The organism is Acinetobacter entericus, assembly GCF_026168575.1.
Classification (GTDB): domain Bacteria; phylum Pseudomonadota; class Gammaproteobacteria; order Pseudomonadales; family Moraxellaceae; genus Acinetobacter; species Acinetobacter bouvetii.
On record NZ_JAPEQW010000008.1, the window covers coordinates 57,672 to 161,754 of the forward strand.

The following is a 104,083-nucleotide window of genomic DNA, read 5'->3' on the forward strand; positions in this document are numbered from 1 at the left end:
GCTGAAGAAAAAGGCATTTACGTGATTGAGGATTGCGCGCAGGCACATGGCGCAAAATACAAAGGCAAGTCTGCGGGTTCTATTGGACATATTGGCGCATGGTCTTTTTGCCAGGATAAAATCATGACCACGGGCGGTGAAGGCGGTATGGTCACAACCCATGATGAAGCTTTATGGAAAAAAATATGGTCTTATAAAGACCATGGCAAAAATTTTGACAGCATTTACAATAAACAGCATCCGCCGGGATTCCGCTGGCTGCATGATTCTTTTGGCACCAACTGGCGCATGATGGAAATGCAGGCTGTCATTGGCCGCATGCAGCTGAAAAAGATGGCTGAATGGAGCAAAGTCCGCAATGAAAACATGCAGCGAATTTATAAAGCATTTGAAAATACGCCTTATGTCACTGTGTATCAGCCTTCTGAAGAATACACGCATGCTGCATATAAGTGCTATGTGCAGGTGAATACGGAGCAGCTGCCGGAAGGCTGGTCGCGTGACCGGATTATGAATGAAATTTCTGCTTTAGGCGTTCCATGCTTTAGCGGATCGTGTTCAGAAGTTTACTTAGAGCATGCCTTTGAGAATACGCCCTGGCGTCCTGCAGAGCGCCTGAAAAATGCGCAGCATATGGGCGAAACCAGTTTAATGTTTTTGGTTCATCCGACTTTAAGCAATGACAGCTTGACTCAAACTCTTAATGCTATTCAAACCGTAATGACGCGTATATCAAACGCTGATGGCGTATAATTGCGCCTTGATGTAACTCAGATTCCCTTCGAGCCCTTTGTGAAAGACTTAATTCGATTAATCGCATCTTTGCCGCGCCGTCAAAAACAAATGGTTTTGGTGGTGATGGATCTTTGTGTCTTGCCGCTGATGATGTGGCTGGTGTATGCCATTCGTCTAGCCAAGCCCAATGTTCCGGTTATGCAAGGGCTGGATTTTTGGTATGTCTATGTCGGTTTTTTCGGCGTTGCAGTATTTGCGTTATTAAGTGTTTACAGCGCTATTGTGCGCTCGTTTAACGAAGATTATCTGCTGCGCATTTCCGTTGCGGTATTCATCCAAATTGTTGGCTTATATGCCATTAAAAAACTGGATCTGGCATTTATCCCCATGAGTATCCCGCTCATGTACGGTTTTGTGCTGTTTTCATGGATGTGGTGGAGCCGTGCGGTGATACGTTATGCCACGCTCAGAACTTTCGCGAAAAGGCAGAACCGCAAGCGGGTTGCTATCTATGGCGCAGGCTTGGCCGGGCAGCAGATTGCAGAAGCCTTAAAGCGCTCAGACGATTATTTGCCTGTGTGCTTCATCGATGACAAAGCTTCGCTGCATGGCCAATCTTTAAGCGGATTAAAAATTTACCCGCCTAAACGCGCTGTGAATAAACTTGGCAGCTTTGGTATAGAAGAAATTTTATTGGCGATGCCTTCCGTTGGCCGTGCCCGGAAAAAAGACATTATTGAGTCTTTTGAGTCTGCTGATGTCAAAATCATGGAACTGCCAGGCGTGACGCAGCTGGTGGATGGTCAAGTCAGTGTATCTGATATTAAGGAAGTGGATATTATTGATTTGCTGGGCCGTGACCCAGTTCCGCCTAAGCCGGAATTGCTTGAAAAGAATATTAAAAATAAAGTGGTGATGGTTACTGGGGCTGGGGGGTCAATTGGCTCTGAGCTTTGCCGCCAGATTGTCAAGCATCAGCCAAAAATGCTGGTGCTGTTTGAGATGTCAGAGTTTGCACTGTATTCGATTGACCGCGAATTGCAAGACAAAGGCATACAGGTGGTTCCGGTATTGGGTTCTGTCACAAATCAGCAAAAATTGGAACGTATATTACAGCAGTATGCAGTACAGACTGTTTACCATGCCGCTGCGTACAAGCATGTTCCTTTGGTCGAGGCGAATCCATTTGAAGGGATTCATAACACATCTATTGGCACAGCATGCAGTGTGCAGGCGGCAGTCAATCAAAATGTTGAAACGTTTGTTCTGATTTCAACGGATAAAGCGGTGCGCCCGACCAATGTTATGGGCGCATCCAAACGCATGGCGGAGCTGTACTGTCAAGGGTTGGCTTCTGCACAGCCCAAAACTCAAATCAGTATCGTGCGTTTTGGCAATGTGCTGGGGTCTTCGGGGTCCGTCGTGCCTTTATTTAAAAAGCAGATTGCCAAAGGCGGCCCTGTAACGGTGACTCATCCTGATGTGACGCGTTACTTTATGACCATCCCTGAAGCGGCGCAGCTGGTGATTCAGGCGGGCGCAATGGGTACAGGCGGCGATGTGTTTTTACTGGATATGGGTGAGCCGGTTAAAATTGTTGATTTAGCGAAGCAGATGATCCGTTTAAGCGGGTTCTATCCTGTTGATGATCAGGGAATAGGAGATATTGCCATTCAGTTTACAGGGCTAAGGCCGGGTGAAAAACTGTATGAAGAGTTATTAATTGATGCAGATAATGTAGAAAAAACGGATCATGAACGGATTTTAAAGTCGTTTGAAGTTTTTTATTCTTTTGCTGAAGTTATGAATACATTTAATGAACTAGAGAGATTGTGTTTGGATGAAAAGAATAAAGAGGCATTAATTTCTATATTATTAAAATATGTTTCTGGATTTAATAATTCATAAGCTGTTGATTTAAATAATTAATATTTTATTTTTTTGAAATATCTACTAGAGGTTTAAAATATTCATTTCAATAAATGAAATGTAATAAAATGTGTAGATTAAGCAGAATTAATAATGAGGCTTAATATTGGGTTTAATAAAATTAATAATATTGGTAGAATCTCGATCGCTTAATTCATTTACTATAATTTTAGATAAGGATTTGACGTGCAAAAAGTTCTCCTGGTTTTTGGAACACGGCCGGAAGCAATTAAAATGGCTCCTTTAGCATTACAATTACAGCAGCAATCAGATTTTGACACAAAAGTGTGCGTAACTGGTCAGCACCGTCAAATGTTAGATCAGGTATTAGAGCTTTTTAATTTAAAGCCGGACTTTGATTTAAATTTGATGAAGCCCGGTCAAACACTTTCTGATGTGACTTCTGGTGTTTTAAAAGGGTTAGAAACCGTATTTGCAGAGTGGCTGCCAGATGTTGTTTTAGTGCATGGGGATACTGCAACGACTTTTGCCGCTTCTTTGGCGGCGTATTATCATAAAGTAAAAATTGGTCATGTTGAGGCGGGTTTGCGTACGGGGGATATTTATTCACCATGGCCTGAGGAAGCAAACCGTAAATTAACAGGCGCTTTGGCAAACTATCATTTTGCACCGACGCAGTCATCTTATAATAATTTAATTAAAGAAAATATTAATCCTGCAAGTATTACAATTACAGGAAATACGGTGATTGATGCATTATTAAAAGTTAAAGAAAAAGTTGAAACAGATCATAAAATTATTGCAGATTTTAATACGCAATTCAGTTTTTTAGATGCAAACAAAAAGCTGATTTTAGTCACTGGACACCGCCGAGAAAACTTTGGTCAAGGTTTTTTAAATATTTGTCATGCACTGGCGAATATCGCTCAAAAATATTCAGATGTGCAAATTGTATATCCAGTACATTTAAACCCGAATGTACAAAAGCCTGTAAATGAATTACTGTCCGGCATTTCCAATATTCATTTAATTGCGCCTCAGGATTATTTGCCATTTGTATATTTAATGAATCGCAGTTATTTAATTTTGACCGATTCTGGCGGTATTCAGGAAGAAGCGCCGTCACTAGGCAAGCCGGTATTGGTCATGCGTGATACCACGGAACGCCCAGAAGCGGTAGAAGCTGGAACAGTAAAATTAGTAGGCACAGATGCTGCAGTCATTGAACAATCGGTGACAGATCTTATTGAAAATGCAGCGCTGTATCAGCAAATGGCAGAAGCGCATAACCCGTATGGTGATGGCACAGCCTGCAAGCAAATTATTAATTTTTTAAAAAGTAACTGAGTAAGTGTTAGAAAGAATATGAACAGTCAATTTAAGCATATTTGTGTCATTGGTTTAGGCTATATTGGATTGCCGACAGCAGCTACTTTTGCTGCACATGGGGTAAAAGTTACGGGTGTTGATGTCAATCAGCATGCTGTAGATATGATTAATCAGGGGAAGGTTCATATTGTAGAACCTGATCTGGATGCATTGGTTAAAGTGGTTGTCACAAAGGGCATGCTGGCTGCTCAGACTGTGCCAGCAGAAGCCGATGTGTATATTGTGGCAGTGCCGACTCCTTTTAAAGATGATCATCAACCGGATTTAAAATATATTGAGTCTGCAGCGAAGGCTTTGGCGCCTTATCTTAAATCAGGCAATTTGGTGATCTTGGAGTCAACCTCTCCAGTAGGCGCAACAGAGCAGATGTCGGCTTGGCTAAGTGAAGCGCGTCCTGACTTAACTTTCCCGCAGCAGGCGGGTGAAGCATCGGATATTCGTATCGCTCACTGCCCTGAGCGTGTCTTGCCGGGCAAGGTATTGCAAGAACTCATTAGCAATGACCGCATTATTGGCGGGATGACACAGCCTTGTTCAATTGCTGCCAGCAATTTGTACAAAATATTTGTACAGGGTGGCTGTATTGAAACCAATGCGCGTACCGCTGAAATGTGTAAACTGACTGAAAACTCGTTCCGCGATGTCAATATTGCTTTTGCTAATGAACTCTCCGTTATTTGTGACAAGCTTGATATTAATGTATGGGAACTCATTGCATTGGCAAACCGCCACCCGCGTGTCAATATTTTGCAGCCTGGGCCGGGTGTAGGCGGACACTGTATTGCAGTTGATCCTTGGTTTATTGTGGCAAAAACACCTGAGCAAGCGCGTTTAATACGCACTGCACGTGAAGTGAATGATGCTAAACCTGAATGGGTGATTGATCAGGTTAAAATTAAAATTGCTGAGTTTTTACAGGCGAATCCTGAAAAAATGATTAAAGATGTAACTGTCGCTTGTTATGGTTTGGCATTTAAGCCGGATATTGATGACTTGCGTGAAAGTCCCGCAATGGCAATTGTTACAAAGCTATCTGAACAAGTAGATTCACTTTATGTAGTTGAACCAAATATTAGTAAGCTTCCGCTTGCATTAGAGAATAGTAATATTATCTTAGCCAACTTGGAAGATACAAAACAGTATGATGTAAAAATTGTACTTGTTGCTCATAAAGAATTTACAATTGAAAGTCTAGGCATTGAAGATAAAAAAACTATTTTTTGCCAGTTGAAGAAGTAAGGATTTAGTGGGTAGTTTTAAAATATTACCCACTAAGTATTTAGAGTTATTCTTAATGAAATCTAATAGATTTGATATTTATATATCTTTAATTTTTTTTATATTAATATTCGGTGTATATGGTGGTGCATTACAGCCAATCCGTTTGCTAGCTGTTTTATTGTTTTTTTACTATTTTCCTCTTATTTATAAGGAATTAAGTAATTATAAATTGCAGAGCTATTTTTTAATTTTTTCTTTTATTTATGGGTTTTGTTCAATATTTTTTATTATTGAAAATATTAAAGAAAGTATGATTAGTTTCTTGTATTTAGCAATAAACTTAATGCTTTACGCTGTTTTATTTGTTTTTTATAAAAAAGCTAATAATTCATTAATGAGTTGTTTTAAAGGGGTTTTAGGTTTTTTAAGTATTGCGCTTGTTTATGCTGTATATGAAATATCAACTGGAAATCATTTAAGTGTGAATTTAACACATGATGTTGAGTCATTAATGGCTAGGGATTATAGTAGCTTTACTTTTGGAAATTATAATACATTTTTAATGGTGTTAATAATGATGATGCCATTTTTGATTTATGCAATTTCGAATTATAAGTTTGTATACAAAATTATTTCAGCTATTTTTTTGCTATTAATTAGTTATGTTGTTATAACGAATGCATCTAGATCGGCAACAGTTGCTTTATGTCTCAGTTATGGATTTTTACTGTTGTATAGAGGGAGTTTAATATTTAAATGTGCAATTGTTATTTGTGTAAGCTACTTATTGATTAACAATCTTTCTGTATTTGAGGTTCTTATTAATCGATATGATAATGTTGGTTATAAATCAGATGGACGGTGGGAGGTTTTGACTTTACCTTTTGATGGGTTGAAAGAAAATTTGCTGCTTGGTTTTGGAATAGGGAATTTTGGTTATTTCGCTTCAAATAATTTAAGTCAGATGGAAGTATATGCAGCGCATAATTTTTTTGGTGAAACTCTTTACGAGCTAGGTATATTTTTTCTATTATTTATTATATTGATTTTAATAAATAATTTTAAAACTTTCATTATGAAAGATTACAAAATAAAAGTTTTATTTCTTCATTTAGTAATTATATTTATACCATTTTCTCTAATCAATAGTGGGTATTTGGTCGGTGTCTATGTGTGGATATTTCTTTCATTATTAGCATCAATATCATATTTTGAAGGATTTAAAAATGTTAAATAAACTCTATTTTTTGTATAGCCAGTGTATAGAAGAAAACACATATATTAATAAAATAAAGAGACTTTTTATTAAAAAAATCTATAACTTATTAGCATCTGGGTATTACAAAGATCAGAGAAAAAAACTTAGTGGTAAAGATAGTGTGATTGTATCGTTAACGACATTTCCAGATCGAATTGAAAAAACTTGGCTAGTAATTGAGAGTTTGATTGATCAGACTATTCCACCAGATAAAATAGTTTTAACACTTTCTTCAAAGCAATTTATTAATGGTTTAGCTGATTTACCAAAAGAATTATTAAGCCAATTAAATCGTGGTTTAGAAATAATTTGGAGTGAAGATGATTTAAGATCGCATAAAAAATATTACTATGTGATGAATAAATATCCTAAGTCAAAAGTAATTACTGTTGATGATGACTTTTTTTACTCACAAGGTATGGTAGAGCATTTATTAAATGCAAACCAACAATATCCAGATGCAGTAATTTGCAATCTAGCCGCTAAGAAAAATGGATCTAGTTATAAAGACTGGAAAAATATGCTATTTGAAGAAGTTTTACCAACTACTGAGATAATGCAGTATGGTGGAAGCGGTGTGCTATATCCTCCAAATTCATTACATCAGGATGCATTTGATAAGAAAAAAATTTTAAATTTATGTCCTTTGGCTGACGATATATGGTTAAACTGTATGACTATTATTAATAATAAAAAAATTGTAAAAACGTCATACCCATATTATTTAATGCCCGTATATTTTAAGACGACTAGAGCATTAAAAGATATAAATGTAGGAGAAGATATGAATTCTATACAAATAAAAAAACTAAAAGAGTATTACAAAGATTATGAATAAAGCCAGAATTAACTTCTGACTTTATTCATTGAGTTTTTAATATCAGGTATTTTTTTATACGTATATATAGAAAATAGAGCTAGTAGTACTCCGAAAAAGATATGTAAACTCCAATTCATTAAATCCTTATTGAAAACGATAAGACTGGAAGTTAATACCATAAATAAACCAGTAGTATAAATTTTTAATCTTGGGGTTTTTTTCCACAGAAAATTTGAAAATTCAGTTCTTAGGATTAAAAATATTAGAAATGAAAAACTTGTGCTTATGCCAGCGCCGATTGCACCATAATTAGGAATTAATAAATAGCAAAAAATTAAATTGAATATAAACGAAATTAATGATGCTATCATAGAGTAAGATGTTTTTTTAACAATATTAATTCCAATCACAGTAGTTTCAGAAATTGTATACAGTAGTGGGTAGCATAAGCAACTTAGTAATATATACTTAACATCCAAGTAGTTTTTTGGAAGTATAAAGTCAATTAACCATGAAAATGTTCCAGAAATCAAAAAAATAAATATTACACCGAGTAATAAGTATTCACGAACTTTATTTATTTTTATAAAACCATCTTCACTGTTAGCCCATTTAAATACTGTTGGTGCCCAAATTGTTGAAAAAATAGTTTGTAAAATCAATGCTGCTCCAGCGAAATTTACTGAAACAGAATATAGACCTAATTGCTCATAATTTGAAAAATATCGTAAAAATATTTTATCAATAGCTGTTAATCCCCAGTATGCTATACCGCCAAAAGTTAATGGAATTCCATAATGAAGCATAGCCTTTAATTTTTTTCTATCAATTTTTTGATTGAAGGAACTCTTCCAAACACTTTTTGTATTCCATAGAAAGACAAAAAATACTAATATTACTGATAAAGTATGAGCAAAAATAAGATCTGTAAGGTTGTATTTTGTGTAGTAAAAATAATAATAAAGTATAACTAATAGGAATAAAATCTTTGGAAAAATTTGACTCGCTGAGTAAGCTAAGCCCTTTTCTTCCATTCGTAATATTAAGGATAAAAATCTAGATAGAAAAGCAAAAATTATATATGTTATAACAAGTACACTTAATATTTGTGAAGAGATATTAAATAAAATTACTGAAATAAGTTTAGGGAAAAAAACGAAGAAAGAAAAAAATAATAATAGTAAAAACAAACCAGGTAAAATTGATGTCTTTATTAGTTGTGCCTTATTTTCTGACTCATAATGTTCTCGTATATAAGCTTGATCTAATCCTAGGCTGAAAATTAAAATAAATAATGTACTAGTTAATTGTAACATAGTGAATTTACCAATATCTTCGGGTTGAAATACCCATGTTAGTATTGGTATAGTTATAAAACCAAAGAAAGCAACTCCTAATGGTCCTATTGAAAATTGGATTATGCTTTTTAAGTTCAAGATAGATTTCCCGAGATTATTTTGTATAATATAACCTTATTTTTTGTTATATTGAAGGGCTGATTTTAGGTTAACTCAAGAGAAATTAAGAGTTTTATGAATTTCAAATATATATTAACAACTAAGAATTTTTTTAAAGAAGGTCCTTGTGGCCGTGTTAGTCATGCAAAAGGTTTTGTCGATGGTTTAATTCATAATCGTGCTTCAGTTACTTTGATTTCTGATGGCGGTGCAGAAGAATTTGTTGAAAAAAACAGTAACTTAATATTTAAAAATATTGATAATTTTTTTTATATTTTTTGTTTTTTTGAGATTTTAAAATCCATTTTAAAAAAAGAAAAAATAGTAATTCGTTGGCGTTTTTTTCTTCCTTATATATTTTTTCCTTTTTTATTGATATATAAAAATTTTTATTTTGAAGTGAATACAATAACAGGGGTAAATTCCAAGAATTTTGTTATTCGGAATGCAGTCAAGTTATCTATTGTTATAGTAGCAAAATTTAGTAAAATTATTGTTGTTTCTGCTAATTCAAAACAAGAAATTCATGGAATTTGTTTTCCAGTTCATAAAATTTATATTATGCCTAATGGATTTAACCCTGAGCCATTTCTAAAATATGAAGCAAATATAAATTTTGATGTTAAACCGAATTTAATTTATTTTGGTAAAAAACAAGAATATTATGACTGGGATATGCTATTTGATGTTTATGAAAGAAACAAAAATAACTTTGATAAATTTTATATTTTTGGCTTTGATGGAGAAAATGATTCTTCTAAAGAATTCTTAGGTTCATTCAATCATAATTCATTAATAGAGAAATTGTCAGCTCTCTATAACCCAATATTAATATTGCATCCTAGTGATACACAGATGGCAAAGTCAGGAAGCCCTATGAAACTTTTTGAATATGCTTCTTTAAACCTGCCAATGGTTGTAGGCAACAGTATCCAACAACAGGCTTCTAAATTAAATGGTGTTATATTTTATCAATCTGGGAATTCAGAAGATTTATTAAATACACTAATTTCAGTGACTAAAGATTATCAAAGTTATTATCAGCAGTCTCAACAGTTAAGACAATCAGTTATGGAAAATTATACATGGTCAAAAATTGTTGCGGATTGGCTTAAAAATTTGGATAAATGAAATGAAAATTTTAAAATTGATAAATACTGTTAAGTATTTAAAGTTTATACAAATTTATTATAGATTATATTATCTTTTTCTCAAACCAAGCGTCAAGCAAACAGTATTTAAAACTCAGCTTAGATACGCAGCACAAAATTGGGAAAATGCGATACCTAAGCCTATTAGTATGCTTAGTCCAACACAGTTTTTATTTTTGAACCATCCAGGTCAATTAAATAGGGCTGAGGATTGGAATAGCAATCAGCAAGAAAAATTATGGCTATATAATTTACATTATTTTGATGATTTAAATGCTGAAAATGCATCTGATCGAGTTGAGTGGCATAAAAATACTATTCAGAAATGGATTGATCAAAATCCTTATGCAAAAGGTAATGGCTGGGAGCCTTATCCAAACTCGCTGCGCATTGTCAATTGGGCGAAGTGGAGTTTACAGGGCCATCAGTTTACAAAACAACAATTGCAAAGTTTGGCCTTGCAGGCAGAACATTTATCTAAAACCGTTGAATGGCAGATATTAGCAAATCATTTGTTTGCAAATGCAAAAGCACTGATTTTTGCAGGTCTCTTTTTTGATACGGTTGAATCAAAAAAATGGTTAGCACTGGGTTTAAAGATTTATCATCAAGAAATTGATGAGCAAGTATTAGCAGATGGAGCTAACTTTGAATTGACTCCAATGTACCATGCCATTTTTTTAGAAGATCTGTTGGATCTCTATCAACTCATCACACGTTGTTATGCTCAATCAGATTTAATAGATGTCGAGCACCTAAAAACTAAAATAATAAAAATGCTCGATTGGTTGAAATATATGTCACATCCCGATGGCGAAATTTCATTTTTTAATGATGCCACTTTTAGTATTGCATCAACCTATGAAAATTTGAAAATTTATGCTGAAAAATTGAATATATTTGTTCCAGTATCGGAGTCACAAGATCGTTATTTAAAGCAAAGTGGTTATATTGTTGTAGAAAAACCAAGCTATAAATTTATTATGGATGTTGCAGAAGTTGGGCCAAGCTACCAGCCAGGCCATGCTCATGCTGATACTTTAAGTTTCGAACTGAGTATTTTGGGTGCAAGATTTATTGTGAATTCAGGAATTTCACAATATGGGCTGGGTTCCGAACGTTTGCATCAGAGAAGTACAGCTGCTCATAATACCATTGAAATTGATCAGCAAAATTCGAGTGAAATTTGGTCTGGATTCAGAGTTGCTAGACGCGTTAGCCCAAAGCTGGATCATATAAATTTTGAGTTAGGCCAGATTACTGAATTTTCAGCCTCTTATAAAAGTTTGGAACATGTGATTCATCGCCGTGCAGTAAGATTTGTTGATGATCAGATTATTCTAAAAGATGATTTACACGGTCAATTTAATTCAGCAGTTTCATATTTTTATTTTCATCCGGATGTCACAATTAATAAAGCACAAGACAATAGTTATGTGTGCGATTTGATGGGGCATACCATTGAAATTCAATTGAAAGGTGATATTGAAGCCAATCTTCTAAATAGTTTTTGGCATCCAGAATTTGGCAAATCTGTACCTAATAATTGCTTGAAAATTAATTTGCTCTCAAATAACTATGAGATTTTAATATCGTGTAGAAGTCTAGGTTTTTAACATGTCAAATATATGTATTATCAGCGCAAATAGCCTAGAAAATGAAAATGCTTCACGAAATCGGGTTCTCAGTTTCGTAAATTCTTTTTTAGCTGAGGGCCATACGGTTAACCTAATTTCTATGGATCATGCTGAATACCAACTCATTCAGCACGATCATTTTACGCATCATAAGATTCCATTTATTGATACAAAAATACCGTCATTTATAAAGCGTGCTTTTCTAGAAATGAAAATAGCCTCATCTGCCTTAAACAAAGCAAATGAGCTGAATTGTGATGTCAATTTAATCACAATACCGTCTATGTTTTTACTTCACCTCAGCGGGCTGTTAACAGGAAGCAGTACAAAAATACTCGATATTCGTGATTTGAGCTGGGAATATTTAGATGAGAATTCTTTGGTCAATAGAGTCGCCAAAAGAATTTTCACTTATAGCGCATTGCTGAATTTCAAAAGATTCAATATCTTAAGTGTCACCAATGATCATGAATTTGAATATGTTTCTAAGCATATTCAAAGTACTCAAAAAATAGTTAAAGTGCCTAATGGGGTTGCGCAAAAAGTTTTTAATGAACTCTGCACTATTACTGAAAATGCAACAAATGTATTGACGGTCACCTATGTGGGTAATGTTGGCTTAGCACAGGATTTATCCACATTGATTGCAGTGAGCAAGCAATTGCCGCAGGTGGTATTTAATATTGTTGGCGGCGGTACGGATTTTGAAAGAGTGTCTGCATTCGCTGATCCTAAGCAAACAAATTTGAAGTTCTTAGGCCGTAAAAAATTTGATGAGCTCATCGAGATTTATAATCACAGCGATATTTTATATGCTCAGTTAACACCTGATTTTGCGAGTGCAATGCCTTCCAAGCTATATGAATATTTATCTACTGGCAAATATGTCATTTATGGCGGTGTTGGTGTGGCAAGCAATACGTTAAATAAATTTGAACATGTTTCGCTGGTGCAGCCTTGTGATATTGCAGTTTTAAAAACTGAAATTGAAAAGGTGATCGCTAGCCAAAGCTATAAGGGAATTTCTGTACAGAATAGAATGTTAATTGCATCACAATATATACGGGATATTACGGTGCAAAAATTGGTTTCTGAGATTTAATCCAAAATAGGAGCCATGCTGTTCATTTCCGCGTTATAATGGACATGCATTAATGTTTTTTCTTTTATATAAAAAAACTCAGATTCTTACTGAAAATTTATGAATCAGCCAGACTAAATCAGGTTATGTGAATGAAAAGGTTAATTGATTTTCTTATTGCTCTTACTGCGTTGGTTATTTTAAGCCCAATTTTTCTTATCGTTGTTTTTAAAGTGCGCAAAAACTTGGGTTCACCTGTATTTTTTTATCAGGAGCGCCCAGGGCAAGATGCCAAAATCTTTAAAATGATTAAATTCCGATCCATGCTGGATGCTGTAGATAAGCATGGAAATCCATTGCCTGATGGTGAGAGGATTACGCCGTTTGGGCATAAATTGCGGTCAACAAGCCTGGATGAAATGCCTCAGTTAATCAATGTGCTGAAAGGCGATATGAGCATTGTCGGCCCGCGCCCTCAGATGAAAGATTTTCTAGATCATTATACTGCAGAACAAATGCGCCGCCATGAAGTAAAACCCGGCATGACGGGGCTTGCACAAGTAAGCGGGCGCAATAATTTATCGTGGGAAGAAAAATTTGCTTTAGATGTGGCCTATGTTGAGAATCAGTCCATTTGGCTGGATTTTAAGATTATGTGTAAAACGGTCAAAGTCATGGTGGCTAAAGAAGGGATTAATGCGCCAGATCAAGAAGTGGGCGCCGCGCGTTTTTCTAATCAAGAAATGACAGAGACAGAGACAGACTCTAAATAGTATCATTGAATACTTTAATTTTTAATTCAGTAAAATTAGTATGATTAAAAAAGCGGTTCTCCCTGTTGCTGGTTTGGGAACGCGTTTTCTGCCTGCCAGCAAATCCATTCCCAAAGAAATGGTGACTGTTGTGGATCGCCCCGCCATTGATTATGTGGTGAAAGAGGCTGTTGCTGCAGGCATTGAGCAAATCATTTTGGTGACGCATTCATCAAAGGCCTCTATTGAAAATTATTTTGACCGTAATTTTGAATTGGAAGCTGCGTTGGCTGCCAAAAATAAATCCGAAATGCTGCACGAAATTGCCAATATGCTGCCGGCGCATGTCAGTGTGGTCAGCGTGCGCCAGCCGCAGCCATTAGGCTTGGGTCATGCTGTGCTATGCGCGAAAGAGATTGTCGGTGATGCGCCCTTTGCGGTGCTGCTGCCGGATGTTCTGGTGAAAAATAAAACGGCTGAGAGTGACCTTTTGCGGATGATTCAGCGTTTTGATGTGTCGCAGGCGGCGCAAATCATGGTGGAGGATGTTCCGGGAAATCTGGTTGATCAGTACGGCATTGTCGATGTGAGCGAGCCTCCTGCCGAAGGTCAAAGTGCCGTGATGCAGGGCATTATTGAAAAGCCCGCAGTCCATGCTGCGCCTTCAAATTTAGCAGTAGTTGGGCGTTATATTTTGCCTGCAAAAATTATGCAGCTGCTGGAACAGACGCCCAAAGGCGCAGGCAATGAAATCCAGTTGACCGATGCGATTGCCATCCTGCAGCAAAGCGAGGCCGTAGAAGCTTACCGGATGAGCGGCCAGACTTTTGATTGCGGCAGTAAAATAGGCTACTTGAAAGCAGTATTGCATTATGGGGCAGATCATCCACAATTGGGGGATGCTTTCAAAGCGCTGATGAAAGATATACCTCTATAACGCAAAAAAAGGAGTGGCGATGAAAATTGCCATATTGGGAAAAACGCTGTATGCCATGGTGATGGCGGCCCTGCTGGCGGAATGCGGTCATGAGGTTTACTGTGGCCAAGCTTTCGAAACAAATGCAGAGTCGCAATGCTTTCAATATGATGAAGCGGTTATCCGGCTCTTGCAGGCGCAGCATCAAAAAGGCTTTCTTCACTATTGCGATCTGGCAGGCCTCCCGATCGATATTGACATTTATCTGTTCAGTTTCAGTCCCAATGAAGAAGGTCAAGCAGTCGAAATTTTACAGCAGCTGCAAAAGCGGCCCATAATTCATCCCAAATTAATGTTGAACGCCTCAACGCTAGGGCTGCATGGAACGGAAAAATTGAAACGTTATATGCCGCAGGATGATTGGGTTTACATGCCTGATATTGTGCAGGAAGGCAATGCGATTCTCAGTTTAATGCAAGCCAAGCAGCTGGTGGTGGGCTGTGCGGATGAACGGGTGCAAAGTGTAGTTCGAGAGTTTTTGCGGCCTATTTTCCCAAGACAATACCAATATTTATTTATGCCGGTGCTGGATGCTGAGTTTACCAAGTTCAGCATATCAGGCATGCTGGCGACCCGCATCAGCTATATGAATGATATGGCGCTGGTGGCCGAAAAGCTGGGTATTGATATTGAGCATGTCCGCCAAGGCATGGCTGCAGATAGCCGCATCGGCGCTTCATATTTATATCCGGGCGCGGGGTTTGGCGGCGAAAATTTTTCTCACGATATCGTGACGCTGGCGCATACCGTGTCTACAACCGGCGTAAAAAGCCAGCTGCTGGCACAGGTTTGGGAAATTAATGAACAGCAAAAAGAAGTTTTATTTGCCAAATTGTGGAATTATTATCATGGTAATTTGACAGGCAAAACTGTGGCAATTTGGGGTGCTTCTTTTAAAGAAAATACAGCGCGGGTACAGCATTCTCCTATACATCCGATGCTAAATGCGCTTTGGGCACAGGGTGTAACGGTCAAACTGCATGACCCGCAGGCACTTGCAGAAATAGAAAAAATTTATGGTCACCGTTCAGATCTGATTTACTGCACAGATCAATATGATGCAGTACATGATGCGCATGCTTTATGCATATTAACCGCATGGAAACAGTATTTTAGTCCAAACTATTCATTTTTATTAAAGAACATGAGTCATCCGCTGATATTGGATGGCCGTAATATTTATAATCCAAGTTATGTGAAGGAACAGGGCTTCGCTTATATGGGAGTAGGGCGGTGATGGCGACTCAAGCTTATCCTTATCCAGTTGAAGATACTCAAACAGTTATTTCTGAGTTAAATGAATTAAAAAAAGTTTTTGAACTTAAGCATTTGACGGCCCTGTTTGCGGAAAATTCGGAACGTTTCGATGATTTTTCGGTTAATGCAGATCCGATTGTTTTTGATTTCAGCAAGCATCGGATTGACCAAAAGGTCTTAAAGACATTAGTGCGATGGGCGCATGCACAAGATTTAAAACCTTGGATTAAGCGGCTGTTTTCAACTCAAGAAGTCAATTGCACAGAAAATCGTTCTGCTATGCATTGGGCACTGCGCTTGCCAGAAAATGATCAAGGCCATCCTGCTATTGCTAAGCAAGTGCATGAGCAATTTCAGCGCATGTTCACTTTGGTTCGAAAAATTCATGATGGCCAATGCCGCGGCGCTACAGGCGAAGTGATTCAGGATGTCGTCAACATTGGCGTAGGCGGGTCTGATTTAGGTCCGCTCATGGTGACACATGCATTATCTGACTTTAAGCAGGCGACTCAGAAAAAGCTGAATATGCATTTTGTCTCGACCATCGATGGCAGTCAGCTCTCAGATATTTTGCATAAATTGCGGCCTGAAACTACTCTCTTTGTGATTTCTTCAAAATCTTTTGGAACCATTGATACATTGTCCAATGCGCAGACAGCACGCATTTGGCTGGAAAAAACTTTGGGTCAAGAACCGAAAGTTTTAAAACATCACTTTGTTGGCGTATCCACCAAGCCAGAAAAAATGACCGCTTGGGGCATTGCGCCAGAAAAGCAGTTTTTACTTTGGGATTGGGTCGGGGGCCGATATTCTCTGTGGTCATGTATTGGTTTTCCGGTTGCGTTAACTATTGGTGTAGACGGATTTAAGCAATTGCTGGCTGGCGCTTATGCCATGGATCAGCACTTTCAAACAGCTCCATTTGAAAAGAATATTCCAGTGCTGATGGGCCTGCTCGGTGCTTGGAATAATAATTTTCTAGATATTCAGACGCATGCTGTACTGCCTTATGATGGGCGCTTGAAATACTTTGCATCTTATTTGCAGCAGCTGGAAATGGAATCGAATGGCAAGTCAATTCAGCGCAGCGGTGAGCAGGTTGAATTGGACACGTGTCCCATTGTTTGGGGAGAGGTTGGACCCAATGCACAGCATGCGTTCTATCAGTTATTGCACCAAGGCACGCAGGCCGTCAGCAGTGATTTTATTGCGCCTGTACAGCGGTATAATGCCAATCAATTTACCTACGTAGACAATGCCGCAGCATTGATTGATCAGCATCATTTGGCTTTATCAAACTGTTTGGCACAGTCACGATTATTGGCCTTTGGCAACCAGGCTTTAGATCAGGCAGAATTATTAGATTTGCCTGAATATAAGCAATACGAAGGCAACCAGCCAAGCACTACGATTCTAATGCAGGAACTCAATCCATATAGTTTGGGTATGCTGATTGCAATCTATGAACATAAGGTTTTTGTACAATCTGTACTTTGGAATATTAATCCTTTCGATCAATGGGGTGTGGAAAAAGGCAAAGAAATCGCCAATCAGCTGCTGCCTATTTTGAATGGCGAACAGCATGATCTTTCAACGCTGGATGCTTCGACACAAGGCTTATTGAACATTTTATTGAGAAAATCGCATGGCTAAAATTTTAGTAACCGGCGGTGCAGGCTATATTGGCTCACATACCTGCGTAGAACTGTTAAATTCAGGCCATGAAGTGATTGTTCTGGATAATCTGTGCAATAGTTCCGAAGAGTCTTTAAATCGCGTGCAGCAGATTAGCGGAAAACCCTTAATGTTTGTGCAGGGCGATATTCGTGATGCGCAGGCTTTAGATCAGGTTTTTCAGCATCATCCGATTGATGCAGTGATTCATTTTGCCGGCCTAAAAGCGGTCGGCGAAAGTCAGCAAATTCCGCTGGCCTATTTTGATAATAATATTTCCGGCTCTATTCAGCTGGCGCAGGCCATGGAGCGTGCCGGGGTATTTAATTTAGTGTTCAGCTCATCGGCAACCGTTTATGATGAGGCGAATTCAGCGCCTTTAAATGAAACCATGCCGACTGGCATGCCAAGCAACAACTATGGCTATACCAAGCTGATGGTGGAACAGCTGTTGCAGAAATTAGCTGTGGCTGATGAACGCTGGTCAATTGCCTTGCTGCGCTATTTCAATCCAGTCGGCGCGCATAAAAGTGGCCGTATTGGTGAAGATCCGCAAGGCATTCCAAATAACCTGATGCCATATGTGACTCAAGTCGCGGTGGGCCGCCGTGAAAAACTGTCTATTTTCGGTAACGATTACGAGACTGCTGATGGCACAGGCGTACGTGATTATATTCATGTGGTCGATTTGGCGCGCGCTCATTTGTGCGCCTTGAATAATCGCCTGATGGCCAAAGGCTGCCGGGCCTGGAATATTGGTACAGGTCAAGGCTCATCTGTTCTCGATGTCGTGAAGACCTTTGAGCGGGTCAATCATGTGCCCGTTGCCTACAGTATTGAGCCTCGCCGTGAAGGAGATGTGGCGACTTCATTTGCAGACAATGCGCGCGCTGTGCAAGAGCTGGGCTGGAAGCCGCTATATGCTTTAGAAGATATGCTGGCGGACAGCTGGAATTGGCAAAAGCAGAATCCAGCGGGTTATCAAAATTGACTATTCCCAATAAAATGGGAGCAGAAGCTCCCATTTTATTCTTCACTCAAGATTAGCCCTGAATCAATCTGGTCAATTCATCCACATAGTCTTGCATTGGCTTCGGATTTTGATCCGTGCGGCTTTCAATATTCAAGCGCAATAATGGTTCGGTATTGGACGCGCGCACATTGAAACGCCAAGCGCCAAAATCAAGACTTACGCCGTCTGTGTGATCAATGGTGGGCTTTTGCGCAGCATAATAATCAAAAATCTTTTGGATGGTGAGCTGCGTATCGACCACTTTAAAGTTGATTTCACCCGAGCAAGGGAACTTTTCAATCATTCCTTCCACCAGTGAAGACAGTGTTTGCTGCGTTTCAGACAATACAGAGACGGCCAACAGCCAAGGAATCATTCCGCTGTCGCAATAGGCGAAATCACGGAAGTAATGATGGGCGCTCATTTCACCGCCATACACCGCATTATGTTCACGCATTTTTTCTTTGATGAAGGAATGGCCTGATTTGGATTGAATCGCTTCGCCGTGGTATTTTTCGACAATATTGAAAGTATTCCAGACCAAACGCGGGTCATGCACAATTTTTTCACCGGACTGCTTCAGCAGGAAGGCTTGAGCCAAGAGGCCAACAATATAATAGCCCTCAATGAATTGGCCCTTTTCATCAAACAGGAAGCAGCGGTCGAAGTCGCCATCCCAGGCAATACCCATGTCAGCGCCGTGCTGCAGTACCGCATGGCGGGTGCTTTCACGGTTTTCCACTAAGATTGGATTAGGGATGCCGTTTGGAAAAGTACCGTCTGCTTCATTATGAATTTTAATCAATTCAACAGGAATATTCAGCTGTTTAAATTTTGCTTCAATGGCATCAACCACATGGCCTGCTGCGCCGTTGCCGGCATTCATGACTAATTTCAGCGGGCGGATTTTTGCAGGGTCAATATAGGTCATCAAATGTTCAATGAACTCAGGCAAAATATTGTATTTGCCAGTTGCGCCTTTCGTCACAACATCAGCAAATTCGCCAGATTCTGCCAAAGCTTGAATCTCTTTCAGGCCAGTATCGGCACTGATGGGGCGGGCATTTTCACGCACCAGTTTCATGCCGTTATAGTCCATGGGATTGTGGCTGGCGGTGACTTCAATGCCGCCTTGAACATCCAAATGGAATGCGCCGAAATAGACTTCTTCCGTGCCCGTCATGCCAAGGTCAAGCACATTAACGCCCGCGTCATTTAAGCCTTTAATCGCCGCCTGTTTCAGATCTTCACTGCTTAATCGGATATCGCATCCGATCACGATGGTTTTGGGCTGATAAATCTGACCATAGGCGCGGCCAATGTTATAGGCAATCTCCTCATTGAGTTCAGTGCCGAGTTTGCCCCGAATATCATAAGCTTTGAAACAGGTCAGTTGGGTCATCATTGTTCTCATCTAATAGGCATAAAAAAGGCTGGAATAACCAGCCTTTTCAGTTTTATGGTCTGTACTTATTCTACAGTTACAGATTTGGCTAAGTTCCGAGGCTGATCTACATCAGTGCCGCGCAGGACGGCAACATGGTATGACAGCAATTGTACTGGAATACTGTAGACGATTGGAGCCAAAACAGCGCTGATATTCGGCACATGTACGACATGCTGGCGATCCTTGCCTTTAATGCCGCTGTTGACATCGGCAAAGACAAATAATTCACCGCCGCGCGCTTGAACTTCTTCCATATTGGATTTCAGCTTGTCCAGCATGTCATCTTGCGGCGCCAGAATCACCACCGGCATGTCATTGTCAACCAGCGCCAATGGGCCGTGCTTCAATTCGCCGGCAGCGTAGCCTTCTGCATGAATATAAGAAATTTCTTTCAGTTTCAGCGCGCCTTCCAGTGCAATCGGGAATTGCGTGCCGCGGCCTAAGAATAAGCAATGCTGTTTTTCTTTAAACAATTCAGACAGGCGCAGAATGGCTTCATTGTTTTGCAGGGTATCCAAAATCACTTTTGGTGTATGCCACAATTCAGCAGTAATGGCTGCAATTTCTTCAGCAGAGATGGTGTTTTTGACCTGGCCGATTTTCAGGATCAGCAGTATCAATGCCGCCAATTGAGTGGTAAAGGCTTTGGTTGATGCCACCCCAATTTCAGGGCCTGCCAGAGTCAGCAGGCTGTGGTTGGTTTCACGCACCATCGATGATGTTGCCACGTTGCAGATGGTCAGGGTTGAGATGCTTAGGCCTTTGGCCGCGGCGCGCTTTTGCGTGTCGCGGAGCGCCGCTAAAGTATCAGCGGTTTCACCAGATTGGGAAATGCAGATATACAGCGTGCTGCCGACAATTACAGGTGAGCGGTAACGGAATTCGCTGGCAATCTCAACTTGCGCAGGCACATCAATCAGCTGTTCAAACCAGTATTTGGCAATCATGCCGGCATGGTAGCTGGTGCCGCAGGCAATAATTTGCACTTGCTGAATTCTGCTGAAATCCGCTTCAGCATTTTTCAGGAAGTCCGCGCGCAGGCTGTTGCCGTTGAGGGCTTGAGAAATCGTTTGCTGAATCGCTTCCGGCTGTTCATAAATTTCTTTCAGCATGTAATGCTTGTATTCGCCTTTAGAAGCGTTGCTGACTGTTGCATCCAGTTCTTTCACTGGACGTTCAACACGCTTGCCGTCAGCAAAGACTTCAATGCTGGTGCGGGTTAAGCGGGCAATATCGCCTTCTTCCAGGTAGATAAAGCGGTTGGTGATCGGCAGCAGCGCCAGCTGGTCAGAACTGATGAAGTTTTCGCCAATGCCGACGCCAATGACCAGCGGTGAGCCTTCACGGACCGTAATCAATTCATTTGGATGGTCGGTATGCACAATACCCAGCGCATAAGCGCCTTTCAGCTGCGGCACCACTTGGCGCACAGCTTCCAGCAGGCTTGGGGTAGATTTCAGCGCATCATTGACTAAATGCGCAACCACTTCAGTATCTGTTTGTGAAGTGAAAACATAACCCAGCGCTTCAAGATCATCTTTGAGTTCTTGATAATTTTCGATGATGCCGTTGTGCACCACAGCCACATTGCCTGAAACATGCGGATGCGCATTGTTTTCAGTCGGTTTGCCGTGCGTTGCCCAGCGGGTATGCGCAATGCCGAGCGAACCTGCAATATGCGATTCATTCACGGCTTGTTCAAGATTTGCCACTTTCCCGACGCGGCGTTCGCGCAGTACATGACCGCCGTTAATCAGCGCAACACCCGCTGAATCATAGCCACGGTATTCAAGGCGCTTTAAGCCTTCAATTAAAATATTTGTAATGCTGCGTTCAGCAATGCCGCCGACAATACCACACATAGTAAAACCCTCTTATTTCTTAATCTTTTGCGGACGCGGATAATCTTCTTTGACAAATTGTTTAGAGCGTTCTACGGCTAAGCAGTTGTCAGCGACATCACGGGTAATGGTTGAACCGGCGCCAACGGTCGCGCCGTTGCCAATGGTCACAGGCGCAACCAGCGAGCTGTTGGAGCCAATAAAGGCGGCATCGCCGATAATGGTTTTGAATTTGTTGGCGCCGTCATAGTTGCAGGTGATGGTGCCTGCGCCAATGTTAGAGCCTGCGCCGACTTCGGCATCGCCTAAGTAGGTAAAGTGATTGGCTTTAGAGCCCAATCCAATGCTGGAATTTTTCACTTCAACAAAGTTGCCGATATGCACTTCATCCGCCAGTTTTGCCCCTGGGCGCAAGCGTGAGAAGGGGCCAATCTGAGTATTTTCACCCACAATGGCGCTGTCAAATACGCTGTACGGCTGCACTTTGGTGCCTGCGGCGATGGTGGTGTTTTTAATTACGCAGCCTGCGCCGATTTCAACGTTATCGCCAAATGCGCAGTCACCTTCAATAATGACATTGATATCGATGCGCACATCTTGGCCGACCGTCAGCTGGCCGCGCAAATCGAAGCGGCTTGGGTCAATGAGATGCACGCCTTGCTGCATCAGCAGTTTAGCTTGATGGGTTTGGAATTCACGTTCCAAAGCTGCCAGCTGTATACGGTCATTCACGCCTTCAACTTCAAAAGCGCGCTCGGGTTCTACTGAAGCCACTTCTAAGCCGTCTGCAATCGCCATTGCCACGATATCGGTCAGGTAGTATTCGCCTTGTGCATTGTCATTCGATAGCTTTGGCAGCCACTCATGCAATTTGGCATTGCTGACACAGTAAATCCCCGTATTGAACTCTTTAATTTTACGTTGTTCTTCAGACGCGTCTTTATGCTCCACAATGGCCTGAATTTTGCCGTTATCACGAACAATGCGGCCATAACCTGTTGCATCCGCGACAGTTAGAGTCACGAGGGCAATACCAGTATTTCGTGCGGCATCCAGCAGCTTTTGCAGGGTTTGCTGGCTAATGCAAGGCACATCGCCGGATAAAATCAAAGCTTGACCGTCTTTCGGCAGCACAGGCAGGGTGACTTTGACCGCATGGCCTGTGCCTAACTGTTCAGCCTGCTTCACCCACTGCACTTGTTCATGCGCAAACTCTTTTTGAACGAGATTCCCGCCATGTCCGTAAATTGTAATAATATTATCGGCTTGAAGTTTTTTCGCAGTCTCGATGACATGGCCAAGCAAAGGACGGCCAGCAAGCGGCTGAAGGACTTTTGGCAAGCCGGAACGCATGCGTGTTCCTTTACCTGCTGCGAGAATGATAACGCTAGTAGACATGTCAGATCCTAGGAGTATTTATCATATAGACGTGAAATAAAAATAAATGCAGATACAGAGCGCAGCCCAAATACCGGCAATGATATCATCCAGCATAATGCCGAAACCGCCGCCAACCTGACGGTCAATCACGCTGATCGGCCAAGGCTTCCAGACATCAAACAGTCTGAATAGGCCAAATCCGGTGAGTGCCCAAAACCAGCTCATTGAGCCCAGATAAATCAAAGGCAAGAAAGTAATGGACTGGCCGGCAAACTCATCCCATACAATCCGTCCATCATCGTGGACACCCATGACTTTGGCCGTTTGGCCGCAGATATAGATGCCAATGAGCGACATTAGAATAATCGCAATAATGGTGCCGGAAAAGCCAATTGCAAGCCAGAGCGGAATGAACAGTAAAGCAAATGCGGAACCGAAGGTGCCCGGCGCCTTGGGCGCTAGGCCAGAACCAAAGCCAACACCGCAAAACACGATGCAGCGTTCCCGCCAGCTCATTTGCTTGAAGTTGATTGCCGGTTTATGCAAAATGTTGATACCCATGAAATTGAATGGAACAATTTACGCCATTCTGTAAATAAGTTAATCCCAAATTTTGGGTAATTTGTCCAATAATTGTAAGATTTACATCTAATTTTTGCTGAATTAGCAGCTGATAGTTGTCCGAGCTTATTGTAAAGCATAATTCATAGTCATCGCCACCGGCTAAAGCCAGCTGCCATTTTTTTTCTTGTTCTAATTTTGCAACTTCAGGAGAGACGGGAAGGCTTTCCAAATGCACAATTGCGCCCGCATTTGAGGCATCCAAAATATGTCCTAGGTCTTGCGCCAGGCCGTCTGAGATATCAATCATGCTGGATGCCAGACCCTTCAGCTGCTGTCCAAGCTGGCAGCGCGGAGAGGGATAGTCCAGGCGCTTTTGCAGCGGATGGCCTAAATGCCGCAGGCCGTAAGCGGCATCACCAACCGTGCCGCTGACGCAGATGAAATCACCGGGCTGCGCGCCTGAACGGGTCACCGCTTTGCCTGATTCAATCCAGCCGAGCGCCGTCACGGTAATTGTCAGGTGGGGGCTTTGTGTTGTATCGCCGCCAATTAAACTTACGCCAAATTGATCGCAGCAATCGTATAAGCCCTGACTGAAGCCTTTGAGCCAGTCGTGATCAATTTGGGGTAAGCTCAATGCCAATAAGATGCTGTGCGGTTTCGCACCCATTGCGGCAATATCAGATAAATTGACGGCAACAGCTTTCCAGCCAATGGCATGCGGATGTGTATCGAGGGGAAAATGCCGGCCAGCAACCGAAGTATCGGCGCAAATGACCAATTGCTGATGCGGAGGAGGGGTAAGCAGGGCTGAGTCATCCCCGACGCCTAAATCGACAGAATTTGCATTCTTGCGGTTGAAATAGGTGTCGATAATTGAGAACTCAGCCATACGCGCAAATCAACTTAAATTATTGAGCTTGCTGCTTTTCTGCTGCACGTAGAGTCGTTGCTAAACGGTCCAATACACCATTGATGTATTTATGGCTGTCTGCGCCGCCAAAATGTTTAGCCAGTTCAATCGCTTCGTCTAAAACAACGCGATATGGAATTTCCAGATGCTCTTTCAATTCATAGGCGCCAAGACGGAGCGCCGCCCGTTCTACGCCGTCCAGCGCAGAAAGTTCGCGGTCCAGTACAGGAATTAAGAGCGCATCCAATGCTTCATGATTGGCAACCACTTGAGTCAACAATTCATGATAATAGCTTAGATCCACTTTGTGCATGGCATTTTCCACACGCGTGCGTGCTTCAATCTCATGGACTGGATTGTGGCTCATCTGCCATTCATAAATTCCTTGCACAGCAAAACGGCGTGCTTTGCGTTTTGCTGCATAAGTTGCTTGAAGTGTTTGCGACATAGCGTTAAATAGCCTTTAACAAGTTAACCATTTCAATAGCAGTCAAGGCAGCTTCGCCGCCCTTATTGCCTGCTTTTGTACCCGAGCGTTCAATCGCTTGTTCAATGCTGTCCGTAGTCAATACACCATTAATCACCGGCAGGCCCGTATTCAGGCCAACAACGCCTAAACCTTTCGCGCATTCGCCAGCAACGAAATCGAAGTGAGGCGTGCTGCCGCGGATCACTGCGCCGAGCGCAATCACGGCATCAAAACGTTCAGTTTCTGCTAATTTCTTAGCCACCACTGGAAGTTCCCACGCGCCTGGTGCATGAACAACAGTGATATTATCCTCTGATACGCCATGGCGTTTCAATGTATCAATTGCACCGTCCAGCAGATGTTCGACAACAAAGCTGTTAAAACGGCCAACCAGGATCGCGTAACGGCCTTCGCTCGCGAGATGTAACATACCTTCAATACGGCGAACTGCCATAGCAACCTCGATTATTTCTCTGATGTTTGGTTTGCGGTGATATATTCCACCACTTCTAAGTTAAAGCCTGACAGCGCATTAAAGCGTAAAGGTGAACTCAACAGCTTCATCTTTTCGACGCCTAAATCACGCAGAATTTGCGCGCCCACGCCAATGGTCTGGTACTGCTGAGACAGCGCGGCGCTAGATTTGGTCGGTTTTGGCGAACACAGGCTGTCTAGGGCTGGGCCCAAGTCCTGCAAATGGCGCTGGCCAATCCAGACTAAGACGCCGCGGTCGCTGTTGGCGATTTCTTTCAGCGCTTTATCTAAATTCCACGCGGGTTCGCCGTCTTGCTTGTTGATTTTCAGCAAGTCGCGTGCAGGGCTGAAGCCGTGTACACGGACTGTGGTGACACCCGCTTTAGGCTCACCTTTCACCAGCGCCAAATGAATATCCGGATTGCCGATTTCACGGTAGCGGAATAATTCAAAGGTGCCGTATTCGGTATCCAGTGTTTGCTGGTCAATACGTTCAACCGTCTGCTCATTGGTCATGCGGTAATGAATCAGATCCGCAATGGTGCCGATTTTCAGGCCGTGTTTTTCTGCAAACACTTCCAAGTCAGGTCGGCGCGCCATCGTGCCGTCTTCATTGATAATTTCACAAATCACCGATGCTGGCTCTAAACCTGCCAAGCGTGATAAGTCACAGCCGGCTTCGGTATGGCCTGCGCGGTGCAGTACGCCGCCCGGCTGCGCCATTAATGGGAAGATATGGCCCGGCTGGACGATATCTGCAGGTTTGGCATGCGCAGCAACCGCCGTTTGGATGGTATGCGCGCGTTCAGCAGGAGAAATGCCTGTCGAAATGCCTTTGGCTGCTTCAATAGACAGCGTAAAGTTTGTGCCGTGCTGCGCGCCATTGGCATCCACCATGAGCGGCAGTTTCAGCTGTTCGCAGCGTTCACGGCTGAGTGTTAAGCACACTAAACCGCGGGCATGGGTAATCATGAAGTTAATGTCTTCAGGGCGCACATGAGTCGCTGCGATGACTAAATCGCCTTCATTCTCACGGTCTTCATCATCCATGAGGATAACCATTTTGCCTGCACGAATATCTGCGACGAGCTCTTCAACTGTATTGAGCGGCATCAGCCTTCACCTTCTTCTTCGTCTTCTGTGAAGACACTAAACTTGTATGGATTGCTGCATAGTCTAACGTTTTTTTGCGTTCTTTGCCTATGCTTATCATTTTCCCTTTCAGGTTCATTGTTATACACAGTCCGAGCCGACTTTTAAAGTCGGCTTTATTTCAAAAGAATGCATATGTGTATAATCTTTAAGCGATTGAAAAGAATGAAAAATGACAAAGTTATATCGCAGGCGCATAAAGCGTCATTCAATTTGGCGGCGCGGCTTTAAAATATGCAAATTCTGCATTTTTTTATCAATTGATCCTGCATCACCGAAAAATCAGCCCTATTTAGGTCTGGATTTGCCGCCTTTATCCAGAGTCCGCTGTTAAAAATTCACGCATCATGGCTTTTGGGGACCTTAAGATCAGCAGATGGGCGAACAGATGCTGCCATATGCCGCACAGCGGGCCAGGCAGCATTCCTAAACGGCTGCTTGGCTGAATCATGCGCTATTGATCAGCGCCGATAAAACTTTTTTGCAGCTCAGCGGCAGCTTGATGCACCGCTTCATCGGCGGTTTTACTCCAAATCAAGCAAACTTTGGATGGCGCAGGCGCGGGATCAAGCGCAATCAGTTTGACGGCAGCAGGAAGCTGGCTGCGGAACTCTTCCGGCACAATGCAAATGCCGAGGCCAGCATCAACTAAATCAAGCTGGCAGGCCTTGCGTGAGCGAATAGATGATTTTTGCGGATAAAATCCATGATTGATACATAAATTTGCAGCTAAATAGCTTAATCCGCCGCGCTCCGCATGAGGTGTAGAGACAAATTGCCGTTGGCTTAATTCGGCAATACTGATGCAGTCTTTGTGTTGAAAAAAAGGATCATCCTGATGCACGGCAGCATAGAGCGGCTGCGCATACAGTTCGGCGCAGTGCACATCCTGCAAATTGCGGCGGGTTGGCGGACGAATCAAGCCAAGGTCAATCCGGCCATTCAGGACGGCTTCGATCTGCTGTTCGGAAGACAGGGTGCTGATTTCCACTTCGAGTGTGTATTTTTCACAGAGTTTATGCAGAGACTGAATTTTGATGCAATCCATCACGATGCTGCTGGAATGCGCCAGCTGCAGGCAGCGCCCGCGTCCATGGGCAATGCTGTTCGCGGCGTCGATGGAATGTTCAATGTTCAATAAATGCATTTTCAGCTTTTGATAAAAAGATTGGCCTGCCGCTGTCAGCTGAATTTTCTTGTCCGTGCGGTCAAATAAGCAGAATCCAATCTCTTCTTCCAGCATTTTAATCTGCCGGCTTAAGGCGGACTGGGCAATAAAAAGCTGTTCAGAAGCGGCGGTAAAACTGCCGTGCTCGACGATGGCAATGAAATATTGAAACTGTTTCAGGGTCTTCATATCTTGAAATGAGATAGGTTGTTATAAATTTGATATTAGATTAGATCGTTTATTTTGCCTATGTTGAAGACAGGATTTTTTTGGAAGTGTTCAGCATGCGTCGAATTGCAGCGGTTTGGCTGATTTTGTTTTTGCTGTGCTTAGGTGCGCAGCAATTTGATTGTTTTAAATTCGGCAGATTTTCAGAATCGGCCGATTTGAGTGAATAAAAAGTGAAAAAAGCGGACAGGCGTCCGCTTTTTCTTTGAGATGGATCAATGAACAGCTTAGAAGAAGCCCATTGCTTTGGTAGAGTAGCTTACCAGCAGGTTCTTGGTTTGCTGATAATGATCAAGCATCATTTTGTGGTTTTCACGGCCAATGCCTGATTTTTTATAGCCGCCAAAGGCTGCATGCGCAGGGTAGATGTGGTAGCAGTTGGTCCATACGCGGCCTGCTTGAATTGCGCGGCCAGCGCGGTAAGAGGTATGCGCTGAACGTGACCAAACCCCAGCGCCTAGACCGTAAATGGTGTCATTGGCAATTTTAATCGCATCATCAAAGTCTTTAAAGGTTGCGACTGAAAGCACAGGGCCGAAGATTTCTTCCTGGAAAATCTTCATGTCATTGGTGCCTTTGAAAATGGTCGGTTCAATATAGAAACCTGTGCCTACTTCATTGCGTGGATCGCCGCCGGTAATCAGCTGAGCGCCTTCATTTTTACCTGTGGCAATGCAGCCCAAGATTTTTTCTTGCTGTTCTTGAGATGCCTGCGCGCCAATCATTGTTTCGGTATCCAGCGGATGACCCGTCTTGATGCGTTTTACACGTTCTACCGCCATTTCCAAGAATTTATCTGCAATGCTTTCTTGCACTAAGGCACGAGAAGGGCAGGTACAGATTTCACCTTGGTTTAAGGCAAACATCGCAAAGCCTTCCAGCGCTTTATCCAGGAAATCATCATCCTGATCCATAATGTCTTCAAAGAAGATATTCGGTGATTTTCCGCCGAGTTCCAGCGTCACAGGAATAATATTTTCGGTGGCATATTGCATAATTTGCTGGCCAACAGCTGTAGAGCCGGTAAAGGCAATTTTCGCAATGCGCGGATTGGTCGCCAGCGGGCGGCCCACTTCGACACCGTAGCCATTGACAATATTCAGTACACCCGCCGGCAATAAATCCTGAATGAGCTCCACCAGAACCAGAATGCTGACTGGGGTCTGTTCAGCAGGCTTTAAGACAATGCAGTTGCCTGCGGCCAATGCCGGCGCCAATTTCCACGTCGCCATTAAAATAGGGAAGTTCCACGGAATGATTTGCCCAACCACGCCCAACGGCTCATGAAAATGATAGGCAATAGTGTCTTCATCAATTTCTGAAATGCCGCCTTCCTGCGCGCGGATACAGCCTGCAAAATAGCGGAAGTGGTCAATCGCTAAGGGAATGTCCGCCGCTAAGGTTTCACGGACAGGCTTGCCATTGTCCCAAGTTTCCGCCACAGCCAGCAGTTCTAGGTTTTGCTCCAGGCGGTCTGCAATTTTCAGCAGCAGATTCGAGCGTGTGGTGGGAGAGGCGCTATTCCACGATGCTTTGGCTGCATGGGCGGCATCCAGCGCCAATTCGATGTCAGCGGCAGAGGAGCGCGGAATTTGAGTGAATACTTTGCCATCGACAGGGGAGATGTTGCCGAAGTATTCTCCATTTACAGGCGGCACCCATTTGCCGCCAATAAAGTTTTCATATTGTGATTTAAATTGAACTTTTGAACCGGGTTGATTGGGATCGACGTAACGCATATGAAAATTCCTTTGCTTATTATGGTGTGCTTTATCTCAAAGCTTACTGCTTTGGTATAAGGTACTTTTGTACATTATTTAACTAGCATACCTAATATAAGGTTGGAAAAAGGTTGGTTGAATGACGGTTTACAACCTTTAGACAAATGGTTACAAGGATAGCAATTACAGGGATAGATGATCAGTCATAGCTTGAGAAGCTAAAGGATGACAGTGATGCAGAATTTAGTAGAAAAAAGGAAGCAAATAGAGAAATTTAGGCAAAGCAGCAGCCTATCGCCCATGCATGCTGAACTGCTGGGGCAAAGCATACACAGTTCCTGGCAGCGCTCCAGAACCGCCGAAATTCCTCAAGGCCGTTCGGCGGCGCCTATGCTGCCTGTGGCCAAGCAGGCGCCGAATGCGCTGCAGCAGGCTTTGACACACTGCGCTGAAGATTTAAAGCATATTGCGCAGCAGTCTTCGATGGTGGTGGCGGTTGGGGATGTCGGCAGCACCATTATATGGACAGCCTCCAGCCAGCAAATGCAGAGCGCAGCTGAAAGCGTGCATTTTATGGAGGGCGGGCAATGGAAAGAAGAACTGGTCGGCACCAATGCGCTGGCATTGTCTTTAAAAACCCAGCAATCCAGCTGCGTCTTTTCCAATGAACACTATATGGCGTCCATTCATGACTGGGTGTGCTATGCCGCGCCGATTATTGACCCTTATTCCAAGCAGATTCTGGGGGTGATTGATTTATCCACGACATGGAAAAATCACAATAGCTTAGGTTTGCTGGCTGCTGAGCGCTGCGCTTCGATTATTCAGTCTGCGCTGCAGGAGCAGTATAAGCAGCAGCTGTATATTCGGGCATTTTCGGCATCGCAAGTGCTGTTTAACGGCAAAGTGCTGGTCATGACTCCGCGGCAGATTGAAATTTTAACGATTTTGGCGCTGTGCCCACAGGGCATGACCTTAGATACTTTGCATCAGGCGCTCTATGGCGAGCGCAAGGTCAGCATCGGCACATTAAAAGCGGAAATGTCGCAGCTGCGCGATGTATTGGGCGGCATGCTGGGATCTCGGCCTTATCGGGTTTTAGCCAATGTTGAAGCGGATTTCCTGCTGGCGGAGCAGGCGCTGGACGCCGGCTATATCGAATCTGCGCTGAAGCTGTGTTCAGGGGTTTTCCTGGCGAAAACGGAAAGTCCATTTTTATGCGCTTGGCGGGACTGTTTAGAGTCGCGCCTCAGCGATGCGATTTTCAAGGCCAATGAAACCGATGTGCTGCTGCGCCATGTCGCGCGGTTTCCTGAAGCCATTGATGCGGTGGAGCGGCTGATTGAACTGATGCCCAAGCAGCATCCGATTCATCAAACGCTGCTGAAGCAGAAGCTCTACGGCAGCAGCTGATGGATGCGCTACAGGCCTTTATCGGCCAGCCATTGAAACAGCTGCTGATAAACGCTGTCGCGGACAGGCTTCCGGGACAGCACTAAATCATGCAGTCCATTCTGTATGCTTTGCACTGTGACATCTCCCTGAATTTTTTTGGCATATTTTTGAATATCCTTAACCCCTAAAATCACATCGCTGGTCTGGGCGTCTTTGCCCCATTTGCGCGGATTTTTAGTTTGATTCGAATGCATCACCAATACCGGCACATCAATTTTAACGCCTTGGTGGATCTCTTTTTGCGCTTCAAAAATAGCGCTGACAAAGCTTAAGCGCACCTTTGGATACGCCGTTTTTTTCCAGTCCAGGCTGAAGTCCCATTCGCCCTTTAAATCTTTATGCAGGCTGGCGGTATACCATTTATTCAGTTCGCTGGGGAACTGAAGGTCGGGAAAGATTTTGCCAATCCGGCTCAGGCCCGGCAGGCCTAATTTGCGCTTAATTGGGTTCATGTTGAAATCGTAAAAAGGGCTGTTGACCCACAGCGCTTTAATCAGCGGATGATTGGGATGATGCGCCGCATACAGTGTTGTGGTCAGGCCGCCGGTTGAGTGGCCGCACAGCAATACTGAATCGTGGCCTTCAGCGCCAATAATCTCTAAAGCTTGGGTGATTTCAGCATCATATTCTGCAATTTCGCGGATATTGTAATATTTTTGATGCGGTAAAATGGAGCGGCCGTATTTTCTTAAATCCAGCGCGTAAAAGTCAAAACCATGCTGATTGAACTGCTCCGCCATTTCAGTTTGAAAAAAATAGTCAATAAAGCCATGAATATACAGCACGGCTTTCGACGCGCTTTGCGGGGCTTTTTTGCGCACCAGGGTGGCAATGACTTTGCCTTCATAATCATCGGGGAAGTGCAGCGCGGCTTGTTCATAGCCTGCGCCGAGGATATCCGGCTGGTATGCGACAGGGAGTTGAGTTGCTGACATAATTTGCTCTGGTTGTTATTGTCATGAAGGTTCTTATCCTTGATGAAGTCCAAAATTTTGTCAACCGCAAACAAAAAAAGACAATTTAAGTGCACGGGCCAGACAGGATGAAGCAGCCCCGAATGAAACAGTATGGACATCTGTTTCATTCCACTTAAATTGTCAAAGCAAACAAAAGATTCAGCAGGGATTAGACGGCCGCTTTAAAATCCAGCACGGATGCATTTGATTTGAGCGCGGCTTTGAAGATGTCGACTACTTGAGCATGCGTCGCTTTACGCGGGTTGGTCAGCATGCAGGCATCTTTTTGCGCATTTTCAGACATAATGGCCAAATCCTGCTCTTTTACTCCCAGTTCTGAAAGGCTGGATGGAATGCCAATCGATGCGGATAATTCGCGAATTGCGTCAATGGCGGCATATGCAGCTTCAGTCACAGTTAAACCGTCAGTGTTCACCCCCATCAGTTCGGCAATGCGCGCATAGCGGTCAGGACAGGCAATCAGGTTGAATTCACAGACGTGCGGCAATAATACCGCGTTGCAGACCCCATGCGGCAGGTTGTAAAAACCGCCAAGCTGGTGGGCCATGGCATGCACATAGCCCAAAGATGCATTGTTGAAGGCCATGCCTGCTAAGTATTGCGCATAGCTCATGGCATCACGCGCTTCGAGGTTTTCACCATTGGCCACTGCCGGGCTGAGCCATTCGCTGATCATTGAAATCGCTTTTTCTGCGCAGGCATCGGTAATTGGCGTTGCCGCAGTTGAGACATAAGCTTCAACAGCATGGGTTAATGCATCCATACCTGTAGCTGCTGTTAATGCAGCAGGTTTGGCAACCATCAGTTTTGGATCGTCAATCGCAATCAGCGGGGTGCAGCGCCAGTCGACAATTGCCATTTTAACGTGTGTGTCGGTATTGGTAATGATGCAGAAGCGGGTCATTTCTGAAGCCGTGCCTGCTGTGGTGTTAATGGCAATCAGCGGGGTCATCGGCACCGTGCTTTTATCAATGCCTTCATAGTCACGGATGTGGCCGCCGCCAGCTGTGACTAAGCCAATGCCTTTAGCGCAGTCATGGGAAGAGCCGCCGCCCAGCGATACAATAAAATCACAGCCTTGTTCGTTATAAGCAGCAACACCGTTGTGGACATTGATGTCGGTCGGGTTCGGCTCTGCGCCTGGGAAGATGTGGCTGTCTACACCGGCTTCTTTTAAATAGCCCGCAATAATGTCGGCGACGCCAAATTTAAATAAACCGGCATCCGTCACAATCAGCGCTTTTTTCGCGCCCAGATTTTGCGCTTTGCCGCCGATTTCTTTGGCGCAGCCTGGGCCAAAGAGCGATACGCAAGGGATGTAAAAACCGTTCGTTTGATCTGCAATATTCTTAAAAGCCATGGTGCGATTCCTTCTACCATTCATTGTCGTCATTGTTATGGGTGATGCTCACCGTAAAATGAGTATTGAATAGCGGTTCTGAAAATTACACCTACCAAAGACCTACCAAAGATAAGGGATTGCTGGCGCGCTATCAGAATTTAATTTTAAGAATTTGATATTTATTTAATTTTTTATTTTTTAAAAAAGTTTAAGCGCGCTTTTCATGCCACTAAGGTCGATATAGCCCGAGTCGGTTAGAACACATCAGCCATGGCTTGAACTTTATAAAAGCATTTTGCTATGAAAAGCGGTTTCATCTTGTGCGGAAACTTAATATATTCATTAAACTCATCTCAAAGGATTTGCATGATGAATGAACATAGAAATTTGACGAACTTTCTTGATCTGGTTGCGCTGATGGGACATCCGCAATTTGATTCATCTTTATTGGCCTACCTTGCAGAGTGGGTGCAAGCGAAGCACTTTTCTATTTTGAGGGTGCAGGATCAGTCTCCAGCCCTATTGTTATGCGGCACATATAATGATCATCACAGCGTTCCTTTACGCTGCGGCCAGTCGTATGTACAGCGCTTTCATGCTTATGATGATTTATATCAAAATTTAGTGAATCAAGAGCTTCAGCAGCATCAAATACTGACTGGGCAGGTGTGTGCAAATGATATTGCTTTTTCGCCCTATCGGCGTGAAATTTACGAACAAAATAATTTAATTCAGCGCTTGTGCGGTTTTTATCGAGATGAAAATAATCATCCGATTTTATTTAATTTATACCGCCATAAAGAGCAGGGCTTTTATTCGGATCATGAAATTGCCAATTTTGAACAGATGATTCCTGCATTGTCTAAGCTGATGCAAGGTCATTTAGCATTACAAGCCCAACCTGATTTTAAAGTCCAGCTATTGAAAAGACAGCCTTTGCTGGCGCCGCAAGAAATTGAAGTCTGCGCTTTGGTATTAAAGGGAATGAGCTATGCCGGCATTGCGGTCACGATGGGGCTGAAAGAGTCGACGGTCAAAACCTACCGCAACCGCGCCTTTGATAAATTGGGGATTCATTTTAAAAACCAGCTGTTTGCAATGTTTATGCACGCTTAATTATGTTGAACGAGTCTTTCAGGCCATGAACGTCCTCTTTTTGGGGGACAAGGCTGCGTAAGGATGTTGTATATATTTCAGAACATATAGGGAATATATGGAATGGAAGCCTTCGCTATGGAACGTTCAGCATTCGAACTGCGTATTACTGACTTCAAGTCAGAAGCCAAAGATATTGTGGTGTTGGAACTGCAGCATCCAGAAAAAAAGCCATTAAGCCCTTTTACCGCAGGTTCACATTTGGAAGTGTATTTGCAAAACGGCTGTATCCGGCATTATTCATTGCTGAATTGTCCCAGTGAAACATATCGTTATGTAATTGCTGTTGGACTTGCGCCAAATGGGCGCGGCGGTTCACAAAATATTCATCAGGCTTTGCGTATGGGGGATTTGCTGAAAGTGAGTCCGCCACGAAATAATTTTAGTTTAGTCGATGCGTCTGAATATTGCTTTATTGCAGGCGGCATAGGCATTACGCCGATTTTGTCTATGATCCGCAGATGCATAGCGCAAGGGAAAAAATGGCGGTTATTTTACAGCGTACGCAATAAGCAGCGCGCTGGGTTTTATGAAGAACTGCAGCAGTTATCAGAAAGCAATATTCATTTTCATTTCAATGATGAGCATGAAGGGTGTCAGCTCGATATCAGCAAGGTGATTGCTTCATTGTCTCCAGAAGAACATCTCTATTGCTGCGGCCCTGAGGCCTTAATGCAAAGCGTGAAGTATGCTGCTCATCATCTCCCTGCGCAGCATGTGCATTTTGAATGGTTCAGTGCGCCAGCCTCAGTACCGGCAGCAACCGATACCGGAGGATTTCGGGTCAAATTAAAACGCTCTGGGCAAGAAATACAGGTGATGGCAGATCAATCGATCTTAGATGCCTTAGAGCAAGCAGGAATGGATTTGCCATTTTCATGCCGTGCGGGAATCTGCCGCACCTGTGAAGTCACGGTGTGTTCAGGAACGCCGGATCATCTAGACATGATTTTAAGTGATGAAGAAAAAGCCGCAAATACATCGATGCTGATTTGTGTATCTCGTGCCAAAAGCGCAATGATTGAGCTTGATCTTTGACTGTGAAATAGACATTCAAATCCAAAAATTAGGGAAATAACATGACGATTCCAGTAGTTAATATTATTGAAGCTTGCCGTAAAGCCAGCGATAAAATGGCCAATAAAGATACGCCATTAATTTTAAATGAATGGTATGTCGCTGCATTTAAGGATGAAGTCGGCCGTGAACTCTTAGCGCGGAAGATTCTAAATAAGCGTGTGGTGATGTACCGTACTTTGGACGGGGCGCCAGTTGCATTGGAAGACCGCTGCGCGCACCGGTCATTTCCACTGTCTAAAAGTCATTTAGAAGGTGACAATATTATTTGCGGCTATCATGGCTTTAAATATAACTACACGGGTGACCTTGTTGAAATTCCGTCACAAAGCAAATGCCCGCATGGGATTGGCATTAAAAACTATAAACTGGCAGAAACTGGACCACTGGTTTGGATTTGGCTGGGTGATCAAAGTCTTGCAGATGAATCGAAGATTCCACATTTGCCTTGGTTAGAGAACTCAAATTGGGCATGTACATCTGGCTATTTTTTCCATCCAGGAAATTATGTCAGCATGCATGAAAACCTTATGGATTTAACCCATTTAACCTTTTTGCATGCTGCTACAATTGGCACGCCAGACTATGCCAGCGCGCCGTATAAGACCGAATTAAAGGATGGGCATTACAAACTCATTCGTGAGGTTGTACCCACGACTTTATCGCCAGTTTGGGGGCAAACAACAGGCTTGGCAGGAAAAGATACCGCTGCGCGTATTGCAACATCAGAATTTTTGTCTCCAGGCTTACATCAGGTCAGTGTGAAATTTTATGATTCGGCGCTGGATGAAGAAACACGTGAAAATTATAAAATTCATACCGCGCATATTTTGACCCCAGAAACCAACAATACCATGCATTATTTTATTGTTCACGGCCGTGATTTTGCCTTAAATGATGAACACATAGAAAGTTTTATGCATGAGCAATTATTTGCAGCCTTTCAAGAAGATGTTGAGGGTTTAGGCGCATTGGAAGCGATTTTAGATGACCAGGATGAGCATCATTTTGAAATTTCTGTAGCCAGTGACTCACCCGCAGTTGCAACACGCATTTATTTAAAAAAGCGTGCTGAACAAGAGAAAGGCTAAATTAGAATTAAGTTGAAGGCGTATTTTAATTAAATTGAAGGCGTATTTTAATTAAATTGAAATACGCCTTTAGTCGGGGTATGATTTTAAAAAAATAATTAATATATTAATTAAATGTGTAAATGGACTTCACCTAGGAAAATGGAAAATGATGATGAGATTAAAAAAAATCAAGCTTCTGAGTTTAGCGCTATTAAGCATAGGGCTTTCTCAAAATGTGCTTGCAGAAGATCATTGGAAGCTTTTTTTGAAAAATGCATATATTGATCGTGATTTTGATAATGATGCAGTTAAAGATACCGGCAGTTGGTCACAAGCCATTTCATTATTTTATGATTCAAAATTTCAAGATACGCCAATCGATCAGCTGCAAATTGGTTTGGACGCAAATGTGCAATCTGCAGTGCGTTTGAGCAATGATAAGCATGCCGCTGATTCTGTACTGCCATTCGATGCGGAGAGCCAAAAGCAGGCCTCTGACTATGCTAAATTTGGGGGCGCAGTCAAACTCAAATATAAAGATAATGTGCTGAAGGCCGGTGAGATTTGGTCTGACTCACCTGTTGCAAATATTGATGCGAGCCGCCAGTTGGTTGGTACGTATTTGGGGGGGACTCTAAGCAGTACCATCAATGATCATTTGAGTCTTGAACTGGGTATGCTCAGCAAATATTCAGCACGCAATGATGATCAGTTCAGAAAGCTATCCTATACCCAAAATGGCAATAAAATTCAGTCAGATGGAATGAGTTATGTTGACTTTAAATATCGCGTCAATGACCAGTTGAAAGCAGCGTACTCATTTGCGCATTTAGAAAATATTTTCAATAAACACTATGTGGGTTTGGAGCATAACTATGCTTTGAATGCGGATACCCAGCTCAATTCTAAAGTGCGTTATTTTAATGTGCAAGACACCGGCTCAATTGCAGCTATTGACAGCCAAAATATTGGTGTGATTGAAACCGTAAAATATAAAAATCATACCGTGGCTGCCGGCGTGCAAAAAATAGTGGGAGATGCATTCCCTACGCTGGATGGCTATATTCCTGAGCTATACTTTGTGAACTGGAATGTCACAGGGTTTTTCAAAAAGAATGAACAAACGTATCATTTCATCTATGGCTATAATTTTAAAGATTATGTGCCGGGCTTAAATGCCTTAGTGAAATATTCATATGGCGAAAAAATTAAGCTTGCGGATGGTATGGAAAATAGCGAATCAGAGTTAAACCTCATAGGTGCCTATAATTTTCAGCATGATTATTTGAAAGGTGTGGGTTTGCAATATTTATTTGCAAAATATGACACTAAATATGGCAATGATTTTGATGAAAACCGTTTTTTTGTCACTTATACAAAGAAATTTTAATCACTAAATCAAATGAGTATGATGCGAAATTAATGGTTTAAATTTTTTTTACCATTTAGTTAATATATTAACAAATAGGCAGTCAAAAAACATTCTATTATATGGAGATAGAGATGGAATTAACTTCTGCAGCAGTGTCAGGCAAGGACCGCATGACCAGGGATGAGCGAAAAGTCGCCTATGCCACCATTGTGGGAACGACGGTTGAATGGTATGACTTTTTTATCTATGCGGCAGCGGCAGGCCTGATCTTTAAAGACCTGTTCTTTGCGCCGGCAGGCAATACTTTAGGAACATTGCTGGCCTTTGCCACCGTTGGCATCAGCTTTTTATTTCGTCCTTTTGGCGCCTTTTTAGCAGGGTATTTAGGGGATAAATATGGGCGCCGGATTGTTTTAGTCACGACATTGGTATTGATGGGTTTAGCCACAACATGTATTGGCTTATTGCCAACCTATGCCAGTATTGGCGTGATGGCGCCTATTTTGCTGCTGGTGCTGCGTATTTTTCAAGGGATTGCCGCTGGCGGTGAATGGGGCGGCGCTGTGCTGATGGCTGTCGAGCATGCGCCCAAGCATAAGCGTGGCCGTTTTGGCGCATTCCCGCAAATTGGTGTGCCCTTAGGTTTGATCCTTGCTTCGGGTATGTTTGCGCTTATGACTGGTGTGATTGCTCCAGGAGATGCGTTTGTAGAGTGGGGATGGCGCATTCCATTTTTATTCAGCGTCGTGCTGCTGTTCATTGGTCATTGGATTCGCCGTACGGTTGAAGAAAGCCCTGTTTTTGAAGAAATCAAAGAGCGTAAAAGCGCATCTCAAACACCGATTCGCGATTTATTTAAAAACCATAGCCTTGTTGTATTGTTAGCGGCTTTGGTCTTTGCGGGGAATAGTGCAAGCGGTTATATGACCACGGGCGGATTTATTCAAAACTATGCGACAAATCCTGATGGCCCTTTAGCCATGGCGCGTACGCCTGTATTGATTGCTGTCACGATGGCTTCTTTCTGCTGGCTGATTACGACTTATATTTCAGGAGCCTTGTCCGATAAAATTGGGCGTAAAAAGACTTATATCTTGGGCTGGATTGTGCAGCTTGTCGGTATTTTTGCTTTATTTCCCTTGGTAAATACAGGGATTTTTCAGCTTTTTGCGCTGGGTTTATGTTTCTTGGCAAGCGGCATTGGCTTAACGTATGGCGTGCAGTCTTCTTATTATGCTGAGCTTTTTCCTGCATCAATTCGTTTTTCAGGCATCTCAATTTCATATGCGCTTGGTGCAATTTTAGGCGGAGCATTTGCGCCAATGATTGGCACTTGGCTTGTGAGTGTGACGGGTTCAACCGCTGCGGTTTCATACTATTTAGCTTTCATGGCGACCGTTGCATTGCTTTCGACCTTGGCTATTCGTGATCGCACGGGCATTCCATTGGGGCCTGATCATGAAGCTGAACAAAGCAAGTCGCCGCTGGTATGGCGCAAATAATTTTGATGATGTGATATTGGTTTGAATTCCAAAGCCCTAATGTGTTTGGGGCTTTTTTCATGCTTGTGGTCAGGAAGATAAGTGGCCGTCAATATCAGGTGATTTCAATTTTTTACTTCTATGGGGGCGCATTTTTGAGCAGGGTGAGGGTATTTTTAGGGTGATGCTGAGCTGATGAAGGCAGCATTTGGCTGCTCATAAAATCATAGAGGATGCAGTTCTATGCCAATCGCTGAGAAAAAGACAATAAAAAGCCCTAATCTTTCGATCAGGGCTTTTTGAATTTGGAGCGGAAAAAGAGACTCGAACTCTCGACCCCAACCTTGGCAAGGTTATGCTCTACCAACTGAGCTATTTCCGCAGGGTTATCCATTTTTTTAAATAAAAAAACTGAATGAAAAAATTTGGAGCGGGAAAGGAGACTCGAACTCCCGACCCCAACCTTGGCAAGGTTATGCTCTACCAACTGAGCTATTTCCGCAGGGTTATCCATTTTTTTAAATAAAAAAACTGAATGAAAAAATTTGGAGCGGGAAAGGAGACTCGAACTCCCGACCCCAACCTTGGCAAGGTTATGCTCTACCCACTGAGCTATTTCCGCAGGGTTATCCATTTTTATAAATAAAAAAACTGAATGAAATAATTTGGAGCGGGAAAGGAGACTCGAACTCCCGACCCCAACCTTGGCAAGGTTATGCTCTACCCACTGAGCTATTTCCGCAGGGTTATCCATTTTTATAAATAAAAAAACTGAATGAAATAATTTGGAGCGGGAAAGGAGACTCGAACTCCCGACCCCAACCTTGGCAAGGTTATGCTCTACCAACTGAGCTATTCCCGCGGAGTCTATCCAATTTTTTAAATAAAAAACCGAATGAAAAAATTTGAGCGGGAAAGGAGACTCGAACTCCCGACCCCAACCTTGGCAAGGTTATGCTCTACCAACTGAGCTATTCCCGCGGAGTCTATCCAATTTTTTAAATAATAAACCGAATGAAAAAATTTGAGCGGGACAGGAGACTCGAACTCCCGACCCCAACCTTGGCAAGGTTATGCTCTACCAACTGAGCTATTCCCGCATAGCCACGTATAATACAGTAAGCAGTTTCAAGGTCAATAACTTTATGCAAAACCTTGGTTCAATTGCATAAAATAAAAACAATTTTAAAAGAGTTGCTAGATATTTAAACAAATCACTTTGATTTTAGGTGCTGCGGGCAGCATTCTGCTGAGTTAAATTTGCTCATGATAGCGGAACCGGCGGTGAGAACACGCTATACTGAAAGCAGTCTTTTAATTTTGGAGCGAAGCTTTGAGCTTGGAACAGCAACTCATCGAACGTTTACAGCAGTTATCGCCAAGCCATTTAGACGTGGTGAATGAATCTGCAGGCCATGGCGGCTATTTCCCAGGCAAAGAATCACATTTTAAAGCGGTGATCGTCAGTGAGGCTTTTGCTGGCTTGCGTTTGGTGCAGCGTCATCAAAAAGTCTACGCAGCAGCAGGCGATTTATTAGGCCCCGGCAGCATTCATGCACTGGCGATTCACGCCTATTTGCCTGAAGAATGGAAAGGACAGGATACCTCCAGCCCTGACTGCGCGCATGCTCCAAAGCCTTAACGGACATTGAATGAATATGGAAACTCAATTGCTGATTAAAATCATTCACATGTCTGCGGTTACATTGGCTGGTTTGGCCATTTTCATCCGGGCCTTTACGCTGTTTAAGGGGGTGCAGGGCAATCAGCCGAATCCAGCGGGCCGAAAGCTGTTTGTGGCGCTGCAGCATTTATCCATGACGCTGATTGCCGGGACAGGCATCGTGCTGCTGTTCATGAAAAATTTTGATGTGCAGCCGTGGTTCTATGCCAAAGTGATTTTGTTCTTGGTGCTGCTGTCGTCATTAAGCAAAGCTTACCGCAAAACCGATACTGTACAGCTGACACAGCGCCGCGCAGGCTTATTCTTGGCGGCTGTGGCCTTGCTTGCCATTATCGGCTTGGTCATGATTAAGCCGAACTTTGGCTGATCTTCGGGCAGGGATGCTTTGGGATGCATAAATTGTCAGACATAATAAATTGCACATAAACTGTTCTCAGGTAGACTGAGAACAGTTTAAATAATAATGAGATAGAGGGGTTTTATGCGTACACGAGTGGTGTTTAACCAAAAGGGCGGTGTGGGGAAATCCAGCATTACAGTAAATTTGGCGGCCATCAGCGCGCATCAGGGCTTAAAAACGCTGGTGATTGATTTGGACCCGCAGGCCAATTCCAGCCAGTATTTGCTGGGGGATGACGCGACGTATTCGGCCGATAAGCCTGCATTGGAACCCAATATTGAAAATTATTTTGAAGAAGTGCTGGGCACGCAGCAAAGCAAAGGCTTGCTGGGCAATGCCATTGGTTCAATTTTAAAAAACCGTTCTAAAGGATTGGACAGCTATGTGCACCAATCGCCGTTTAAGAATTTAGATGTCATTCCAGCCAGCCCAAGCTTAGGCGCTTTGGCCTATGCGCTCGAGTCTAAGCATAAAATTTATAAGCTGCGCGATGCGCTGCAACAGCTGAGCGGCAAATATGAGCGTGTGTTTATCGATACGCCGCCCGCGTTTAACTTTTTTACGCTGTCCGCATTGATTGCCTCCGACCGGGTGCTGATTCCGTTTGATTGTGATGTTTTTTCAAAACGCGCCTTGCAAACACTGATTGAAAATGTGATTGAAACGCAGGATGACCACAATGACGGTTTGGAAATTGAAGGCATTGTGGTGAATCAATTCCAGGCGCAGGCCAAGCTGCCGCGTGAAGTGGTGCAGCAGCTGAAGGATGAAGGTTTGCCGGTGCTTGAAAATATGCTGCCGCCGTCAGTTTTGATGAAAGAATCGCATCATAAAAATCAGCCGTTGGTGCATTTGGCAGCAGATCATAAATTGACGCAGGCCTATCAATCATTGTTCAATGAAATTGAGCAAAAATAAGATCGAGACATTTATGAAAGCAAGCACATTCAGCCTTCTCAAGTTAAGCCTTTTGGCCGCCAGTTCAATGCTGTTGGGCGCATGCGCCACGGCGGTAAAGCCAACCTATGTTTCACCGACACAGTACCAGTCACTGAATTGTTTTCAATTGCAAAGCGAATATAACCGCATTCAGGAATATTTGAATAATGGCGTACAGCCTGCCAAGCGTACAGGCATGGGAGTGGGTGTCGGTTTAGGCGGCGGCTGGAGCAATCACGGCGGCTGGGGCATTGGCCCAAGTGTTTCGGTCAATATGGGCCAGTCTTCCAATACCAAAAAGACAGAAATTGCCCGCTTGATGGGCGAACAGGAAGCCGTGCTTCAAGCCGCTAAATTTAAAGGCTGTCCGATGATTCCACGGACAGCCGCCGCGCAATAATAGCATTTCATGCATGCACCCTCATGCTTAGCCCGCTTCTGCAAAATGGGCTGAGCATGAGAAAAGTGTAATAAAACTTGTCGATGTATCCCTGCATTTTCAAATGTCTGCTCCGTGCTTATGGAGAAGATGGATTTTTAATATTAAGTATTTGAAAAATATAAAATAAAATTAACATTGATTTTATGTGCAAAACTGTTCCAGTGCTCTCAATTCTGCATTTATTTCCTGTGATGCCGGCCGTAAAATTCTTTTTTTAGCCTGATCTGTACTTGTTTTTATAAATTATTTTCAGCTAAGGTGTGCCCAATTTTGCATAGTTCCGGGTTTTTATGATTGAGAGTTGGCTTTTTGTTTTAGCAATGATTGCGGTACTGATGACGCCAGGCCCGACCAATGCATTGCTGGCGAGCTCAGCGCATCAACAGGGCATCGCGAAAACCAGCTTATTTATTCCTGCAGAATTTTTTGGCTATTTTTATGCCATTAATCTTTGGGCTTTATTGATTCATTTAAGTGCGCCTATTTGGCCAAATTTAATTCATATTCTGCATTTTTTGAGTATGGCCTATGTGTTTTGGCTGGCTTTCCGTCTGTGGAAGTCTTCAGACTTGCATAAGCACAATCAGCGTTTCACGTCTATCCGTCCGCGCCAGCTGTTTTTTTCAACGCTTAAGAATCCGAAAGCGCTGCTGTTCGCTGCCGGCATTTTGCCGCTGGAAACCTGGGGAAATTCCACCAATTTTATCTTGGTTTTTGCGGTATTCAGTCTGGTGCTGCTGCCGTGCGCCTTGTTTTGGATGTCTTTTGGGCGCGCAATTCTGTCTGGCGATACCAAGCAGATCAAAGCCGATCTTTTATATAAGGGATCGGCCATGATGCTGGTGCTGTGCATGCTGCCTGTGCTGATCCGCTTTTTTTCTTAAGCGGAAAGCGCAGATGGACGCGGCGCTGAAGAATCAGTTTTTCTTCATTTTTTGGCGGATAAAGCCAATAATGCCCGGCAAGACGCTGATAATGATAATGCCGAAAATTAAATGCGTGAAGTTGTCTTTCACGATAGGCATGTTGCCGAACAGATAGCCCAGCAGAATGAATGAACCTGTCCAGCACAGCGCGCCAATGACATTGTAGCTCAGGAAAAACTTATAATTCATGCTGCCGGCGCCAGCCACAAAAGGCGCAAAAGTGCGGGCAAAAGGGATAAAGCGGGCAAAAATAATGGTTTTACCGCCATGCTTGGCAAAAAAGTTTTGTGTTGCAATTAAATGCTGCTTATTGATAAAGCGGGATTCAATTTCAAATACCCGAGGGCCGATGTACTTGCCGATATGATAATTCAGCGTGTCACCTAAAACTGCGGCCAGAAACAGCAAGATAAATAAAATCCAAGGATCCATTGCCCCTGTAGATGCAGCCAATGCGCCAGCGGCAAAAAGCAGGCTGTCACCCGGCAAAAACGGCATCACCACTAAACCTGTTTCGACAAAAATAATCAGGAACAGAATGCCGTAAATCCAGACACCGTAATTGGCAATGAATTCCAGCAGGTGGTCATCTACATGTAATATAAAATCAATAAGTTCCATGAGTGAAAAACAAGCAAAAATGTAATGGAATGCTATCAGCACAGTCTTGTAAAGTCAGTATTAAAACGTAATTAATTTCATGCCACATTGTTTTAAATGCGGAACGCTGAGTGTTGATAATCTATATTTATTAGATAAAAGCAACGACGTACCATTGACCCATCTTCAAAATAGAATTCAAAAGGTGTCACTATGTTTAATCCAAATGCTGCTGTTAAAACTCTTGTTAATCAACCCGCCGCTAATGCCGCTAATGCTGCTATTGCACTGATTGCCCGTATTTTTATGGCGTACATTTTTCTTGTTGCCGGTTGGGGGAAAATCACGGCCTACAGCGCAACTGTCGGTTATATGGAGTCTATGGGAGTGCCGGGCGCCATGCTGCCTTTAACGATTCTGGTAGAGTTCGGCGGCGGTTTGGCATTGCTGTTTGGTTTTCAGGCACGCTTTGCGGCATTGGGCTTGGCAGTGTTTAGCCTAATCACAGCATTTTTATTTCATGGCGGCGCAGAGGACGGCATCAATTTTATGAAAAATTTTGCCATGACCGGCGGTCTGCTGTTCTTAATGCTGCAGGGCGCAGGCAAATTCAGTATTGATCAGGCTATTGAAAAATAATCCGCAGATTGAGAGCTTTTGCCCAGCCGTAAAATAAAGAAGCTGCTTTTAGCGGCTTCCTGCTGTTGCAAGCCAGTCGATGTGTTTCCATTTTTTGAGGAATGAGTGCCGTCAATATCACTGGAATCAGCCGATTTTAGGGTCTGTCCGAATAGTGTGCGCATTGCGTGGAAAAATGCTAGAATATCGCGCTTATATTCGTTGCCTGCATAGTTGTTTGCCATGACTACCAATACCCAAATTACTGAAGACCGCATCCTGATTTTGGATTTCGGTTCTCAATATAGCCAGCTTATTGCACGCCGTGTACGTGAAGCTGGTGTTTATTCAGAAATGTACGCATTTGATATGTCTGAAGAAGACATTCGTGCATTTAACCCAAACGGGATCATCCTTTCAGGCGGTCCAGAAAGTGTTCATGAAGAAGGTAGTCCGCGCGCGCCAGAAGTTGTATTCAGCTTAGGCGTGCCTGTTCTTGGCATTTGCTATGGCCTGCAAACCATGTCAGAGCAGCTGGGCGGCAAAGTCGAACCGGGTACAGTGCATGAATTTGGCTATGCTGAAGTCAATATTCAAGTTCGCGATAAATTGATTGGCGATTTAGAAGATACTAAAGATCAGTTAAAAGTGTGGATGAGCCACGGCGACAAAGTAACGCGTATTCCTGAAGGATTCCAGGTTACTGCAAGCACGCCAAGCTGTCCGTATGCGATGGTTTCTGATGAAGCCCGCCGTTTTTACGGGATTCAGTTCCACCCTGAAGTAACGCACACTGCAAAAGGTGCAGAGCTGCTGTCTAACTTCGTTCACGGCATTTGTGGCTGCCGTAACCTTTGGAACTCTGAAAACATTATTGATTTGCGTGTAGAACAACTTCGCGCGCAAATTGGCGATCAAAAAGTTCTTTTAGGTCTTTCTGGCGGTGTGGATTCATCTGTGGTTGCTGCATTGCTTCATAAAGCGATTGGCGATCAATTGACTTGCGTATTCGTAGATAATGGTTTACTTCGTTTGAACGAAGGCGAGCAAGTGATGGACATGTTTGCGAAAAACATGGGTATCCGTGTGATCCGTGCTGATGCTGAAAACCGTTTTTTAACTGCGCTTGCGGGCGAAGTGGATCCTGAGAAAAAACGTAAAATCATTGGCCGTGAATTTATTGAAGTCTTTGCTGAAGAAGCGCGTAAGCTTGATGGCGTGAACTTCCTTGCGCAAGGCACAATTTACCCTGACGTGATCGAATCTGCTGCCACTAAAAACGGCAAAGCGCACGTGATTAAATCGCACCATAACGTGGGCGGCTTACCGGAAGATTTAGCGTTTGAATTGGTTGAGCCTATCCGTGACTTGTTTAAAGATGAAGTGCGCCGTTTAGGGACAACTTTAGGCTTGCCATTTGAGATGCTTTACCGTCACCCATTCCCAGGCCCAGGTCTTGGTGTACGTATCCTTGGTGAAGTGAAAAAAGAATATGCAGATATTCTTCGTCTTGCTGATGACATCTTTATGCAAGAACTTCGCGCAAGCGGCTGGTATGACAAAACTGCTCAAGCATTCGCTGTATTCCAACCAGTGAAATCTGTGGGTGTAGTCGGTGATGGCCGCCGTTATGCATGGGTGATTGCACTTCGTGCAGTTGAAACAGTTGACTTTATGACAGCTCGTTTTGCGCACCTTCCTTATGATCTTGTAGATAAAATCTCTACACGCATCATGAACGAAATTGCTGAAGTTTCTCGTGTTGTTTATGACGTATCGTCTAAACCGCCAGCGACGATTGAATGGGAGTAATTTCCTTCGGAAATTACCGAAAAGAGAGCGCTTAGGCGCTCTCTTTTTATTTATACTCAATGATGATAATTCATTTTAAAAGAATCTTTAGAACAATGACTTTGCCTACTTATGATCAATTAATGTTGCCATTGATGAAATTGCTTGCAGAACAGCAAGAAGCTATAAAAATTTCAACAGCATCAGAATTATTAACGTTGAAATCAGGTTTAACAGAAGAAGAACTTTCAGAAACATTGCCAAGTGGCAGAAATATTTTTAAAGATAGAGTTGCTTGGGCTAAAACCTATTTGGTAAAAGCTGGTTTGGTTGACCAGCCGAAAAGAGCATATTGTGAATTAAGCCAATTAGGCAAAAATATCGACTTATCAAAATTAGATGCTATTACGAATGAATATTTAATGAAATTTGAAGGTTTTTCTGATTTTAAATTAGGGAAACAGGACGTAATAATTTCACCAAAAGAAAAGATTGAAGATACTCAAACACCTGAAGAAATTATTTATAAAACATCACATTTTTTAACATCTTCATTAAAGGCAGATCTTCTGAATTTAATTAAAAGCAATTCTCCCAATTTTTTTGAAAAACTGGTTGTTGATCTTTTAGTTTCAATGGGTTATGGAGGTTCACATCAAGATGCAGCTCAAGCAATTGGTAAAACAAATGATGGCGGTATAGATGGAATTATTAGTGAAGACCGTTTGGGCTTAGATAAAATTTATATTCAAGCTAAACGTTGGGAAAATACAATTGGTCGCCCTGATATTCAACAATTTAAAGGTGCTTTGGCAGATCAAGTTGCTAAGAAAGGTGTTTTTATTACCACTTCTAGCTTTAGCAAAGAAGCGATTGAATCAGCTAAAAAATCAGGAATTGTATTGATAGATGGCGAGAAACTTACATCTTTGATGGTTGAATTTGGCTTGGGTGTGCAAGTTGAGCGAAGTTTCCATATTTATAAAATCGACCAAGACCGATTTGATGAAGATAATTTCTAAGCATGCAACATAAAGGAAGCTCTTATTACCCTGCCTTTCTCTGCTTCGGCATTTCATTCAAATCCAGCACTTTTAAAATCTGTTCACCAATGCGCTGAACCAGCGGCATGGTCACCGAGTTGCCTGCCTGTGTATATAAGGCGCAATTGGCCATTTTTTTAGGAAAATGCATTTGATCGACAGGATAGCCCTGAAAAGCAAAACACTCTTTGGGCGTTAATTTACGAATGCCATAATCATCTTTAATGATCGGCACATTATGCCCGCCAGAACCCATGTTCGCAGTCAGTGTGGGGCAAACATTGCGCTTATTTTCACGCACATACACCCGGCGCCATTGATAAACTTTGTCCATTGAGATTACGGATTCCGCCATCTTCGCGTAGTATTTATGATTTGGCCCATAGTAATATTTCTGATCCACTTTGACTTTTTCCAGCAAGCTGCGGATGGAGGCAGTTAAAGGGATTTCTTCAGGGAAATTGAATTCTTGATATCTCGGCACTTGTGCAGGATCTAAGGCCACAATAAAAATGCGCTGACGGTATTGCGGCACATTGGCATGCGTCATGCTGTTTAAGACTTTATGAAAGACGGTATAACCCAGCTCTTCCAGCGTATTACAGATGACCTGAAAGGTATTGCCGTGATCATGCGTCACCAGATTTCTGACATTCTCTAAAAAAAGCGCTTTGGGGCGATGCTTTTTGGCAATATTGGCCACATCAAAAAATAAGGTGCCTCGGGTCTCTTGAAAGCCCTTGCGGTGGCCGGCAATAGAAAAGGCTTGGCAGGGAAAACCGCCGCAGAGAATATCGAATGTCTTTGGAATTTCCGCTTTGGTGCTTTCTAATGTGATATCGCCTTCAGGCAATTCACCATAATTGCAAAAGTAAGTCTGCTGTGCGCGCTTATTCAATTCACTGGAAAATTCACAGCGCCCCTCAAGGTTCTGCAAGGCCATCCGGAAACCGCCAACACCAGCAAAGAGATCTATAAATGTAAATTTATAATCTTTAGGCTGTAAAAAAGGGGGGGGAGTCGGATCAGACAGCATTAAAAACTCAATCTCAGGGGATAAAAACTCACTTTCATTGTAATTAAAAACAGCAAAATAAAAAGGGTCAATCCGTTATTTAATGCATTCATAGAATGACTGTATTGCGGTCTGGTACTGCCGAAGTTCCGCTGCCGAAAGTGAAGCCAAACCCGTGTTTGACATAGATTTACATAATGGACCATGTGCGTGAGGCAGGATCCTTGCACGGATTAGGCAGCTTGATTGTATTTAAGGGCTTTTTATTTTTTGCTGGCGTTAATTTTGAGCGGGCGCTCATGGCGGGTTCGTAACGCACAACGCAATTCCGGCCATTTTCTTTGGCTTGATAGAGTGCAAGATCGGCCTGTTTGACCAGTTCATCCAAATCCTGCCGATGCGATTTTAATTCTGCAACGCCAATTGAGACAGTAAAGCTCAAACTTCTTTCTTTTAAATGCAAGCATTCATTCTGGATGCGCTCACGGATACGGTCGGCTATCAGCAATGCATCCTGAATGCTGGTTTCTGCAAGCAGGGCAATAAATTCTTCACCGCCAAAACGCGCCAAGACATCTTTTTGACGCATTTCTTTGCGCGTGGTGTCCGCAATGCTCTGCAAAACACGGTCACCGATATCATGCCCGTAGCTGTCATTGATTTTTTTAAAATAATCTACATCAAACATCAGCAGGCAGGTGCCGGCAGGCGTTGGCCATTCATGAATGCGCCGTTCAGCGACATGCACAAATTGACGCCGGTTAAATAACTGCGTCAATTCATCTGTATGCGCCATGTTTTTGAAACTGTGCAGATTCCAGTCATCCAGCAGGGAACGCAAGAAATTCCGGCGGCCATTTAAAGTGCTGTTCCAGCTGATATACAGGCTGAATAAAAGAATGGGGAAAAAGGTGAGAAAAAAGACAATCGCTTCCTGCACATGCATCAGCTGCTGCACACCGATGAGCGCAAAAATAGAGATGAACATTGTGCTGTAAAGGGCGGGTTTAAAACGGACCTGTATGCAAAGATTCGCAATTAATACAAAAATAACTGAAGCGTAAATATAGGAGTTGATCCACGGGCTGGAGGACTGCAGCAGCAAAAAAATCCAAAGTCCCATGCTGCAGGCGGTACTGACCGGTAAGATCAGATCCAGCAGAAGAATATCTTTTTTATATTTGAATAGATAGAATCCGGCAAGCAGTGATGCGGCGACGCAGCCGACACGCAGAAAAGCTGAGAGGTTATACATATCCGGCATAATGAAATAATCTGCAAAAAAATAGATCAAAAAAACCAGCTGGGCAATATAGTTGATGCGGCGAAGGAAAAAGCGCTGCTGCTGGTATTGGAAATCTAAAAAGGCCTGCTGAAAATGTGCTGGAATGGGCGCGTTATGATTTGCCAGTGCCTGTTCAATGGCGCTGCGGTTTTTCAGGCTGCATTCCGAAGGTTTCAGTAAATGCTGCTGAGGTTTGTGCTGTGCGGTTATACTGGAATGGCTTTTTTCACCAACCCTCAAATCTGCAGTCATACGCTGATCCTTTTGATTACGGCAGGAATGAAGAGGAATGTATTATGGATAAATTGGTTAAAAAATAAACTCACCAGATTTGGGTATTTTTTGGCATAAAGTATGACAAAATGTGTAGATATAGACTGATTTAAAATTCTGACACTTTTACGCGCTTTCTGCGGCGGGAACAGCATGCTAGATTAAAGGCAAAGATTTGCAGGGCATGGGGCCGAATAAAAACCGCTATTGTCCTATTTATAGCATTCACCGTATTGCCGGATGCATGGGCTTCACCTTCAGAATTGATTAAGATGCATGTATTCCATGCCGCGATTCAGCTATATGCCATTTCGGCTGTATATTCCTTTCAGCATCAATTGCGTTTGCAGCAAGACTTCGCCAGATTCAGGATAGCAATATGACCAATACCAATTACACAGAACTGTCATCTTCAGACGATTGCGAAAAATATATTAATCAATTTGTACAGGAATTCCCGCTGCGCAGCGCTGAAATTGGCCAGGGAACCGTGATCAAGCGCGCTTTGCCCAGCCGCCATAAACGCATGATTGGCGCCTGGTGCTTTCTGGATCACGCCGGACCTGCAGTGTTTCCGCAGGGAGAGGGGCTGGATGTTGGCCCGCATCCGCATATTGGCCTGCAGACCTTCACTTGGATGATTGAAGGCACCATGATGCATACCGACAGCCTGGGCACGAAACAGCTGATCCGTCCGCATCAGGTGAACTTGATGACGGCCGGCTACGGCATTTCACATACCGAAGTAGCGCCAGAAACTGAAACGCATATGCATGCCGCGCAGCTGTGGATTGCTTTGCCGGATGACAAAATCAATATGGCGCCGCGTTTTGATCATTACCCTGAACTGCCTGTGGTCAGTCAGGATGGTGTTGATTTTACTGTGCTGGTGGGCGAATTTTTTGGTGTCAAGTCGCCGGTTGCCGTACATACAGAGCTTTTGGGCGTAGATTTGCAGGCGCAAGAAAGCACCCGCACCCGCATTGGATTGAATCCTAAATTTGAATATGGCTTTTTGGCTTTAGAAGGCACGGCATCCATCAATGGCCATGAATTGACCGAAGACAATATGGTGGTTTTAGAGCCTGGGCTGGAGCGCGTGGACATTGAAATTCATGCCCATAGCCGGGTCCTGCTGCTGGGCGGTGAACCGTTTGAATCACCTATTTTGCTGTGGTGGAACTTTGTGGGGCGGACGCAGGAAGAGTTGAATTTAGCGCGCGATCAGTGGATTAATCATGATGAACGCTTTGGCAATATTCCAGACTATGAAGGGCCGCGTTTAGAAGCGCCGGCTTTTCCTGACAAGATGCGCGCCTCCAAGTAAACCGGCTGGATTGTTCAGACGCTGCCGCATGCGGCGCCTGACGGCTAAATGAAGTGCGCTGGCATCACAATAATACAAGATGAATAAGGACAAAAAATGGCTGTTATTGCAAATGCAACAGTAGAGACCCTGCCTGAACCGTGGTCAGGCGCAATCCGCAGCGGCAGGCATCAGCTGATTACGGACAAGCCGGAATCTTTCGGCGGTCAGGATCAGGGCTTGGCGCCCTATGATTTGATCTGCTCAGGGCTGATTTCATGCACCATGATTACCTTGCGCATGTATGCGCAGCATAAGGGCATTGATTTGGGCGCATTTCACGTTGAAGCTGATTTCTGCGCCAATAAAGAGGGCAGGGAATGGATTGAACGCCGTGTGCATTTTCAGAGCCCTCCAGATGAAGCGCTGCAGCAGAAGGTGCTGGATATTTGCAGTAAAACGCCCGTCACGAAAACGCTGCTGCGCAGTTTAGAAATTAACACTCAATTGGTTTAATCCGCTTAAGCCGTGCTGTCCCGCACGGCTTTTTACAGCGCCGCATTAATCCCATTCAATTCATGATCAGTTAAATAATAAGGATAAACCATGCTGACACTGCATCACTTAGAACAGTCCCGCTCATTCCGCATTTTATGGGCGCTGGAAGAATTGGGCCTGGAGTATCAGATTCAGTTCTACAAACGCCTTCCGAATTTTTCAGGCCCGCCGGAGCTGCTGGCCGTGCATCCCTTGGGCAAAGCGCCTGTGCTGACCGATGATGATCAGAGCATTGCAGAATCTGCGGTGATTTTAGAGTATCTGCAGGAACAGTTTGACGAATCAGGGCAGTTTGCGCCGAAAACACCGATAGACCGCCAGCAATACCGCTACTGGATGCACTATGCGGAAGGGTCACTGATGCCGCTGCTGGTGATGCAGCTGGTGATGTCCAATGTGCCGAAGCATGTCCCTTGGATAATTAAGCCGATTGCGCAGAAAATCAGTGACGGTGTGAAAGCGGGTTTCGTGCAGGCGCGCTTAAAAGACCATATTGCTTTTTTAGAACATTATCTGTCAGCGCATGATTATTTTGCCGGGCAGTTCAGCTTTGCTGATATTCAGATGAGCTTTCCTCTGCAGGCCTTGCAGTCGCGCACGCAAGGGCGATATCCGCATATTCAGGCTTTCTTGCAGCGCATCAGCAGCCGTCCAGCCTTTCAGCGCGCGCAGCAAAAAGAGCAGGCGCTGAACTGAGCGCGCACACGCGCCGATATTAAAAAGCCTGCTCAGTCAGCAGGCTTTTTAATCGTTTTTGATTTGACAATCAGACAGTTCAGCTGACGTGATACAGGCGTTCTTTCGGAAACACCACTTTGAAAATAGAGCCGCGGTTTTCTTTCGATTCAATTTCTAAATGCGCCTGATGCTGCATCAGCACATGTTTGACAATCGCTAAGCCCAAGCCTGTGCCGCCGGTTTGCCGGCTGCGGTCACTGTCGACACGGTAAAAGCGCTCGGTGAGGCGCGGCAGATGCTTCGGGTCAATGCCGATGCCGGTATCTTCAACCGTAAAATAGCCTTGCTCGCTGTCGTCGTGCCAGCCAATGGTCACTGTGCCGCCTTTGGGGGTGTATTTGATGGCATTGGTAATCAGGTTGCTGAAGGCGCTGGCCAGTTCAGTGTCGGAACCGATTAAATCGCAGTGGCTGTCAATGTCTAAATTCAGCTCATGGCCATAATCGACATTGTAGGCATGCGCATCGTCATACAGCTGGTTCATCAGGCTGGGCATATCAATAATTTGATTTTTGGCAATTTTTTTATCATTTTCTAAGCGTGACAGCAGCAGCAGGTCATTCACTAAAGCATTCATGCGCCGTGTCTGTGACTGCATCTGGTCAAACGCGCGTTTCCAGCGCGGGTTCAAATCTTCCTGATCGGTAAAGGTTTCGATATAGCCGCTGAGCACAGTAAGCGGCGTGCGCAGTTCATGAGAAATATTGTCGACAAAGTCTTTGCGCATCTGTTCCAGATTGTGCATGCGGGTCACATCATAGGCGACCAGCAGGCGGCTCTCGCCGCCAAACCGGGTCATTTTGACTTGCACATAATGTTCATCAAAACCCGTCGATTTCATTTTCAGGCCATCGGGCGCCTGATCAATATTGTTGAAATACTCAATGAAGCTCGGCTGGCGCAGCAGAGTCAGAATATTGCGCCCGCGGTCGGCGGCTTGAATGCCCAGCAGCTTTTCCGCAGCCGGGTTCCACCACTCAATTTGATGGCTTTCATCAATAAGGACTACGGCTTCGGCCAGCGCCACCAGTGAAGACTGCGCACGGTCAATTAAGCCGACCATTTCCGCCTGAACAATGCGTTCCTGACGCTGCGCGCGGTAAACATTGAACAGCAGCGCGCCCCAGATGCCGTCTAAATTAGGCGGCACATCATAAGGGCGGTTGGAAATCCATTCATTGACTAAATACAGCGAACGCAGCTGCAGGGCAAAGAAGATGCTGAAGGCCGCAAAAATGCAAATCCAGAAATACCCGATCCCAAGGCCAATGCAGCCGCCGATAATCAGCAGAAAAGCCAGCAGGCGCAAATCCTGCTTGGCAAAGGTCCATAAGCTGCTGTAGCGGAACTTCTTATGCTCTCGCGCCAGCTCAGGGACAGGGTAGGGTTCGTACATAAAATACTGCTAACCTAAAAAAGCTTGATCTTGAATGATATCAGCCAAGCGCAACATCTGCGCGGGTAGAAAAACGGTAGCCTGTGCCGCGCACGGTCTGCACATAGCGGTCTGCGCCGTAAGGCTCTAGAACTTTGCGCAGGCGGCGGATATGCACGTCAATCGTGCGGTCTTCAATATACACGTTTCCGCCCCAAACTTGATCCAGCAATTGCGCGCGGGTGTAGGCACGTTCAGGATGGGTCATGAAAAAAGCCAGCAGGCGGTATTCGGTCGGCCCCATTTCTAAAATACTGTCGCCGTGGCTGACGCGCTGGCTGACAGGATCTAAAATCAAGCCATTGGCATCAATGGTTTTCTCGCCGCCCAAGGCATTTGAACGGCGCAATACCGCCTTAATGCGTGAGACCAGCTCGCGGGTCGAAAACGGTTTGGTCATGTAGTCATCTGCGCCGGCATCCAAGCCTTGCACTTTATGGTCTTCTTCGCCGCGGGCGGTCAGCATGATGACGGGGATCTCAGATAAGTTCTCGTCGCGCTTCAAGCGGCGGCATAAATCGACGCCGCTGACGCCGCCAGGCATCATCCAGTCCAGCAGGACGAGAGCAGGGCGCTGGTCGACAATCATCTGATGCGCCTGTTTGGCATCTTCGGCTTGCTGGCATTGAAAACCGGCCATATCTAAAGAGGTATGGATCATTTCCCGGATCGGGAGTTCGTCGTCGACAATCAAAATGTAGTCATCTTTCACAGCGCAATACCCTATTTCATGTAAACGGTGGACCGTTTTATATTTATGACAGGCTTATTACAAAGATTAATTATGACAGTATCATTGCAAAAAGACATCGGGGCGCTATTTTTGAAAGATTTTGTGACAAATATTTGCGTAAAATAGCCGTTCAATTTAAAAATAAGCTTATGTTTTTTAAAAATTAATAAAAATTTTCCAACACTGTAAAATAAGTTTCATTATTTTTTCACTGAGGGCTCATGCTGAGAGAAGGTTTGCAGCAGGGAGAGGAACACAATGCTACAGGACGATAGAATTTCATCCATCGACTGCTTGAACCCGCTCATCACCCAGCGGATGGCGATTTGTGTGACATAGCCATTCAGCCCGGTCGCCACCAGCGAAATTTCCCGCTCTGAGCGTCCAATATTCGGCATCATCAGCATGACAAAGGCATGAATCATGCGGTCAAAGCGTGACATGGTTTCGTGAATGGTGGCTTGATTATGCAGTTCCTGCACCAGCATGGCATCAATGTAAATGATGCGGGCCATTTGCGGATTGTCTTTTAATGTGGTCAGCAGGGCTGTGAGGCCGGCTTCAATCATTTTTTTCGGATCTGAAGAGGCTTGCATAATCGCCTGCATGACATTCTGCTGCAGCTCATCAATCAGCTTTAAGAATATGGTTTGAAAGAGATTTTCGCTTTTTTTAAAGGATTCATAAAAATAGCGTTCGGTCAGCTTGGCTTCATTGCAAATGTCTTTGACCGTCACCGAAAAAAAGCCGTGCGTGCCATAGGCTTCAATGCCGGCTTCAATCAGTTTTTCGCGGCGCAGCTGCTTGCGCTCTGTCAGTGACAGGCCTTTGAATTGGCGTTCCTTGCTGTTTTTGGCGGGCTGCTTTTCTTCTGCCGCTGGCTGCTCTGTCATCATCATCATTTTAAGTTGAAACGGATCATTGTCATATCTTATCAATAAATCAGCCGAACACCTATGCCCATCCGCCTTATCCGCAAGTGCAATAGAGCGTCCCAAGATGATATTGACAATATGTATTGTCAAACCTATATTGAAGCAATGAGCTGAGACGAGGCTGCACAAATACAAGCAGCTGATGCCCCGTTGGGCAGAGTGCAAAAGCTTTAAGCTCAGAACCGTTTAAGCAAAGGAAACAGAATGAAAAATTTTAAAAATAAAGTCGCTGCCATTACGGGAGCAGGTTCAGGGATTGGCCAGCAACTGGCGGTACTGCTGGCAAAGCAGGGCTGCCATTTATCTTTAAGTGATGTGAATGAGCAGGGGCTGGCGCAAACGGCGGCGCTGCTGACAGACAGCAATGTGCGTGTCACCACCCAAAAAGTCAATGTCGCGAAGCTGGATGAGGTCCGCACCTGGGCGCAGGACACCGTGCAGAATCATGGTTCGGTCAATATGATCTTCAATAATGCTGGCGTGGCTTTGGGCTCTACGGTGGAAGGCGCCAGCTATGAAGAGCTGGAATGGATTGTCGATATCAATTTTTGGGGCGTGGTGTACGGCACCAAAGAGTTTTTGCCGCTGATCAAGAAATCGGGCGAAGGCCATATCATTAATATTTCCAGCCTTTTTGGCCTGACCGCGCAGCCGACGCAGTCGGCCTATAATGCCACTAAGTTTGCTGTGCGCGGCTTTACCGAGTCGCTGCGCCAAGAGCTGGATATGGAAAACAGCGGTGTCAGCGCGCTGTGTGTGCATCCGGGCGGCATCCGCACCAATATTGCCAATGCGGCAAAAATGAATGACAGCCTGCGCAGTCTAGGCATGAATCCGGAAAAGTCGGCGCAAACCTTCAATAAGCTGCTGCGCTGCCCGCCTGAAGAAGCCGCCCGCCAGATTTTAGAGGCTGTGCAGAAAGACAAGCGCCGCCTGCTGATTGGCAATGATGCTAAAGCGCTGGATTTAATCCAGCGCATCCTGCCGGCGGGCTATCAGAAAATTACCGCCATGGCGACCAAGCTGGGCCAAGGCAAATAAAGACAATGCAGAAGAAAAGCCCGCAGGTTGCGGGCTTTTTTACGGGGGGTAAAGCATTTTTTAATTTTTATATAGCAGAAATGTAGTATAGAAATGTCAATTTATTGACAGATTTGCCTCAGCCAATTCGGCATGATGATTTCACAGGCCCAGTGTCCTATAACAATTTTAAAGAGGAAATTTTCATGTCACAGCAATATCAGCATATTCAAGTTCGCCCGATCGGCGGCCGCATTGGTGCAGAAATTCAAGGCGTTCAGCTGTCTGCAGATTTAACGGACGAAGTGGTGCAAGAGATCAATCAGGCTTTGCTGAAGCACAAAGCGATCTTTTTTAAAGGCCAGCAGCATTTAGATGATGTGGCGCAAGAGGCATTTGCCACCCGCTTAGGCACGCCGCTGAATCATCCGACTGTACCTGTTAAAGATGGTTCTGCGCATATTTTAGAAATTGACTCACGCGGAGCGCGTGCAGATGCATGGCATACTGATATTAGCTTTATTGATGCCTATCCTAAAGCCTCAATTTTACGCAGCGTGGTGGCGCCAGAAGTGGGCGGCAATACAGTTTGGGCCAATACCGCAGCGGCTTATGCAGATCTGCCTGAGCAGCTGCAAGCTTTAGCGGACAGCCTGCGCACGGTGCACAGCAACAATTATGACTATGCGGCCAAGGCCAGCATTCCGCCAGAAGTCTTGGCGAAATATAAAAACTACTTTAACTCTACAGAATATGAAACAGAGCATCCGCTGGTGCGCGTACACCCGGAAACAGGCGAGAAATCCCTGCTGTTAGGCAGTTTCTTCAAAAACTTTGTCGGATACAGTCAGGCAGAATCGCGCAGTTTGTATGCGCTGTTCCAGGCATATGTCGAAAAGCTGGAAAATATTGTCAGCTGGCGCTGGGATGCGGGTGATGTTGCCATTTGGGATAACCGCGCGACACAGCATCGGGCGATTAATGACTACGGCGACCAGCACCGCGTTGTGCGCCGTGTCACGCTGGAAGGTGATATTCCTGTTGGCGCAGATGGGCTGCCAAGCAAAGTATTGCGTAAGGAGGTGAAAGAAGACCCTGCAAATTTCCGCTATAACAGCGAGCAGGGCATATATGAAAAAGCTTCATAAGAAATGCTGTTTTATTTGCAAACTTTGCATATAAAACGCTAAAGTTTGAAGAATAAATGATTCGTCAGTGCCGATTAATCCATCTAGTATATTTTTCTCTCATCAAAAGATTAAAATAATAGGATGGATTAATCATGGCAGCGCATGCAGATGTATCTATATTTTATAAACGTGAAGTTTATGAGGTTTTAAAGAAGGTTTTTAAAAACATATCGGATTATAAGATTCAATCTATTTTAGAAAATTCTAATATTAAAAAATATCAAAAAAATGATTTAATTTTAAGTCAAGAAAATAGCAGTGATGCACTGTATATTTTGCTCGATGGGATTATCCAAATTGGATATTTAAGCCCGTCGGGCCGTTTTCACGCCTTTAGTTATTATTCAGAAAAGCACTTGATTAATTTGCTGCCTTGCCTGAACTCGCAAGCGATTGACTATGATTATTATGCTTTTAATCAAGTGCGCATTTTGCAGATTCCCAAAGCTGTTTTTGTTGAAGAAATCAGTCATAGTAATGCTTTGAAGCAGGATGTGCTGGATATCTTAAGCCTGCGCATGCACTATTTAATTCAGCAGGTGAAGTTCTTGCAAGTGGCCAATTTACATCAAAAAGTTTGCAAAATACTGCTGGATTTGTCGATGCAGTATGGCAAAGCGCATGCGCTTGGGACGGAAATCCGCTTAAAAATTTCACAGCATGATTTAGCTGATCTGCTGTCATCTTCACGGCAAACGATTAATAAGGAAATTAAAATCCTTGCACAGCAGGATGTGGTTTTTTGGCAGTATGAAAATATTATCATAAAGAATAAAGATTATTTATCAAAACAGGTTTTATTAATTTAGTTTTATTTTAATAAAACCGATATAAAAATCGTTTTATATTATTTTTTAATTTTTTATAAATGCGTCATGATTAATTTCAAGCAAATAACAGGAATTAAAAATGACAATTCAATCTATTAATGTACGCAATCAATTAAAAGGCACGATTCAGGAAATCGTGAAAGGCGGCGTTGTTTCAGAAGTCGATGTGGTTACGGCCTCCGGCGTGTTTACCTCAGTCATTACCACCCGTTCTGTGATCGAACTGGATTTGCAGATCGGCAGTCAGGTGATTGTGCTGATTAAGTCCACCGATGTGTCACTTGCGAAGCTTTAGGTGGCGGTTCAGAATGAAACGAATTTATTTAAAACAAGGGGCAGCAGCGCTGACGCTGTTGAGTGCAAGTATTGCTTTAAGCCATGCAGATACTGATGTTGTGCAGCTGCAGCAGCAGGTTGTGCAGCTGGAACAGTCATTAAAACAATTGAAAACTGAGCTGAGTCGCATTCAAGGTGCAGACCAGGCTAAAGCGGACGGCGCAGAAGAAGCTGATGAAAATTTAACCGCAGATGCGGGCGCTGAAACTGGATCAGAAAGCAGTCTTGATGCTGAAGATGATCAAAGCTTTGTGACCCGTGCAGAGCTGCAGGGCCTGCAAAGCGATTTGGAAAATTATAAATATCAGGTGCAGCGTGAACGCGATACGAAAACTGCGCTGTCTACACGCCAGCTGCTGATTAATGGCGTGGTTCAGACCAAAGCATCTTATATCGATGAGCCGCAAGTCACACAGCCGCAGGGTGCAAATACAGGCAATGCGGTGAACAGCCGCCGCTCTTCCTTTGATTTAGGCGCGGTGCAGATAGGCTTTTCCGGCAACTTATTTAAAGATTATGAGCAGGGCAAAAACCTCGACTTTAACCTGCGCTTTGGCACGTCACCGCAGTCTGGCACCAATAACAGCTATTTGAACTTGCTGGATGCGCAGCTGATTTATAACGTGCTGCCGACCTTAAGCCCAGATACAGGCCGTTTATCGGTCACTTTGGGGCAGCAGCTGCTGCCCTTTGGCCAAGAGGTGCAGGCGACTGAAGATTTGAAGCCAACCATCAACAATGCCTTGTTCAGTTTGCCGGGTTATGGCTACGGCTTGGCTTTGCGTGAGGTGGGGCTGATTGTGCGCGGCGATGCGCTGCCGACGGTCGATTATGGCTACAACTACCGTTCTCCAATGATCAGCTATGCCTTTGGGATTGTGAATGGCAATGGCGCCAATAAGTCCGATGACAATGATGACAAAAACTTTGTCGGACGCCTGCGCTACACCTTGCCCGCCGAATACAACTCGTGGCTGCGTGAACTGAGCTTTGGCGTGTCGTGGTATCAGGGCCGGAGCAATTTATTTGAAACCAGCGGCGCCAGCGCATCCTTTGCCGGCAAAGGCGATGTGCTGCGCAAAGGCTTTGATATTTATTACAACCATCATCCTTTTGGCGCGACGTATGAATATGTACAGGGCGAAGACGATACCTATAGCAGCCAAAGCGCTTCTGTTTATAAACGCGAAAGCGAGTCACATACGGGCACGCTGTTTTGGAACTTTGGTGAGCAGTTTGTCAAGGGCTTCCGCAATCAAGGGCGTTATGACGACTGGTGGCCAAAGTCCTATCAGGCCTTTTACCGCTTTGACAGCATCAACCGCGACACCAATGCGGACAATCAGCTGATTGACATACACAGCCTTGGGCTCAATGCATTTTTTGCAGAAACCACCAAATTTCAAATCAATGTGAATCATGTGAATAACGAACTAATCAACAAGAGCTACAACGAGCTGGTCGCCCAGTTCCAGTACGGTTTTTAAACCTTATTTAAATTATTAGAGGAATTCCGCATGTCTTCATGGACCAAAATTTTATTCAGCAGCGTGATCGCTGTTTCTACACTCGTACCGGCGGTGCAGGCCTTTGCTGCTGAGGCTAAGCCTGCGGTCATCCGTTTTGCTTCGCCATTGGTGGGCACCGGCAACCGTCCTGTCGGTTACGGCAGCTACTATGCAACGGTGCAGACCCAAGGCCTCATTGAAAAAGAATTCCAAAAAGACGGCATTAAAATCCAGTGGAACAACTTCAAAGGTGCAGGCCCTGCAATTAATGAATCTTATGCCAATGGCTTGATTGATATTACTTGGCTTGGTGATTTGCCAGCCCTGATTGGTAAAGCCAGCCGTTTAGATACCAAACTGATTGCCGTAGCTGGGACGCATGACAATACCTATTTAATTGTGCCGCCGGGATCAACCGCCAAATCATGGGCAGATTTAAAAGGCAAAAGAATTGGCTTTTTCCGCGGTACCAGTGTGCATTTAGCATTAAATCAAATTATAAAAAAATATGGTTTTACGGAAAAGGACTTTAGATTTGTCAACGTCGATGGCCCTGTCGGCTACGCGGCTTTGGCCAGCGGCGATCTGGATGCATTATTCAGCAATCAGTCGGTATTTCCTGTGATTGACCGCGGTGTGGCGAAGCTGATTTACAGCTCTAAAAAAGAGCCTGCGCAGCTTCAGAGCTCAGGTTATGTTTTAGTGAACTCAAAGTTCGAGCAGAAATATCCTGAAACTGTACAGCGTGTGGTCAACGTGCTGGTGAAAGAAGCCGCTTGGGAGAGCAATCCAAGCAACAAACCGGCTTTATTTAAAACTTGGGCTAAATCAGGCTTGCCGTATAGCGCATTTGTCCGCGCCAATGACGGTGTGAATTTAAAAAGCCACAGCGCGCCAGTCTTCAATAGCGCCAGTATTTCCTTGATTAAGCAGAAACTCAAAGCAGGTCAGGACTTAAAGCTGATCCGCGGTAATTTTGATGTCGATCAGTGGATTGAGCCGAAATATCTCAATAACGCGCTGAAGAGTCAAAACTTACAGAATTTCTGGACACCTTGAGTGCTGGATCAATAAGCCTTGGTTTCTGAAAGGAGAGATCTGATGCTGCAAGAATTAGAGCTGGATAGCGCAAAACCGATTGCGAAGCCTGAACCGCTGCTGGCGCTGAAACGCCTGCTGCAGCCTGTGCTTCAGAGTAAAGCCGTATTGTGGAGTGTAGGCCTGATTTTCCCTTTGCTGCTGCTGTACACATGGCAAATCGCGGTGGAGCGCAATTGGGTCAATACCTTATTGCTGCCGCCGCCAGAGCTGGTCTGGATAGCGCTGAAAGACCTGTACAGCAGCGGTGAGCTGTGGAGCAATCTCAGTATCAGCCTGAGCCGCATTGGTTACGGATTCAGTGCCGGCATTGTGCTGGCATTGGCTCTGGGCCTTGCCATGGGGCTGTCCCGTACAGCCGAAGCCTATATTTGGCCGACGTTTAAAGTGATTAACTTAGTGCCTGTAGTGGGCTGGATTCCGTTATTAATTCTTTTAGTCGGTATCGATGAAGCGCTGAAAATTATTCTTATTGCCAAAGCCGCTTTAGTCCCGATGACCATCAATGTTTTTAAGGGCGTGCGCAATATCTCACCGCAGCTGATTGAGGTTGCAGATGTCTATCAGCTGGGCACGTGGTCCAAGTTTAAAAATCTGGTGCTGCCGGGCGCTTTCCTCAGCTTTATTGGCGGCCTGCGCTTATCGCTGGCCAGCGCATGGGGCGCCTTAGTTGCGGTCGAGCTGCTGGCGTCCAGCGAGGGCATTGGCTATATCATGGTCTATGGGCGGCAAATTTTCCAGCTGGATGTGGTATTGGCAACCGTTGTGGTGATTGGACTGGTCGGCTTTGCTTTTGATGTTTTCATCCGCCTGCTGCAAAAACAATTCCGCGGCTGGGATCAGGCCAATTAACCGGAGCAAGAAGAATGAAAAATATTGATTATCGCGGTTGGATCATCCCGCTGGTGCTGTTCATTGCATGGTCGGCTGCGGCCGCTTGGAAATGGGTTGATCCAGCTTTGCTGCCAGCACCCAAAGAGGTGGGCAAGGTGCTGCTGGAGTCGGCGCAGTCCGGTGAGCTGTATGAAAATGTCATCGCCAGTTTGCTGCGCAATACGGCAGGCTTTATTGCAGGCGGCGTGATTGGCGCTGGTTTTGGCTTGCTGCTCGGGCTGAATGTCTGGCTGGACCGATTTTTTTCGCCAACTTTAAATGCCATCAAGCATGTCGCAGTTTTTGCATGGATTCCGCTGATGATTATGTGGTTTGGCCATGGCGAAGTTTCCAAAGTGATTTTTATCAGTCTGGTGGTGTTCTACCCGGTGTTTTTTAACACTTATGACGGCGTCAGAAATGTGCCTGTGAAAGTTAAAGAAGTGGCGCAAATTTTCCAGCTCAATCCTCTGCAGACCTTTTTTAAAGTGATCTTGCCGGCTGCTGCGCCCAGTATTTTTGCGGGCCTGAATATCGCTTTGGTTTTTTCATGGGTGGCGACCGTGGGCGCAGAGTATTTCTTTGTTTCAGCTGTGGGCGTGGTCAACCCGATTATGGACGGCCAGAACTTATTTAAAATGGAAGTGGTGCTGTACGGCATGCTGATCATTGGCGCAGTCGGCCTAGTCTTTTCTAAAGCCGCGCAATTTTTTGAACAATACAATTTACGCTGGCGTCAGGCTGCGCAGAAATAACAAGAAGCGAGAACATTATGAATCAAGCAGTACAGCATCAGCCGCATGTGCAAATCCGGCAGCTGGATAAATACTTTCCCAAAGACGGACAGGACTTAAAGGTTTTAGAACAGATTCAGCTGAATATTCAGCATGGTGAGTTCATCAGCATTGTCGGCAACAGCGGCTGCGGCAAATCTACGCTGCTGCGCCTCTTGGTCGGGCTGGATGCATCTTTTGATGGTCAAATTTTAATTGACGGTCAGCCCGTAAAAGGCACCAGTTTAGAACGCGGCATTGTGTTTCAGGATCACCGCCTGTTTCCATGGCTGAATGTCGAACAAAACGTGGCTTTGGCCTTAGAAAAAAGCGCCTTAAGCAAGGCGGAAAAGCAGGCGCTGATTGATTATCACCTTGAGCTGGTGCAGTTAAGCGCATTTAAAAAGGCTTATCCGAGCCAGCTGTCAGGCGGCATGAGCCAGCGCGTTGCGATTGCGCGCAGCTTGGTCAACCGTCCGCAAATTTTATTGCTGGATGAACCTTTTGGCGCGTTGGATGCGTTGACCCGCGCAAATTTGCAGCAAGAGCTGCAGCGGATTTGGCAGTCTGAAAAAATCACCACCATTTTAGTGACGCATGATGTAGAAGAAGCAGTGTTGCTGGGTGACCGTGTGGTGGTGATGCAGCCGCATCCGGGGCGTATTAAGCGTATTGTGCCTGTAGAGCTTGAACGTCCGCGCAAGCGTGAGGACTACCGTATTGCCGCGATTAAAAATGACATTTTGCTGGATTTCCAAGAACAGCCTGAATTGGCGCTGCCGCATGAGCTGGAGCAGTTTAAGCTGGCGTGGTAAGCGCCTGATCTAGGTTAAACGTGAAGCATAAAAAAGCCCCAGATGGGGCTTTTTTATGGCTTGCTGCTTATGAGGCGTGTTCCGTATAGCGGCGCGCTAAAACATATTGGTTTTCAGGGCGCTTCAGGCCTAAATTGTCACGTAAAGTTGTTCCTTCATAGGCCGTGCGGAATAGGCCTCGGCGCTGCAGCTCAGGCACGACTAAATCGACAAAATCATCTAAGCTGGCGGGCGTGGTCGGCGGTAAAATATTAAAGCCGTCCGCAGCATCATTTTCAAACCACTCCTGCAGCTGATCTGCGATTTGCGCAGGGGTGCCAATCAGTGTCCAGTGGCCGCGCGCGCTGGCAATCCATTGGTACAGCTGGCGGATGCTGAAGTTGTTTTTACGGGCAATGTCTAAAATTAGCTGCTGGCGGCTGGCGCCATGACTGAGTTGGCCTATATGCGCCGGCAGCGGCTGATCCAGATCATATTGGCTGAGGTCTTCGGTAAATCCGCCTAAGGCATGCAGCAGCATCAGCCCGACGGAAGGGTGAATATAGCTGTTCAGCTCATCATATTTGGCGCGGGCTTCAGCCTCAGTCGCTGCCACAAAGATAGACACGCCGGGCATGATTTTGACATCATCGGCATGGCGGCCATATTTGCTTAAACGCTGTTTAACATCGCGGTAAAAGCTTTGCGCATCACTTAAATTCTGCTGTGCAGTAAAAATGACTTCGGCATATTTGGCAGCCAGTTCGCGGCCATCTTCAGACTGGCCTGCCTGTACAATCACAGGGTAGCCCTGCGGCGGCCGGGCGATATTCAACGCGCCGTCTACCGCAATATGCTTGCCCTTAAAGCGCGGCGCATGCACTTTGCTGCCGTCAAAAAATTGTCCTGCTGTTTTGTCATAGCTGAAAGCATCATCTTCCCAAGAGTCCCAGAGCTTTTGCGCTACGTTAATAAACTCATCCGCGCGTTCATAGCGCGCTTGCGGCAAAGGCGCCTGTTCTAGGCCATAATTTTTGGCAACTTCAGGCTGAGCCGTGGTGACTACATTCCATGCGGCGCGGCCTTGGGACAGGTGATCTAAGGAGGCGAACTTGCGAGCCAAACTATAAGGCTGCTCATAGGTGCTGGATGCCGTCGCAATAAAGCCAATATGCTGAGTCACTGCAGACAGCGCTGAAAAGAGGGTAATGGGTTCTAACCCCGTGTTATTGGCATTGAGGCCTAAATTAGGCGTGCGGTCCGGGTCGACACTGACAGGGATATCGGCAAGGAAATACGCATCAAATAAACCGCGCTCTGCCGTTTTGGCCAGTTCTACAAAATAAGCGAGGCTGTGGTTGTCCTGAGGCCGTGCTTGCGGGTGGCGCCAGCCTGCCAAATGCTGAGAAATGCCGGGTACAAAAGCGCCTAATTTAATTTTTCGTTTTGACATGGTAATAACCTATTTTTATCAGATGCGTTTTGGTTATAACAAGGAACAGATCTGTATAAAAATAGGATTAATTTCAAAGGTTATCAGTTTTCAAGCTGAGCGGCTAAATCAGCGCTTGGACGGTTTTTTTCTTCCAAACCAAGTGATAATACAGCCCTTGCATCAGGCACAGGCAGACAAAGGCCAGCGCATAGGCATGCCAAATGCCTTTGAGCCCCCACCGTTCACTGAATAAATAAGCGCAAGGCACTTCAATCAGCAAAATGGCTGCAATATTGATGATCATCGGCACAGTCACGGTTCCGCTGGCGCGCATGATGGAGGCAAAGATTGCACTGGCGCCAAAAAATACGATCGACCACAGCACAATGAACAGCAGCTCCTGACCCAGCACGACGACCCGCGGGTCGGTGATGAACAGCGCCATCAAATATTTAGAGAATAAATAGGCCAGAATAACCAATGTGCCGGTGAATAGAATATTCATGGTCAGCGCGGTGCGGTTGACTTTGTTCAGCAAATCGGACTTGCCGGCGCCAATTGCTTGCGCGGCAAAAATTGACGCTGCAATGGCAATGGATAATGCTGGAAACTGAATGTAGTTCAGCACCTGATTCACCGCGCCGTAGGCGGCGGTGGCATCTGCGCCGTAGCGGTTGACCAGTCCGACAATCACCAGTCCAGCCACAGAGGTGGTCACCATTTGAATGCCTGTGGGAATGCCCAGCCGCAGAATGATTTTACTCAGTTCCGGCTCATAGCGGATATGGCGGAGCAACGCTGCATCTGGGCGCAGCGGATGATTTTTTCTATTTAAATAAACATATAAAAAGATCAGAGCAATGCTGAAACCGACGGTTGTCGCAATGGCTGGCCCGACAATGCCCAGCTTAGGCAGGCCAAATTTTCCCGCAATCAGGACAGGGGTAATGATCAAGCCCGTGGCAATCGTCATGCAGGATGCTATCAGCGGGGTCGTGCTGTCGCCGACTCCGCGCAGAATCGAGGTGTAAATAATGTAGATGAACAGTAGCGGGCTGCCTGCCAGCATCCATTGCACATAAGGGATAGACAGATGCAGCACCTCTGCATTTGTGCCCAGCGCCAGCAGTATATATTTGGCAAAGAACACCCCAAGAAAAGCAATTACACTGCCGCCAATCAGTGTCATAAACAGTGTTGAACCCACCACGCTATGCACTTTTTCAATGTTTTTAGCGCCCCAAGCCTGCCCAACCAAAACGGTAGCGCCTGCTGAAAGGCCGATCACAAAGGCCATCAGGCAAAATAAGATCGGAAAAAAGACTGACACGGCCGCAATTGCATGAACCCCCAGCATTTGGCCGACAAATACAGTATTAACTGTCCCTGAAAGGTTTTGCAGAATATTGGTGGCGATCAGCGGCACAAGGAAAATCAGAAAGGATTTCCAAAGTTTCTGTTGACTGTTGAAAGGCTGATGCTCCGTCATATGCAATCCTAGGCAGTGTACTTATAATATTGATTGACTCATGCTGACATTAGCAGGAATGGCTTAAAAAAGCCTTAGTTCTACAGTAACTCAGGCTTGAAATTAATTAGCCAAAATGGCGATTCAGCGAATTTTTAGACCTGCGATAAAATGTCTCCTGCTTTTTGCAGCGTTTCATCTTTTTTCGCAAAGCAAAAGCGGATTAAGCGTAAATTTTCCGACGGCTGCTGATAAAAAACAGAGACCGGTATGGCCACGATGCCATGCTGTTCCGCCAGATGCTGGCACATTGCGCTGTCATCCAAATCGGGGCGGATGGCGCTGTAATCTAAATTTTGAAAATAGGTGCCGGGTGACGGTGTAAATTGAAAACGTGAATTTTTCAGTCCGGCATTAAATAAGTCACGCTTGGCCTGATAGAAACCAGCCAGTTCTGCAATATGTTCAGGGTGATGCATCATGAAATTGGCCAGCGCCATTTGCACCGGAGTCACACCGCAGAAATTGGTAAATTGATAGACTTGGCGGAACAGCGCCATCAAATGAGCTGGCGCAGCGCAGTAGCCGGTTTTCCAGCCGGTGACATGAAAGGTTTTGCCAAATGAGCCGATCACCAAGCTGCGTTCCCGCAGCTCTGGAAAAGACAGCGCAGAATAATGGCGCTGACCGTCATAAATCAGATGTTCATAAACTTCATCCGACAGCACGGCAATATTTGTATCCTGAATCAGCTCAATCAGCTGCTGCCAATCCTGTTTTGACCAAATGGCGCCCGTCGGGTTGTGCGGCGTGTTGACAATGATCATACGGGTTTTGGCATTGACGGCATCTTTCACCGATTGCCAATCCACATGGAAATTTGGAGCGGTGAGGCGGATATGCACAGGAATACCGCCGGCTAACTTTACACTGGGCGCATAGCTGTCATAGCTGGGATCAAAAATAATCACTTCATCGCCTGCATGCACAATGGCTTGAATGACGCTGAACAGGCCAATGGTTGCACCCGGGGTAATGGTGATTTCAGCCGCAGGATCGAGGTGCAATTGGTCGCGCTGCCAAAAAAGCTGTGCCAGCTGTTCTCGCAAACTCAATAGGCCATCGCCCGGCGCATATTGATTAAATCCATCTTGTGCCGCTTGCGCCAAGGCATCCAGCAGTGCGGGCGGCGCAGGAAAATCAGGAAAGCCTTGCGACATATTCAATGCATTTAAACGCTGCGCCATGGCGCTCATGCTGCTGAAAATGGTCACGCCTTGCGCAGGGAGTTTGGATTCAATCTGAAGCATCTTTTTAGCATGATTAAATTAAAGAGAATCAGCAGTGTAACAGCCCATTTTCTGTCCTGAAAGTTGAATGCGGCATAATTTTATGCATTTTTCAATGAGGGGGATGGGCAATGAAATTGAGCAGCTGCTGAAAAAAATGACTGGACTAAAAAAGCAACATTTTCTAGAATGCGCGCACAAATAAAATAAATTAATTAAAAAAAGAACATGATTAAAAATATTTATAGCTTAATTGAGAGTTTTGGCCTCAGTGTGCAGCAGCGCGCTTTGCATATCCATTTTTCAAATGAAATCCTGAATGCTCAAGTCTTTATTCAGCGTATTGAAGGTGAGCACCGCATTAATCAGGGGCTGTGCGCCGAGCTGATTTGTCTGTCCGCACATGCGCATATTCCGCTCAAGCAATTTATTGGCGGGCGTGCCGCCATTGATCAAGTGACCGATTTAGGCCAGCTGCAGCGCATCACCGGAGTGATTACGTGCGCCAGTCAGGGGCAAAGCGATGGCGCGCTGACGGTTTATAAGCTGGTCATTGAAGATGCCACCGCGCTTTGGCATAAACGCCGCAATAGCCGGGTGTTTATGAATAAAAGCGTGCGTGAGGTCACTGAAGTTTTATTCAGCGAATGGCAGCAGAAAAGCGCATTATTCGCATCCAGTTTAAGCTTGAATTTAGAAGGGCTCAGCCGAGATTATGCTGTACGGCCATTTGTCATGCAGGCCAATGAAAGTGACTATGGCTTTTTAACGCGTTTGTGGCGCAGTGAAGGCATCAATTGGCTGATTGATGAAGCTGAACTGACTGTTGCTGCATCCGCTGCACCCATGCAGGCGCAGCAGTTGCGCTTGATTGATCATAATCAGGCATTTAACGCTCTGAGCCGCCGCTCAATCCGGTTTCACCGTAGCCATGCAGCCGAGCGTCTGGATAGCATCACCAGTTTTATTGGCCAGCGCCAGCTGCAGGCGACAGCAGTTCAAACTCAGCGCTGGCAGGCGCAGTCTTTGGCTCAGGACCAGTCTCAGCCTTTGCTCAGCACACATGTGCACAGTGAGCAACAGGACAATGAAAGCCTCGGTCTGGAACAGGTCTGGTCACTCAGTCCTGCATGGACAGCGGATTTAAACGGTGAAGATCAAGCGACGCCTGCGGGCAGTGAGCAGCTGGAACGGTTCAATCAGCAGCTGAATCAGCATCAGATTTTGCAGTCGAAATTTTTTACGGCCCGCAGCAGTGTCCGCGATGCGCAAGCCGGTTATTGGTTCCAGCTGACTGATCATCCTGATATTGATCAGCATGAAGGCTCAGACTGTGAATTTCTGATTTTAGGCAAAGCATTTTATAACCAAAATAACCTGCCGAAAGACATTCTGATGCAGCTGGAGTCGCTGCTCAGCGCCAGCCGCTGGCCATCCTTGGGAGATGAGCGCCAAGCCAATGAACTGCATGTGATGCGCCGCAGCATTGCTGTGGTTCCAGAATATGATCCGCTGCTGCATCGCCCTTCCGCGCATCCGCAGCGGGCTAAAGTAGCTGGCCCAGAAGGGGAAAGCATTCATGTGGATGCCTGGGGGCGTATTAAAGTCCGTTTCAGCTTTACCCGCAATGAAGACCATGCTCATGATGGCGGCGCCGGCAGCAATGACAGTGATGCGGATTCTGCTTGGGTCGATGTGCTGACCCCGTGGGCGGGTGAGGGCTATGGCGCGCGTTTTCATCCGCGGATTGGTGAAATCGTGGTGATTGATTTCTTCGAAGGCGACGTTGACCGGCCCTTTGTGGTGGGGCGCATACATGAAGCGGAACGGCATCAGGCCATGTTTGATGCCAAAGGCCAGCTGCCTGAGACTAAAAAACTCAGCGGCATTCGTTCGCAGGAGGTGGATGGCGCTGGCTTTAACCAATTGCGTTTTGATGATACGGCAGGGCAGATCAGCACGCAGCTGCAAAGCAGCCATGGCGCCAGCCAGCTGAATTTAGGCAATCTCAGCCATCCGAAAGATAAAGAACAAAGCAATGGACGCGGTGAGGGATTTGAGCTAAGAACCGATGCTTTTGGTGCCGTGCGTGCAGGCAAAGGCATGCTGATTTCGACCTATGCGCAGGAAAATGCCATCGCCGATCATTTGGAGGCTGCTAAAGCGCAGGCCTTGCTGAGCCAAGGTCGGGAAAGCATGAAAATGCTCAGCAGTATTGCTGTGAAACAGCAAACTGATGCGCTGAATGTGATTGGCCGTTTGCCCAAATTAATTCAATCCCTTGAAATTAAAAGCACCTCGCAAGCCTTGATGACGACGGTCAGCCTCTTTAAAGATGAATTGTCGCAAGATCCGTTAAATGCTTTAAAAAATTGCAAAGGCTTTATTCGGGATATGGGTGCAATTACTAAAGATGTCAAAGGCACAGTGCAGCAGTTCCAAGCCTATTTTGAAGATGCTGAAGATGCTTTTGACAATTTAAAAGAAGTGATTCAAAACCTTGAAGATCATGGTTCTGAACAGCTGCTGGTGCGAATTGGCAATTTAAAAAGCCAGCTGAAGAATGATCCGCTGAAGGTTTTGAAAGAGGTAGGTAAAATTGTTGAAGAGATCAAAATCAAGCCTGATGAAATGATCATGGATGGCGGTTTCGGCAAGCCTGAAATATTCACACCTACTAAGGCTTTGGAACATGCTAAAGGCTTTATGGAAGGCTATGCCCAAAATTTGGAAAGTTCATCAGACCCGCAACAGCAGGAGCAAGGTAAATTATTTAGGCAGGCGCTTATGTTATTGGCGTCTCCAAACGGCATTGCATTGACTACACCAGAAGATATTGTGCTGCAGGCCTCTCAGGATATTGCTTCGAGTGCTCAGGGTTCTATGAATATTAGTGCGCAGAAGAATCTGGTGGCGCATGCACGGGACAAAATCAGCCTGTTTGCAGCGCAAAAGGGGCTAAGTGCTTATGCTGCTAAAGGCAAAGTGGAATTGCAGGCGCAGGATGATGCCATCGAAGCGATTGCCCGTAAGGTAATTAAGCTGATTTCAACGGAAGATAAGATTGAAATTACCAGTCCGAAAGAGATTGTGCTGACGGCGGGCGGTTCACAGCTGAAAATTAATGGGGATGGGATATTTACCATAACAGGTGGCAAGTTTGAAAGTAAGGCAGGGCAGCATTTGTTTACTCTAGGAGAGAGAGTAAACTTAAACAATCTTGAATTACCAAAATTGGATAAAAGTAAATACAGTATTAGGTTTGCTCCTTATGGTAGCGATATGAATTTCGATTTAATGGGATTAATTGATCAAAAATACAAAATAATTAATAAAAATAATGGAAAAGAATTATCTGCAGGAATCATTTCTGGATCAAAATTGCCGAGAATTTATGGTGATAGTGCTGATGAGGTTGAGTTAATTATTGGTGAAGAAAACTGGAAGATTGATGTTGATAAAATTACCTACAATGATAATTCAATTGGTGATAGTGAAGGTAGAATTAATTTATATCCAAAAATTAACGATTCTAAAGAAAGCAATGTTTTCATTGAATCTGAAATGATTGATCTAATAATAAATAATAAATAGGTTTTATATGTCAAAATTCATAAAAGCATCTCATGATAGGAATACATTGACGGTTCAATATGTAAATGATAGCGGCAATGTATTATTAAGAAGTGGTGGAACAATCGCATGGCGATTTAATAACCCTGGAAATATGAGGCCAAAATCTAATGGACTGTATCCAGGACAAATTGGAGTTGGTGATACTAAGAGTGGGAAATTCGCAATTTTTGACAGTTATATAGCTGGAAGAAATGAAAAAAAAGCATTGCTAAGAAGAAAATATAATGAATTCTCTTTAAAAGAAGCAATATATATTTATGCTCCTCCAAACGAAAATAATACGGAAGCATATATAGATTTCCTTGTAAAAAAAACATCTATTCAGCGGAGTACGAAGCTTTCGAGCTTAAATGATTCAGCACTTGATAAGTTAATGGATGCAATGCAAGAGAAAGAAGGGTTTAATGGAAACTTAAATACTAGGAAAGAAAATTGGGTTTATACAACTGCTGTGAGTGTTTCAGATGGTTCTAAGCCATTAAGTGATCAAAAAATAACAGCAACAATAAATGGTCAAAAAAAAGAGTTAAATACAAATAGCAATGGGAGTTTACCACTGCTTCCGCATTTTAAATCCGGAGAAGTAATTATCTTTTCATCTATGATAGATGGGGTGGAAAAAGTTATTGGTGAAGTTATAACTTCATTAGAGTCGCAAACAGTTCATTTAATTAATAATACAATAAAATATTCAGCTAAACTAATGCCACAAAATGGAATATTAAAGGCAGCTAATAAAAAAATCGAATATAAAGTTGTTAGTGGTGATAATCTGAGTAAAATTGCAAAAAGATTTCGTGTTACAGCACATCAAATTCAAGAATGGAATTACTTGGAAAACTCAAATCATATTTTTTCAGGTCAAATACTAACTATTGGTGGATATGCAAGTAATAAATTTTTAGTTGATTTAAGCTCAAAATTTAAAGTATATAAAATTAAATCTAATGACTCAGTATTTAAAATATGTAAATTATTTAAAATTTCTGAAAAGGAATTCTTAAAGCTTAATCCTCAAATTAAAGATAAAAGCCAAATAAAAGTGGGCGACAATGTAAAAGTTCCTAATAAGGATATATCTAGTGTTTCTCAGTTTGGTGATAACTCTAAGGAGTCTTCAAGTAATTCACTAGTAACATCAATAATGAATCAAGCTGAAAATTTATTCACTAATACAAATGGTCAGGTTGAGAGTACAAGAAGTAAAGAAGGCACGGGCGAAGGTCTGGCTATTATTCCCTTAAATAATAAAGAAGCTCCATGGATGGCAATAGTATTGCGAGAGTTAAAGCAATGGTGTGGTAAACAGGAAGGGGTTATAACTAAAACAGATAATTATCATAAATTAGTTGGTTGGGGCGGGATTAAGACCCTTGTGGGAACAGATCAGGCATGGTGTGCATCTTTTGCTAATTACTGTCTTCAAGAGGCTAAATATACTAAGTCAAAAGATACAGTAAGTGCTTTAAGCTTCAGACGGGATACTCAAAATTTTGTAAAAATTGACAAACCTATTTTTGGTGCTTTAGCAACTATACCTACCTTTGAAGGTGCTTCACCAGAGGCTACTAGTGGTACTGGACATGTTGCTTTTGTATATAGTTTAGATAAAACAGATGGTAGATTTCTTATGATAGGGGGTAATCAAGATGATCAGATTACTATTGTTGATAGAAAAATTTCATCGTTTCGATTCTATGTGCCAAAAGTCTATCATGAATATGCAAAGACACAAAAATTGGAGAAAAAAATATCTGTAGATGAAGTATATAAGCAACTAGGATTAAAAGCTGTTAAGAGCGGAGGCGGAACAAGATAAGTATGAATTTTATTATTTATAAAATCAGAATTTTAGTTATTGGTCTTGTAATATTTGTTTTGGCTTGCTCAGCGGAATCCAATGGTACAAATGATGATAAACATCTGATACAAAGCAAAAAAGATAGTACTTATAAAGATATTAAAGTTAGTCTTTATATGACAGATGCTGAGGATAGCGGACAGGTTAGTGTAGATAAGAAAAATGCAAAATATTTTAGAAAAATTTTAAAAAATGAATCAGATAAACGCTATTTAGTTCAAGATTTTTATATGTCTGGGCATAAACTATCAAGCCCGTATTGGCTTGTTAATGGTCAAAAAGATTATGTGTTTAATGAAAGTAAGCATAATGGTTATTATCCTAGAGAAGGTGAGCGTACTTTATGGTATGAATCAGGTAGTAAAATGGCTGTTACTAATTATGAAAATAATGTTGAAAATGGTTTATGGGAGTCATGGTATGGAAATGGTGTTTTGAAAGACCAAATGACATACAAAAATGGTGAGTTGGATGGATTCGTCAAAAATTGGAACAGTGATGGAATATTAGTAGGGGAATGTTTCTATGTTTTAGGAGAAGAAAATGGTCGCTGTTATGAAAAATATACAATTAATCCTGATGTTTTTATTTATGATGGACAATACAAAAATGGTCAAAAAATTGGTTTGTGGAATGAGTGGGATTCAGAGGGGAATTTAACTAATTCTGAGAGATTTAATTGAGAAGTATCTTATGAAAAAATTAATTTTGTTCATTATATTATTGTTTTGTTTTCAAACTAATGCGGCATCAAAATATGAATTTTATGGAAAAATTAAATTAACTAGCACCATCGATGAAGATAATAAAAAACATACATATGATATTATTAGTTTAAGTAAGCCTGAGAATGTTTATATTTATAGTGGAGATGAGAGTTTTCATAATGTAAATAAAATACAATTAAATTACATGGGAAAGAAATTAAAAATAAAATATGACAAGCCTGCTACTGTATATTGTAAAAATGTTTATTCAGCTGATTCCATGTATCATTTTACTGATGTCATATGTATTGTTGGTAAAATTAAATATAAATAAGCCGACTCTCGTCGGCTTCATTTATTTAACCTTCCAGCACTTTTTCCAACAGCTCTTCACTCGGTGCAAAATAATATGCGCCATCCATTGGTGTGACAAAATGAAGTAAACGGTCATGAATACCATCACCGCTGGTACCAAACATACGCAATAACATGCTGTCGATAATGCTTAAATCGTTGGTGTAAGCAACGAAAAATAAGCCTTGATCGCCGCGGCCATCTCCATAAGGCAAAGAATGACGCAGAATGGCCAGCTCTTCACCTTCACCATCTTCAACCACAGTACGTGATACATGAGAGTTTTCAGGCTGTTCAGCCTCACTCAGTTCAATCGATTCCAGCTTGGTGCGGCCAATCACATGCTCTTGCGCATCCACTTTCAGCTTTTTCCATTTTTCTAAATTGTGGCAGTAACGCTGTGCAAAAATAAAAGACCCATCAGCAAATTCGCCTGCATCTTCTCCTAGCAATGCAGTTTCAGCACGGTCATCTGGAAATTGCGGGTTTTCAGTGCCATCAATAAAGCCAGTGAGGTCGCGGCTATCAAAATTGCGGAAGCAAACGCGCTCATCTAAAACGTCTACTTTATCTTGAATGCCATCAAAAAAAGCTTGGCTTAAAGCAAAGCAGATATCGGTACGCTGTGCGGCGATATGAATCAAAACATCTGCCGGAACCACAGGCATTTGGAAAGATCCCTCAATCGGCGCCAGCTGTTTAAAGCCTGCAGGCGCTTCAGCATGCAATTTTGCCCAAAGCTCGGGGCCAAAAGCGACAGCTGTTTTAATCTGGGAGTGCGGATGCTGTGTAATTAAGCGGTCACGGGTATCAAATAAATCCCCAAGTTTTTCTTTCAGTTCTTCAAGGGTTAACTCTTTTAGGCGAAGAACAATAAAACGCGCATGATCTGATGGCAAAGGTAAAATTACAGATTGGGCGGTCATTCATGGCTCCTAAATTTTGATATTTTCTGCGTAGCTTTCTGTATTGTGCCCTAATGGCTGTACAGTGGGTAGCCTAGAAGCATATTTAAATCCGCATAGCTTTAATCCGCCTAAAAAACAGTAAATGTCATATAATTGCGCTTCTATTTGTAAAACTACCTTTGATATGTCCTTCCAAATTTGGCTGGCCTATATGCTGGCCTGCTGGGTCATCAGTATTTCTCCAGGCGCAGGCGCGATTGCTTCTATGTCGAGCGGCCTCAATTACGGCTTTAAGCATGGCTATTGGAATGCGTTTGGACTGCAACTGGCGCTATTGGTGCAAATTGGCGTTGTGGCGGCAGGGGCTGGGGTGTTGTTTGCAACGACACCTTGGGCATTTCAAATTGTGAAATGGTTTGGGGTTTTATATTTGCTGTATTTGGCTTTTTTGCAGTGGACAGCGCCCGTGCAATCCATCGAAATTCAGCAGAATCTGCCGGATAAATCACGCGGAAAATTGGTGCTGTATGGCTTTCTGGTGAATATGAGCAATCCCAAGGCCATTGTGTTTTTATTGGCCGTCTTGCCGCAATTTTTAGACTTGTCCAAACCGCAGTGGATTCAATATGTGATCATGGCTGTGACGATGATCAGTATCGATTTAATTGTCATGGCCGGCTATACAGGGCTGGCAGCAAAAGTGCTGCGGCTTTTAAAATCACCCAAACAGCAAAAGTATATGAATCGGACTTTTGCAGTGCTGTTTGCCTGCGCAGCCAGCTTGCTGAGCTTGGTGCACCAGTGATTTATACGCATAAGCGTTAATAATGATGTGTTGTTATCTTATTGGCTGATCTGATATGTTTGAGATATAGTTAATAAAATAAGTAGAAAAAACAATGTCTACAGCGCTATGGATTTTGATTTATATCTTAGATTGCATCGTGACAAAATGGATTATATCGTGGGGCGGTGCATCGTATATTCAGGGCTGGAAAACATGGTCTTTCTTTAGCTCCTCTCAATCTGAAGAGTGGACGAAAGACCAACTCATTATGATGGCATGGTTCTTTTGGATCGCATTTTCAATTGGGCTGTTTAATCCAGAGTTTCGGTTCTATAAATTAAAAAATAGCCTTTAAAACAGTCCATTCATTATTTTGGATAACTTTCTGTTTGCTCTAAGAGCATATAAATCAAATCCAGTTCAGGGCAGTCATAGCCCATGGCGGTAAGTGCCGCTGTAATTTGTCCGCGGTGATGGGTGCCGTGATTAAATACATGCAGCAGCGTACCGGCAAAGGGGACAGAAATGTCTTGGCCTTTAGAGGTCTGGTAATGAAAGAGTCCGCTGAGCAGCGCAGGATCAAGATCATGCAGATAATTCTGCCAATGAAAGGACTTCTCCAGCAGCGTTTGAGTCAGCACATAACGGTCCTGTTCAATAATGCTGTTCAAGGCTATTTTCGGTGAATGGCCTTGGCTGAAGCGTGGAAACCATAAGGCATGTTCACCCAGCAGCAAATGATTCAGTGTGCCGAAAATACTCTGAAAAAATAAGCCGCTGTCTCTGTAAAAGTCTTCATCCGAAACTTGATCTAAAATCAGGTTCAAACGCTGCGTGGCCCAGCTGTTATAGCGGGCCATCAATTGAAAGCTGTGCAGTTCCATAATCTGATTTTTTCATAATGCTGATATTCAACATATATCAGAGGATACAGAAAAAGAACATCATAAAAAAAACTGCCCGCAGGCAGTTCAGTGTTTGTATAGCATGGTTTTAGATTGCAATATTGGACTGCTTAAGCCATTTTTTTGATTTTCTGCACGGCAAAAATCACGGCAAATAAAATCGACATGGTCAGCACAATGCTCAGGCCTGTCGATACATTCAGTCCAGCGCTGGACCATAGGCCTACGCTAATGCCAATTTGTGCAAATACAAAAGACCAGAGCACCATCTGTTTAGGTGAATTTGCCATAAGGCGCGCAGTTAATGCAGGAATCACCAGCAAAGCGCCCATTAATAATGAACCGACCGCGCGCAGCGCCAGAACCGTAAACAAGGCCAGCAGCAGCATGAAAATCAGGCGCTGCCATTTGGCATTGATGCCTTCGCTGACAGCAATATCAGGATCAATCGCAATCTGAATCTGCGCCTGCCAATATTTATACAGTATGGCCAGCGCGCCTATAATCACCAGGCTAAAGACAGGCAAATCTGACCATGAAATCGTCAGCAGGTCGCCAAATAAATAACTGAGCAGTTCAGGGCGAAGCTCAGGCAAGTGCTGAATCAGCAGCAGGCCGGAGCAGAGCAGTGTGGCGGAACACAGCGCCAGCAGCGCATCATTCGGCAGCCGCGGGTCATGCAGAATCCATAAAATGCCCACCAGCATGATAGCAAGCAAGGTCACGCCGACCCAGAGGGGGAGGGCTAAAGCGCCGGCAATCGCCACCCCCAGTAAGGTGCCATGCGCCATAGTGTCGGCAAAAAAAGACATGCGGCGCCACAGCATTAAACAGCCGAGCGGGGCCGTGAGGAACACCAATAAGGTGCCCATGATCCATGCAGGCAGCAGCAGTTGTAACCATTCCATCATGGCTTAGGCTTCCGGTTCGGGGTGAATGTGCGGGCGAGAATCGTGCGGGCACGGTGCCGCAGAATCCCCATGGCCGCAATGATCATGATGGTGCTGATAGAACACGCGGTTGGTGCCGAAAATCGCTTGATATTCAGGATGCTGCTGTACGCTTTCAGGCAGGCCGCTGCAGCAGATATGCTTATTCAGGCAGACCACGCGGTGTGTACCCTGCATGACCCACTGCAAATCATGTGACACCATCAATACCGCACAGCCGTATTTTTCCGGCAGGCTGCGCACATAATCATACAGTTCCGCTTCGGACTGAATATCCAGGCCTTGCATCGGCTCATCTAAAACCAGCACATCCGGCTGACGCAGCAGCGCCCGGGCAATCAGCACCCGCTGGCGCTCGCCGCCGGACAGCTGTTGCACTTTGGCGTCCTGCAGCTTTGCAATGCCTGTATCACGGATAACCTCTGCCTTTATAGAGGCTTCACATTTTTCTAAGGCCAGCAAATCACAGACCCGCAGCGGCAAGCTGTGGGATGGGTTGAATTTTTGCGGCACATAGGAGAATTTTAAATTCTTGGCTGCGATGACTTGCCCAGACTTGGGTTTCAGAATGCCAAGCAGGACTTTGATCAGGGTCGATTTGCCAGCGCCGTTCGGGCCAATCAGCGTGACAATTTCACGGTCATGCAGGGTGAAATCAACATTTTTCAGAATATCGCGTTCATCAATCCGCACATGGATGTTTTTCAGCTCAATCAGAGGAGCTGTGCTTAGGGTTTGCTGCACTGCTGACAGATTCCTGAAATTTCAATAATGCTGTGGTGCGCGGTGAAATGATCAGACGCAGACAATTCATCCAGCTGCTGCAGCAGGCCTTGCGCAGAAGCTTCTTTCACCGTTTTACATTCGGTGCAGATTAAAAAGGCAGCCTGATGACCCTCACGCGGGTGGCAGCAGGGAATATAGGCATTAATTGAGGTTAAACGGTGAATTAAGCCTTTTTCCAATAAAAAGTCTAAAGTGCGGTACACCGTAGGCGGGGCAGCAGGGCGGTCAGAATCACTTTTGATTTTTGCCAAAAGGTCATAAGCGCCCATGGGGCCTGCAGCATTTAAAATCAGCTCCAGCACTTCCTTGCGCAAAGGGGTGAGGCGCGCGCCTGAAGCCGAACACATGCTTTCAGCGTCTGCAAGCCGCTGCGCCACATTCGGGTGGTCGTGCACGCCATGCAATGCATTATGATGTTCGTGCGAACAAGAGCTCATGATTAACCTCAAGTGCGAAACTATAAAAGAAAAAGACTTTAAATCTTAGCATGAAGCGAGGCAAGTTTCGATCAGGCATAGGTATTTTTGAGAATTTGTTATATTATAACACTATTCAATTTTTTAGTGATTCTCCCTATGTCCCGTATCTTGGCATTCTGTGCTTTTGCATTTTTCAGCTCAGTGAGCTGGGCGCAAGGATTAGTGGTTTCAACGCACCCAATCTATTTAATTGCACAGGAAGTGACGAAGGGCGTAGAGCAGCCGACACTGCTGCTGCAGAATCAATCCGGGCACGATGTCAGCTTGACGCCCATGCACCGCAAAATTGTGCAGGATGCCAGCTTGGTGATCTGGCTGGGCAAGGCGCATGAGGCGCCTTTGGACAAGCTGCTGTCCGGCAATCGCAAAAGCGTTGCGCTTTTAAACGCCGGCATACTCTCCACACTGCCGCTGCGCAGTCCGCGCGGGAAGGCGCTGCCGAATACTGTAGATACGCATGTTTGGCTAGAGCCGAACAATGCTGTGCGTATCGGTTTTTTCATTGCGGCCTTGCGTTCACAGCAAATGCCTGCGCACCGCGAACAGTATTGGGCCAATGCCAGAAACTTCGCGCATCATATGCTGATGGCTTCTCACCAGCTGAGCAGCGGCAATAATCCACAGCCTTACTGGTCTTACCATGACGCATACCAGTACCTGGAGCGTTCATTGAATTTAAAGTTTGCGGGCGCCTTGACGGATGACCCGCATATTGCGCCAACCATCGCGCAGATTAAATACCTGCAGGACAGCCGTCCGCAAGCCAAAATGTGCCTGCTGGCGGAAGGGCAGGCCAGTAAAAACCAGTATCAAAAACTTAATCCCATCATTTTTCAGCATGTGGATGAAAGCATGAACGCAGAGACCAGTTTTATCCATGCCTGGAAAACTTTAGCGGAGCAAACCCGCAGCTGTGTGCTAAATGCGCGGAAATAATGCAAAAAACAAACAGCAGTTGTTTAATTTGACAGCAATCCAAACATGCAAAAAAACCAGACTTAGGTCGGGAAAAGATTGCATGTTCAGGGGTGTAACTCTATAATGCCTGCGATTAAAAATAATCATCAGCTAAACTTGTCAAGCATAATTGCTGTGAGTGTACAAAAATGAGCCGAACTAGTCGCTTGATTGATCGACGATTAGCGAAAGCTTTGATCATCTTGCAAGCATTAATGATTCCTGTTTCAGCCTTGATTGGATGGGTCTTAAAAGATTCAGCAGCAGCATTGAGTGCGGCCTTAGGTGCACTGGTATGCTGGCTGGCAAGCTGCTATTTTACATGGCAGTCGTTTCGGGCCGCTGGCGCCCGAGCCACCAAACAAGTGCTGTCCAACATGTATCGTGGCATGATGGGCAAGTTTGCAATTGTGATTGTTGGATTCATTTTAATTTTAAGCAATGTAAAGCCGCTGTCACCGGCTGCATTATTTTGCGGCTTTATCCTCGTTCAGGCCATGACGTGGGTCGCTCCATTTTGGGCGTCACGTCTGCAGAAGCGGGTTTAAGCGCAGCTGAAATTGAAAAGTTTTTTCAGGAGCTGGCGAGATATCAAGCAGCACGCGATATTCGTGAGTTCCATTTAGTTTTTTGACATTGACCAGGTGTGATTTATGGCTGCTGAAGAACATGCCCTTACTTCGACCGAGTATATCAAGCACCATTTGACCAATTTGACTTATGGCAAAATGCCAGACGGTTCATGGAAATTGGCTGAGACTGCTGATGAAGCTCAACAGATGGGGTTCACTGCTATTCACTTGGATTCAATGGGTTGGTCTATCACGCTAGGTGTGATTTTCTGTTTGCTGTTCTGGTGCGTAGCGAAAGCTGCAAACTCTGGTGTTCCAACCAAGTTCCAGTCTGCAATTGAAATGATCATCGAGTTTGTTGACTCAAGTGTCCGCGACACTTTTCATGGCAAATCACGTTTAATTGCGCCTTTAGCCCTCACAATTTTTGTGTGGATTTTCCTGATGAATGCGATGGATTTACTTCCTGTAGATTTCATTCCGCACCTTGCAGGAATTATTGGTTCTAATGTGTTTGGCATGGACCCGCATCACGTTTACTTCAAAATCGTTCCATCTACTGACCCTAACATTACCCTTGGTATGTCATTGTCTGTATTTGCGCTGATCTTGTTCTACAGCATTCGTGAAAAAGGCATCGGCGGTTTTGTCGGTGAGTTGGCGCTTAACCCATTTAACCCAAGTAACCCAGTTGCAAAAGCGTTATTGATTCCAGTGAACTTGATTCTTGAATTGGTAACTTTCCTTGCACGTCCAGTTTCATTGGCTCTGCGACTATTCGGTAACATGTATGCGGGTGAGTTAATCTTCATCTTAATCGCGTTATTGCCGTTCTGGATCCAGTGGGCGTTATCTGTGCCTTGGGCTATTTTCCATATTCTCGTTATTACGCTGCAGGCATTCATTTTTATGATGCTGACTATCGTATACTTGAGCATGGCAAGCGAAAAGCATTAATGGTATTGCCTAACTGTCGATGGACGGTTGGGCGCACAATTTTTTAATTTAATTTGGTATAAACCTAACCTCTGAGGAATTATCATGGAACTCACTTTAGGTCTAGTTGCAATTGCATCTGCTATCTTGATCGCTTTTGGTGCTTTAGGTACTGCGATTGGTTTTGGTCTTTTAGGCGGCCGTTTCCTTGAAGCTGTTGCTCGTCAACCAGAATTGGCTCCACAACTTCAAACTCGCATGTTCTTAATCGCGGGTCTTCTTGATGCTGTGCCTATGATCGGTGTTGGTATTGGCTTGTTCTTCATCTTCGCTAATCCATTTGTAGGTTAATCAGCTTAATTCCTAAATTAAACTATTGAGGAATAGCAATGAATATCAACCTCACATTGATAGGCCAAGCAATTGCATTTGCGATCTTTGTCGCATTCTGCATGAAGTTTGTATGGCCACCACTAATCAATGCGATTAGTGAGCGTCAGCGTAAAATCGCTGATGGCTTAAACGCTGCTGAAAAAGCAAAAGCTGACCTTGCGGATGCGCAAGCTCAAGTGAAAGCTGAATTAGACGCAGCGAAAGCGCAAGCGGCTCAATTGATCGAACAAGCGAACCGTCGCGGTGCGCAATTGGTAGAAGAAGCGCGCACTCAGGCATCTGCTGAAGGTGAGCGTATCCGTCAACAGGCTAAAGAAGCTGTTGATACCGAGATCAATACAGCTCGCGAAGAATTACGTCAACAAGTGGCTGCTCTTGCAGTGACTGGCGCTGAGAAAATTCTTAGCCAGCAAGTTGATGCAGAAGCTCACAATGCCATGCTGACTCAGCTGGCTGCTAAACTTTAAGAGAGGCGGATTATGGCTGAACTCTTGACGTTGGCACGCCCATACGCTAAAGCAGCATTTGCTTACGCTTCTGAGCAAAGTGCAACTGACTCATGGTCAAAAGTGCTTGAATTGCTCAGTGCTGCGGTGCAAGACGAAGCATTTTCAGCTTACTTAAATCGCCCTGAGCTTACTCCTGCAGAGCAGGTAAGTGTTTTTGCCAAAGTTTTAGGCGAAGATCAGACCTCAGCAGTGTCAAACTTTTTGACATTGCTGGCCGATAATGGCCGTCTGGCGCTTCTACCTGAGATTTCTGCAGAATATGAGCAGCTCAAATCACAGAATAATAACTCTGTGGATGTTGTGATTGAATCAGCATTCCCATTGACTTCTGTACAGGAACAGTTACTTACGCATGCATTAGAGAAGAAATTCGAAGCTGCGGTAAATGTTTCTGTAGAAGTGAAACCAGAATTAATTGCTGGTGTTGTTATTCGTGCAGGCGACCAAGTGATAGATGATTCTGCGCTTAATAAGCTTGAAAAAATGCGGACTCGTCTTCTTGCTTAATTGCATATAAGAAGACTGAACTTTAAAAAGATTGAGGTATAGCGCAATGCAACAACTGAATCCATCCGAGATCAGTGCGCTCATTAAACAGCGTATCGGCGATCTGGACACCAGCGCGACCGCTAAGAACGAAGGGACCATTGTTATGGTTTCCGACGGTATTGTGCGTATTCACGGCCTTGCTGATGCAATGTACGGTGAAATGATCGAATTCGACGGCGGCTTATACGGTATGGCACTGAACCTAGAACAGGATTCAGTGGGCGTCGTTGTTTTAGGTAACTACTTAAGCCTTCAAGAAGGTCAAAAAGCTCGCTGCACAGGCCGCGTATTGGAAGTTCCGGTTGGTCCAGAACTTTTAGGCCGTGTCGTAGATGCTTTGGGTAACCCAATTGATGCTAAAGGCCCAATTGATGCGAAATTAACTGATGCTGTTGAAAAAGTAGCACCAGGCGTAATTTGGCGTCAATCAGTGGATGAACCTGTACAAACTGGTTATAAATCAGTAGATACAATGATCCCTGTAGGCCGTGGTCAGCGAGAGCTGATCATTGGTGACCGTCAAACTGGTAAAACAGCAATGGCGATCGATGCGATCATCGCACAGAAAAACTCTGGCATTAAATGTGTATACGTAGCAATTGGTCAAAAACAATCGACTATCGCTAACGTTGTGCGCAAGCTGGAAGAAACTGGCGCTATGGCGTATACAACTGTTGTCGCAGCGGGTGCATCAGATCCAGCAGCAATGCTTTATCTTGCTCCGTACTCTGGCTGTACAATGGGCGAATACTTCCGTGACCGCGGTGAAGACGCGTTGATCATTTATGATGACTTGTCGAAGCAAGCAGTTGCTTACCGTCAAATTTCATTGCTTTTACGCCGTCCACCAGGCCGTGAAGCGTATCCAGGTGACGTGTTCTATCTACACTCGCGTCTACTTGAACGTGCTTCTCGTGTATCTGCTGACTACGTTGAGAAATTCACTAACGGTGAAGTTAAAGGCCAAACTGGTTCATTAACTGCATTGCCGATTATTGAAACTCAAGCGGGTGACGTATCTGCATTCGTACCAACGAACGTAATTTCGATTACTGACGGTCAGATCTTCCTAGAAACATCATTATTCAACGCAGGTATCCGTCCTGCTGTGAACGCGGGTATCTCTGTATCTCGTGTTGGTGGTTCAGCGCAGACTAAGATCATCAAAAAATTGTCTGGTGGTATCCGTACCGCTTTGGCGCAATACCGTGAATTGGCAGCGTTCGCTCAGTTTGCTTCTGACCTTGATGAAGCAACACGTAAGCAGTTAGAACACGGTCAACGCGTAACTGAATTAATGAAGCAAAAACAATATGCTCCATATTCAATCGCTGACCAAGCTGTTTCAATTTATGCATCTAACGAAGGTTATATGACTGACGTTGAAGTGAAGAAAATCGTAGACTTTGATGCTGCGCTTGTTTCTTACTTCCGTTCAGAACATGCTGCGTTAATGCAAAAAATTGACGAGTCTGGTGCTTGGGATAAAGAAATCGAAGCAGCATTCAAAGCAGGTATTGAAAGCTTTAAAGCGACTCAAACTTACTAAGTTTCAACTGGTTTGAAATTTAGTGTTGGTTTGGTTCACGGAATCAACCTTCGGAAGCTCGAAAGGGCTTTCGAATACTAGGTTAAGCGTATGGCAAATTTAAAAGAAATTCGCGCCAAAGTCGCTAGTATCAAAAGCACGCAGAAAATTACTCGCGCGATGCAGATGGTAGCAGCTTCTAAGATGCGTCGTGCGCAAGAGCGCATGGCTCAGGGCCGTCCGTATGCCGAAAATATGCACCGTGTAATTGCTCATTTGGTTCAAGCGAATCCTGAATACAAGCACCGTTATATGGTTGAACGCCCTGTAAAACGCGTTGGCTATATCATTGTGTCTTCAGATCGCGGCCTTGCTGGCGGTTTGAACATTAACTTGTTCAAAAAAGTGGTAAAACACGTACAGCAGCAACAAGAGCAGTCAATTGAAGTTCAATTTGCTTTGATTGGTCAAAAAGCGGTTTCGTTTTTTAAAAACTACGGCGGTAAAGTACTTGGCGCAACTACGCAAGTAGGTGATGCACCAGGTCTTGAACAGTTAACTGGTTCTGTACAGGTGATGTTGGACGCATTTGATAAAGGCGAGTTAGATCGTATTTATCTTGTGTCAAACGGCTTTGTCAATGCCATGACTCAAAACCAAAAGATCGAACAACTTGTTCCTTTGGTTGCGGCTGAAACGGAAGAAGGCCTAAACCGTCAATACGGTTGGGACTATCTCTATGAACCTGAAGCTGAAGAGCTTTTAAATGGTTTATTGGTCCGTTATATCGAGTCTATGGTGTATCAAGGTGTGATTGAAAATATCGCATGTGAGCAATCTGCACGTATGGTGGCAATGAAAGCTGCAACCGACAATGCAGGTGACATCATCAAGAGCTTGCAACTTATTTATAACAAGCTGCGTCAAGCCGCGATTACTCAGGAAATTTCTGAGATCGTTGGTGGTGCCGCTGCCGTTTAACATTATTTTGAATTGAGGAGACAGCAATGAGTAGCGGTCGTATCATTCAGATCATCGGCGCGGTTATCGACGTCGAGTTTGAACGCAACAGCGTTCCTAAGATCTATGACGCTCTCCATGTTGATGGCACTGAAACTACTTTAGAAGTTCAGCAACAACTTGGTGATGGCGTAGTTCGTACTATTGCAATGGGTTCTACTGAAGGCCTTAAGCGTGGTTTGAACGCAACGAATACTGGCGCTCCAATCTCTGTACCTGTAGGTACTGCATGTTTGGGCCGTATCATGGACGTTCTTGGTCGCCCGATCGACGAAGCTGGCCCTGTTGCGACTGAAGCGCGTTTGCCGATTCACCGTCAAGCACCTTCTTATGCTGAACAAGCTGCTTCTACTGACCTTCTAGAAACTGGTATTAAAGTCATTGACTTGCTTTGCCCGTTTGCGAAAGGCGGTAAAGTTGGCCTGTTCGGTGGTGCCGGTGTTGGTAAAACTGTAAACATGATGGAATTGATCAACAACATCGCGAAAGCTCACTCAGGTTTATCTGTGTTTGCTGGTGTTGGTGAGCGTACTCGTGAAGGTAATGACTTCTATCACGAAATGAAAGATTCTAACGTTCTAGACAAAGTAGCAATGGTCTACGGTCAGATGAATGAGCCACCGGGTAACCGTTTACGCGTAGCGTTGACTGGTTTGACCATGGCTGAATATTTCCGTGATGAGAAAGACGAAAACGGCAAAGGCCGTGATGTACTATTGTTCGTAGACAACATCTACCGTTATACACTTGCGGGTACTGAAGTATCAGCATTGTTAGGTCGTATGCCGTCTGCTGTAGGTTACCAGCCAACTCTTGCAGAAGAGATGGGTGTTCTACAAGAACGTATTACATCGACTAAGTCTGGTTCAATTACCTCTATCCAAGCGGTATATGTACCTGCCGATGACTTAACAGATCCATCGCCTGCAACAACATTTGCTCACTTGGACGCTACTGTTGTATTGAGCCGTGACATCGCATCTTCTGGTATTTACCCAGCGATCGATCCACTTGACTCTACTTCACGTCAGTTAGATCCGCTTGTAGTAGGTGCTGAGCATTACGAAATCGCTCGTTCAGTTCAAAACGTTTTACAGCGTTACAAAGAATTGAAAGACATTATCGCAATTCTTGGTATGGACGAGCTTGCTGAAGAAGATAAATTGGTTGTTTACCGTGCGCGTAAAATCCAACGTTTCTTCTCTCAGCCGTTCCACGTAGCTGAAGTGTTTACTGGCGCGCCTGGTAAACTTGTACCGCTTAAAGAAACAATTCGTGGCTTTAAAGGTCTTCTAGCTGGTGAATACGACCACATTCCAGAACAAGCGTTCTACATGGTTGGTGGTATTGACGAAGTAATTGCTAAAGCTGAGAAACTTTAATTAGTTACCTAATTTAGGAGATTCTCATGTCGACTATGCAATGTGATGTTGTAAGTGTGAAAGAGTCTTTGTACTCTGGCGCTGTAACGATGCTAATTGCGAAAGGTGCTGGCGGTGAGTTGGGTATTATGCCTGGCCATGCGCCGCTGGTAACTTTGCTCAAGCCGGGCGCGATCCGCGTTCTGCTTGAAAACGGTACAGAAGAGTTGATCTATGTATCTGGCGGTGTTTTAGAAGTTCAGCCGCATGTTGTTACGATTCTTGCAGATACTGCAGTTCGTGCAGAAAACTTAGATGAAGCGGCAATTATTGAAGCGCGTAAACACGCTGAACAATTGCTTGCGAATCAAAAGAGCGACTTGGACTCGGCTGCTGCTTTGGCTGCTCTTGCAGAAACTGCTGCTCAGTTGGAAACCATCCGCAAAATCAAAAACCGCGCTCAATAAGAGACGGTTTGAGATTGAGAAGACCACCCGCAAGGGTGGTTTTTTATGGCTGAAATTTAAAAATAAGAATTGCTGAAAGATGATTTAATTGCTATTTTTCATGTGCTTATAAAATTTATATCAATGGGCTTTTTAATGTCAAAAAAATTATATTCACATTATTGCTATCTTTAGGCTTTGTGGGGTGTGCATCAGTGCCAAAGGCGGATCAGCACGCTTCTGATACAGTGAAACAATTCACAGCTCCGAAAGACGGCAATGCAGGGATTTATGTATACCGTTCGGCTTCAGTCAAAGGCGCCGCATTAAAGAAAGATGTTTGGGTCGATGGCGAATGCTTAGGAGAAACATCACGCGGTGTGTTTTTTTATAAAGAAGTCTTAGGAAACCGTAACCATACTATTTCTACGGAATCTGAGTTTTCACCAAACCACCTTGAGATTCAGACTGAAGCCGGTAAGCAATATTTTGTTCAGCAATTTATTAAAATGGGTGCATTTACTGGCGGAGCAAATTTAAAACAGGTTGATGAGCAAACCGGAAAGCGGGCGGTTAGTGAATATGCATTTGCTAAAGGCGGAAATTGCAGCAAGGCAGCGCTTGCATTGAAATAATGGACAATCCTGAGATAAAAGATTAAAACCGCCTAAATTGGCGGTTTTAATCTTTTAGTGTCATAAAAACTTAGGCTGCGCTATCTAAAGTGGCATATATTTTATTCATCCCATGTATTAAGTTAAATTCATTACTTTCACAAATTTTATCTAATGAACCTTATTGCTTTTGAACCGCACTTTTGGGAACTTTACCAAGACTTTGATCACTATTATTTAAGCATTGCTGTCGATATGAGCTCAGTGGTGTCGTGCTGGGATGTTGAATTGACCCATGAAGAAGTACAGCAATATGAACACCGTGGACGAGTCAGTATTCAAGAGCTGGCAAAAACGATGGTAGCAGCCGCATATAAAGGCGATTTTTCAGCGATGGAAAGCCGATTAGTAAAATCGTATGAACGTCAAGCGATGCATGCCGCGTACAGAATATGGCGGCATAGCCTAAAGGCGGAATAAAATCTGAGGCCAGAATAGTTGAAAATTCACCATTGCTGCCATGCGGGTTCTAAAAGCTTTATTCAGGCCTTTATCTAAACTGGATGATTCTAGCTTTGCTGAATTGCACGTGCATTCCCTTTAGAAAGGCCACCTTCATTATTCGAAAGCGATTCTATACTCAATGTGCTGTTTAATCTGGATTTTTAATCATAATTAAGCACATCAAAACAATTCATTTGAATACGCTGCATATAATTGCACCTTGTTTGGGAGTTGGGCAAGGGCGATCAATGATGCTGCAGTTTCTAAAGCTGAACAGACTCTAAAAGTCCTAGTTTTAAATTGTGCTGCGGCGGAAATGAAGATTGCAAAGGAATTGCAAGAGCAGGCATCTAAAATCATCAAATCCGCTACAAATCCGCCACTTTTGATAATTTATATATTCTATATAGTTGAGTAATAGTTCTTAAAAAAGAACTTTCTTGATATTTGGAATATGGAGAACAGCATAATGGCGAATACGATGAAAGCAGCGGTAGTCACTGAATTTAATCAGCCGCTGCAAATACAAGAGGTCGAAATTCCTAAAATCAGTCCGGGAAAAGTACTGGTCAAGATGATTGCCACAGGGGTTTGCCATACCGATCTGCATGCGATGCATGGCGATTGGCCAGTGAAACCGACCTTGCCTTTTATTCCGGGACATGAAGGCGTGGGCGAAGTCATTGAGGTTGGTGACGGGATTGAACATTTAACAGCCGGTGATATTGTGGGGGTTCCATGGCTTTATTCAGCCTGCGGCCATTGCGATCATTGCTATGCAGGCTGGGAAACGTTATGTAAAAAACAACAAAATTCAGGTTATTCCGTCAACGGCAGTTTTGCCGAATATTGCCTGGCAGATGGTGATTATGTCGGGGTGATTCCTGAAGGTGTGGATCTGCTGGAAATAGCGCCGATTTTATGCGCCGGCGTGACGGTCTATAAAGGCTTAAAAATGACGGAGGCCAAAACAGGAGATTGGGTTGCCATTTCCGGAATTGGCGGTTTGGGCCATGTCGCTATTCAGTATGCCAAAACCATGGGCTTTAATGTGGTCGCCATTGATGTTGATGACAGTAAAATTGAGCTGGCCAAAAACTTGGGTGCCGATGTTGCCATTAATGCGCTGAAAGCGGATGTGAAAGAACAAGTGCTCAAAGCCACCGACGGTGAGGGTTGCCATGGCGTGCTGGTGACCGCGGTATCCCCAAAAGCATTTGAACAAGCCGTTGCAATTGTCCGCCGCGGCGGCACGATGGTCTTGAATGGTCTGCCGCCTGGCACATTCGACTTATCTATTTTTAATATGGTGCTTGAAGGCATTACGGTACGCGGCTCAATTGTCGGAACACGTTTGGACTTGAAAGAGGCACTGGATATTGCGGCGCGCGGTAAGGTGAAAGCGCATATTCATGTCGAAGCATTAGACAATATTAACGATATTTTCCACCGGATGGAGCAGGGCAAAATTGATGGCCGCATTGTCATTGATATGAGGCTTTAACTATAAATTTCACTCAGGCCAATTCGGTGTTCATGAATTGGCCTGAGTGGCTTGGAATACTAGCTTTCCTGAGCTTGCTGATCCTGTCCTTGTGAAATCAGCATGCCAGCCAATTTAACCATTTCGGATTGGATTGAAACCATTTGCTGCTCAATTTTTTTCAAATCTACTTTGCTTAAATCCACTTGACCGTTCAGGAAAGGTGAATTCAGCACGTCCTCATTGGCGGAAAGAATATTTTTGCGGATATCAGAGATTTCCTGCGTTTTTAAATGAACACTGCTTAAGGCCTGGTTGAATCCAGTGAGCTGTTTTTGCAGCTGGGCGGCGCTGTGCTGCAGTTTTTCATGATCCTTTAGATCGACAGCGCTTTGAAGCTCTGCTTGAATCTGCTGCAGCTGTTCCACATAGCCGCCGGCTTTCAGCTGCAGGTCTGCTACATCGCGGATAAGATAGAACATATTGCCGCTTTTCAGCTCAGTTTGCTGAGCAGGCGCATCGTTATCCGCAGCGGACTGAATGCCTTGGGATTGTTCAGTTTCAATTTGAGTCTGCTCAGCGCGGGTATTTTCAGGTGAGGCGGCTTGATCGCAGCCCAGCAATGCCATGCCGGCTGCAAAAATACTGAAAGGTAGGATGGCGCCTTGCAGGAATTTCTTCATTCGCTTTTAAACTCTGTATCAATTTATTGGGTCTTAGGCTGAATATAGGGATGAAATGTGGATTCAAAATAGATTGCTGCAAAGCGATAACAAAAAAGAGCGCCGAAGCGCTCTTGGGCAATCCCGTGACGGCGATTAACCGCCAATAATTTTGATGATTAAATGAGTCATAGCGTTGATTAAAATATAATCGCCATTTACTTTAATCCATTGCTGGTTTTTGCCCGGCTTGGCTAATTTTTTATACTTGCTGTGGTCAACTTTGTAACTATTGCCGCGGTACTGGCTTGGAACTTTTTGCCCTGCATGCCAGTCATGCAATGGGTTCACCGCTTTTTTATGCTGCTGCGCCTGCTGTTTTACAGGTGCTTCGTGATTGTGCGCTGCCTGAGGCTGATGGTTTTGGCTATTTTGCGGTGCAGCCATTGCAGGTGCAGCCACGAACGCTGTTGAAATCGACAGTACAATTGCTTTTATTAATGTATTCATAGGTTCACCTGTTTTTTACTGCGTCTGTTTCTCGATAGCTTCAGCATATAACTGATTTGCAGATAAAAATGGAATGAACTGTTGCTGCTTAATTAAAATAGTGAATAAAATGTGTATTTTATCTTATTATGATAATTAAAAATTATATTGAGGTTTATATCTTTGATACAGCCTTATTAAAGTCTTTAATTGATAACTTTAACAAGGTTGTATGCGTTTATTTATTTTGCCAATTCTGCATTGACGGCATCTACAATGCGGGCATCATCTGCTTTGATATCTGGCGCAAAGCGCGCAACAATCTCACCTTGCTTATTCACCAAGAATTTTTCAAAGTTCCACAGCACTTCTGGCGGCTCATTGGGCGTCAGGCCGTAATCAATCAAGTCTTTTTTCCACGGGCCTTCACCGGTGCGATCTGGAATGGCAGCCGTTAAGGTTTGATACAGCGGGTGCTTGTCTTCACCTGCGACTGAAATTTTTGAGAAAAGCGGAAAATCAACCTGATAATTCAAAGAACAGAATTGCTGAATTTCTTCATCTGACCCAGGCTCCTGCGCTAAAAAATTGTTTGCCGGAAAGCCTAAAATTTCCAAGCCTTCGGCTTTTTTGTCCTTATACAGCTGTTCCAAGCCTTCATATTGCGGGGTTAAGCCGCATTTAGACGCGACATTCACAATCAGCAGCACTTTGCCTTGATATTGATTGAGTGTGGTTTCTGCGCCGTCGATGGTTTTGACAGGGATGTTGTAAACTGAAGCGGCCATGCAATGATCCTGATTATTTGCGTTTTGATTGCAATGTTTTAACTGGAAAACTTGCAGGCGGCAAGTGCTGAAGCCTCAGGTTTTGATAATTTTTGTATGCGCAGTGCCGAACTTCCGTAAAATTCACAGAATCATGCAGTTAATATCGTGATGTATGATTCGAATCGTGCTTCAAGTGCGTCAATAATAAGAAGAAGATGCAACATAGCGGCATAATCTGTATATTTTATAGGGGCTTACAGTGTTCCTATGATGCCGGCGCTGATTTGGGTGCTGAATAGGGTGGCTACCCGATATGCAGCGGAGTGATGAATGGCCTATTATACCTGTGCCGCGCTTATGGCAATTTCTGGAGCGGCTTTGGCGCAGCGCAAGATTTTAACTGAGCCGGTGTCTGGCCTGTATAGCGTTTAAAGAATTCAATAAAATTGGAACTATGCTGATATCCCAGTTCAAAACTGAGGGCTTTAATGGATTTTCCCTGCCGCAGCTGCATGATGGCATACAGCAGTTTGGCGCGGTTGCGCCATTCCGATAAGCTGAGCTGCAGCTCGGCCTGGCTGATACGGTGAAGCTGCCTTTCGCTTATGGCAAAAGGCTCTAATACCTGCCGCAGGCTTTTCTGAAATAAAGCAGGAGCGGCTAAGTCCTCTAAGATGGGCTTGAGTGCCGGATGATGGGTTTGCGGCAGATAATGATGATGCTTTGGCGCACTGCTCAGCTGATCTAAAATAACCTGCAGCAGGTGGCGGAAATAATGCAAATGGCCCTGCTGCTGTACATGAAACGCTTCTAAAATCAATTGCCTGAAAAATACCGATACACTGAGCATTTCAGGCTTTACGGAAAAAATTTCACATAATTCAGGGTCTAAGCGGATTACGGCATAATGGGTGGTGTGCTGATCAACAGCAATGGAATGATGCGCTACGCGGGGCGGGATCCAAATGCCGTAACTGGGCGGAGACCATAATTTTCTGCCATTGACTTCATATTCCAAAATTCCATCGAGGCTCATATTAAAATCGCCCCATATGCAGCTATGAGGATGAACTTCTTCATCTTTTTCATAAAAAGACTGGCTGATCTCAATACGCTGTTCAATCTGCTCAATCATGTTCTAGAGTCCGGGCGCGGTGCGGAATAATGTCGCTTTAACAATATCATTGTCTGAATTTCAATATTTCATTTATATGCGACATTGCGCACAATAAAAAACAGAAATTGCTGAAAGAATGATTCTATGCAACACAATCCTAAAATGATGCGCTGGGCAGTCTTGCTGCCGCTGCTTTCCGTGTTTATTTGGTCGCTGAATATTGCGGTCACCCGTTATGTGACGGAGTATATTTCTCCAGTCAGCATCAGTTTTTACCGCTGGCTGGTGGCGTTTATTATGTTAACGCCTTTTATGCTGCCGCAGCTGTATAAAAACCGCGCTTTAATTCAGCAGCACTGGAAGCAGCTTGCGGTACTGGCCGCTTTTGGAATGGTGCTGTATCAGGGGCTCAGCTACAGCGCTGCGCATTATACCACTGCGACCAATATGGGCATTATCAATGCCTTTATTCCCGTCTTTACGATTTTAGTGTCCGTTTTTATTTTAAAAGAATGGCCGAACCGTTTTGCCTTGCTGGGCTGCCTGATTTCTTTTTCTGGCTTGCTTCTGGTTATTGCGAAAGGGCATTGGGCAAATCTGCTGTCTTTAGGCGGCCATGCGGGCGATGCGATTATGCTGGCTGCCGTTTTTTTCTATGCTTTTTATGGGGTGCTTCTAAAGAAATGGCAGCTTAAAATTCCTTTATTTATCAGTGTCTATGTTCAGATTTTTTTTGCCTTGCTGTACCATTTGCCGTTTGTGCTGTACTTGGGGCTGGATGCCATAAATGCGCAGAATGTCTGGAGCGTACTGTACGCGGGGATGTTCCCCTCGCTGGCAGCGCCATTGCTTTGGATGCTTTCGATTCAATATTTGGGGCCGAATCAAACCAGCGTCTTTATGAACCTGATGCCGATTGTAACGGCGGCGATTGCTTATTGCTGGCTGGCGGAGCAGTGGACGGTTTATCACAGTATAGGGACCGCTTTGGCTATTTTGGGCGTGCTGTTGGCGCAGAAAAAGTTGCCGGCAAGGGTTAAGTCGACTACTGAATAGAGGCAATCACAGAAAAAATGAAATATTTTTTGTAACTGTTCAGAAGAAGCAAGATATAAAATATAGCGCTACAAAGATTAAAATTGTCTTTGTTTTGCTAATAATGTGATCAAAAATAGGTATATATTTTGAATAAAATGCTGTTTTTTATCTTAAATTAATAACTTTAAGCTTTTTATTAATAGAAAAAATCTATTTGTTTGGCAGAAGGCTTTATCACATAATAATGGCACTGAAAACGGCATTTGGTGTTGACTGTTTTTTGCTAGATTTTCCAGACCCTCTGGATGTGATTTTTTGCACATCCTTTTTTATGCTCAGCCATTTCTATATGGCTGAGCTTTTTTTTGCCTGACAAGGCCTGCTGCCGTCATCGGCATTTATGCGCGGATAATTTCACCTGTTTCTGCATCAATAATTTTGCTGGGCTCTTGGCTTAAGCCTAAATCGCCGTTCAAATAATTCAGCTCATTGGCAAAATATTGGCTGGCTTCCTGCAAGGAGCGCGCTGGCTCAAGCCCTGCGGGATTGGCGCTGGTTGATACGATAAAGCCATTAAAGGCATGGCATAAGGCTGCGCAGAGCGAGTGGGTGGTGACGCGAACTGCGACTTTAGAATGACTGCCTTTAATCCAGCTGGGAATATGCCCGCCTGCCGGCAGCAGCCATGTGGTGGCGCGTTCAGCTGGCGAGCGGCGGCTCCACGATGCAATGACTTCTTCCTTTATTTCAGGGTTGAGTCCTGTCAATAAATGTTCAACTTGCGCAACATTGGCGGCCAGTAAAATCACGCCTTTTTCAATGGGGCGCTGTTTCAGCCTTAAAATTTCACGGAATGCCTTTTCGTTAAACGGGTCACAGCCTAAGCCCCAAACTGCCTCTGTAGGATATGCCAAGACCTGCCCTTTTTTTAGACAATCGGCTGCTTCGGCCACAGAGGTGGTAATCATGAGAATTTAACCTTAATGAAAATAATGAGGCTATTGTGAACCCTATTTTCCCGAACGGCAACGCAGATAGCAGCCAGCCTGCTGCATTGCGAGCCCCAATAATTCTAATTCCATGAGTTGGCTGGTCAGTGCAGCCGCATCCAGCTGAGTTAAAAGCGCGAGCTGATCCAAAGTTTGTCCAGCCCAATCCAGCTGCTGGTATAAGGCCTGCAGATGTTCAGGGATGCCAATCGGTTCCTGCATGTTTTCGGGTGCCGCAGGTTTTTTTGTGGCAGATTGCCATTGTGTCGGCAGGGCAAGGTCTTCAATGACCTGCAGAGGGTGGTCAATGAGAATTGCGCCTTCGCGGATCAGCTGATGGCAGCCTTGATGGAAGTCGCCGTAAATATGTCCTGGAATGGCAAAAACGGCTTTGCCTTGTTCGGCGGCTATTTTTGCTGTGATCAGTGAGCCGCTTTTCAAGGTGGCTTCAGCCACAATAACGCCTAGGCTGAGGCCGCTGACAATGCGGTTGCGCCGCGGGAAATGATGCTGCAAGGGAGGAGTATTCGGCAGGAATTCGGAAATTACGGCGCCGCCATTGCTCAGGATATCCTGTCTTAAGGCCTGATGCTGAGAAGGATAAGTTTGATCCAGCCCTGTTCCCATCACGGCAATGGTGCGCTGATGCTTTAAAGCGGCTTGGTGGGCTGCTTCATCGATGCCTTGCGCGAGTCCGCTGTTGATATAAAAGCCTTGTTCGCTTAAGTAAAAAGCAAAATCATAAGCCACTTGCCGGCCGTGCGGGCTGGGCTTGCGGCTGCCAACAATAGCCACTTGAGGCTGCAGCAGTGTATCAGGACTGCCTTGACCAAATAAAATAGGTGGACGGTCTGTATAAGGTAAGAGCTGAGGCGGGTAGGCCGCATCAATATCAATGAGGATGAAATCACTGCTTTGTTCAATCTGTTTCAGGCAGTGCTGAAATTTTCGCTGTTCGACTTCGGTGTTTGAATCTTGAACGCGCTGCAGATGATTTTTGTGTATACCTAAGCTTTGCCAAACAGGTAATTGATTCGGCTGGAGCGCTTCAGCAAGTGATGCATAGTGCGACTGAATTTTACGGAAACTGCTGAGAGAATGCTGAACTAAAAACCAGAGGCGAATGTAATCTAATTGCACGGAGCTGAATGAATTGAGCATAGCGAGACCTTTAAAACTGTCTTCTTTTTATTGTTTAAAAATAAAATGAGGCTGAATTTCAGCCCCATTTTTATACGCCTATAAAAGGATTATTCATCCAGCAGCGGCGGCTGAATGCTTGCGCCAACTTTAATTGGCAGCTCGCTGTCTAGAACAAAGGCATAACTTAAGTTATCAAATGTTTTGAACACCATGATATTGCCGATACGCTGCCCCGGAAGCTGAATACGCTCCTTGGTTTTTGGATCAGTCACAATCTCGCCTTTTTGGTTTACGCTGAACACATGGCCAGCTTCAACGCCTTGCAATGCGCCGCGGTCAATCGTCACGACGCTGTTGACTGCTGCAGTGCCGATTGAGCCCATAACACGGACAATGCTGCCGCCTGCTGTAATGTTTTCAGCATTGGTTGGATAGAACAAGGTTGGCAGCATTGGGTCATATTCAGGCAGAACGCGGTCACCGCGGCGGACTTCACCATTATAAGTATCTGTCAGTTCCAGTGTGATGATGTCATTTTCACCGCGTACAGCAATGCCTGAAGCCACTTGATTTAGCTCTAGGCCGGCATTGAACTTTTTGCCGTTTGCATCAGTCAGGGTATACGCTTCACCTTCACGGTAGACTGCATAGCGCTGGCCTACAGCCATGCCATTGCCGCGGGCATAAACAGTCTGGCCTTTGGCAGCCAGTACGCGCTGATCGGCAGTGCCTAAAATATAGGGCGTATTTTCCAGCGTTTCAGGTGCGACCACCATGCTGCGTTCCAGCCATTGCTTGATATATTCCAAAGGAATGACGGGAATCGCATTATTTAATGATTCGATGCGCACCTGCGGTTGAACTTTAATGCCGCCCGTATAGCGGCGGATGATGCCTTCACAGCCATCACCTTCATCTTTGCCGATGAGTGGCTTGCCATTATGGGTACACATCAATAAACGGTCACCAGGGAAAATCCAGTGCGGATTTTTGACGTGTTTATTGCTTGCCCAAATTTCAGGCCAGCGGACTGGATTTTTCAAGAATTTTTTGGAAATATCCCACAGCGTATCGCCTTTTTTCACCACATACACTTGCGGCGCGCCTGCTTTTAATGCAGGCGGATTGACATTGCGGGCAGGCGCTGCTTCAGCAACGCTGGCGATGCCAGCCCCAATGCTTAGGCAGACGGCAAGCGCTAATAATTGTTTTTTAAACCCCAAGGCACTAAAAGTTGGCATGCCCTTCAAAACCTTTTTCATTATCATAATTCCTAAAATTATGTATGCAGTTGCGTTATAATAACGATATTACACACAATTTTTTGATGAAGCATTCCTTCATTTTGTTTTTTGATCAATGGCATAAGTGAGGACGTCGTATGGCCTTATTACCTATTTTAAGTTTCCCTGATCCCCGTCTTCGTACCATTGCAAAACCAGTCGAAGAAGTTACTGATGAAATTCGTCAGTTGGCAGCAGACATGTTTGAAACCATGTATGAAGCGCCAGGCATTGGCTTGGCGGCAACTCAAGTGGATCAGCACATTCAGCTGATTGTCATGGATTTATCTGAAAATAAAGATGAACCCATGGTGTTTATTAACCCCAAAATTACGCCATTGACGCAAGAGACGCAGCCGTATGAAGAGGGCTGCCTGTCAGTGCCTCAAATATACGATAAAGTTTCGCGTCCGTCACGTGTAAAAATAGATGCAGTAGATTTGAATGGCGAGTCTTTTGAGCTGGAAGCTGACGGACTTCTCGCAGTTTGCATTCAGCATGAAATGGATCACTTAAACGGCAAACTGTTTGTGGATTATCTGTCTCCGCTTAAACGCCAGCGCGCCCGTGAAAAAGTGGAAAAAACGGTTCGCCAGCGCCAAAAAGATCAAGTTGCTGTAAAACGCTAAACTTTGCATTCGATTTTTCTTTAAAAAAAGACAGTATAAAGCCCAATTTTAATTGGGCTTTGCTATAATTATCGCCGACAAATTTTAGGATTTGCCTTTGTTTCTGCGTAGCGGCCTGCTGCTGTCATTTGCAGCGGTATTTTTACAGATTGCTGTTTTTCTACAGCCTTTGCTTCCGACGCAATATCAAATTGCGCCGGTCTGTGAAACCATCACGCGTGCACTTTTATTAGATTCCCCGCATCACCACTCTTCGCAGAATTCATCGGCGCATCATGCTGCCCATCACATGGCTATACAGGCAGACCATGCCGAGGCTTCTCAATCTGCTGGCCATGATCATGACGCGGGCCATCAATGCCAGTACTGTACGGTATACGGCAATCTGGTTTTACCGCCTGAACTGGATATCAAAGAAGTCTTAGACCGCATTCAAATCCGCTTAGCGGCTTTCCAGCAGGCATTTGCGCATGTCTGGTTTGCGCTGCAGCGGCTGTTTTTGCTGCCTCAAGGCAGGGCGCCGCCGCTTTTTGCATAAATCAACGTTTTAAAAATTTAAGGGTCTTGGTTGGCTCCAGCCCAGTTGTATTTATGTTTTAAGTGAGATTTAAAAATGGCTCAGCCACAATTTTTTTTACAGCCTTTGGCGGCTGCAATTGCTGTCGCGTGTACTTCTGCTGCATGGGCAAATTCATCTGACAATAAAATGGAAGCACAAGCCGTGCAAACGCTGGCACCAATCGTGGTGACATCACAGCAGGGCAGTGATGCCAATGGATTGATTGTGATTGCCGATCCCAAGCAGCCGATTCAGCCTGTGCCAGCGACTGACGGGGCAGATTATCTGCAAAGCATTATGGGGTTCAGCGCTATTAAAAATGGCGGCACCAATAGTGATGTGACCTTCCGCGGCATGTTCGGTTCGCGCATTAAAGTATTGGCGGATGGCTCTGAGAATTTAGGCGCTTGTCCAAACCGCATGGATGCGCCAACGTCTTATATTTCCCCTGAAAGCTATGACCGTATTTCGGTGATTAAAGGCCCGCAAACAGTGCAATATGCCAATACGGGGTCTGCGGCGACAGTTATTTTTGAACGGCAAAAACCGGAGCTGAGCGCTGCAAAGCCTTATCAAGGTCAAGCCAGCGTGCTGATAGGCTCTTTTGGGCGCCTGGATCATAATGTGGAAACAACGCTTGGGGATGAAAAGAAATATATCCGTTTAAATGCCAATCGTTCTGAATCGAATAGTTATCAAGATGGCGATGGCAATACAGTGCCTTCCGCTTGGGAGCGCTGGAATGCAGATGTCGCACTGGGCTGGACCCCCGATGAAAATACGTGGCTGGAGCTGACGGGTGGAAAGTCGGATGGTGAGGCTTTATATGCAGGCCGTGATATGGATGGCTCACAATTTGCCCGTGAAAGCTTGGGACTGCGTTTTGAAAAGAAAAACCTGACGGACGTCATTCAGAAAGTTGAAGGTCAGGTGAACTACAGTTATAACGACCATATCATGGATAATTTTAGATTAAGAACGCCACCAATGACACATGACATGATGACGCATCAAATGGTAGCGAATCCATCAGAAATGCAAGTCACCCGCCGTACTTTGAATGCCCGTTTCGCCATGACCAGTGAGTGGGATAAGCTGAATCTAATTACAGGAATCGACTCTCAGCAGAATCATCACGCAGGAGGCATGAAATCCTTGATGATGGATATGCCATTGGCCACCAATATGAAATTCCAGTCCTATGGAGCATTTGGTGAACTCGGCTATCAATGGAGTGAAAATTCAAAACTGGTGACAGGTGCTAGACTTGACCAAGTCAAAATCGAGGCGCTGAAGCTCAATGATGACCGTTCAGAAACTTTGCCGAGCGGCTTTATTCGCCTGGAAAATCAGCATCCTGAACATGATGCCAAAAGCTATATTGGTTTAGGTTATGTTGAACGCGTCCCTGATTATTGGGAGCTGTTCAGTACTGCGCATGGTAATTCAGGCATGTCAAAGCCTACTTTTAATGATTTGGATACGGAAAAAACCTTGCAGCTGGATATGGGTTATCAGCATCAGCATGGCGCATTCAATTCATGGGTTTCAGCGTATGCAGGTTTGATTAATGACTATATTTTAATGAGCTATCATGATCATCCAACCACAGGCGGGCATGCTCATGGCTCAAGCTTCAGTGCAGGGGCGAAAAATATCGATGCCACCATTGCAGGAGCGGAAGCCGGATTAGGCTATCAATTTAGCGATGCCATTCAGGCGGATGTCAGTGCCATGTATGCATGGGGCGAAAACACCACAGATAACAAAGCATTGCCGCAAATCGCGCCTTTAGAAGGACGCTTTAATCTGCGCTATGTTCAAGATAAATATACCTTGGGCATGCTGTGGCGTGTGGTGGCGAAACAAGACCGTATTAGCTTGAACCAAGGCAATATTGTGGGCTATGACATGAATGAGAGTAAAGCATTTAGCACACTGGCGTTGAATGCTTCTTACAATTTAATGCAAGATGTTGATGTCGCTGTTGGCGTGGATAACGTGTTAGATAAAACCTACACCGAACATTTAAATAAAGCCGGAAGTTCAGGTTTTGGTTTTGCCAGCAATGAACAATTCAATAATATCGGGCGCAATTATTGGGCGCGGATTTCGATGAAATTCTAAGTTCATTATTTTGAAAAATTAAAAAAAGCAGGGCATCCGCCCTGCTTTTTTGATCACGCTGCGCGCTATTGATGCATGCTGGCCAGCTGTTTGGCTTTGCTTTGATATAAGGCCAAGCCCTGCTTTTGTATTTCGCGGCCTTTCTGGATCAATTTTTGATGCAGAGCAGGCAATCGTTTTGCGCCGCTGTACAGCATCAAATTCCGTGCAATCAAATAGTAAGCAAACCAAGAAGCCGTTTGCGGTTTCAAGCCTAAACATTGCATGCGTTTTTTGCCAATGAAAAACTGAGTCAATTCTAAATGTTGCCGATAGGCAAGCTTTTGTTGCAAAGGGCGCAAATAACGGTACTGCCGTTCAAAAGGCTCTTTAGACAGGCTGGTGCCCAGCGCACAGCTGCTGTCATCCGATTTCGGGTGGGCAAACTGCATCCAGTACAGCAAACGCCAGCCCTCACTTTCTTTGGCAATCAGCCATTGTTCATCCACCCCCATCAGCCAGCCGATATAGCGCCAAAAATGTAAAAAGTTTTCAGTATCTTGCTGTGATGGGAAAATTCCAAGCGCCCGAATGCCAATCAAAACCACACTGCTGAATGCTAAATTGGTCATGGCAAGGTCAAATTGATTGATCGGCAGCCCCCAAGTGTCAGCATCCCATTTTGGATTTTTTTTCAGATGAACCCGCACCAGCGCATGGATGAAGCGGACATAAATCGTCGATGTGAATCCCGCGCCATATCGCTTCAAGCCGTCAGGTTCGGTAATATCAATCCACCATTTTGTGGTTTCGGCTAAGCGCGTGCCCGCCTGTTTATTTAAAGCGCCCGTCATCATCAACGGTTGATTGAACCCAGGAAATAAATAGCCAGTCATCAGGGATAAATCCCTCAGTACAAAGCCATTGTTGATTCCCAGCTGATGGGTGAATTGAAGGGCGCGATCAATTTTTTCTTCATCCAGCCAATCGGGCTTGTGCGCTATATGCTGGAAGAAATCGGTCAGTTCGGGAATGGACTCTGGAAGCTGCGCAAGGCCTTGAAACAAAGCGGTCTCAAACAATGGCCGGTTGTGTTTCGGATTTTGCATTACCCAGTGCACAACAGCATCCATAGCGGCATCGCCGGAATTGAGGGCTTTATTCAGGCGCAGATATTCTGCATAAGAGGGGGCTAAAGGCTTTGCCGTAAAATGGTTCAGCAGCTGAGTCAGCGCATCACTCCTTTGCATTTGCTGAAATGTAGCCAAGCGCTTAGGTATTTGAAGGGTCATTGCAGGTAGCCTTATTGCTGTTGTTTAATCCAACAGTAATATGAATATTTATTCGCATTCAATTCGCATTCCATTTCAGGCGGCGCAGGTCATAATGATGAGAAAAAAACCGCAGCAGCAAAGAGCTAAAATAATTGTGGAGCATGTCTTGCAGGCAGCGCAGCAGTGCATTGCGCAAGAGGGGCTGATTTATCTGACAACACCCAAAATTGCAGAGCGCTCTGGGGTGAGTGTGGGATCGATCTATCAATATTTTGAAAATAAAGAGCAGATTGTTGAGGAGCTGCTGCTACGCAAATCAGAACAGCTGGGCATAGCGCTGAAGCAGGCGGTGGTTGAACAGGGTGATCAGGAAATTCATGACATCATTCCACTGACCATTCAATTCGGTTTTGACATGCTCAAAGCAGATCAGGGCTTTTTAATTGAAATATTGAAACATTGGCATGTGTATAGTCATTCAGATGCATCTCAGGTTTTAGAAAAGCACTTTTTTGAAGTTGGCATGTACTTATTTAACCGCTATTACCGGCATTGGGACTTTGAAACTTTGAAAAACCGCTCTTTTGTGATTATCAATAGTACCCTGTTTACCATGATGCGCTATGTTAGTAATAATAACTTTCTTATTACAGAACAGCAGCTTAAGTTGGAGTTGTCGATGATGATCTTGGCTTATTTAGATGCAAAAGCGATTGGTGAAAACTAATTTTAATTAATTTATACATAATTATCAGTAGTTTATTGTTTTTATGGTTTGAAATTTAAGCACTCAATCAAGCAAATTAAAAAATAGGGTTGCGTGTGGTAGGAAATACTGTAGAATG

Annotated in this window: 100 protein-coding genes and 7 tRNA genes (1 of these 107 running past the window's edge); 64 read left to right on the forward strand and 43 right to left on the reverse strand. The window is 44.4% G+C overall.

The features are described 5' to 3' along the window. The 6 genes from OKC24_RS08035 to OKC24_RS08060 all read left to right on the forward strand — a co-directional run. Positions 1-753 carry the 3' portion of a DegT/DnrJ/EryC1/StrS family aminotransferase gene (locus OKC24_RS08035; protein WP_265464954.1) on the forward strand. It extends 435 nt beyond the left edge of the window, so only the last 753 of its 1,188 coding nucleotides appear in the window; the start codon falls outside the window, past its left edge; the stop codon is at positions 751-753. 39 nt (positions 754-792) lie between these two features. Beyond that, the gene (locus tag OKC24_RS08040) at positions 793-2,643 is read left to right on the forward strand and encodes a polysaccharide biosynthesis protein (RefSeq protein WP_265464955.1); all 1,851 of its coding nucleotides are present in this window, start codon (positions 793-795) and stop codon (positions 2,641-2,643) included. 207 nt (positions 2,644-2,850) lie between these two features. Next, positions 2,851-3,972, forward strand: a complete 1,122-nt coding sequence (gene wecB, locus OKC24_RS08045; RefSeq protein WP_265464956.1) for a non-hydrolyzing UDP-N-acetylglucosamine 2-epimerase — start codon at positions 2,851-2,853, stop codon at positions 3,970-3,972. A gap of 18 nt (positions 3,973-3,990) precedes the next feature. After that, positions 3,991-5,253 (forward strand): UDP-N-acetyl-D-mannosamine dehydrogenase, encoded by a 1,263-nt coding sequence (wecC, locus tag OKC24_RS08050; RefSeq protein WP_265464957.1) that lies wholly within the window; start codon positions 3,991-3,993, stop codon positions 5,251-5,253. Between the two features lie 7 nt (positions 5,254-5,260). Then, complete coding sequence (locus tag OKC24_RS08055; protein ID WP_265464958.1) at positions 5,261-6,472, forward strand: O-antigen ligase family protein; 1,212 nt, start codon at positions 5,261-5,263, stop codon at positions 6,470-6,472. Continuing rightward, complete coding sequence (locus tag OKC24_RS08060; RefSeq protein WP_265464959.1) at positions 6,462-7,331, forward strand: glycosyltransferase family protein; 870 nt, start codon at positions 6,462-6,464, stop codon at positions 7,329-7,331. Before OKC24_RS08055 ends, OKC24_RS08060 begins: the two co-directional genes overlap by 11 nt. Positions 7,332-7,339: 8 nt before the next feature. Here OKC24_RS08060 and OKC24_RS08065 read toward each other — a convergent pair whose 3' ends face one another. After that, positions 7,340-8,749 (reverse strand): oligosaccharide flippase family protein, encoded by a 1,410-nt coding sequence (locus tag OKC24_RS08065; protein WP_131276641.1) that lies wholly within the window; start codon positions 8,747-8,749, stop codon positions 7,340-7,342. Between the two features lie 96 nt (positions 8,750-8,845). Here OKC24_RS08065 and OKC24_RS08070 point away from each other — a divergent pair, with 96 nt between their 5' ends. From OKC24_RS08070 to galE, 8 genes are all read left to right on the forward strand, one after another. After that, the gene (locus OKC24_RS08070; protein ID WP_131276639.1) at positions 8,846-9,901 is read left to right on the forward strand and encodes a glycosyltransferase family protein; all 1,056 of its coding nucleotides are present in this window, start codon (positions 8,846-8,848) and stop codon (positions 9,899-9,901) included. Position 9,902: 1 nt separating this feature from the next. Continuing rightward, positions 9,903-11,537 carry a heparinase II/III family protein gene (locus OKC24_RS08075; RefSeq protein WP_265464960.1) on the forward strand — a complete coding sequence of 545 codons (1,635 nt, stop codon included), beginning with the start codon at positions 9,903-9,905 and terminating at the stop codon, positions 11,535-11,537. Between the two features lies 1 nt (position 11,538). Continuing rightward, the gene (locus OKC24_RS08080; protein WP_265464961.1) at positions 11,539-12,660 is read left to right on the forward strand and encodes a glycosyltransferase; all 1,122 of its coding nucleotides are present in this window, start codon (positions 11,539-11,541) and stop codon (positions 12,658-12,660) included. 131 nt (positions 12,661-12,791) lie between these two features. Continuing rightward, positions 12,792-13,412 (forward strand): sugar transferase, encoded by a 621-nt coding sequence (locus tag OKC24_RS08085; RefSeq protein ID WP_265464962.1) that lies wholly within the window; start codon positions 12,792-12,794, stop codon positions 13,410-13,412. 40 nt (positions 13,413-13,452) lie between these two features. After that, entirely contained in the window at positions 13,453-14,328 is an 876-nt protein-coding gene (gene galU / locus OKC24_RS08090; protein ID WP_265464963.1) for a UTP--glucose-1-phosphate uridylyltransferase GalU, read from the forward strand. Between the two features lie 19 nt (positions 14,329-14,347). Further along, positions 14,348-15,604: a UDP binding domain-containing protein gene (locus OKC24_RS08095; RefSeq protein ID WP_265464964.1), complete on the forward strand. Its 1,257-nt coding sequence runs from the start codon at positions 14,348-14,350 to the stop codon at positions 15,602-15,604. Then, the gene (gene pgi, locus OKC24_RS08100; RefSeq protein ID WP_130145435.1) at positions 15,604-17,277 is read left to right on the forward strand and encodes a glucose-6-phosphate isomerase; all 1,674 of its coding nucleotides are present in this window, start codon (positions 15,604-15,606) and stop codon (positions 17,275-17,277) included. Before OKC24_RS08095 ends, pgi begins: the two co-directional genes overlap by 1 nt. Continuing rightward, positions 17,270-18,289, forward strand: coding sequence for a UDP-glucose 4-epimerase GalE (galE, locus tag OKC24_RS08105; protein WP_131276629.1), 1,020 nt, complete (start codon positions 17,270-17,272; stop codon positions 18,287-18,289). Before pgi ends, galE begins: the two co-directional genes overlap by 8 nt. 52 nt (positions 18,290-18,341) lie before the next feature. Here the strand turns inward: galE and OKC24_RS08110 are convergent, their stop codons facing one another. The 10 genes from OKC24_RS08110 to exaC form a co-directional block, all read right to left on the reverse strand. After that, positions 18,342-19,712 (reverse strand): phosphohexomutase domain-containing protein, encoded by a 1,371-nt coding sequence (locus tag OKC24_RS08110; protein WP_131276627.1) that lies wholly within the window; start codon positions 19,710-19,712, stop codon positions 18,342-18,344. Between the two features lie 68 nt (positions 19,713-19,780). Then, positions 19,781-21,619 carry a glutamine--fructose-6-phosphate transaminase (isomerizing) gene (gene glmS / locus OKC24_RS08115; RefSeq protein WP_131276625.1) on the reverse strand — a complete coding sequence of 613 codons (1,839 nt, stop codon included), beginning with the start codon at positions 21,617-21,619 and terminating at the stop codon, positions 19,781-19,783. A gap of 12 nt (positions 21,620-21,631) precedes the next feature. Continuing rightward, positions 21,632-22,996 (reverse strand): bifunctional UDP-N-acetylglucosamine diphosphorylase/glucosamine-1-phosphate N-acetyltransferase GlmU, encoded by a 1,365-nt coding sequence (gene glmU / locus OKC24_RS08120; RefSeq protein WP_131276623.1) that lies wholly within the window; start codon positions 22,994-22,996, stop codon positions 21,632-21,634. A 21-nt stretch (positions 22,997-23,017) separates the two neighbouring features. Then, positions 23,018-23,539: a phosphatidylglycerophosphatase A family protein gene (locus OKC24_RS08125; protein WP_131276621.1), complete on the reverse strand. Its 522-nt coding sequence runs from the start codon at positions 23,537-23,539 to the stop codon at positions 23,018-23,020. Continuing rightward, positions 23,517-24,434 (reverse strand): thiamine-phosphate kinase, encoded by a 918-nt coding sequence (gene thiL / locus OKC24_RS08130; RefSeq protein ID WP_131276619.1) that lies wholly within the window; start codon positions 24,432-24,434, stop codon positions 23,517-23,519. The genes OKC24_RS08125 and thiL overlap by 23 nt, the downstream gene beginning before the upstream one ends. 19 nt (positions 24,435-24,453) lie before the next feature. Next, entirely contained in the window at positions 24,454-24,903 is a 450-nt protein-coding gene (gene nusB / locus OKC24_RS08135; RefSeq protein ID WP_005012209.1) for a transcription antitermination factor NusB, read from the reverse strand. A 4-nt stretch (positions 24,904-24,907) separates the two neighbouring features. After that, positions 24,908-25,378, reverse strand: a complete 471-nt coding sequence (gene ribH, locus OKC24_RS08140; RefSeq protein ID WP_005012203.1) for a 6,7-dimethyl-8-ribityllumazine synthase — start codon at positions 25,376-25,378, stop codon at positions 24,908-24,910. Between the two features lie 11 nt (positions 25,379-25,389). Then, entirely contained in the window at positions 25,390-26,511 is a 1,122-nt protein-coding gene (ribBA, locus tag OKC24_RS08145) for a bifunctional 3,4-dihydroxy-2-butanone-4-phosphate synthase/GTP cyclohydrolase II (protein WP_005012202.1), read from the reverse strand. 493 nt (positions 26,512-27,004) lie between these two features. Then, on the reverse strand, positions 27,005-27,907 hold the full coding sequence (locus tag OKC24_RS08150; RefSeq protein WP_131276617.1) for a LysR family transcriptional regulator: 903 nt from the start codon (positions 27,905-27,907) through the stop codon (positions 27,005-27,007). Between the two features lie 266 nt (positions 27,908-28,173). Beyond that, a complete protein-coding gene (gene exaC, locus OKC24_RS08155) occupies positions 28,174-29,685 on the reverse strand; it encodes an acetaldehyde dehydrogenase ExaC (protein ID WP_130145452.1) in 1,512 nt (503 codons plus the stop codon). Between the two features lie 207 nt (positions 29,686-29,892). Between exaC and OKC24_RS08160 the strand changes: the two genes are divergently transcribed. Then, positions 29,893-31,080 (forward strand): sigma-54-dependent transcriptional regulator family protein, encoded by a 1,188-nt coding sequence (locus OKC24_RS08160; RefSeq protein ID WP_130145454.1) that lies wholly within the window; start codon positions 29,893-29,895, stop codon positions 31,078-31,080. A gap of 8 nt (positions 31,081-31,088) precedes the next feature. On the opposite strand, the gene OKC24_RS08165 is transcribed toward OKC24_RS08160, so the two are convergent. Further along, the gene (locus OKC24_RS08165) at positions 31,089-32,057 is read right to left on the reverse strand and encodes an alpha/beta hydrolase (protein WP_131276615.1); all 969 of its coding nucleotides are present in this window, start codon (positions 32,055-32,057) and stop codon (positions 31,089-31,091) included. Positions 32,058-32,247: 190 nt separating this feature from the next. Beyond that, on the reverse strand, positions 32,248-33,459 hold the full coding sequence (gene mdh, locus OKC24_RS08170) for an iron-dependent methanol dehydrogenase (RefSeq protein ID WP_130145458.1): 1,212 nt from the start codon (positions 33,457-33,459) through the stop codon (positions 32,248-32,250). A 348-nt stretch (positions 33,460-33,807) separates the two neighbouring features. Between mdh and OKC24_RS08175 the strand changes: the two genes are divergently transcribed. The 5 genes from OKC24_RS08175 to OKC24_RS08200 all read left to right on the forward strand — a co-directional run bounded on the left by OKC24_RS08175 (position 33,808) and on the right by OKC24_RS08200 (position 39,620). Next, a complete protein-coding gene (locus tag OKC24_RS08175) occupies positions 33,808-34,557 on the forward strand; it encodes a helix-turn-helix domain-containing protein (protein WP_131276613.1) in 750 nt (249 codons plus the stop codon). Between the two features lie 102 nt (positions 34,558-34,659). Beyond that, the gene (locus tag OKC24_RS20025; RefSeq protein ID WP_131276611.1) at positions 34,660-35,634 is read left to right on the forward strand and encodes a PDR/VanB family oxidoreductase; all 975 of its coding nucleotides are present in this window, start codon (positions 34,660-34,662) and stop codon (positions 35,632-35,634) included. A gap of 41 nt (positions 35,635-35,675) precedes the next feature. After that, the gene (locus OKC24_RS08190; protein ID WP_130145462.1) at positions 35,676-36,764 is read left to right on the forward strand and encodes a Rieske 2Fe-2S domain-containing protein; all 1,089 of its coding nucleotides are present in this window, start codon (positions 35,676-35,678) and stop codon (positions 36,762-36,764) included. 148 nt (positions 36,765-36,912) lie between these two features. Further along, complete coding sequence (locus OKC24_RS08195; protein ID WP_131276609.1) at positions 36,913-38,136, forward strand: OprD family outer membrane porin; 1,224 nt, start codon at positions 36,913-36,915, stop codon at positions 38,134-38,136. Between the two features lie 113 nt (positions 38,137-38,249). Further along, positions 38,250-39,620: an MFS transporter gene (locus OKC24_RS08200; RefSeq protein WP_130145466.1), complete on the forward strand. Its 1,371-nt coding sequence runs from the start codon at positions 38,250-38,252 to the stop codon at positions 39,618-39,620. Positions 39,621-39,905: 285 nt separating this feature from the next. Here the strand turns inward: OKC24_RS08200 and OKC24_RS08205 are convergent. The 7 genes from OKC24_RS08205 to OKC24_RS08235 all read right to left on the reverse strand — a co-directional run bounded on the left by OKC24_RS08205 (position 39,906) and on the right by OKC24_RS08235 (position 40,699). Then, positions 39,906-39,981, reverse strand: a tRNA-Gly gene (locus tag OKC24_RS08205). A 44-nt stretch (positions 39,982-40,025) separates the two neighbouring features. Then, positions 40,026-40,101 (reverse strand) — tRNA-Gly (locus OKC24_RS08210). A gap of 44 nt (positions 40,102-40,145) precedes the next feature. Continuing rightward, a tRNA-Gly gene (locus OKC24_RS08215) sits at positions 40,146-40,221 on the reverse strand. A 44-nt stretch (positions 40,222-40,265) separates the two neighbouring features. Next, a tRNA-Gly gene (locus tag OKC24_RS08220) sits at positions 40,266-40,341 on the reverse strand. Between the two features lie 44 nt (positions 40,342-40,385). Continuing rightward, positions 40,386-40,461: transfer RNA gene (locus tag OKC24_RS08225), tRNA-Gly, on the reverse strand. 46 nt (positions 40,462-40,507) lie between these two features. Continuing rightward, positions 40,508-40,580, reverse strand: a tRNA-Gly gene (locus OKC24_RS08230). Between the two features lie 46 nt (positions 40,581-40,626). Further along, positions 40,627-40,699: transfer RNA gene (locus OKC24_RS08235), tRNA-Gly, on the reverse strand. Between the two features lie 233 nt (positions 40,700-40,932). Between OKC24_RS08235 and OKC24_RS08240 the strand changes: the two genes are divergently transcribed. From OKC24_RS08240 to OKC24_RS08260, 5 genes are all read left to right on the forward strand, one after another. Then, positions 40,933-41,241 (forward strand): BolA family protein, encoded by a 309-nt coding sequence (locus OKC24_RS08240; RefSeq protein WP_005012178.1) that lies wholly within the window; start codon positions 40,933-40,935, stop codon positions 41,239-41,241. A 16-nt stretch (positions 41,242-41,257) separates the two neighbouring features. Beyond that, positions 41,258-41,650, forward strand: a complete 393-nt coding sequence (locus OKC24_RS08245) for a SirB2 family protein (RefSeq protein ID WP_165381169.1) — start codon at positions 41,258-41,260, stop codon at positions 41,648-41,650. Between the two features lie 114 nt (positions 41,651-41,764). Beyond that, positions 41,765-42,601: a ParA family protein gene (locus OKC24_RS08250; protein ID WP_005012175.1), complete on the forward strand. Its 837-nt coding sequence runs from the start codon at positions 41,765-41,767 to the stop codon at positions 42,599-42,601. Positions 42,602-42,614: 13 nt separating this feature from the next. After that, positions 42,615-43,022, forward strand: coding sequence for a hypothetical protein (locus OKC24_RS08255; RefSeq protein ID WP_130145472.1), 408 nt, complete (start codon positions 42,615-42,617; stop codon positions 43,020-43,022). A 332-nt stretch (positions 43,023-43,354) separates the two neighbouring features. Further along, entirely contained in the window at positions 43,355-43,948 is a 594-nt protein-coding gene (locus tag OKC24_RS08260; RefSeq protein WP_005012172.1) for a LysE family translocator, read from the forward strand. Positions 43,949-43,981: 33 nt separating this feature from the next. Here the strand turns inward: OKC24_RS08260 and OKC24_RS08265 are convergent, their stop codons facing one another. After that, the gene (locus OKC24_RS08265; RefSeq protein WP_005012171.1) at positions 43,982-44,611 is read right to left on the reverse strand and encodes a DedA family protein; all 630 of its coding nucleotides are present in this window, start codon (positions 44,609-44,611) and stop codon (positions 43,982-43,984) included. A 192-nt stretch (positions 44,612-44,803) separates the two neighbouring features. Here OKC24_RS08265 and OKC24_RS08270 point away from each other — a divergent pair, with 192 nt between their 5' ends. Beyond that, positions 44,804-45,229 carry a DoxX family protein gene (locus OKC24_RS08270; RefSeq protein WP_265464965.1) on the forward strand — a complete coding sequence of 142 codons (426 nt, stop codon included), beginning with the start codon at positions 44,804-44,806 and terminating at the stop codon, positions 45,227-45,229. On the opposite strand, the gene OKC24_RS08275 is transcribed toward OKC24_RS08270, so the two are convergent. Next, positions 45,211-45,453: a hypothetical protein gene (locus tag OKC24_RS08275; protein ID WP_131276605.1), complete on the reverse strand. Its 243-nt coding sequence runs from the start codon at positions 45,451-45,453 to the stop codon at positions 45,211-45,213. The two genes, OKC24_RS08270 and OKC24_RS08275, sit on opposite strands and share 19 nt — an antisense overlap. On the opposite strand from OKC24_RS08275, the gene guaA reads away from it, so the two are divergent. After that, entirely contained in the window at positions 45,452-47,020 is a 1,569-nt protein-coding gene (gene guaA, locus OKC24_RS08280) for a glutamine-hydrolyzing GMP synthase (protein WP_131276603.1), read from the forward strand. The two genes, OKC24_RS08275 and guaA, sit on opposite strands and share 2 nt — an antisense overlap. 95 nt (positions 47,021-47,115) lie before the next feature. Next, complete coding sequence (locus OKC24_RS08285) at positions 47,116-48,021, forward strand: restriction endonuclease (RefSeq protein WP_131276601.1); 906 nt, start codon at positions 47,116-47,118, stop codon at positions 48,019-48,021. Positions 48,022-48,046: 25 nt separating this feature from the next. On the opposite strand, the gene dcm is transcribed toward OKC24_RS08285, so the two are convergent. Both dcm and OKC24_RS08295 read right to left on the reverse strand, forming a co-directional pair. Continuing rightward, complete coding sequence (gene dcm / locus OKC24_RS08290) at positions 48,047-49,078, reverse strand: DNA (cytosine-5-)-methyltransferase (protein ID WP_131276598.1); 1,032 nt, start codon at positions 49,076-49,078, stop codon at positions 48,047-48,049. Between the two features lie 169 nt (positions 49,079-49,247). Then, entirely contained in the window at positions 49,248-50,594 is a 1,347-nt protein-coding gene (locus tag OKC24_RS08295) for a GGDEF domain-containing protein (RefSeq protein WP_131276596.1), read from the reverse strand. A gap of 400 nt (positions 50,595-50,994) precedes the next feature. On the opposite strand from OKC24_RS08295, the gene OKC24_RS08300 reads away from it, so the two are divergent. The 3 genes from OKC24_RS08300 (at position 50,995) to OKC24_RS08310 (ending at position 53,175) form a co-directional block, all read left to right on the forward strand. Continuing rightward, the gene (locus OKC24_RS08300) at positions 50,995-51,942 is read left to right on the forward strand and encodes a pirin family protein (RefSeq protein WP_131276594.1); all 948 of its coding nucleotides are present in this window, start codon (positions 50,995-50,997) and stop codon (positions 51,940-51,942) included. 96 nt (positions 51,943-52,038) lie between these two features. Continuing rightward, the gene (locus tag OKC24_RS08305; protein WP_131276592.1) at positions 52,039-52,437 is read left to right on the forward strand and encodes an OsmC family protein; all 399 of its coding nucleotides are present in this window, start codon (positions 52,039-52,041) and stop codon (positions 52,435-52,437) included. Positions 52,438-52,527: 90 nt separating this feature from the next. Beyond that, complete coding sequence (locus tag OKC24_RS08310) at positions 52,528-53,175, forward strand: glutathione S-transferase family protein (RefSeq protein WP_130145489.1); 648 nt, start codon at positions 52,528-52,530, stop codon at positions 53,173-53,175. Between the two features lie 79 nt (positions 53,176-53,254). On the opposite strand, the gene phoR is transcribed toward OKC24_RS08310, so the two are convergent. From phoR to OKC24_RS08325, 3 genes are all read right to left on the reverse strand, one after another. After that, on the reverse strand, positions 53,255-54,613 hold the full coding sequence (gene phoR, locus OKC24_RS08315) for a phosphate regulon sensor histidine kinase PhoR (RefSeq protein WP_131276590.1): 1,359 nt from the start codon (positions 54,611-54,613) through the stop codon (positions 53,255-53,257). Between the two features lie 40 nt (positions 54,614-54,653). Then, positions 54,654-55,364 carry a phosphate regulon transcriptional regulator PhoB gene (phoB, locus tag OKC24_RS08320; protein WP_005012153.1) on the reverse strand — a complete coding sequence of 237 codons (711 nt, stop codon included), beginning with the start codon at positions 55,362-55,364 and terminating at the stop codon, positions 54,654-54,656. 221 nt (positions 55,365-55,585) lie between these two features. Beyond that, on the reverse strand, positions 55,586-56,278 hold the full coding sequence (locus OKC24_RS08325; RefSeq protein ID WP_026253477.1) for a TetR/AcrR family transcriptional regulator: 693 nt from the start codon (positions 56,276-56,278) through the stop codon (positions 55,586-55,588). 246 nt (positions 56,279-56,524) lie between these two features. Here OKC24_RS08325 and OKC24_RS08330 point away from each other — a divergent pair, with 246 nt between their 5' ends. The 9 genes from OKC24_RS08330 to OKC24_RS08370 all read left to right on the forward strand — a co-directional run bounded on the left by OKC24_RS08330 (position 56,525) and on the right by OKC24_RS08370 (position 64,763). After that, positions 56,525-57,361, forward strand: a complete 837-nt coding sequence (locus OKC24_RS08330) for an SDR family NAD(P)-dependent oxidoreductase (protein WP_130145493.1) — start codon at positions 56,525-56,527, stop codon at positions 57,359-57,361. Positions 57,362-57,546: 185 nt separating this feature from the next. Continuing rightward, positions 57,547-58,488 carry a TauD/TfdA dioxygenase family protein gene (locus OKC24_RS08335; RefSeq protein ID WP_228257577.1) on the forward strand — a complete coding sequence of 314 codons (942 nt, stop codon included), beginning with the start codon at positions 57,547-57,549 and terminating at the stop codon, positions 58,486-58,488. Positions 58,489-58,622: 134 nt separating this feature from the next. Then, entirely contained in the window at positions 58,623-59,339 is a 717-nt protein-coding gene (locus tag OKC24_RS08340; RefSeq protein ID WP_130145495.1) for a Crp/Fnr family transcriptional regulator, read from the forward strand. A 100-nt stretch (positions 59,340-59,439) separates the two neighbouring features. Further along, positions 59,440-59,655: a TOBE domain-containing protein gene (locus tag OKC24_RS08345; protein WP_130145497.1), complete on the forward strand. Its 216-nt coding sequence runs from the start codon at positions 59,440-59,442 to the stop codon at positions 59,653-59,655. A gap of 13 nt (positions 59,656-59,668) precedes the next feature. Continuing rightward, complete coding sequence (locus OKC24_RS08350; RefSeq protein WP_130145499.1) at positions 59,669-61,183, forward strand: putative porin; 1,515 nt, start codon at positions 59,669-59,671, stop codon at positions 61,181-61,183. Between the two features lie 30 nt (positions 61,184-61,213). Further along, a complete protein-coding gene (locus OKC24_RS08355; RefSeq protein WP_130145501.1) occupies positions 61,214-62,263 on the forward strand; it encodes an ABC transporter substrate-binding protein in 1,050 nt (349 codons plus the stop codon). 42 nt (positions 62,264-62,305) lie between these two features. After that, the gene (locus OKC24_RS08360) at positions 62,306-63,154 is read left to right on the forward strand and encodes an ABC transporter permease (RefSeq protein WP_130145503.1); all 849 of its coding nucleotides are present in this window, start codon (positions 62,306-62,308) and stop codon (positions 63,152-63,154) included. A 14-nt stretch (positions 63,155-63,168) separates the two neighbouring features. Continuing rightward, positions 63,169-63,930 carry an ABC transporter permease gene (locus tag OKC24_RS08365; protein WP_131276586.1) on the forward strand — a complete coding sequence of 254 codons (762 nt, stop codon included), beginning with the start codon at positions 63,169-63,171 and terminating at the stop codon, positions 63,928-63,930. A gap of 17 nt (positions 63,931-63,947) precedes the next feature. Beyond that, positions 63,948-64,763, forward strand: coding sequence for an ABC transporter ATP-binding protein (locus tag OKC24_RS08370; RefSeq protein WP_005012128.1), 816 nt, complete (start codon positions 63,948-63,950; stop codon positions 64,761-64,763). A 67-nt stretch (positions 64,764-64,830) separates the two neighbouring features. On the opposite strand, the gene OKC24_RS08375 is transcribed toward OKC24_RS08370, so the two are convergent. The 3 genes from OKC24_RS08375 to OKC24_RS08385 form a co-directional block, all read right to left on the reverse strand. After that, positions 64,831-66,195, reverse strand: a complete 1,365-nt coding sequence (locus OKC24_RS08375; RefSeq protein ID WP_130145507.1) for an LLM class flavin-dependent oxidoreductase — start codon at positions 66,193-66,195, stop codon at positions 64,831-64,833. 103 nt (positions 66,196-66,298) lie between these two features. After that, a complete protein-coding gene (locus OKC24_RS08380; RefSeq protein ID WP_131276583.1) occupies positions 66,299-67,666 on the reverse strand; it encodes an MATE family efflux transporter in 1,368 nt (455 codons plus the stop codon). Positions 67,667-67,800: 134 nt separating this feature from the next. Further along, positions 67,801-68,955 (reverse strand): methionine aminotransferase, encoded by a 1,155-nt coding sequence (locus OKC24_RS08385; RefSeq protein WP_130145511.1) that lies wholly within the window; start codon positions 68,953-68,955, stop codon positions 67,801-67,803. Positions 68,956-69,162: 207 nt separating this feature from the next. Between OKC24_RS08385 and OKC24_RS08390 the strand changes: the two genes are divergently transcribed. The 4 genes from OKC24_RS08390 to OKC24_RS08405 are packed head-to-tail and all read left to right on the forward strand — an operon-like array spanning position 69,163 to position 75,472. Further along, positions 69,163-72,528 carry a type VI secretion system Vgr family protein gene (locus OKC24_RS08390; protein ID WP_130145513.1) on the forward strand — a complete coding sequence of 1,122 codons (3,366 nt, stop codon included), beginning with the start codon at positions 69,163-69,165 and terminating at the stop codon, positions 72,526-72,528. A 7-nt stretch (positions 72,529-72,535) separates the two neighbouring features. Further along, complete coding sequence (locus OKC24_RS08395) at positions 72,536-74,389, forward strand: LysM peptidoglycan-binding domain-containing protein (RefSeq protein ID WP_265464966.1); 1,854 nt, start codon at positions 72,536-72,538, stop codon at positions 74,387-74,389. A 2-nt stretch (positions 74,390-74,391) separates the two neighbouring features. Next, positions 74,392-75,114 carry a toxin-antitoxin system YwqK family antitoxin gene (locus tag OKC24_RS08400; RefSeq protein WP_131276579.1) on the forward strand — a complete coding sequence of 241 codons (723 nt, stop codon included), beginning with the start codon at positions 74,392-74,394 and terminating at the stop codon, positions 75,112-75,114. 10 nt (positions 75,115-75,124) lie between these two features. Then, positions 75,125-75,472, forward strand: a complete 348-nt coding sequence (locus OKC24_RS08405) for a hypothetical protein (RefSeq protein WP_130145519.1) — start codon at positions 75,125-75,127, stop codon at positions 75,470-75,472. 25 nt (positions 75,473-75,497) lie between these two features. Here the strand turns inward: OKC24_RS08405 and OKC24_RS08410 are convergent, their stop codons facing one another. Beyond that, positions 75,498-76,418 carry a Dyp-type peroxidase gene (locus OKC24_RS08410; RefSeq protein WP_265464967.1) on the reverse strand — a complete coding sequence of 307 codons (921 nt, stop codon included), beginning with the start codon at positions 76,416-76,418 and terminating at the stop codon, positions 75,498-75,500. Between the two features lie 166 nt (positions 76,419-76,584). Between OKC24_RS08410 and OKC24_RS08415 the strand changes: the two genes are divergently transcribed. Further along, complete coding sequence (locus OKC24_RS08415) at positions 76,585-77,205, forward strand: LysE family transporter (protein WP_130145523.1); 621 nt, start codon at positions 76,585-76,587, stop codon at positions 77,203-77,205. A gap of 94 nt (positions 77,206-77,299) precedes the next feature. Continuing rightward, the gene (locus OKC24_RS08420) at positions 77,300-77,542 is read left to right on the forward strand and encodes a hypothetical protein (RefSeq protein WP_130145525.1); all 243 of its coding nucleotides are present in this window, start codon (positions 77,300-77,302) and stop codon (positions 77,540-77,542) included. 13 nt (positions 77,543-77,555) lie between these two features. Here the strand turns inward: OKC24_RS08420 and OKC24_RS08425 are convergent, their stop codons facing one another. The 4 genes from OKC24_RS08425 to OKC24_RS08440 form a co-directional block, all read right to left on the reverse strand. After that, entirely contained in the window at positions 77,556-78,071 is a 516-nt protein-coding gene (locus tag OKC24_RS08425) for a DinB family protein (RefSeq protein ID WP_130145527.1), read from the reverse strand. 131 nt (positions 78,072-78,202) lie between these two features. Then, a complete protein-coding gene (znuB, locus tag OKC24_RS08430) occupies positions 78,203-79,003 on the reverse strand; it encodes a zinc ABC transporter permease subunit ZnuB (RefSeq protein WP_130145529.1) in 801 nt (266 codons plus the stop codon). A 3-nt stretch (positions 79,004-79,006) separates the two neighbouring features. Beyond that, complete coding sequence (znuC, locus tag OKC24_RS08435; protein WP_416346066.1) at positions 79,007-79,786, reverse strand: zinc ABC transporter ATP-binding protein ZnuC; 780 nt, start codon at positions 79,784-79,786, stop codon at positions 79,007-79,009. Then, complete coding sequence (locus tag OKC24_RS08440; protein WP_005012089.1) at positions 79,771-80,265, reverse strand: transcriptional repressor; 495 nt, start codon at positions 80,263-80,265, stop codon at positions 79,771-79,773. Before OKC24_RS08440 ends, znuC begins: the two co-directional genes overlap by 16 nt. A 138-nt stretch (positions 80,266-80,403) precedes the next feature. Between OKC24_RS08440 and OKC24_RS08445 the strand changes: the two genes are divergently transcribed. From OKC24_RS08445 to adhP, 13 genes are all read left to right on the forward strand, one after another. Continuing rightward, positions 80,404-81,243 carry a metal ABC transporter solute-binding protein, Zn/Mn family gene (locus OKC24_RS08445; RefSeq protein ID WP_131276575.1) on the forward strand — a complete coding sequence of 280 codons (840 nt, stop codon included), beginning with the start codon at positions 80,404-80,406 and terminating at the stop codon, positions 81,241-81,243. A gap of 170 nt (positions 81,244-81,413) precedes the next feature. Then, complete coding sequence (locus tag OKC24_RS08450; protein WP_005012085.1) at positions 81,414-81,812, forward strand: ATP synthase subunit I; 399 nt, start codon at positions 81,414-81,416, stop codon at positions 81,810-81,812. A gap of 105 nt (positions 81,813-81,917) precedes the next feature. Beyond that, complete coding sequence (gene atpB, locus OKC24_RS08455; protein WP_005012082.1) at positions 81,918-82,793, forward strand: F0F1 ATP synthase subunit A; 876 nt, start codon at positions 81,918-81,920, stop codon at positions 82,791-82,793. Positions 82,794-82,877: 84 nt separating this feature from the next. Beyond that, positions 82,878-83,123 (forward strand): F0F1 ATP synthase subunit C, encoded by a 246-nt coding sequence (gene atpE / locus OKC24_RS08460; protein ID WP_000424060.1) that lies wholly within the window; start codon positions 82,878-82,880, stop codon positions 83,121-83,123. A 38-nt stretch (positions 83,124-83,161) separates the two neighbouring features. Then, entirely contained in the window at positions 83,162-83,632 is a 471-nt protein-coding gene (locus OKC24_RS08465) for a F0F1 ATP synthase subunit B (RefSeq protein WP_005012078.1), read from the forward strand. Positions 83,633-83,644: 12 nt separating this feature from the next. After that, the gene (locus OKC24_RS08470) at positions 83,645-84,181 is read left to right on the forward strand and encodes a F0F1 ATP synthase subunit delta (RefSeq protein ID WP_131276573.1); all 537 of its coding nucleotides are present in this window, start codon (positions 83,645-83,647) and stop codon (positions 84,179-84,181) included. 46 nt (positions 84,182-84,227) lie between these two features. Beyond that, a complete protein-coding gene (atpA, locus tag OKC24_RS08475; RefSeq protein ID WP_130145537.1) occupies positions 84,228-85,772 on the forward strand; it encodes a F0F1 ATP synthase subunit alpha in 1,545 nt (514 codons plus the stop codon). A gap of 90 nt (positions 85,773-85,862) precedes the next feature. Further along, positions 85,863-86,732: a F0F1 ATP synthase subunit gamma gene (atpG, locus tag OKC24_RS08480; RefSeq protein ID WP_130145539.1), complete on the forward strand. Its 870-nt coding sequence runs from the start codon at positions 85,863-85,865 to the stop codon at positions 86,730-86,732. A gap of 26 nt (positions 86,733-86,758) precedes the next feature. Further along, positions 86,759-88,153, forward strand: a complete 1,395-nt coding sequence (gene atpD / locus OKC24_RS08485) for a F0F1 ATP synthase subunit beta (RefSeq protein WP_130145541.1) — start codon at positions 86,759-86,761, stop codon at positions 88,151-88,153. 26 nt (positions 88,154-88,179) lie between these two features. After that, complete coding sequence (locus OKC24_RS08490; RefSeq protein WP_130145543.1) at positions 88,180-88,599, forward strand: F0F1 ATP synthase subunit epsilon; 420 nt, start codon at positions 88,180-88,182, stop codon at positions 88,597-88,599. 119 nt (positions 88,600-88,718) lie between these two features. Continuing rightward, positions 88,719-89,213: a DUF2846 domain-containing protein gene (locus OKC24_RS08495; RefSeq protein ID WP_131276571.1), complete on the forward strand. Its 495-nt coding sequence runs from the start codon at positions 88,719-88,721 to the stop codon at positions 89,211-89,213. A gap of 153 nt (positions 89,214-89,366) precedes the next feature. Then, positions 89,367-89,672: a hypothetical protein gene (locus OKC24_RS08500; RefSeq protein ID WP_130145547.1), complete on the forward strand. Its 306-nt coding sequence runs from the start codon at positions 89,367-89,369 to the stop codon at positions 89,670-89,672. A gap of 493 nt (positions 89,673-90,165) precedes the next feature. Continuing rightward, positions 90,166-91,200, forward strand: coding sequence for an alcohol dehydrogenase AdhP (gene adhP, locus OKC24_RS08505; RefSeq protein WP_130145549.1), 1,035 nt, complete (start codon positions 90,166-90,168; stop codon positions 91,198-91,200). 59 nt (positions 91,201-91,259) lie between these two features. Here the strand turns inward: adhP and OKC24_RS08510 are convergent, their stop codons facing one another. The 4 genes from OKC24_RS08510 to OKC24_RS08525 form a co-directional block, all read right to left on the reverse strand. Further along, a complete protein-coding gene (locus OKC24_RS08510; RefSeq protein ID WP_130145551.1) occupies positions 91,260-91,862 on the reverse strand; it encodes a PM1805 family lipoprotein in 603 nt (200 codons plus the stop codon). Between the two features lie 135 nt (positions 91,863-91,997). After that, entirely contained in the window at positions 91,998-92,351 is a 354-nt protein-coding gene (locus OKC24_RS08515; RefSeq protein WP_130145553.1) for an RcnB family protein, read from the reverse strand. Positions 92,352-92,572: 221 nt separating this feature from the next. Further along, complete coding sequence (locus OKC24_RS08520; RefSeq protein ID WP_130145555.1) at positions 92,573-93,118, reverse strand: glutathione peroxidase; 546 nt, start codon at positions 93,116-93,118, stop codon at positions 92,573-92,575. Between the two features lie 337 nt (positions 93,119-93,455). Beyond that, a complete protein-coding gene (locus OKC24_RS08525) occupies positions 93,456-94,235 on the reverse strand; it encodes a helix-turn-helix transcriptional regulator (RefSeq protein WP_130145557.1) in 780 nt (259 codons plus the stop codon). Positions 94,236-94,361: 126 nt separating this feature from the next. Between OKC24_RS08525 and OKC24_RS08530 the strand changes: the two genes are divergently transcribed. Then, a complete protein-coding gene (locus OKC24_RS08530; RefSeq protein WP_130145559.1) occupies positions 94,362-95,273 on the forward strand; it encodes a DMT family transporter in 912 nt (303 codons plus the stop codon). A gap of 380 nt (positions 95,274-95,653) precedes the next feature. On the opposite strand, the gene tsaC is transcribed toward OKC24_RS08530, so the two are convergent. The 3 genes from tsaC to OKC24_RS08545 all read right to left on the reverse strand — a co-directional run bounded on the left by tsaC (position 95,654) and on the right by OKC24_RS08545 (position 98,649). Further along, entirely contained in the window at positions 95,654-96,223 is a 570-nt protein-coding gene (tsaC, locus tag OKC24_RS08535; protein WP_130145561.1) for an L-threonylcarbamoyladenylate synthase type 1 TsaC, read from the reverse strand. 42 nt (positions 96,224-96,265) lie between these two features. Beyond that, positions 96,266-97,405 carry a DNA-processing protein DprA gene (dprA, locus tag OKC24_RS08540; protein WP_130145563.1) on the reverse strand — a complete coding sequence of 380 codons (1,140 nt, stop codon included), beginning with the start codon at positions 97,403-97,405 and terminating at the stop codon, positions 96,266-96,268. Positions 97,406-97,494: 89 nt separating this feature from the next. Beyond that, positions 97,495-98,649, reverse strand: a complete 1,155-nt coding sequence (locus tag OKC24_RS08545) for a LysM peptidoglycan-binding domain-containing protein (RefSeq protein ID WP_130145564.1) — start codon at positions 98,647-98,649, stop codon at positions 97,495-97,497. Positions 98,650-98,768: 119 nt separating this feature from the next. On the opposite strand from OKC24_RS08545, the gene def reads away from it, so the two are divergent. The 3 genes from def (at position 98,769) to OKC24_RS08560 (ending at position 101,985) form a co-directional block, all read left to right on the forward strand. Next, positions 98,769-99,299 (forward strand): peptide deformylase, encoded by a 531-nt coding sequence (gene def, locus OKC24_RS08550; RefSeq protein WP_005012041.1) that lies wholly within the window; start codon positions 98,769-98,771, stop codon positions 99,297-99,299. A gap of 97 nt (positions 99,300-99,396) precedes the next feature. Continuing rightward, the gene (locus OKC24_RS08555) at positions 99,397-99,837 is read left to right on the forward strand and encodes a DUF2946 family protein (protein ID WP_130145566.1); all 441 of its coding nucleotides are present in this window, start codon (positions 99,397-99,399) and stop codon (positions 99,835-99,837) included. A gap of 75 nt (positions 99,838-99,912) precedes the next feature. Further along, entirely contained in the window at positions 99,913-101,985 is a 2,073-nt protein-coding gene (locus tag OKC24_RS08560) for a TonB-dependent copper receptor (protein ID WP_130145568.1), read from the forward strand. A 65-nt stretch (positions 101,986-102,050) separates the two neighbouring features. Here the strand turns inward: OKC24_RS08560 and OKC24_RS08565 are convergent, their stop codons facing one another. Continuing rightward, positions 102,051-103,256, reverse strand: coding sequence for an oxygenase MpaB family protein (locus OKC24_RS08565; protein WP_265464968.1), 1,206 nt, complete (start codon positions 103,254-103,256; stop codon positions 102,051-102,053). Between the two features lie 97 nt (positions 103,257-103,353). Here OKC24_RS08565 and OKC24_RS08570 point away from each other — a divergent pair, with 97 nt between their 5' ends. After that, the gene (locus OKC24_RS08570) at positions 103,354-103,965 is read left to right on the forward strand and encodes a TetR/AcrR family transcriptional regulator (RefSeq protein WP_130145574.1); all 612 of its coding nucleotides are present in this window, start codon (positions 103,354-103,356) and stop codon (positions 103,963-103,965) included. Positions 103,966-104,083 lie beyond the last annotated feature (118 nt).

Excerpts from the sequence above, each read along its gene's own strand:
- wecC (WP_265464957.1), top strand. The coding sequence starts at position 3,991 with ATGAACAGTCAATTTAAGCATATTTGTGTCATTGGTTTAGGCTATATT.
- OKC24_RS08060 (WP_265464959.1), top strand. The coding sequence starts at position 6,462 with ATGTTAAATAAACTCTATTTTTTGTATAGCCAGTGTATAGAAGAAAAC.
- OKC24_RS08070 (WP_131276639.1), top strand. The coding sequence starts at position 8,846 with ATGAATTTCAAATATATATTAACAACTAAGAATTTTTTTAAAGAAGGT.
- OKC24_RS08075 (WP_265464960.1), top strand. The coding sequence starts at position 9,903 with ATGAAAATTTTAAAATTGATAAATACTGTTAAGTATTTAAAGTTTATA.
- OKC24_RS08080 (WP_265464961.1), top strand. The coding sequence starts at position 11,539 with ATGTCAAATATATGTATTATCAGCGCAAATAGCCTAGAAAATGAAAAT.
- OKC24_RS08085 (WP_265464962.1), top strand. The coding sequence starts at position 12,792 with ATGAAAAGGTTAATTGATTTTCTTATTGCTCTTACTGCGTTGGTTATT.
- galU (WP_265464963.1), top strand. The coding sequence starts at position 13,453 with ATGATTAAAAAAGCGGTTCTCCCTGTTGCTGGTTTGGGAACGCGTTTT.
- OKC24_RS08095 (WP_265464964.1), top strand. The coding sequence starts at position 14,348 with ATGAAAATTGCCATATTGGGAAAAACGCTGTATGCCATGGTGATGGCG.
- pgi (WP_130145435.1), top strand. The coding sequence starts at position 15,604 with ATGGCGACTCAAGCTTATCCTTATCCAGTTGAAGATACTCAAACAGTT.
- galE (WP_131276629.1), top strand. The coding sequence starts at position 17,270 with ATGGCTAAAATTTTAGTAACCGGCGGTGCAGGCTATATTGGCTCACAT.
- OKC24_RS08110 (WP_131276627.1), bottom strand. The coding sequence starts at position 19,712 with ATGACCCAACTGACCTGTTTCAAAGCTTATGATATTCGGGGCAAACTC.
- glmS (WP_131276625.1), bottom strand. The coding sequence starts at position 21,619 with ATGTGTGGTATTGTCGGCGGCATTGCTGAACGCAGCATTACAAATATT.
- glmU (WP_131276623.1), bottom strand. The coding sequence starts at position 22,996 with ATGTCTACTAGCGTTATCATTCTCGCAGCAGGTAAAGGAACACGCATG.
- OKC24_RS08125 (WP_131276621.1), bottom strand. The coding sequence starts at position 23,539 with ATGGGTATCAACATTTTGCATAAACCGGCAATCAACTTCAAGCAAATG.
- thiL (WP_131276619.1), bottom strand. The coding sequence starts at position 24,434 with ATGGCTGAGTTCTCAATTATCGACACCTATTTCAACCGCAAGAATGCA.
- nusB (WP_005012209.1), bottom strand. The coding sequence starts at position 24,903 with ATGTCGCAAACACTTCAAGCAACTTATGCAGCAAAACGCAAAGCACGC.
- ribH (WP_005012203.1), bottom strand. The coding sequence starts at position 25,378 with ATGGCAGTTCGCCGTATTGAAGGTATGTTACATCTCGCGAGCGAAGGC.
- ribBA (WP_005012202.1), bottom strand. The coding sequence starts at position 26,511 with ATGCCGCTCAATACAGTTGAAGAGCTCGTCGCAGATATTCGTGCAGGC.
- OKC24_RS08150 (WP_131276617.1), bottom strand. The coding sequence starts at position 27,907 with ATGAAGACCCTGAAACAGTTTCAATATTTCATTGCCATCGTCGAGCAC.
- exaC (WP_130145452.1), bottom strand. The coding sequence starts at position 29,685 with ATGCGTTACGTCGATCCCAATCAACCCGGTTCAAAAGTTCAATTTAAA.
- OKC24_RS08160 (WP_130145454.1), top strand. The coding sequence starts at position 29,893 with ATGACAGTGATGCAGAATTTAGTAGAAAAAAGGAAGCAAATAGAGAAA.
- OKC24_RS08165 (WP_131276615.1), bottom strand. The coding sequence starts at position 32,057 with ATGTCAGCAACTCAACTCCCTGTCGCATACCAGCCGGATATCCTCGGC.
- mdh (WP_130145458.1), bottom strand. The coding sequence starts at position 33,459 with ATGGCTTTTAAGAATATTGCAGATCAAACGAACGGTTTTTACATCCCT.
- OKC24_RS08175 (WP_131276613.1), top strand. The coding sequence starts at position 33,808 with ATGATGAATGAACATAGAAATTTGACGAACTTTCTTGATCTGGTTGCG.
- OKC24_RS20025 (WP_131276611.1), top strand. The coding sequence starts at position 34,660 with ATGGAAGCCTTCGCTATGGAACGTTCAGCATTCGAACTGCGTATTACT.
- OKC24_RS08190 (WP_130145462.1), top strand. The coding sequence starts at position 35,676 with ATGACGATTCCAGTAGTTAATATTATTGAAGCTTGCCGTAAAGCCAGC.
- OKC24_RS08195 (WP_131276609.1), top strand. The coding sequence starts at position 36,913 with ATGATGATGAGATTAAAAAAAATCAAGCTTCTGAGTTTAGCGCTATTA.
- OKC24_RS08200 (WP_130145466.1), top strand. The coding sequence starts at position 38,250 with ATGGAATTAACTTCTGCAGCAGTGTCAGGCAAGGACCGCATGACCAGG.
- OKC24_RS08245 (WP_165381169.1), top strand. The coding sequence starts at position 41,258 with ATGGAAACTCAATTGCTGATTAAAATCATTCACATGTCTGCGGTTACA.
- OKC24_RS08250 (WP_005012175.1), top strand. The coding sequence starts at position 41,765 with ATGCGTACACGAGTGGTGTTTAACCAAAAGGGCGGTGTGGGGAAATCC.
- OKC24_RS08255 (WP_130145472.1), top strand. The coding sequence starts at position 42,615 with ATGAAAGCAAGCACATTCAGCCTTCTCAAGTTAAGCCTTTTGGCCGCC.
- OKC24_RS08260 (WP_005012172.1), top strand. The coding sequence starts at position 43,355 with ATGATTGAGAGTTGGCTTTTTGTTTTAGCAATGATTGCGGTACTGATG.
- OKC24_RS08265 (WP_005012171.1), bottom strand. The coding sequence starts at position 44,611 with ATGGAACTTATTGATTTTATATTACATGTAGATGACCACCTGCTGGAA.
- OKC24_RS08270 (WP_265464965.1), top strand. The coding sequence starts at position 44,804 with ATGTTTAATCCAAATGCTGCTGTTAAAACTCTTGTTAATCAACCCGCC.
- guaA (WP_131276603.1), top strand. The coding sequence starts at position 45,452 with ATGACTACCAATACCCAAATTACTGAAGACCGCATCCTGATTTTGGAT.
- OKC24_RS08275 (WP_131276605.1), bottom strand. The coding sequence starts at position 45,453 with ATGGCAAACAACTATGCAGGCAACGAATATAAGCGCGATATTCTAGCA.
- OKC24_RS08285 (WP_131276601.1), top strand. The coding sequence starts at position 47,116 with ATGACTTTGCCTACTTATGATCAATTAATGTTGCCATTGATGAAATTG.
- dcm (WP_131276598.1), bottom strand. The coding sequence starts at position 49,078 with ATGCTGTCTGATCCGACTCCCCCCCCTTTTTTACAGCCTAAAGATTAT.
- OKC24_RS08295 (WP_131276596.1), bottom strand. The coding sequence starts at position 50,594 with ATGACTGCAGATTTGAGGGTTGGTGAAAAAAGCCATTCCAGTATAACC.
- OKC24_RS08300 (WP_131276594.1), top strand. The coding sequence starts at position 50,995 with ATGACCAATACCAATTACACAGAACTGTCATCTTCAGACGATTGCGAA.
- OKC24_RS08305 (WP_131276592.1), top strand. The coding sequence starts at position 52,039 with ATGGCTGTTATTGCAAATGCAACAGTAGAGACCCTGCCTGAACCGTGG.
- OKC24_RS08310 (WP_130145489.1), top strand. The coding sequence starts at position 52,528 with ATGCTGACACTGCATCACTTAGAACAGTCCCGCTCATTCCGCATTTTA.
- phoR (WP_131276590.1), bottom strand. The coding sequence starts at position 54,613 with ATGTACGAACCCTACCCTGTCCCTGAGCTGGCGCGAGAGCATAAGAAG.
- OKC24_RS08325 (WP_026253477.1), bottom strand. The coding sequence starts at position 56,278 with ATGACAGAGCAGCCAGCGGCAGAAGAAAAGCAGCCCGCCAAAAACAGC.
- OKC24_RS08330 (WP_130145493.1), top strand. The coding sequence starts at position 56,525 with ATGAAAAATTTTAAAAATAAAGTCGCTGCCATTACGGGAGCAGGTTCA.
- OKC24_RS08335 (WP_228257577.1), top strand. The coding sequence starts at position 57,547 with ATGTCACAGCAATATCAGCATATTCAAGTTCGCCCGATCGGCGGCCGC.
- OKC24_RS08340 (WP_130145495.1), top strand. The coding sequence starts at position 58,623 with ATGGCAGCGCATGCAGATGTATCTATATTTTATAAACGTGAAGTTTAT.
- OKC24_RS08345 (WP_130145497.1), top strand. The coding sequence starts at position 59,440 with ATGACAATTCAATCTATTAATGTACGCAATCAATTAAAAGGCACGATT.
- OKC24_RS08350 (WP_130145499.1), top strand. The coding sequence starts at position 59,669 with ATGAAACGAATTTATTTAAAACAAGGGGCAGCAGCGCTGACGCTGTTG.
- OKC24_RS08355 (WP_130145501.1), top strand. The coding sequence starts at position 61,214 with ATGTCTTCATGGACCAAAATTTTATTCAGCAGCGTGATCGCTGTTTCT.
- OKC24_RS08360 (WP_130145503.1), top strand. The coding sequence starts at position 62,306 with ATGCTGCAAGAATTAGAGCTGGATAGCGCAAAACCGATTGCGAAGCCT.
- OKC24_RS08365 (WP_131276586.1), top strand. The coding sequence starts at position 63,169 with ATGAAAAATATTGATTATCGCGGTTGGATCATCCCGCTGGTGCTGTTC.
- OKC24_RS08370 (WP_005012128.1), top strand. The coding sequence starts at position 63,948 with ATGAATCAAGCAGTACAGCATCAGCCGCATGTGCAAATCCGGCAGCTG.
- OKC24_RS08375 (WP_130145507.1), bottom strand. The coding sequence starts at position 66,195 with ATGTCAAAACGAAAAATTAAATTAGGCGCTTTTGTACCCGGCATTTCT.
- OKC24_RS08380 (WP_131276583.1), bottom strand. The coding sequence starts at position 67,666 with ATGACGGAGCATCAGCCTTTCAACAGTCAACAGAAACTTTGGAAATCC.
- OKC24_RS08385 (WP_130145511.1), bottom strand. The coding sequence starts at position 68,955 with ATGCTTCAGATTGAATCCAAACTCCCTGCGCAAGGCGTGACCATTTTC.
- OKC24_RS08390 (WP_130145513.1), top strand. The coding sequence starts at position 69,163 with ATGATTAAAAATATTTATAGCTTAATTGAGAGTTTTGGCCTCAGTGTG.
- OKC24_RS08395 (WP_265464966.1), top strand. The coding sequence starts at position 72,536 with ATGTCAAAATTCATAAAAGCATCTCATGATAGGAATACATTGACGGTT.
- OKC24_RS08400 (WP_131276579.1), top strand. The coding sequence starts at position 74,392 with ATGAATTTTATTATTTATAAAATCAGAATTTTAGTTATTGGTCTTGTA.
- OKC24_RS08405 (WP_130145519.1), top strand. The coding sequence starts at position 75,125 with ATGAAAAAATTAATTTTGTTCATTATATTATTGTTTTGTTTTCAAACT.
- OKC24_RS08410 (WP_265464967.1), bottom strand. The coding sequence starts at position 76,418 with ATGACCGCCCAATCTGTAATTTTACCTTTGCCATCAGATCATGCGCGT.
- OKC24_RS08415 (WP_130145523.1), top strand. The coding sequence starts at position 76,585 with ATGTCCTTCCAAATTTGGCTGGCCTATATGCTGGCCTGCTGGGTCATC.
- OKC24_RS08420 (WP_130145525.1), top strand. The coding sequence starts at position 77,300 with ATGTCTACAGCGCTATGGATTTTGATTTATATCTTAGATTGCATCGTG.
- OKC24_RS08425 (WP_130145527.1), bottom strand. The coding sequence starts at position 78,071 with ATGGAACTGCACAGCTTTCAATTGATGGCCCGCTATAACAGCTGGGCC.
- znuB (WP_130145529.1), bottom strand. The coding sequence starts at position 79,003 with ATGATGGAATGGTTACAACTGCTGCTGCCTGCATGGATCATGGGCACC.
- OKC24_RS08440 (WP_005012089.1), bottom strand. The coding sequence starts at position 80,265 with ATGAGCTCTTGTTCGCACGAACATCATAATGCATTGCATGGCGTGCAC.
- OKC24_RS08445 (WP_131276575.1), top strand. The coding sequence starts at position 80,404 with ATGTCCCGTATCTTGGCATTCTGTGCTTTTGCATTTTTCAGCTCAGTG.
- OKC24_RS08450 (WP_005012085.1), top strand. The coding sequence starts at position 81,414 with ATGAGCCGAACTAGTCGCTTGATTGATCGACGATTAGCGAAAGCTTTG.
- atpB (WP_005012082.1), top strand. The coding sequence starts at position 81,918 with ATGGCTGCTGAAGAACATGCCCTTACTTCGACCGAGTATATCAAGCAC.
- atpE (WP_000424060.1), top strand. The coding sequence starts at position 82,878 with ATGGAACTCACTTTAGGTCTAGTTGCAATTGCATCTGCTATCTTGATC.
- OKC24_RS08465 (WP_005012078.1), top strand. The coding sequence starts at position 83,162 with ATGAATATCAACCTCACATTGATAGGCCAAGCAATTGCATTTGCGATC.
- OKC24_RS08470 (WP_131276573.1), top strand. The coding sequence starts at position 83,645 with ATGGCTGAACTCTTGACGTTGGCACGCCCATACGCTAAAGCAGCATTT.
- atpA (WP_130145537.1), top strand. The coding sequence starts at position 84,228 with ATGCAACAACTGAATCCATCCGAGATCAGTGCGCTCATTAAACAGCGT.
- atpG (WP_130145539.1), top strand. The coding sequence starts at position 85,863 with ATGGCAAATTTAAAAGAAATTCGCGCCAAAGTCGCTAGTATCAAAAGC.
- atpD (WP_130145541.1), top strand. The coding sequence starts at position 86,759 with ATGAGTAGCGGTCGTATCATTCAGATCATCGGCGCGGTTATCGACGTC.
- OKC24_RS08490 (WP_130145543.1), top strand. The coding sequence starts at position 88,180 with ATGTCGACTATGCAATGTGATGTTGTAAGTGTGAAAGAGTCTTTGTAC.
- OKC24_RS08500 (WP_130145547.1), top strand. The coding sequence starts at position 89,367 with ATGAACCTTATTGCTTTTGAACCGCACTTTTGGGAACTTTACCAAGAC.
- adhP (WP_130145549.1), top strand. The coding sequence starts at position 90,166 with ATGGCGAATACGATGAAAGCAGCGGTAGTCACTGAATTTAATCAGCCG.
- OKC24_RS08510 (WP_130145551.1), bottom strand. The coding sequence starts at position 91,862 with ATGAAGAAATTCCTGCAAGGCGCCATCCTACCTTTCAGTATTTTTGCA.
- OKC24_RS08515 (WP_130145553.1), bottom strand. The coding sequence starts at position 92,351 with ATGAATACATTAATAAAAGCAATTGTACTGTCGATTTCAACAGCGTTC.
- OKC24_RS08520 (WP_130145555.1), bottom strand. The coding sequence starts at position 93,118 with ATGGCCGCTTCAGTTTACAACATCCCTGTCAAAACCATCGACGGCGCA.
- OKC24_RS08525 (WP_130145557.1), bottom strand. The coding sequence starts at position 94,235 with ATGATTGAGCAGATTGAACAGCGTATTGAGATCAGCCAGTCTTTTTAT.
- OKC24_RS08530 (WP_130145559.1), top strand. The coding sequence starts at position 94,362 with ATGCAACACAATCCTAAAATGATGCGCTGGGCAGTCTTGCTGCCGCTG.
- tsaC (WP_130145561.1), bottom strand. The coding sequence starts at position 96,223 with ATGATTACCACCTCTGTGGCCGAAGCAGCCGATTGTCTAAAAAAAGGG.
- dprA (WP_130145563.1), bottom strand. The coding sequence starts at position 97,405 with ATGCTCAATTCATTCAGCTCCGTGCAATTAGATTACATTCGCCTCTGG.
- OKC24_RS08545 (WP_130145564.1), bottom strand. The coding sequence starts at position 98,649 with ATGAAAAAGGTTTTGAAGGGCATGCCAACTTTTAGTGCCTTGGGGTTT.
- def (WP_005012041.1), top strand. The coding sequence starts at position 98,769 with ATGGCCTTATTACCTATTTTAAGTTTCCCTGATCCCCGTCTTCGTACC.
- OKC24_RS08560 (WP_130145568.1), top strand. The coding sequence starts at position 99,913 with ATGGCTCAGCCACAATTTTTTTTACAGCCTTTGGCGGCTGCAATTGCT.
- OKC24_RS08565 (WP_265464968.1), bottom strand. The coding sequence starts at position 103,256 with ATGACCCTTCAAATACCTAAGCGCTTGGCTACATTTCAGCAAATGCAA.
- OKC24_RS08570 (WP_130145574.1), top strand. The coding sequence starts at position 103,354 with ATGAGAAAAAAACCGCAGCAGCAAAGAGCTAAAATAATTGTGGAGCAT.